The organism is Bradyrhizobium sp. AUGA SZCCT0176, from assembly GCF_018130145.1.
GTDB lineage: Bacteria > Pseudomonadota > Alphaproteobacteria > Rhizobiales > Xanthobacteraceae > Bradyrhizobium.
Genome location: NZ_JAFCMB010000015.1, coordinates 1 through 110063, shown reverse-complemented (window position 1 = coordinate 110063; position 110063 = coordinate 1). Strand labels below are relative to the sequence as shown.

The following is a 110063-nucleotide window of genomic DNA, read 5'->3' as shown; positions in this document are numbered from 1 at the left end:
CTGGACAAGTATCTTCTGCACCATACGCCGTTCGCCGTGCTCCTGCTGGATCTCGACAAGTTCAAGTCCGTCAACGACGCGCTCGGCCACCACTGCGGCGATGCGCTTCTCAGGCAGGTCGCCGGTCGAATCAAGGCGCAGGCCCGAACCGTCGATACGGCGGCCCGGATCGGCGGCGACGAGTTTGCGCTGATCGTGGCGCCGGGGCCGTCCGCGCTGCAGGACGACGCCGCAACGCTCGCCGCGCGCCTGGTCCAGGCCATTGCCGAACCCTATGAAATAGACGGCCACCCGGTCGTGATCGGATGCAGCATCGGTGGCGCCGTGGTGCCCGAGCATGGCACGCGCACCGATGAAATTCTTCGCAATGCCGATCTTGCGCTCTACAAGTCGAAGAATGCCGGTCGAAATTGTTTCCATCTCTACTCGCCGGAGCTCAAGGCCGAAGCCGACCAGCGCGACATCCTCGAAATCGAGCTTCGCGAGGCGATCTGGCGCGAAGAGATTGAGGTGTTCTATCAGCCGATATTCGAGCTCTCGACGGGCCGCGCGAAATCGGTCGAGGCCCTGGCGCGCTGGCGCCACAAGACCAGAGGCCTGATCCCTCCCGCTGAATTCATTCCGGTTGCGGAACGGGGGGGACTGATCGGCGAGCTCGGCGATCTGGTGCTCGCCAAGGCGTGTCGCCATGCCGTGATGCTGCCGCATGATATCAAGGTTGCCGTCAACCTCTCGGCTCTGCAATTTGCGGGCGGCACTCTCGTCGATTCCATAATGGCCGCGCTGGCGGACAGCGGACTTGCCGAGACACGGCTGGAGCTCGAGATCACCGAGAGCGTCTTTCTGGCCGACAGCCAGGAAAATCTCAAGACGCTCGAACGCCTGAAACGGCTTGGCGTTTCCATCGCGCTCGACGATTTCGGCGTCGGCTATTCGTCACTGTCCTATCTGACCGCTTTTCCGTTCAACAAGGTCAAGATCGACAAGTCCTTCATCGACAGGATCGGTCGCGCCGAGACCGTTGCCGTCCTCGGATCGATCGTTCAGCTTGCGAAGACGTTGAACCTTTCGATCGTCGCCGAAGGCGTCGAGACCTACGACCAGGTCGAAAAGATCCGCGCGCTCGGAATTGCCCTGGGCCAGGGATATCTCTTCAGCAAGCCCGTGCCGTTCGGCGAACTGTTGCTGCAGGTCCTTCCCGAGAGCGAGCGGCAGGCGGTGGCGTGACAGGTCGGTGGGGACCTTGCGCCCGCCCGGTTCAACAAAGTTGGCGCTTGGCGAGCGTAGCCCGGATGAGCGAAGCGACATCCGGGTTTTGGTTGGCCCATCCCCGCGTATCACTTTGCTCATGCGGGCTACTTGGTGCCGAGAAAGCGCTTAATAAACTACGGTGACAGTGCACCAAACATTCTCGCCCAATTAGGTGCACTGTCCCATAGCTACACGGTGCGGTGCTGGCTAGGACGTCTCGTCATCATCTCCATCATCGTCTTGGTCGTCGTCATCTGCGTCTACAGACATGGTGTCGATATAGTCGCGTCGAATGTTACGAAGCGAGCGTTTGGTGGCTTGATCAGTTACAAAGAACCACCACCCGTTCGTCCGCTTTCCAGCAATTGCGGTAGCTGCTTCAGTGGCGCTGGAAAAGGCTGCGCCATCAACCTCTATTTTCCCGTCGGGCAGGAGCGTTGCGACTTTGTCGCTGTGCTTCTTTCGACGAGGATAGAGTGACATTCCAGGTTGAAGCGCACCGCCTGTGATAAGGTCTGCCAGATCAACCGTTCTACGAAAGGTTGGCCTGTACCCCGCAAACCCCGAACGATGATCCGATGGAACTGGCCAAATCTGGCCTATGATCCGCACAAGTTCCTTCGTTCGGGCGCGAATGGCATGGTCGGTCCACTGGTCACCCCCTTTTCTCAAAAGGTCCCGGTTCAAAATGAGGACGTCATGCTTTTCAAGCGACGCGCGTTTGCCGGCGCTGCCAGGCCATGGCCCATTCGAGACTTTGGAATTAATTTTGCCAGTTAGCAGCGTGAGATTGCCAAGGGTGTGGATGATGCTTTCCCGATCCGCCTCGTTACTGCCTTCTTGAATTGCCCAATGTGTGTGCCATTTCCTCGGCATCACGTGTTCGATCGCGAGTTTGCCCCTACTGACGCGCTCCTCGCCTAAGCCGCGTTGTCCGTTGCTCCATCCTCTCAGATGATCTTCGATGCCTTCAAGGACCATTCGGAGGCGTCCTCGGCCAAGGCGCCTATATGCCTGTAGTGATACAAGCTCCTGCTCAAGCTCAGCATCGTCGGGCCAGTACCTGCTTCCCGTCGTCTGTCCAGCCAGGAAAGCCTCGATCACATCACCCGAGTTGGCACGATTTGACTTTCGTAAGAGCGCTATTACCTCGGCTACGACCTGATTGTAGTTTTTGGTGGTTGCACGAACCAGCATTCGGCGAACCATCCAACTTTCCACTACGGATAGGGCCTTTGCGAATTGTGCGGGCGGAATTGCCGTCTGCTCCGGGTCGAGTAAATCGAGCACCAATGGCTTGATCACTTCGCTTTCGAGAACGCCGGTCCGATACCCGAATAAGCCCAGACCATCGATTGGCCCAGTGTTGCTAGCCGCGGCAGTAATAAAGCCGCGGTAAACAACAGCGGCGGCGTGAACCTGCTCAAGCAACTTGTGCATGGGAAGTCCAGCCTCATGGTCTGCGAACAGCTTAAATCGGTCGAATACTTCTCGAGCCAAAACCTCCTCACCGGTGCGCGCAATCAACCAATGATTGAGGAATATAGCAGAGCGGGAGTAGCGCAGCCGTCCAACGCTTATTTCTGTCTCCCAAAATGCCGTCTCAAAATCTTTCCAATTTTTTTGATAGGCTTCCTCGACGTTGGTGCCGGCTTCAAGCAGCCGTTGGAAAATGAAGTTCTTGATCAGATCGGCGGCGGTAAGCTGCGCGCCCCGGGCGTTTAACGTTTCAAAAATCTCCTGCGCGTTTTCATCGACCGTAAGGTCAATCACCACCATCTGTAGGAGTTCTCGGACCACAGTCTCAATGGCCGCCGCGCGTATTTGTGTTACCTCAGAGCCAGCTGCCTTGAGCCAATCGCGCGCCTGCTCGCCAAAGAACCGGTGCGCCTCCACCATCTTTTCGCCGCGATGACCGACTGCGGTGTAGTCGATGGGAGGCGTCGCTCCCATAACAGCATTGAATGCTGGCCGGTCGCGATTTGTCGGCCAGACCTTAAAGCGGTCTTCGTGCTTCAAGCAAAACGGCTCGGCATTTTTTACTAGTGGCTCTAGCCTCATTGCCGGCTGCAATGCCTGAACTGCCATCAATTCCGCATGGAGCGCGTCAAGAAGTAATTGCAACGTGGTCAACCGCTGCTGACCATCAATTACGGTCCGCTCCTGCATCTGACCTGTTTGCTTCTGCATTTGCTGTAGGACAACAGCGCCCAGGAAATGGGGATGATGCTTTTCGGTCGGCTGCTTCAGCACTCTCTCCGCAACACGCACAACGTCGTTCCAGAGCGGCTCCCATTGATTTTCTTCGTTCCAAACATAAGGTCGTTGAAACAAAGGAACGACAAATCTTTGGGGTTGCATGAAGACCATCTGAGGGGTGCGTACTTGCGTTTCCATGAGCGTATTGCTTTCGTTTGCTTCTCAAAAATCAGCCAAGTCGTCGGAATCAGAAGCCTGCCTCATGATGCCCGTCACGCAGAATGTACACAACCTTTTCGAGTGCCCGTCCATACTGCAATCGAAATGGCATTAGATCGGGCAGTTACGGTGACAGCGCGCCAGATCGTCCTGCTTGTTAGGTGCGCCGACCGCCTGATTCCTGGAGCGTCACTCTCACGCCGCCTTGTAAGACGCAGATCTTATTGATCTACGGCGCGAGCACGTCGTCGGCCGAAGCTGAATACTCATCCAGAACGCAGCGCCGGACTTAAGGAATTGCCGAGCCGTAGCGCGGTGTCGACCGTTACGGGCTTTTCATCTCGCCCAATGCGTTCGCATCCGGGTGCGTGGCACGTGTAGCGGCGCCAATCGAATTCACCCCTCCACCAACAACCGCAACACCGCATCATACCGAATCCCTTGCTCTCCAACGAGCGCCATCGCATCCACCTTGGCGCCGGCGTCGTTGTACGTGCCGAAAAATCCAATGTATTGGACCCGGGCCGCCATCGGTCGCCCGGTCGGGGTATGCTCCGCGCTGGTCATCTTGCCTTTCCAGCTTCCACCCGAGCACTCATAGCTGCCGGTGTAATAGACATACGCATCGCCGCCATGGATCTGGCCGTCGCGGAAGATCAGGATGCCGCCAACGTCATCGGCCACGCCGGCGCGGGATTTGGCATGCAGCGAATAAAGCCCGTTTTTGATCATGAATATTTCCACGCCTGATCACCGGCAAACGTTGCCGGCGCATACCCGCTGCTTTCCTGCGCGACTTGTCGCTCTGGGAAACGCAATTTAAGCTTATAGCTGGCGGACACCGAAATGGCGACGCAATCGCCCGCGAAGCCTGATATTGCCGAAACCGCGATCACACGAGGTTTTCTTATGCTGCCCATTCCCGCCGACATCTTTACCGAGCCTGACAACGTATCGCCTGATAGCCTCGCCAATCTCGGACCGCTCCGTCATCTGGCGGGTATCTGGCAGGCGGACAAGGGCGTGGACGTCAACCCCAAAGCCGACGGTTCGGAGCGTCGGGTTTTTCGCGAGCATATCCGGATGGACCCGATCGATCCGCAGGCCAACGGACCGCAGCTGTTTTATGGGTTGCGCTATCACATCCACATCAACACGCCGGAGGAAGACATCACCTTCCACGATCAGGTCGGCTATTGGCTCTGGGAGCCCGCAACCGGCCTGATCCTGCAAAGCGTGACCATTCCGCGAGGCCAGGTGTTGCTCGCAGCGGGCCACGCCAAGCCGGACGACAGGCGAATCTCGGTCACGGCGAAGCGCGGCGATACGCGTTACGGAATCTGCTCGACGGAATTTCTGGACGAAGCGTTCCGCACGGAAAGCTACCGGTGCGACATCACCTTCAACGACGATGGAAGCTGGACCTATCTGCTTGAAACCGAGCTTCTGGTGAAGGGGCGAGACCGCCCGTTCAATCATCACGACACCAATACCTTGAAGCTTGTCGCGGCGGCGACACCGAATCCGCTGGCTGTCATCCTGAAGGATCGCGCGGAGAACTCGTAGGATGGGTAGAGCGAAGCGAAACCCATCATCTCTCCCCGTGCAAGCATCGACGGGCTTCGCGGCGTTTATCATCGGGCCGGCCGAAGGCCGTTGGCTCTACCCATCCGACGGTCTACTTGTCGTGCGGTCCGCCTGCTACCGGCTCCGCCAGATGCAGGAATTCGTCGAACGCGACGGCGCCTTCCGCAAGGGTGTGGCACGCGCGACTGTCAATAAAGATTTGCGCGTCATGGTCGAAGATCTCGACGATGAAAAGGGGCTGCCTTGCGGCGCAAGCTGCTGAGGCTGCGTGCATGCGAATTTCATAGTCTCCGATCCACGCCAGGGAAATCGCCTCACCCTCGGGGCGGGACACCAGGCTGACATAGGCCCGGGAAATTCGCAGCGTTGTAAAATTGTATTCCAACGCACGTCCCACAACGAAACCTCGCGCTTTGTTGGTCGGCCGCAGGATTACCAGCCCCGCCATTACGGGACGCTGGCGGTGAAATTAATGTTTCGAAAGATGGGCCGCGGGGAATGACGGCCGGGACTGCGACAAAACAACCCGACGGCCGCGCCCGACGTAGCCTTGGGCGAAGCCGGGGCAACTCACTTCCGATTTACGGAAATCGTGTCAAGCCCAAAATTTCCGAAAATCAAAAATATTCCTGTTGCCATCCGACCCAAATCAGTGTGCATCTATCGCCATCCCGTCCCACTCAGAGGGCGTCGGCCGTCGTCACGACGAGGGGCGGGTTGCGGTGGACGCTGAGGTTGCGATTGACGGTCGCGGCTGAAGCGTACGGCGAAAGCGTGTGGTCCTGGCGCCCGTAACGGCGTCAAGTCCTGCGGGAGCTAACGCTTCCGAGGGGCGACGGTGGCAATAGAGGCCGTCTCACCGGGGAGAGCGCGTTATAAGCCGTAAAGCCATTGCGCAGGGAAGGCCGGGTGTTCTCCGCTGCCCTGTATGCTCGTGTGCAGCATTCTTAGCACAATCGCACACGAGACCGCGGGTGCAGCGCGCACCCGGTCTTCCCTGCGCCCTCTGGATTCGAGGGCGGAGCGTGACGCAAAACTCGGGCGCATCGCGCCGCGAGAACGCGAATCTGCAACCTCATCGTTGTTTGACAATTGAATCAGAAATGGCAGTGTCGCCGCGGGCAAGACGACGGACCTGGAACCGGGCAATGCTGAACTTCCATTACTGCGCGCTCGGCGTGAGGCCGGGCAAAAGCGCGATGCGGTGTTCGCACCTCGCACAGGCGATGCCGTGAGTGGCGGCCACAACAATTCCCGTGCGCAGGCGCTTCAGCAAGCCTCACTGGCGCTGCAGATGCGGCAGTTCGGCCGGGCACAGCAACTTGCAGCCGAAATCCTCAAATCGAACCGCACCGACAGGAGCGCGGTGCTCATTCTGGCTCATGCCCTGATCAATCAGAATCGTGCGGGTGAGGCGATTGTGCCGCTCGAAAAAGCCGCTCGCCGCGGCAGCGATGCGGAGGTTGAAACACTGCTTGGCGCAGCCTTGTGTAGTTCGGAACGCTCGGCGGATGGGATCGAGCAATTGCGGCGCACCGCCGCGCGGCGTCCACCGTATTTGCCTGCCTTTCAGGAGCTCGCAGGTCAGCTTGCCAAGGCCGGCAAACTCAACGAGGCCATCAGGATCGTCGAGGAAGGCCTTTCGCTGGCGCCCGAGAGCATCGACTTGAAGGTCGATCTGGGGCGCCTGTTTCTGCAAAACCATGAGTCCTCAAAGGCTCGCACCATCCTGATGGTCGCTCACGACGCGGCTCCGGGACGTCCGGATATTTTGACAGAACTCGCGCTGGCCCTGCTCTATGAGCGAGACTACGCCGCAGCCGCCGATAAATTCCGTCACGCGCTCGGTCTGCGTCCAGAGGACGCTTTGGCCCGCGCCAACCTCGCCGCGTGCCTGCTGGAGATGGGCGACCGTGATGGCGCCGAGACGGCCTTACGTGCCGTCATGCGCGGAAGACCCCACCTGCTTGGCCGCGCCGCCTACGTGCTTGCCGCTTCGTCTCACGGCCGCTTCTTCTTCCGCCCCAGCGCGGCGGCGAAATTCCTGGGTGGAGAATCGAACTGAGCGGCTACGCCCTGAATTGCCGCCTGTACAATCCGGACTCCCCTCGCATCGTGTCCCGGAATTCGCGAGCCTGCTGCGTCTCTTCCGGCGTGAACGACGAAGTTTCGCAAACCCAGCTTTCCCGCTTGACTGGAATGCACTGGGCTATGGGCGTGCCCTTCGGGAGGATGCCCCGGAAATTTGTGTCATGCCAGTGCGCCGGAAAATGTATCCAGGTATCGGTATAACGGTCGCAATCGACCAGCCCGCTTAGCGTGGTGAATGGCAGATCAAAACGATTGACGGGATGTGTGAAGAACAGCGCATAGCCTTCCGGGGCCTCGATGGTCCACAGATTGTGGAATTTGATGATGAAGCGATCGGAATCGAAAAGCGGCGTACCGGTAACCTGTCCCTTGTCGTGAAATCCGATCGGTGAACGGGGAAAATCGAGAGATCCCGGGGGGAGTTCGTTGTCCCAGGTGATCTGGCCGTTCTCGATCCTCAGGTCGCAGACCAGCGGGATCAGAAAGCCGCAGGTCATCGCATCGACGAAAGGCGGGCACCGCTTTATCGTTTCCTCGTCGCGCAAGTTGATGTCGCTGAAAGCTTTTGCCGGCATCATCTTGAGCCAGTCGGGAACACCCTGGTTCGCCGGCACGGGCCGTGGCAGCTCTCCTTCAAGCTCTGCCGGACAGCGGAATCTAAGCGTCAGCTTATTGGTAGACATTGGGCCCTCCAGTCCAAACCTATGATTGATTAGGTGGAAATTGTCGTCAATTGAAGTTTCAGATCCGGACCGCGAATGACTGTTCGTCCAACGATTGAGGCCCGAGGCCGCGCAATCCTTAACCTCTATGGCGATCCTTCACACCAGGGTCGTATTGGAGTCACGTTGCTGCGCTACATGAGCGCCAACGGGAGTGCGCATGACCAAGATTTCGCCGAACAACTTCAATCCGGAACTGGTTTCAATGATGAGATCGGTGCTGGAACTGGCTTCCGCCCATGTCGACAGCACGTCGGGCAAGCCAGCCACGCCGGCAATCAAGGTGAAGATGGCGTCGCGCATCCTGGCGACCGCCGCGGCAGGCGTCACCGACGCCGGCCAATTGCAGTCGGCCGCGATCGAGGAAGGGCTGTGCCCGGCGGATTGAGGTCGCACCTTCCTTTAGAAGTTTGCCACCCCGAGATCGTAAGAGCCGCGGCTGCCGCGCACGTAAACGCGGGCGGCTGCGGCGCAGATCTTGTCGCGGTTGGCGTCGAACGCGTTCAGAAAGCCCGATTCATCGAGCGGCACGTCCGGCTGGATTCGCGCCAGCGCCTCCTCGTTGACATAGAACGAGGCCTCGATCGCGCTGTCGTAGCCCCAAAACCGCACGGCGCGCCTTGTGTGGTCATAGCTTCGGCTATGGTTCGGAAAATCGATCATCGTGCTCACCAATGGCCGTGACGCCGGCCCCAATAGCTCCCGCCACCAAACAGCAGCACCACGACGATAACAAACAGGACCGGTTCAAAACCCAGGATCGGTTCCATCGGAATCCTCCGCTGGTTTGCGGCTGCGGTCACCGCAGGAGACAACGGCCCATTGAGGCCGTTGTTCCCGCTAACCCTGGAACCCGCGTCCCCCGGCCTAGCCGCCGTACAGATATTTCGGCAGCCACAGCGTCATTCCCGGCCACATATACATGATGACCATGCAGATGATCACGATGAACATGTAAGGCATCATGCCGGAAAAGATCTGGTTCAGCGTGACGTGCTTGGGCGCGACGCCTTTCAGGTAGAACGCCGACATCGCCACCGGCGGCGACAGGAAGGCGGCCTGCAGGTTCACGAACACCAGCACGCCCCACAGGATCGGATCGACGCTGAAGTGCTTCAGCATCGGCAGGAAGATCGGCACGAAGATCACGATGATCTCGGTCCATTCCAGCGGCCAGCCCAGCACGAAGATGATCGCCTGCGACAGGATCATGAACTGGACCGGTGTCAGGTTGAGCGACAGCACCCAGCTCTCCAGCAGCGCCTGGCCGCCGAGTATAGCGAACACCGCCGAGAACAGCGCCGAGCCGACGAACAGCCAGCACACCATCGACGTGGTCTTGAGGGTGAGGAACACCGCCTCCTTGGTTTTTTTCCAGTTCAGCGTGCGGGCATGGAACGCCAGCAGGAAGGCGCCGGCGGCGCCCACCGCCGCCGATTCCGTGGCGGTCGTGATGCCGAACAGGATCACGGCGAGCACGACCACGGTCAGCAGGCCAAGCGGCATCACCGAGGTGATCAACAGCCGCAGCACCTCGAACTGTTCGGCCTCCATGATCGCGTAATAGTAGAACAGCAGCAGCAGCAGGACGGCGGCCGTGAACCCGAAGTACAGATAGAAGCCTTCCGGCGGACCGGACGCCGACGGCGGAGCGGCGGTTTCGCTCTGCAGATTACCCATCTGCTGCAGCACTTCCGGTTCGCCCTTTTTGGCCGCGCCGGACTGCTGGACCGAGCTGCCCAGTTCCTGAAGCTTTTCCTCGACCGGCTCGCTGCTCGGCGCGCCCTGTCCGAGCGGGGTCGGAGCCTCGCTGCGCTCGATGGCGGTGGGCGCGTCCGGCTGCTGGTGGATCACGACGTACCACCAGATGCCCCACAGGGTACCGAGCGTCATGACCAGCGGCACCAGCACGAACGACAGGCTCTTGAGGATCGTGCCGTAGCCGAGCCGCGCGCCATCCACCGTGATGGCAAGGGCCCGCGACGGGGCCACAGTCGCGGCCAGCAATGCCGGCAGCATCTTGCGCGAATAGAGCTGCTGGATCTGCGTCACCCACGGCCGCACCGGCACCCGGGTTTCGCTCTCCGGCAGCTTCGGCGCGATTTTGGGGTTAATCAGCGCCCAGCCGATGATGTAGACGAGGTAGAGGAACGCCAGGAAGAAACTCGGAAACATCGCCGCGGCGTACAGCTTCACCACCGACTGCCCGGCGACCGCCGCATAGACGATGATCATGACCGAGGGCGGGATCAGGATACCGAGCGTGCCGCCGGCGGTGATGACGCCGGAGGCGAGTTTCACGTCATAGCCGGCCTTGAGCATCGGGTTGAAGGCGATGACGCCCATCAGCACCACGACGGCGCCGACGAGGCCGGAGGCAATGCCCCAGAAGGTGCAGACGATCAACGAGGCGACCGCGAGCGCTGCCGGCACGCGCCGGAACGCCAGCTGGATCGCGTAGAACATCTTGTCCACCAGCGCGCCGCGTTCCATCACGTAGCCCATCAGGACGAACAGCGGGATGGAAATCAGGACGTCGTTGGTCATCGCGCCATAGGTGCGCTGGACCATCAGGTCGAAGATGTGGTTGTCGGCCCAGGATTCGCCGGCGCGGTAATAGGCGAAGAAGCCGAAGAACATGCCGAGCCCCATCAGCGTGAACGCCGTGGGGAAACCCATGATGATGACGACGACGATGAGTCCGAGCATCAAAAGCCCGAGTGCCGGATCGCTCATCGCTGCACGTCCCCGCCCAAGCCGCGCTGGCGCGCGCTCTCCTCGATGTTCTGCGCATGCTCGATCGCGCTTCGGCGCGCTTCGTCGTCGACATGCTCGCTCAGCGCCAGTTGCTCCTCGACGACGTCGATTTCGCTGACATCCTTGAGGCGGCTCGGCCACACGCCGGTCTTGAGGCAGATGACGCAGCGCGCGATTTCAGCGGACCCTTGCAGCAACAGCAATATGCCCGCCAGCGGGATCATCGCCTTGAAATGATAGACCGGCGGTCCGTCCGCGGTCACGTTGGAGTGCTCGTTGATGCGCCATGACAGCGCGGCGTAGTCCCAGCCCGCATAGGCCAGCGCCGCGATCCCGGGCAGGAAAAACACGATGTAAAGCACCAGATCGAGCCCGGCCTGGGTGCGCGGGCGCATCGAGGAGTAGAGAAAGTCGCCGCGGACATGGGCGTTCTGCGCCAGCGTATAAGCGCCGCCGAGCATGAACGCCGCGCCGTACATCATGTTCGACGCATCGAAGATCCAGGCGGTCGGCATGTTCAGGATGTAGCGCTTGAAAACCTCGGCGCAGACGAGAAGCATCAGGCCCATCACCAGCCAGGCGGCGGCCTTGCCGGCAAAGGTGCTGATGCCGTCGATGGTATGCAGAAAACGGTCGCTGTTCATGAAATCTGGACTGCTTGGTACGGGCTACTCAATAAAGGGCTGCTACTTGGTACAGGAATGATCCGGGCGAAGCCGGGCGTAATGGCCGACCTGAGATCCGGCGCCGCGTCGGAGCGCGTTCACGTCGTGAATGCGCAGGCGATGGCCAGCCGACGATACAAGACCCCGCCCGGGATTGCCATCCCGGACGGGGTCTGCTGGTCGATTCTATTACCTCAGGTCCGCTTCTTGGCGTTGGGTCCGAAGTAGTGGTTATACGCCATCCGGCGGTTCACCACCGTGTCCTGCTCCCACTGCGTCGCGCGCTTGGCGAACGCCAGCTGGGACGCCACGATCTCCTTGAACAGCGGATTTTCCGCCGACTTTTTCTCGACGACCTGATCGTAGACATCGAGCTGCGCCTGCAGCACCGAGTCGGGGGTCTTGTAGAACTTGACGTTATCCTTGGTCTGCATCTCGGCGTAGTCTTTCGAGTACCGGTCGATCGCCTTCCAGGCCATGTCCTGTCCGGCCGCTTCGGCGGCGTTGTCGAGGATCGCGCGGATCTTCGCCGGCAGCGCGTCGTACTTGTCCTTGTTGAACATGATCTCGAACTGCTCGGCATTCTGGTGGAAGCTCTGCAGCATGCAGATCTTGGACACGTCGGGGAAGCCGAGGACGCGGTCCGACGTGGCGTTGTTGAATTCGGCGGCATCGAGCAGGCCGCGGTCGAGCGCGGCGACGATTTCACCGCCGGGCAAGGCGTTGACCGCAGCGCCCATGCCGCTGAACACGTCGATCGAAATGCCGACGGTCCGGAACTTGATACCCTTCAGGTCGTCGGCCTTGGTGACCGGCTTCTTGAACCAGCCGAGCGGCTGGGTCGGCATCGGCCCATACGGGAATGAGACGACGTTGGCGCCGATCGAGCTGTACAGCTTGGCCAGAAGCTCCTTGCCGCCGCCGTACTTGTGCCAGGCCAGCAGCATGTTGGCGTCCATCGCATAGCCGGGACCGGAGCCCCACAGCGCGAGCGCGTTCTGCTTGCCGTAATGATAGGCGAGCACGCCGTGTCCACCGTCGAGCGTACCCTTCGAGACCGCCTCGAGCAGGCCGAAGGCGGGCACCACGGCGCCGGCCGGCAGAACCTCGATCTTGAGATCGCCGCCGGTCATGTCGTTGACCTTCTTGGCGTAGTCGAGCGCGTACTCGTGGAAAATATCCTTGGCCGGCCAGGTGCTTTGGAAGCGCATGCTGGTCGCGCCTTGCGCGCTTACGACGCTGGGCGCCGCGACCGTTGCTGCAGCGCCCGCGGCGGCCGCTTTCAGGAAGCGGCGGCGGCTGGAAGTGGTGTCCTTTTTGGATGTCGTCATGGTTTCCTCCCCGTTTTGACGGCGATCCAACCAAGGATGCGCCCCTTATTATTGGAAGGGAGACAAAGGCTTGCGCAGGTGTTTGGCAAGAATGTTCGGGAAGATGCGACGCTTCGACGCGGCAGATGGTGAACAACGTCGATGGCGGCTTCCGGATTTATTCCGAAGGCGCTGAATTAAATTTCGCAAGCGGCGATGGCGTATGCGACTTTCGTTTAAGTCGCGGTGCGCGCGCGCCGTCCCTCGATCGGATAGGCGGGATCGTTGAACCCCGGTGTGGATGGATGCCCACTCGCGACCAACCGGTCGATCAGCGCCTCGTCCTCCGCGGTGAAGCGATAGTCGAGCGCCTTCAGGTAATCGTCCCACTGCTCCTCGGTGCGGGGACCGGCGATCACGGCGGACACGAATGACGAGTTCAGCACCCATGACACCGCGAACTGCCCGGCGGTGATGCCGCGCCCTTCGGCGTGCTCCTTGATTTGCTGCGCGAGCTGCAGCGATTCCGGCCGCCATTCGGTCTGCATCATGCGCTTGTCGTTGCGGCCGGCGCGGCTGTCCTTGTCGGGCGCCGTATCGGGACGGTACTTGCCGGTCAGCACGCCGCGCGCCAAGGGGCTATAGGGCACGATGCCGAGGCCGTAATAGCCGCAGGCCGGGAAGTGCTCGACCTCCGGCATCCGGTTCATGGCGTTGTAATAGGGCTGGCTGACGATCGGGCGGTCGATGCCGTTGCGATCGCAGATGTTGCAGATCTCGGCGACGCGCCAGGCGCGGTAGTTCGAAACGCCGAAATAGCGAATCTTGCCCTGCCGCATCAGGTCACCCATCGCGCGCACGGTCTCTTCCAACGGCGTCGAGTGGTCTTCCTTATGCAGATAGTAGATGTCGATATAGTCGGTGCCGAGCCGCTTCAAACTCTCCTCCGCCGCCTGCAGCACCCAGCGCCGCGACAGCCCGCCGCAATTGGGATCGTCGCCGATCTGGTTGGCGAGTTTTGTTGCGAGCACCCAGCTGTGCCTGACGTTGGCAATGGCGCGGCCGACCACTTGCTCGGACTTGCCGCCATTATAGGCGTCGGCGCTGTCGATGAAATTGATGCCGGCCTCGCGTGCCTTCGCCACGATCCGCGACGACGTCGCCTCGTCGGTCGGCCCGCCGAACATCATGGTGCCCAGGCAGATCGGCGAAATCTTCAGGCCGCTGCGGCCGAGTTGACGATATTGCATCGGTCGGGGCTCCTTCTGGTGGCCGTCGTCATTGCGAGCGCAGCGAAGCAATCCATAGCCGCAGACAAGAAAGGTGGATTGCTTCGTCGCTTCGTTCCTCGCAATGACAGAATGGGCTACGTATCATTCTTCAATATCTTAAACACGCCCGACGCCATCGCGATACAGCGCTTGTCGACGGTGACTTCGGTGGTGATGAAAATCAGGCTGCGGGTCGCGCGCACCACGTGCGGTTTGGAGATCAACACCTCGCCGATCTTGCCGGATTCGACGAAATGCGTGTCGAGCTGCACGGTCGCCAGCGTCGGCTTGCCAGAGACGTGTCGCGCGGTGATGCCGCAAGTGCGGTCGGCGAACGTCATCAGCACGCCGCCCTGCACCAGGCCGCGGCGGTTGTGGTGCTTGTCCTCGGTGATCAGCGCGAATTCAAGCTCGCCGTTGACTGTTCGCTGCCACAGCGGTCCGATCAGATGCAGGAATCCGGTCGTTTCGACGATTTTCCAGCCATCGGATTTGAGCTTCTCCGTGGCGGCCCTGGTCGTCATCTGATGCATTCCGTTTCCTGCAGGCGGTCATGTCTCGACAGTCATTTCATCAAACGCGGGAGTATTGTAGTCAAGCGTCATGGCCCGTTCATTTGATGATGCCACCCGGCGAAATATCGCAGAGCTCGTTGCAGCTTTCTCGCGGGCGACGGCGGATGAGCCAGAGCCTGCGCTGAAGCGGGCCGCCGTGGTCATCGCGCTCACCGAAAGCGAGAATGGTGCGGAAACGGCGTTTCTGCTGACGCGGCGTGCCGAGGGCCTGCGCTCGCATTCGGCCCAATGGGCGCTGCCGGGCGGACGCTGCGATCCCGGCGAGACGCAAGTCCAGTCGGCGTTGCGCGAGCTTCATGAAGAGCTCGGCCTGGAGCTCGGAGAGGGCGATGTGCTGGGCCTGCTCGACGACTATCCGACGAGGTCCGGCTATCTGATCACGCCGGTCGTGGTGTGGGTAAGCACAAAGGCCGCGCCGATGCCGAACCCGGCGGAGGTGGCTTCCGTGCATCGCATCGCGCTTGATGAGATCGAGCAGCAAGACGCGTTCAGCTTCACCAAAATTCCCGAAAGCACGCGCCGCGTGATCCGCTTTCGCCTCGCCGGCCAACACATCCACGCGCCGACGGCGGCGCTGATCTATCAATTCCGTGAAGTGCTGGCGGGCCGCAATACCCGCGTGGCCGAACTGGAACAGCCGGTGTTCGCCTGGAAATAGGGCTCCTTGAGTCCGTCATTGCGACCCGTTGGCTCGCAATGACGATGGGTAGGGTCGTCCGGAACGCGGGTTGCGGATGTCGGCTGTTTCAGCGACCATACGCCAACAAGAACAATGATCCCAAGGGAGTGCTGAATGCGCGGTAACGCTTTGGCCGTCATCATCGCCGTCGGTTTCGCCGCCAGCCTCAACAGCGCGCAAGCTCAAAACTATCCGACGCGAGCGATCACGCTGGTGATTCCGTTCGCGCCTGGTGGTTCGACCTCGATCGTCGGCCGTGGCATCGCTGACAAGATGAGCGAACTGCTCGGCGAGAAGGTCGTGGTCGACAATCGTCCCGGCGCCGGCGGCACGATCGGCACCAAGGCCGTCGCCAAGAGCGATCCCGATGGCTACACGCTGGTGCTGGGCTATACCGGCACGCTGGCGATCGGGCCGTCGCTCTACAAGAGCGCCGGCTACGATCCGCGCAAGGAGCCGTCGCTCTACAAGAGCGCCGGCTACGATCCGCGCAAGGATTTCGCGCCGATCGGCCTGATCGGCAATGCGCCGAATTCGCTGGTGGTGCATCCGTCGTTTCCGGCCAAGACCGTCGCCGAACTGATCGCGCACGCCAAGGCCAATCCCGGCAAGGTCAATTTCGGCTCGGCCGGCGCCGGCACGGTCAGTCACATCACCGGCGAATATTTCGCCCGCACCGCCGGGATCACGCTGGTGCATATTCCCTACAAGGGAACCGGTCCGGCGCTGACCGACCTGTTGGGCGGCCATATCCCGATGGCGTTCGCGCCGATCCCGGCCTCGCACCCCAACGTCTCGGCCGGCAAACTGCGTGCCCTCGCGGTGACCAGCACGACCCGCTCCAGCCTGCTGCCCGACGTGCCGACGATGGCGGAAGCGGGCCTCGCCGGCTTCGATGCGTCGCTGTATTACGGCCTCGCGGCGCCTGCCGGCACGCCGCGCCCCATCATCGACAAGCTCAACAAGGTGCTGCGCGATGCGCTTGGCTCCGACGAGGTCAAGAGGCAATTGGCCAATGACGGCACCGAGATCACACCCGGCACGCCGGAGGATTACGCCGATTTCATCGACAAGGATGAAAAAAAGTGGTCGCAACTGATCAAGACCAGCGGCGTCGAGCAGGAGTGAGCGGCACGGCGTCGCGCCGTCTCTAGAGCGTTTTCCAGCGAAGTGGATACCGGTTCGCGTCAAGAAAACGCGTCAAATCAAGAATCTAGAGCCCCGTTCCGATTCAATCGGAACGGAAAAGGCCCTAGAATGCGAAATGGCGGGAACACGCTTTTCGTGGTCTGCTCCCACCGATCAACAAGAATCGGAGCATTAATCCAATGACGGGCAGACCCAACTCCCTGGCGGCTCGCGATGTCGCCTCGCTGATCCATCCCTATACCAATCTTGACAAGCACAAGACGGACGGGCCGCTCGTCATCGCGCGCGGCGAGGGCGTTTATGTCTACGACGAAACCGGCAAGCGCTATCTCGAGGGCATGGCCGGGCTGTGGAGCACCTCGCTCGGCTTCAGCGAAAAGCGCCTCGTCGAGGCCGCGCGCCGCCAGATGGAGCAATTGCCGACCTACCACATCTTCAACAGCCGCTCGACCGAGCCCAGCATCGAGGCGGCCGAAGAGCTGCTCAAGATCGTGCCCAAGGGGCTCGGCAAGGTGCTGTTCGCCAATTCCGGCTCGGAGGCGAACGACCAGGCGGCGAAGATCGTCTGGTTCTACAACAACGCGCTGGGCCGGCCGCGCAAGAAGCGCATCATCGGCCGCGTGCGCGGCTATCACGGCATCACGGTGTTTTCCGGCAGCATGACCGGGCTGCCCGCCAACCACACCGAATGGGATCTGCCGGTCGGCGGTATTCTGCGGACCGATTGCCCGAGCCACTATCTGTACGGCCGCCCTGGCGAGAGCGAGGCGCAGTTCGTCGACCGTCTCGTCGCCAATCTCGAGGACATGATCATCCGCGAGGGGCCGGATACGATCGGCGCCTTCATCGCCGAGCCGGTGAACGGGGCAGGCGGCGTCATCGTGCCCCCGGCCGATTACTTTCCGCGCATTCAACAGGTGCTGCGCAAATACGACGTCCTGATGATCGCCGACGAGGTGATTTGCGGCTTCGGCCGCACCGGGGAGATGTTCGGCTGCGATACGTTCGGCATTGAGCCCGACATCATGACCGTCGCCAAGGCGCTGTCATCGGCCTATTTGCCGATCTCGGCCACTGTTATCAGCGACACCATCGCCGAAACCATCACCGCCCATGCCGGCAAGCTCGGCAATTTCGCCCACGGCTTCACCTATGCCGGTCACCCCGTCGCCGCCGCCGTCGCCCTTGAGACGCTGCGCATCTACAAGGAGCGCGACATCGTATCGCAAGTGAAAGCGCTCGCACCGCATCTGCAGTCACGACTGCGTGCGCTCGGCTCGCATCCGCTGGTGGGAGAGGCGCGCGGGGTCGGACTGATCGGCGCGCTGCAACTGGTCGCCGACAAGGCCACACGCCGGCCGCTGCCGCCGGCCGAAGGTATCGGCGCATTGATCCAGCAGGGCGCGATGGCGCGCGGCGTCATCGTCCGCGCCGGTCCCGACGCGGTGTTCGTCTGTCCGCCGCTGATCATCACGCCGGAGCAGATCGACGAGATGATGGACGCCGTGGCGGCGGCGCTCGACGAAGCGCACGCGGTGGCCGAACAACGCGGCTTGCTGGGCCGTGCGCAGTCGGCGGCGGGGTAGAGGGTTTTCGAGCGAAGTGGATCCGGTTCGCACAGCAATCAAGTTTACGCAGATTGCGTAGACTTATCTGCGGTAGGAAACGCGTCAAAACAAGAATCTAGAGCTTCGGTTCTGATTTCATCAGAGCCGAAGTTCTAGCGCTTCTTCAGGCCGGCCATGCGGACCTTCTTGGCCGGCTTGACCTGCGCATGTTTGGCAGCGCCCTTGCCGCCATGTTTTGCGTGCTTGGCAGGGCGTGCCGCCTGCTTGGCGGACACTTCGTGCGCGGCAGGCGCGGTCGGCTCTACCTTGCGGGCGGATGGCGGCGAATACAGCATCGTCACGCGGATCGATTCCGGGAGCTTGAACACGCCAGGCGCCGGGACCGGCAGCGCGGGCGGGTCAAGCACCAGCGTCACCTGCCGCGACCACAAGGCGTCGCGCAATGCGCGCCGCTGCACGCGGTCCGCAGGCGCCGTATTGCGCCAATCGGAGTCCGACAACGCGGGCGCAGGCAGGGCCGCGGTCGCGGTATAGGCAAAATTCGGAATTTTGGGCCAGCGTGACGTCGCCACTTGCTCCGATACCGGATGCAATTGCCATTGCGACGGCTCGGTCGGCGTCGCCGGCCGGTCCGGCGTCGCGGGCACGACATGGACGAGGCGGTAGCCGCGGGCTTTCAGATCGCTCAGGATTCGCGGCAAGGCTGCGACGGTGCGCGCCTGGATGTCGTGCAGCAGCAGGATGCCTTTGCCCTTGGCCTCGAGCCGCTGCATCGCGAGATCATAGACGCGCTGCGAGGAGACCGGCCGCCAGTCGTCGGCAGGAAAATCGGCGCTCCAGATTTGCAGGCCTTTTGCTTCGGCATATGCCTCGATCACGTCGGAACGGCCGAGACCCGGAATGCGGAAGAACGGCGACGGCGCGGTGCCGTCGGCGAGCGCTGATGTGATCGACGCGATGCCGTCCTCGATCTCTTTTTTGGCGCCATCGATCGAGAGCCGGTTCATGTTCCCGGGATGGTTCTGGGTATGGGTGGCAATGGTGTGGCCGGCATCGCGCATCTTGCGCACGCCTTCGGGATTGGCGTTGGCCTGCCGTCCGACCAGGAAGAAGGTCGCCTTGGCGCAATGGGCGGCGAGGATATCGAGGATCTGGTTGCTGTATTTCGGCAGCGGACCGTCGTCGAAGGTCAGCACCACCTCATGATCTTCCAGCGGCAGCGTCTTGGCATATTGCATGGTGCCGATCAGCGGATATTGCCGCGGATCGACCACCAGCGTGCGCGACGTGCCGATCGCGTCGGGATGCCCGGGGCAATTGGCGGCCGGGGCGGCCTGCGCCGAGACGCCGGTCAGCATTCCCAGAAACATTGCGGCTGAAATTGCGGCTGAAAAAGTAAGCGATGCCCGCTGACGGAGCCCCATACCTGCGCTAGCGATCATAGAACCCCGGCTTCATTCCCAATCGAACGTTGGTCCGCGCGGACCGGTATTCGGTTCACTCGAAAAATGCCTTGTTTGCAATCCTTAACGGCGGGCCATGAATGCCGCCTTAATAGCCGAAATACCACACTTATTTCGGGTTTTGGACAGCCCTGGCGGTGGCCGCCGCGGCTGCCGGGACGATATGGACCACGCGGTAACCGTTGTCTCTCAGATAGCGCAGGAACGCCGGCAGCATGGCCGCGGTTTGCGCCTTGGGATCGTGCAGCAGAATGATCCCCTTGCGGGCGGCCTGCAGCCGCTCGGTGAGCAGCTTCAACTGCTGGGCCGGTTTCATCGGCTCCCAGTCGCTGGCCCAGAGGTCGGCGCCGAACACGGTTATGCCGCGGTTTTGCAGCAGGTCCAGCGTCGCCGGCGTCATCTCGAAATAGGGATAGCGAAAGAACGGCGTCGTCGGGGTCGCGCTTGCGATCCCCGGGGTCGTCGTGGCGGTGCCGTGAAGCGCCTTTTCAACCGCTGCAAAGCCCTTGTCGATGTCGGCCACGGCCGCATCCGGCTTCATGTGTTTGATATTGGGATGCGACCAGGTGTGGTGCCCGACCGTGTGGCCAAGGGCTGCAATCCTGCGCACCAGTTCCGGGTGCGCCGAAGCCGACCTGCCGATCAGGAAGAAGGTGGCGAGCACGCATTCGCGCGCGAGCGCGGCCAGCACCTGGGGCGTCGTGCCCGGCCACGGCCCGTCATCGAAGGTCAGGACCACCTCGTGGTCTTGCAGCGGCAGGGTCTGCGGAAAGCTCTTCAGGCCGACGCGCGGTGAGGTAGCGGCATCGACGCGCAGAACCCGTGAGGTGCCGAGCGCGTCCTTGCGCGGGCATTCGGCGGCCGTGGCCGCTGTGGCCCACACCGTCGCGGCCGCGACGGCTGCGCAGAGCGTCCTGGTGAATCCTGGGGTCATTCGCCGTTGTGCATCTTTAGCATTGCGCTTTGCGTTGCCGATTGGGTAATGCGTGCAGCGATAACTCAAACGCAAGTTCTGTCAAACCGGCGAGGCGCGGCATGGCCGAGGATATCGACGTTGCCCAAGCCGCCGCGCGACCCGTTGACGGGTCGGCGCTCGATCCCGCCTTGATGCGGGATGAAGAGGGCCAGATCCGCCACGAGTTTGTCGAGGAAATCACGCGCGCCATCAAGGCCGCCGATCGCCCCTTGCTATGTGAGGTCGTCGCCGAGTTGCACGAGGCCGATCTCGGCGATTTGATCGGCGCCCTCGAACCCGACGACCGCGTCCATCTCGTCGAGCTGACAGGCACCGATTTCGACTTCTCGGCGCTGAACGAGGTCGACGACGCCGTTCGCGAGGAAATCCTCGAAGAGCTCGAACCGCAGACGGTTGCGGAGGGCGTTCGCGAACTGGAATCGGATGACGCCGTCGAACTGCTCGAAGGCCTCGACGAGGAGGACCAGGAAGAAATCCTCGAAAAGCTGCCGCCGTCCGAGCGCGACGCGCTGGAGCGCAGCCTGCTGTATCCGGAAAACTCCGCCGGCCGGCGGATGCAGTCCGAATTCATCGCGGTGCCGCCGGACTGGAACGTCGGGCAGGCGATCGACTACATGCGCGACACCCCGGACCTGCCGGAACGGTTCTATGAAATCTACGCGGTCGACGGCAACCAGCACTGGCAGGGCGCCGTCTCGCTCGACACGCTGCTGCGGGCAAGGCGGCCGGTGCCGCTCGCCGACCTGATCGAGGAAGACCGCCGCCGCGTCTCCGTGCTCGACGACCAGGAAGAGGTCGCGCGGATGTTCGGCAAATACAATCTGGTCGCAGCCCCCGTGGTCGATACCACCAACCGGCTGGTCGGCGTCATCACCATCGACGACGTCGTCGACGTGATCGAGGAAGAGGCCGACGAGGACCTGAAGGCGCTCGGCGGCGTCACCAGCGACGAAGAATTGTCCGACACCGTCTGGACCATCGCGCGCGCCCGCTTCAACTGGCTGCTGGTCAATCTGGCGACCGCGTTTCTGGCATCCTCGGTGCTCGGCCTGTTCGAAGGCCAGCTGGAAAAGATGGTGGCGCTGGCCGTGCTGGCGCCGATCGTGGCGAGCCAGGGCGGTAACGCCGCGACCCAGACCATGACGGTGGCGGTGCGGGCGCTGGCCACCCGCGAACTTCATTCCAACAACGCGCTTCGCGTGGTCTTGCGCGAGGCGATGGTCGGTCTCGTCAACGGGCTCGCCTTTGCCGTTATCACGGGCGTCGCTGCGGTGGCGTGGTTCAAGATCCCCGGCCTCGGCATCGTGATCGGGCTCGCCATCATCTGCAACCTGATCGCCGGCGCGTTGGGCGGCATCCTGGTCCCGATCGTGCTGGACCGGGTGCGGGCCGATCCGGCGGTGGCGTCCGGCACCTTCGTCACCACGATCACCGACGTGGTCGGCTTCTTCTCGTTCCTCGGCATCGCCACGCTGTGGTTCGGGCTGAAATGAGCAAGGCGTGTGGCCAGTATCGTTAATCGGGCCTTAACGCGCTTGGCCGATGATTCCCGGATCGGGAATCGAACATGCAGCGCTTGCGGCTCAAGGCAGACGGACGGATCGTGGAACTGCGGGACGGGCAGGAGTTCCCGCTCGCGCCGGCGAGCGCAATGTCGGAACTGGCCTCCGCACCAGCGGCGGACCCACCGCCGCTCCTGGCCGTGCGCGATCTGCGCCGCCGCTCACGCCTGACCCAGCTCGAATTCGCCGCACGGCTCGGGGTGCCGGTCGAGACCATCCGGAACTGGGAGCAGGGCAAACGCGCGCCGCGCGGACCGGCGCGGGCGCTGCTTGCCGTCATCGCCCATTCGCCGGAGACCGTGTTCGCGGCGCTCGCCACGGAACCGGCTACCATCTAGGACGCGGACTCACCAAGGCGCGGCCATAGCCTGATTGACGCAAACTCAACGAAGGCAGGCAGCCGCGCTGACCGCCGCTTGTTCGCAAAGCGCAGTCCGCATGTGACGGTTGATCGGTTACATCCCGCCACGGCTCAAGAGGTACATCGCGCTATCTCTGATCCTGTCGATAGCGCGTTGAGGTGTGATGTGGTCGATCTCATCGCGCGTCAGGCCGATGTCCATCAGCTCTCTGTCGCTCAGGTAAGCCAAGCCGGCTCGCAAGCGCTGGTGTTGGCGCCGCTCCTGAAACGCACGCCAATATCGCTTGAGCAAGCCGAGGACGTTCCGCGTCGATGCGGCCGTTGGTCCAGCAGCATCCCTTTCCGACAACGCGTCATCGAGCGTTGCAATGGACGCATTGAAGCGCGCTGCTGCCAGAGCCTCGTCCATGGCGTCTCTCGCCAATGCGACGGGCAGGTCGAGGCCGAGCCCTGCGGCATCGCGCTCGGTCCCGGATGTGATGTTCGTCTGTTGGGGTGGCATCGGATGCTCCTGCTGTTGCGCCGGCAGGGAGCATGGCCAAACAAAAGGCCCCGTCCGATGCCGGCGGGGCCTGGTGAAAAGATCGCGTCGTCGAATTTCTAGCGCACGACTCCTTCCACGGCCCAGCGAGAGCGGGTTACGTTTTTACGGTTCGCGGTGCGCACGACGTTGATCATGAAGCGTAGCTACCACAGAAATCGCGCCAAATCAAGGGATGTGCCGGTGTGGCTCGCATCCTGGAGGCGAGCGACATATTGCGCGGTCGCACGAACTTGGTCGCCTTACGGGCAGAGCGGACGTGGCCTTCGTCGCATCACGCCGCCGGGTTCATGGGTACACGGCCCAGACTCTTTTGACGCGTTTTCTACCGCAGATAAGTCTACGCAATCTGCCTAAACTTGATTGCCGTGCGAGCCGCAATCCACCTCGCTCGAAACCGTTATGTGTTGGCACTGAGCTGCCGACGGCCCATAATGGGCGATGCATTTCATCGAAGCCAACGGCGCAAAAATCCCGGCGATCGGGCTCGGCACCTGGGAATTGCGCGGACGAACCTGTGCGCGCCTGGTCGAGCAGGCGCTGCGGCTCGGCTATCGCCACATCGACACCGCGCAGGTCTACGAGAACGAACGCGAAGTGGGCGAGGGGCTGCGCGGCTCCGGCGTCAAGCGCGGCGAGGTGTTCGTCACGACGAAAATCTGGACCACGCATTTCGCGCCCAACGATCTCGAGCGATCGGCGAAGGAAAGTCTCGCCAGATTGCGCCTGACCGAGATCGACCTGTTGCTGCTGCACTGGCCCAATCCGCAGGTGCCGCTGTCGGAGACGCTGGGCGCGCTGGCGCGGGTCAAGCAGCTTGGGCTTGCCCGGCATATCGGCGTTTCCAATTTCACCGTGGCCCTGATCGAGGAGGCGGTGGCGGCGTGCCCGGAGCCGCTGGTCTGCGACCAGGTCGAATACCATCCCTATCTGGACCAGGCCAAGGTGAGGGAAGCCTGCGCGCGCCATGGCATGGCGCTGGTGGCCTATAGCCCGGTCGCCAAGGGCCGCGTCAAGAACGACCAGACCTTGCTGCGGATCGGCGACCGCTATCGCAAGACATCAGCGCAAGTGTGCCTGCGCTGGCTGGTGCAGCAGAACGTGGCGGCGATCCCGCGGACGTCGAAGCTGGAGCGGCTGTCTGAAAATATCGAGATATTCGATTTCGAACTGTCGGACGATGACATGCGCGAGATTTCCGGGATGGGCAGCGCCAGCGGCCGGCTCACCAATTTCGGCTTTGCGCCGAAATGGGATTGAGCGGCGGTCGCGCCGGGCGGTATGCTCGAAGCCCATCGATTGTCTTGGTACGATGAACCTGCGCCAGATCATACCTTCGGACATGACCGCATCGGCGATTGCCCATCTGTCGCTGCTGGCGTTGCTGTTCGTGTTCTCCGACGTGCATCCGTTCGGCGCTGTGACACCTGAGTCGATCGCGGTCGATATCGTCGCGCCGCAAGATATTCCTGAAAAGCAAGACATCCCCCAGAAGGCCGACATCGAGAAGACGCCCGAACTGGTTGCGACGCCGACGCCGCAACCTGATTTCACCGCGCTCGACAAGCCCGTCCCGCCGGCGCCTGCGGTTCAACCACCTGCGGTTCAACAACCACCGCCGCCGCCGCCGCAGAAGCAGGCGTTGGCCGCACCGAGCCCGGCGCCGCAGCCAGCCACGCCACCGCAGGGAGTGACGCAGGCACCGGCCTACAAGCCGCCCGAGCCTGACCTGACACTCAAATACAACGTCCTGCTCGGTCTGCCGCCGCCGATTTCGCCGAGCGCGCCGTCATCCGGCGACAAGGGCAAAGACAATTTCGACGCACCCGCGACCACGTCCGCCGACGTCAATTCAAGCGTCGTCGCGGCGTTCCGGCGGCACTTGCGGACCTGCTCGAAACTTCCGCCCGCGTTGAAAGGCTCCGACGACGTCAAGGTCAAGCTGCGCGTGTTCATGGGCCAGGACGGCAAGCTCGCGGCGGAGCCGCAGCTGATCGAGGCCAGCGCTTCCGCCAAGGGCCCGCTGTTGATGCGCAGCGCCATCAGCGCGCTGGAAGCCTGCCAGCCCTATGCGATGCTGCCGGTCGACCGTTACGGCGAATGGAAGGTGCTCGACCTCAACTTCACGCCGCAGGATTTTGCGGGTTCGTGATATTTTTTCTGAAATCGCCCAAAATACGGAAGGCAAAGATGACATTTTGAGTTTTGAGCAATGCATTTGCATTTTGGCAATGTCGCGCGTGCGACACGAGGAATCAATGCAGGCGATCGGCACTGATACGTTTAGTCACATTGCACTCATGGAGACAGAGCGATCAAATCGAACTTCCGTCCCGTATATTGGTGATCTCGTTTGCAGCCTGGGAACGGATGACCGATCGTGATTTCATCAACCGCTGACACGATCGCTTGAAGTCTCAGCCTGACCGCCATCTGGTGACGGCCGGATCAGGAGTGTCTCGATGGCATGCAGCGTGGACCCGTCTGCCCTGTTACTCGAATCGGCACGCAGCTCCCGGGACACGGGAATAGTGCGCCGCCGGGATAAAGATGGGCACTGGAATTTGCGTAGTTACGCGATCACCTCACAGGAGGCAGAGCCATGATCAAAGATATTCTTGTCAACCTGTCTTACGGTACATCGCAAGATGGCGTTTCCAATTACGCCTTGTCGGTTGCGGAAACATTCGGCGCACACATCATGGGGACCGCCTTCTATCCGGCAGTGGTTGGTGACGTTGACCTGTCCGCTAACTTTATTCGAGCCCAGCAAGTTGAAGCTCACAAACGCGCAGAGTCCGTGGCCACCGCGTTTGACGAGGCGACGCGTCGCGCCGGCGTTTCAGCCGAAACACGGAGAATTGAAACTGACGTCGGCGACGGGCCAACCCGGTTTGCGCATATCGCAAGACGATTCGATCTTTCCGTCATTGGCCAATTTGAAGGGGACCGGGATCATCGAACCACGAATATCGTCCTTGAGGCAGCGCTGTTCGAATCCGGAAGACCGGTGCTCATCGTACCTTTTATTCAGAAGGAGCGCCTCAAACTCGATCATGTCATGGTGTGCTGGGATGGCAGCCGGGCAGCCGCCCGAGCGGTCGCCGATGCCATGCCGTTTCTTATCCGCTCCGGCACGACGAGTATTGTTGTTGCGGACACTCAGAGCGCCAAAAGCGCAGACCTTCCGGGTGCTGACATCGCGACCCATCTGACCCGTCACGGAGTAAACGCCAGGATTGAGCGCATCCCCGTCAGCAAGATCGGTGTTTACAATGCAATCCTGTCATATGCAGCCGATACGGGTGCCGACCTCATTGTCATGGGCGGGTACGGGCATTCCCGGCTGCGGGAATTTATTCTGGGTGGGACGACGCGTGGTATGCTTGCCTCGATGACCAGACCGACATTGATGTCGCATTGATCGGATCTTGTTACGGTGACAGCTGATAGGGCGGACAAGTCTGCTCAAACCGCCCTACGGGCTTGCTTTGACGCAAACCGGATGCCACTGCCGGATCAGGCTGCCCGAGGTGACGGTACGTCCGAACCTTGCGTCTGACTTGCGCGAAGGCGAAGAAACCGCGAAAATCCAGCCTTCAAAAATCGAGCCTTCAAAAGTCATCTGGGGAATCTTGGACACATGAAGTTTGATGACGTTATCCTCGGTCGCCGAAGTATCCGCGGTTACAAGCCCGATCCGGTACCCAAGGAGCTGATTGCGGAAATCATCGGTCTGGCGATGCGCGCTCCGTCGTCGATGAACACCCAGCCCTGGAATTTCTATGTCATCACCGGCGAACCGCTGGACCGGATCCGCGCCGGGAACACCGAGCGGATGGTGGCGGGCATACCGCAGTCGCGCGAATTCCGCACCGGTCAGGCCTTTGCAGGTCCGCACCGCGACAGGCAGGTTGGGGTAGCCAAGCAATTATTCTCCGCAATGGGGATCGCGCGCGATGACAAGGACAAGCGCCAGGACTGGGTATTGCGCGGCTTCCGTCAATTCGACGCGCCTGTATGCGTGATTATCACTTATGACCGCGTGCTGGATGGCAGCGACGATACGCCCTTCGATTGCGGCGCCGTGGCGACCGCCCTGGTCAATGCTGCCTGGTCTCGCGGGCTGGGCGCCGTGATCAACAGTCAGGGCATCATGCAATCGCCCGTGGTACGCGAGCACGCCGGCATAGCCGACGATCAGGTCATCATGAAAAGCATCGCGCTGGGCTGGCCGGATGAAAGTTTCCCGGCCAATGCGGTGGTGTCCGAACGAAAGTCCGTCGAGGAAGCCACGGTGTTCGTCGGTTTCGAGAACTAGGCGCGCTGCTCAATCCGCCCTGCGGGCGTTGACCGGCTTGATCTCGGAAAGGACCGTGCTGAGACCATCGACAATGGGCTCCGCATCGGTCGCCGTGGCCATTATCTGTAGCTCCGGGAAGTAGAGTTGAAAGCTACGACGTGTGCGGCCGGCCTCGTTGGTGTTTTCGCTCTCGCCATGGATCACCTGGAGAACGCAGGATCCAACCGCGACTGTTCCTTCCGACTTGAACTTGTAGGAGATCGTACTGGTTTTCTCTTGAGTAATATTCTCACCGTCCGTTGATACCGCACGCATCTTGTACGTCAAATCAGATCGACGATCAAAATGCCTGGGGAGTCCATCAGGCGTATACTTCAATGTGTGATGCGAGTATTTGCCGGCGTAAGGTGTCGTCCAGTCCGCCGATGCGATGGTTCCATCGACATAGATTGCCTTCGTCACGAAGACGGGTGGGTTTGGGCGCGTGGATGGCTGTGTCTGGTGAGTCCATACAACCCTGCCGCCCGATGTGTCTCGATGGGCCTGAACGACTGTCCTCGTGCCGTCCTGACCATGATAGGCCAACTCAACGGGAACGGTGGAGTTCTTGATCGCGTCGCAGTCGATGGCAGGCGCGGGTTGCGCAGCCGCGGAGGTCGCAAACAGCAAAAGCGATATGAGAAGAATACGCATGGGTTGTCCGTTATGCGGTTGGCCATCCCAACCCGCTATCATCCGTTTGCGTCTGTCGCTCATGACAACTTGAAAGTTCAATCGCTGCTCCAGAGTTGGTAGCGCGGATGCCTTCGGCTCAATCGCCCGGCCGGCCTAACGATGTCTGCTCCTGAGCGTGGAACGGACATCCAAGTTATGGAGTCAAGAAAAGTGACCCAGTTCGGACATTGCCGAAAGCAGCTGACGAGACTACTTCGCCACACGGGTTACCGGTCGGCCTTTGTGGCTGCCAGATAACGCAAGAGGTCGTGTTCGGGAACGTCAAATTGACTTTGACGATCCCTCATTTCGGGCGCTGGCAGCCAGCCCGGTTCGATGCCAGTCATGTCGGGTAGTTCGTGTGCAATGCCCTTGTGGCAGTCGATGCAGGTTTTGTCGCCGGGTACGAGAAACTTTGCGTGGATTTCCGCCGCACGCCGCGTTTGCTTGGTGAAGTCCATCGCCGCCGAAGAATGGCAGTTGCGACATTCCAGCGAATCGTTGGCTTTCATCCGCCCCCACTCGTTCTTGGCGAGTTCGAGACGGTGGGCCTGAAATTTCTGCCTGGTATCGATGGTGCCGAAGATCTTGCCCCAGACTTCCTTCGATGCTTGCATCTTGCGTGCGATCTTATCCGTCCAGTCGTGCGGAACGTGGCAGTCGGGGCAGGTGGCGCGGACGCCCGAGCGGTTGGAGAAATGGGGCGTGTGCTGCAACTCCTGGAAGACGTTGTCGCGCATTTCGTGACAGGAGGTGCAGAACTTCTCGGTGTTGGTGACTTCCAGCGCGGTGTTGAAGGCGCCCCAGAACATCACGCCGCAGACGAAACCGCCGAGTGCGAGGAAGCCCAGGCTCAAATGCGCGCTTGGGCGGCTGGCAATCCGCCAGAACCAGATGAGGAGTGCCCTGACTCGCTGCATGCAGGCTTCTCACTTCTTTCCGGGTTCGACGAGAAGCATGTCCCTGAAGGTGCTCGGCACGAGCGGCTGGGCATCCGTCTGCTGGACGTGACAGGCGGTGCAGAAGTATCGGCGCGGCGTCACGTCGGCGAGAACTTGCCCGTCGCGGTCCATGAAATGGGTGACGCTGATCATCGGCGCCCCCGAGCCTTCGGTGAACTGGCGTCGGTGGCAATCGAGGCAGCGGTTGGTCTTCAGCGTGAGCTGATAATTATCGATCGAGTGCGGGATGATGGGCGGTTGCTCCGGATAATTGCGCATCAATCGCTTGTCGTCGACGACCGGTCGGGCCAGGGGCGCCGCTGGCACGTCGCCCATCGGGGAGGCTGCACCGGTCACGCGGGGTACGATCTGAGGCGGATTCTGGGGGGCGGTCTGGGCGTAGATCGCGCCGCAGATGAACACCAGCAAGCCGCCGAGCAGTGAGCTCGCCAGAGGCGTGCGAAGTCGCTTCAGGCCGGAATGATCTTGACCGCGCATTTCTTGAAGTCCGTCTGTTTGGAAATGGGATCGGTTGCGTCCAGCGTCACCTTGTTGATGAGTTGGCTGGCATCAAACCACGGGACGAAGACCACGCCACGCGGCATCCGGTTGCGGCCCTTGGTGTCGACGCGGCTCTTGATTTCGCCGCGGCGGGAAACCACGCGGACCTCCGCGCCCTCATTGATGCCCCGGGCACGCGCGTCTTCCGCATGCATGAAGACGCGGGCGCCGGGGAACGCCTTGTAGAGTTCGGGCACTCGCATGGTCATGGAGCCGGAGTGCCAATGTTCGAGCACACGGCCAGTCACCAGCCAGATGTCGAATTCCTTGTCGGGGGATTCCGCGGGCGGTTCGTAGGGCACCGCGATAATCCGCGCCCGTCCGTCCTTGTTGCCGTAGAAGTCGACGCCCTTGCCCGGCTTGACGTAGGGATCAAGACCTTCGCGGTAGCGCCACTTCGTTTCCTTGCCGTCGACGACGGGCCAGCGCATTCCGCGGTTGGTGTGAAGTGTGTCGTAGGATGCGAGATCGTGGCCATGGCCGCGGCCGAACTGGGCGTATTCCTCGAACAGGCCCTTCTGCGCGTAGAAACCGAACGCCTTTGACTCGCGGTTCTCGTACTCGGCCGGGATCTCGTTTATCGGGAACTTGTCGACGTTGCCGTTGCGGAAGAGAACTTCGAACAGGGTCTTGCCGCGATAGTTGGGATTGGCGGCGAGGATCTCCGCGGGCCACACCTCGTCGGTGGTAAAGCGCTTGGAGAACTCCATCATCTGCCAGAGATCGGAGCGCGCCTCGCCGGGTGCGTCGACGAGCTGCCGCCAGACGTGAGTACGCCGTTCCGCGTTGCCGTAGGCGCCTTCCTTCTCGACCCACATCGCCGCCGGCAGAATCAGGTCGGCGGCCATCGCCGTTACGGTCGGGTAGGCGTCGGAGACGACGATGAAGTTCGCCGGATTCCGGTAGCCCGGATAGGTTTCCCGGGAAGAGTTCGGCGCGGCCTGCAGATTGTTGTTCACCTGGATCCAATAGAAATTCAGCTTGCCGTCGTTCAGCATCCGGTCCTGTTCGACTGCGTGATAGCCCGGCTTCTCCGGAATGATGCCGTTCGGGACGCGCCAGATGTCCTCGGCGTGCTTGCGGTGTTCGGGATTGGTGACGACCATGTCGGCGGGCAGGCGGTGCGCGAAGGTGCCGACTTCGCGCGCCGTGCCGCAGGCGGACGGCTGTCCCGTCAGTGAGAACGGCGAATTGCCGGGTTCGGAGATCTTCCCGGTCAAGAGATGCAGATTGTAGAGCAGCTGATTGGCCCATACGCCGCGAACGTGCTGGTTGAAGCCCATGGTCCAGAGCGACATCACCTTGCGCTTCGGATCGGCGTAGAGCTCGGCGAGCTCCTGCAGGAAGCCGCGCTCGACGCCCGTGAGCTCGGATACCTTCTCGAGCGTGTAGTCCTTCACAAAGGCTGCATAGGCCTCGAAGTCAATCGGCTGCGTCGCGCCGGCTGTCGCGGCGCCTTTGGCTTTGACTTCAAGCGGATGGTCCGGGCGCAATCCGTACCCGATGTCGACCGTTCCCTTGACGAAGGTGGTGTGGTTCTTGACGAAATCCTGGTTGACCCGCCCGGTCGTGATGATGTGGTTGGCGATGTAGTTCAGGATCGCCAGATCCGTGCCTGGCTTGAATATGATCGGAATGTCGGCAAGGTCGGAGCTGCGGTGGGTGAAGGTCGAGAGCACCGCCACCTTCACATGCGGGTGGCTCAGTCGCCGGTCGGTGAGCCGCGTCCACAAGATCGGATGCATCTCCGCCATGTTGGAGCCCCAGAGCACGAAGGCGTCCGCCGCCTCGAAATCGTCGTAGCAGCCCATCGGCTCGTCCATGCCGAATGTGCGCATGAACGCGACCGCAGCCGACGCCATGCAGTGGCGGGCATTCGGATCGAGGTTGTTGGAGCGAAAGCCGGCACGCATCAGTTTGGTGGCGGCATAGCCTTCCGGCACCGTCCACTGCCCCGAGCCGAACATGCCGAGCGCGGTCGGGCCCTTCTCCTTCAGCACAGCCTTGGCCTGGGTGGCCATCACGTCGAAGGCTTCGTCCCAGGACACCGGCGTCAGTTCGCCGTTCTTGTCGAAGGCGCCGCCCTTCTTGCGCAGTAATGGCGTGGTCAGGCGGTCACCGCCATACATGATCTTGGAGAGGAAATAGCCCTTGATGCAGTTCAGCCCGCGATTGACCTCGGCGAGCGTATCGCCGTGGGTGGCGACGACCTTGCCGGCCTTGACGCCCACCATGACGCCGCATCCGGTACCGCAGAACCGGCACGGCGCCTTGGACCATTTGATCTCCAGCGATCCGACGCCACCCGCCACCGGCTGCGCGGCGGCTGGAACGGCGATGCCGGCGGCCGCGGCTGCGACAGCGGCGGCCTGCGCCTTCAACAATTCGCGTCGCGACAGTGACATGTTCTAGTCTCCGATATCGGCTAAACGCTCGACCTGCTCGAACACCATGTTGGCCGACAAGACGCCTTGCCACGATGCGATCTCGGCGAGACGGCCACCCATGATTCCACTCTCCGCCGCTTCCATCACGATGACGATTTTCGATGCGTTGCTTTGATGAGTCTCAACCTCCGGCAGGGCTGCGAGCATGCGAAGCACCTCGTCCCGGTGTTTCGGCAACACGGAGACGACCGCACTCGAAATGTGGATGGTGCCTTCCGCCGTCATGATGTGCCCCCGTGGCGGGCGGCGCCCAGCGAGATGGCGTCGCCCGGGCACACCCGGACGCAGTCGCCGCATCCGGTACAGGCGTCATCAATGACGATGGCTTCGGGCGGCACCCCGACGCGGGGACGGAAACGAATGGCTGAAGCCGAACATGCGTCGCCACAGGAGCGGCAGACGATGCCAGCTTTGGCCAGACAATCGTCGTTGATGATGGCGACGGGCCTGGAGAGGAGTTGGCCGCGCAACAGTGAACGGCGGGAAGGTCCTGGGCTTTCCATGGCGACGTTACCCTCCCGGAGGACCGGGAGGGCCCAAGATCACTTGGGACATCCAGACGAGAAAGCCGTATCCGCCGACCACGCCGACGGCGACCACCGGCCAAATGAAGGCGGCAATGATGGCGAATACGAGAAATTCCGCACGTCGGCCGGGCGCAAGCACGGCCTCAGGTGCCGGCTGTTGCTTACCTCTCTGTTTATTTGACGTGTCGCTCATAAACGACCTGCCAGCTCCCAATATCGGACATCGTTGCGCCGGCCACACGCTCCCGCGGTGCCAGTCAACGTGTCTTCTCTAATCGGCGGATAGGCGGCCACGCGCCTGCTCCGTTGCAGGATGCCTGACCTCACTTTTCTTACCTGCCGGTCGGCAAGACCTTCATTGATCTGGATCAATCAAAACCGCGGCGAACCCTTCGGGCCCGGGGGCCACAAGCCGCCGTGCGGGGAGCCGGCTGTTGACGGGCACTGTTCGGAACTCATGCCATGCCTGAATAGAGTCCGTATTGCGCGATTAAGCGGGCGTCCGGTGATCGCTTGAGTTGATGAGTTTACCCGCCATCCACCTACGTCGTGCGAACTGCGTCGCCGCGTGTGCAACAACAAACTGAACGCGGCGAGCGCGACAAATCAACCCGACGGGCAAATCACTTTCGATTTACAGAAATCATGTCAAGCCCAGAATTTCTGAAAATCAAAAATATTTCCCTTTCCTTCGACCCCAAATCACCGGCACATAAATCGTCATCCCGTCCCACTCAGAGGGGCGTTGGCCATCGTCACAACGAGGGGCGGGTCGCGGTGGACGCAACAGTTGCGCTTTGACGCGCGCAGCTGAAGCGTACGGTGAAGTCGTGTGGTCCTGACGCCCGATGCTGGCGTCACGTTCCTGAGAAGCCAAAAGCTGATCAGGGGCAATGGTGGCAAGCAAGCCCGTTCACCAGGGAGAGCGCGATATAAGCCGTAAAGCCATTGCGCAGGGAATGTCGGATGTTCTCCGCTGCCCTGTATGCTCGTGTGCAGCCTACTTAGCACAATTCGCACACGAGATCGCGGGTGCAGCGCGCATCCGGCATTCCCTGCGCCCTCTGATTTTGGAGAGGGCAAGGAAATTTCTCTCAAAGCTCGGGCGCAATGCGTCGCGAGATCGCGAACACGCATTCAGTCGTCGTCACCCGCCCGAGTGCGCAATTGCGCACGGGGGGCGGGTGACCCAGTATTCCAGAGACGGCAATGATTGAACCGATAGGCCACGGCGTACTGGATACCCGCATTTGCGGGTATGACAGCGTTGTATGGAGCCGCATCAAGCTCTCCTCAGCTTCCCATCGCCTTCCACGCATTCGACGCGAACTGCCGCCGCCAGGTGACGATCACGACCATCGCGGTGGTGACGAACAACACCCATGGACTGACGAACCAGCCGAGATAGCCGAGCGCAAAGAAGAACGAGCGCTGGCCGCGATTAAAATGCTGGCCGGCGGATTCGAACAATCGGGTGGTGCGGATGACATGCGCTTCCGCCTCAGGCGTGCCTTTTTCCGAGGCCGGCGGCATCGCGCCGAGCAGGATGGCGACATAGTTGAACAGGCGATAGGCCCAGGAGAATTTGAAGAAGGCGTAGGTAAAGATCAGGATCAAGCCCACGCATTTGATTTCCCACAGGGCCGGCGAGGGGCTGAGATCGATCGGCAGCGCAGCAAGCACCGCCAATGCGTCGTTGGTGGCGCGCAGCAGGGCCAGCCCGCCGCCGATCGCGATCAGGCTGCTGGAGGCAAAGAACGCCGTGCCGTTTTGCAACGAAGCCATGATCTGCATGTCGACCATGCGGGTTTCGCGATCGAGCAGGTTTCGTATCCAGACCTCGCGATAAATATGCATGCGCGCGGACAGGCTGTCCCGGCCGTAGGCGGTACGCTCGAGGGTGAAGGCATAAACCGTCCACTCCACGACGAAGAACGTGATGGCCGCGATATCGACCCAGTATCCGGTCATGCTGGTCCCCGTCGTCGTCGCTTGGTCACGGCATCTAGGTTTGACGCGTTTTCTTGACGCGAACCGGTGCCCACTTCGCTAGAAAACGCTCTAGATGTACAGGTTGAACGATTGCCGCGCACTATGCCATGATGGCGATCCCAACAGGATTCCCTTGAAATGTTGAAACTGGTCATTGGCAACAAGAATTATTCGTCATGGTCGATGCGGCCATGGCTGGCGCTGCGCGCCAACAACATTCCGTTCGAAGAGGTTTTGATTCCTCTGTACACGGACAACCCGGCCGACAAGCAACGCATCCTGAGCTTCAGCGATGCGGGAAAAGTGCCGGCGCTGGTCGATGGCGATGTCACGGTGTGGGATTCGCTGTCGATCATCGAATATCTCGCCGAAAAATTCCCGCAAACCAAACTGTGGCCGGAAGACCGCGCGGCCCGCGCCCATGCGCGTTCGATCTCGGCGGAGATGCATTCGGGCGTCATGGCGCTGCGCAACGAATGCGGCATGAATTTGCACCGCCCGATCCGCGCGGTTGCGCTGTCGGATGACGCGCAGGCCAATGTGGCGCGGATCCAGGCGATCTGGGCCGAGTGCCATCAGCGCTATGGCAAAGCGGGGCCGTTCCTGTTCGGCGCCTTCTCCGGCGCGGACGCGATGTTCGCACCGGTCGTGCATCGCTTCCGCACCTACGCGATTCCGGTCACTGGCGATGCGCAGCGCTACGTCGAGGCGATGGACGGGTTGCCGGCGTTCCAGGAGTGGACCCGCGACGGGCTGGCCGAAACGCTGCTGATCGACCGGCTCGAGGCGATCTGAGGCGCGGCGTTAACCCGTCCGGTTCCATGGCCCCTGAACCGCACCGGCCCTGGCTACCGCATAGGGCCGGGGATGCGGAATTGCGGCCGGAATAGCGGCTATGCAAATTCCCCCAAACTGGCATTTAACGCACTGAAATATCTGCAAAATATGCGTGTTCTGGATGCCTCGATGTTGCTGGCTTTTTGGGCCTGTGGTGTGCTAGGTTGACGCAGGGTTCTCAAGTCGGCCGATCGCTAGCGGGACAACTAAGCGCCGCCGACAATCTTGCGTGATGGAGAGGGCGTTGAAGCACAAATTCACCGTTGGAGAGACTGTCTATTTCACTGCCAGCAACGTTGCCCGACCGGCCGCCAGCGGCACCTATGAGGTGATCCGGCTGCTTCCGACCGACGGTGACGACTGCCAGTATCGCATCAAGAGCTCGACCGAAGCCTTCGAACGGGTAGCCAAGGAAAGCCAGCTCGCGGTCTCCTGAGCCGCGCTTGCGGTCTCCTGAGCCGCTCACGGTCTCCTGAGAGAGCTGTGTGCAAACCAGCGGTTGACGCGGTTCCATATCGCTCGCCGTCAAAAGGCCCCGTTCGCAGGACCATTCTGTCGGGAGTGAATGCGGGCAAAGACGCATTCGCTTTCGCTGATCGCGTTATGCTGCGTGAGGGACACCGCGCATGAGCTGGGACTGGGCATCTTCGCTGGATCAGATCTGGCGTACACCGACCTTTCCGATGTGGCTGACGCTGGCCGCGGCGGGATTTTTGGGAATCATCGTTCTGATCACGCTGCTGCGCGCGGAGAAATCCGTGGCCAATGGCGTGCTGACGGTCATGACGCTGCTCGCGATCGTCGTCGCTGTCGCCGCGACCATCCGCAGCTTCGGGCCGGATGGCGGCGTCTCGTCCGCTGGGACCCGGGTCGCTTCGGTCAGTGCAGCGTTGCCGCAGCTCTCTTGTATCGACGATCTCGCCGGCGATGCCGTCCTCAACGCCTGCGAGAAGACGCTGTTCGGGTCCGCCGACTCGGTCGCTGCCGCGGTCACCTATGCGGCGTCCCAGATCACCCGCCTGACCGGGGTCGGCGATGCTGCCGCAGCCGACAAAGCGACGAGTTCCGATCTGCAGGCACTGCGCCGCGCCGTCGAGCGCGACCGCTACGGGCTGATGGCCTATGTGCTGATGGCGCGCGACCATTGCACGCCGGCTGCATGCGCCGCTTTCGCCGCGCTGGCCGACAAGCGCCAGGTCGTCGCCAATATGGATGAGCGCCTCTACGAGAACCTGATCACGCGCTACGCGCCGTCATGGAACGCACCGCCCCAGGCTGCGACAGCCCCGGGATTGCTCGCGGGGCTGCCGCCGTCGATGCCCACTGGCAAACCCACCAATGCCGAATTCCCGAGCGCGGCCAATACCCCGCCCATTAGCATCATGAACCCGGAGCCGCCCGCCGCTCGTGCCGCGCCGGCGCCAGCTGCTGCCAATCCACCGGCTTCACCGCGCCCGGCCGCGGCCGCCGCCGCCCCAACTACCGCCGCACCAGCGACGCCAACCGCAACAGCGTCGCCAGCGCTGGCGGCAGCTAAAAAACAGCCGCCGGCGCCGAAACGCACGCCGGCCGCGCCGGTCCAGCTGTCGCCGGCACCGGGGGCGCCGGGAGCACCGACGGTGTCATCCACAGCTGCTGCGCCCGCCAACGAATGATCGTTTTCAAACGGCGCGCGGCCCGCTAAACCCGATCCATGCCGCTTCATCTCATCAAGCTCGCCGTTGGCTGCGAGTCGGTCAAAGAACTCAAAGGCTGGGTTGCCGAACGGATGGCAACCGCCAAGAAAAAGGGTTTGCCGCTCCGCCATATCCACGTCACCCGGATGACGCCGAAGCGCGACGAGGAACTGCTTGCCGGCGGCTCGCTCTACTGGGTGATCAAGGGAGAGATCGCGGCGCGCGAAAAGCTGATCGCGATCGAGCCGTTCCGCGACAAGGACGGTATCGGACGGTGCCGCCTGGTGATGCAGCCCAAGGTCATCGCCGTCTCGCCGCGGCCGATGCGCCCGTTCCAGGGCTGGCGCTATCTGACCGAGGACGGCGCGCCCGCCGATCTCGGCAAGTCCGCCGCGGTCGTGGCGTCGATGCCGGAGCCAATGCGGCGGGAACTGCGCGATCTCGGTTTGCTCTGAGACTGGATCAATTCGGCCGCGTCCACCGTGCGCCGCCAGGCGTTACAGGGATGCCGCGGTGACGAGATGCAGCCGCATCCAATCAGAGGGCGGCAGTTCGATCCGGCGGCGGACAGAAGAGGTCTTGTCGACGATGTCGATCAACTCGGTCTCAACCCCCATCTGGCGCAAGTAGACGCGGAACAGCTCATCATACCGTGCGGTCAGGCCGACGCGTTCGTCCTTGGAAAGATTGGGCGCCAACCGGTTATAAACGTAATAGCCGGTCAGCATGACCCGGGCACCGGCCGGTAGCATGCGATGGACACCGCCGGCCAGGATCAGCACGCACGCAAAATCGCAGGGATCCTGGGGGAGCTTGAGCTTCGCATCGAGCGGCCCGCCGAGACGCTTGAGCGCAAAACAATCCGCCTCCGATTTGCCCCGGCACGCTTCGACATCGGTGGGTCCCATCGTGGCGTCGATGCCGCGGCTGCGCAGGAGTCTGCCGAGACTCATCGCGACAATGACATCGGAATCACCCCGGGTGTGGATCACGACAGGCAGCTTGCGCCCGGCGGTCCTGTCGAGGATGTTGATCAGCCGCTTGTGGGTATCCCACAGCACGGTGCCTTCGGCGGCGATCCATTCCGAGCAGCCCGGCCCACAAGCGCCCACCGTGCCGCGCGCGACGTAAAAGATCATGGCATCGGGCAGTTGGCCGATGCCGCCGACCGGCGGCCGATCTGGTGTCGGCGCCTGGGCCTGGGCGAAACCGACTGCGATCATCGTCAGCAGTCCGCCGAATATCACCGTAGCTATCGATCGCGCACTCATGCTGGCAGTTCCCCCCGCTATCCCTGTGGACATATTTCACGCAGAGGTTGCTCCGCGCAAGTGGGGCGGGGTTCGGCGGCCTAAACCGCGATATTGTCGATCAGCCGCGTGGTTCCGATCTTGGCGGCGACCAGCATCCGCATTGGACCCTGCTTGAGCGAGGCGATCGGCGCCAGCGTTTCGGCGTGGCGCACCTCGAAATAGTCCAGCGCAAAACCCGCTCTTGTGATCGTCTCGGCACCGGCCCCCATGACGGCGTCGACCGGCTCGCCGGCGCGCAGGCGCGCCGCGCTTTGCTTCATCGCGCGATAGAGCTCGGGCGCCGCCTGGCGCTGTTCGGGCGCGAGGTAGACGTTGCGCGAGGACATCGCCAGCCCGTCGCGTTCCCGAACCGTGCGCGATCCGATCACCTTGACGCCGAGATCGAGATCGCGCGCCATCTGCGTCACCACCCGCAATTGCTGAAAGTCCTTTTCGCCGAAGATCGCGACATCCGGCCGGCATTGGGTGAACAGCTTGCCGACCACGGTGGCGACGCCGCCGAAGAAGTGCGGGCGGAAGCGATCTTCCAGCCCGGCGGTGGCCGGACCTTCGGGCACGATCCTTGTGGCGAAGTCCTCCGGATACATCGCCTTGACGTCCGGATTCCAGATCAGGTCGACCTTCTCGGCCGCGAGCTTGGCGACGTCGGACTTCCAGGTGCGCGGGTAGGAGCCGAAATCCTCCGTTGGCGCGAACTGGGTCGGATTGACGAAGATCGAGACGACGACTTTCTGTGCGCGGCGCTTGGCGAGCCGAACCAGCGACACATGGCCGTCATGGAGCGCTCCCATGGTTGGCACCAGCGCGATATCAGCCTTTCTGGCGCGAAGGCCATCAAGGGCGCGGCGCAATGCGGGGACGGTACGGACGACCATGGGGCTTCGCGGCATCTGGGCTCGATCTCTTGCACGATGTTTGGGGTGAGGGGGCTGTTGGCCGCGGCCTCTTGGCGGGCGATGCGACCTTATAAGGCCGAGGCATTGCCGCCAAGGTGATCAACCTGTGCAACTCATCACGGCAGTCCGACGTAGCTGCATGGGTCATGTATCGCCAGTCGGGTTCGGCGCGTGGAAACGTGCGCTCGATCACAGATGAACGCGATGTCGCCAAGCGGATTCATGATTAAGGCAGGCAGACAATGATTTAAAAGCGTTATCACGCATTTCGCTTGACCACAGCCGCGCGTGATTTGAAGATATCAAATGGGGGTTGGGGTTGAGTCATGTTGGTTCAGGCTAGTCAGGGTCAGTCCGGTTCGGCGCATGTCGTCGTGCTCGGCAACGAGAAGGGCGGTTCGGGGAAATCCACCACCGCACTGCATATCGCTGTCGCCCTGATGAAAGCCGGTCAGCGTGTCGCCACCATCGACCTCGACTGCCGCCAGCAGAGCTTCACCCGGTACATCGGCAACCGCACCGCGTGGGCCCGCCGCACCGGCCTCGATCTCGAAATTCCCGTCCACTTTTGCATCAAGCTCGGCGAGACGATGCAGATCGCCGACAATGAAAATTCCGAGTTCCAACAATTCATGGAAGCGGTGAGCACGGTCGAGCGCGCCTTCGACTTCATCGTCATCGATACGCCGGGGTCGGATTCCTATCTGATGCGCCTGGCCCATTCGATGGCCGATACGCTGGTGACGCCGATCAACGACAGCTTCCTCGATTTCGACGTGCTCGGCACCGTCGACCCGGCCACCTATTCGGTGACCGGCGAAAGCCACTATGCCGAGATGGTGCGCGACGTCCGGCGCAAGCGCCGCCAGCTCGACGGCGCTTCGACCGACTGGATCGTGGTGCGCAACCGGCTGTCGATGATCGGCTCGCGCAACAAGCAGCTCGTCGCCGACAGTCTGAAGGATCTGTCGTTGCGGCTGGGCTTTCGTTCGATCGACGGCCTTGCCGAGCGGGTGGTCTACCGTGAATTCTTCCCGCGCGGGCTGACCGCGCTCGACGACCTCGATGAGGCCACGCTCGGCACGCGGCCGAGCATGGGCCATGTGACGGCGCGCGAGGAGGTGACGAGCCTGCTCCGCCAGTTGAAGCTGCCGCTCGACGAGCGCGGCCGGCGGAGGGCCGCCAACCGCGCCGAATGGTTCAGCCAGGTCGACAAGCCGCTCGAAGTCCACGACATCCTCGGCGCCTGACCAAGGTGCTCGATCATCGGCGCCTGATCAGCGCGATCTCGGCGGCTCGATCACCGTCATCCGGAACGGACCACTATTGCTTGCCGCATGCGCGACCGCGGCGTTGGCGTCGTCGAGCGCAAACGAAGTGACCTCGAATTGATCCAGGCTGACCAGGCCAGCGCGAACAAGCCCAACCATCAACAGGGCCGCGTGCGGCGGGTACATCCATTGGCCGCGAAGGGTGATGCAGTTCCGCATCATCCATGAATAGGGCAGGTCGAGGCCGGCGCCGCCGAGCATGCCGACGCCGCCCATCAGCACCACGCGTCCGTAAGGCCGCACCGCGAGGATGGCGGTCCGCACCTGCATCGCGTTGGCCGCCGGCGGCAGGATGTCCAGCACGCAGTCGATGCCGCCCGCGGCGGCTTGCAGGATCCGCTTGCGGTCGTCTTCCTCCTCGCCGCGCATCGGAACGATACGGACGCGTGGGCCGAACCGGCGCACGAGATCGGCCAGCGCCTTTTCGTTGCGGCCGGTTGCGATGACGCAAGCGGCACCCATGCCCAACGCGACGGCCACCGCCGCGCTGCCAAAGCTGCCGGTGGCGCCATTGACCAATACGGTCTCTCCGGCCTGCAATTGGGCGGCGAGGAAGCCACCATACGGCACCAGCAGCGTGCCCAGCGCGCACCAGCGCGCGGCGTCCGCTTCTGCAATGCTGCCGATCCGTGCGGCGTTTTCCGTCGGCACCCGCATTTGTCCGGCCCATGCCCCATCGTGAAAGTATCGCTGCAGCCGCAGACCGCCGTCGCTGCCGGCGGTCAGGCCCTGCAGCGCGATGTCGGGGGCAAGCGCATCATCGCGCGAGCGCACCGTCGGATCGCAATAGACCCAGTCGCCCGTGGCCAGATGGGTCGCATCCGGGCCGGTGGCGCGGACGCGGCCGATCGCGCCGGGACCCGGCACCACAGGCAATTCCAGCAGGTATTTGCGTTCGCCGCTCAGGACTTCATTGGCGTAGGCGAGAACCCGGCTCGCCATCACGTCGACGATCACTTCGCCGGTGCCGAGGACGGGATCGGGCAGGGTTTCGATCGCGAGCGGCGATCCGAATTGTTTCAAGACGGCGGCTTTCATGATGGGCATCCTTTCGCAACGAGGAGCCGATTTTCGCAACCCTTCATTTCGCCAACAAGACCTGGTATTATCCTAGGATTGAATGATCCCCCGCTGACGAAGTGCAGGCCCATGAATCCCAGGCAAAGCGAACTCGGCGATTTCCTGCGCTCGCGGCGGGAAAAGCTGACGCCAAAGGCGGTCGGCCTGCCGATCGGGCGGCGGCGGCGAACGCCCGGCTTGCGGCGCGAAGAAGTTGCCGAACTCGCAGGCATCGGCGTCGACTGGTACATCCGGCTCGAGCAGGGGCGCACCGTCAGTCCGTCGGCGGCGACGATCGACGCGCTGGCCCGCGCGCTGCGGCTCGGCAAGGCTGAGCACAAGCATCTGCGGGCACTGACGCAGAATGCCGACCGCCGCGCCTTTGTCCCCGAAACCGTACCGCCTGCAGTCCGGCGCACCGTCGAGCGGCTCAATTTGCCGGCCTATGTCACCGGCCGCCGCTGGGACATTCTGGCCTGGAATGCGGCCGCGGATGAAATCTTTGCGTTCAGCCGGCTGCCGGAAGGCGACCGCAACATTCTTCTCACCGTGCTGACCAACCGCGCGACGCGAAAGTTATTCGGCGCTTCATGGGAAGAAGAGGCGCGGCGCATCGTGGCGCAGTTCCGCGCCACGCATGATTTGTGGGCCGGCGATCCCGCGTTCCAGGAACTGCTTGCACGGCTGCGGCAGGGCTGTCCCGAATTTTCGGGCTGGTGGGAGGCCCATGATATTGGCGGCGTCTCGGCCGGCCAGAAATCCCTGAGCCATCCGAGGAAGGGGCGGCTGAAGCTGGAATACGCGAGCTTCCAGGCCAATGACGATCCGGCACTGAAGCTGATCATCTATACCGCGGGCTGAATCCAGTGGTTTTCCGGGATTTCCAGGGCAGACGCGGCGTGCGAAATAAGGGAACGAATTGCCTACAATACCGTTTTCATTAGACTTTTATCGTTCGGTCGAACCGAAGCTTGGTTGGGGCCGTCGTATATAGGCAAATAGGAAATGATCGCCGGGTAGTGAGCAACTGCACAATGGATGGGTGCATCGCACAACGATCAGGCGCTCAATTCACAACATTTGGACTTTATGTCACGCCGCTGTGACATATATCATCAAGAACGAGGCCGAAGAGTCTTGAGACTGACATAGCCCCTACCGGGGCCCCGAGGACGCCGATGAAACGTGGAATTGCCGTTCTGCTTTCACTTACCGTACTGGTTGCGGTCGCGTATTTTACCGCGAGCAAGTGGGCGATCCGTCACGAGACCATCGCATTCCATGATCCGGCGCGAGACAATCGTTTGGTCGCGGTCAATATCGCCGTTCGGCGCGACAAGGAAATGCAGGCTAATGCCGGCATGATCACGCTGCCGGTTGCGATCATCAATCACGGCAACACCGTCAAGCATACCGAGTATTCGTTCCTCTCCAACGCGTTCGCCGCGCGCGGCTATCTTGCGGTCAGCCCGCAGCATGATCTGCCGACCGATCCGCCGATGGTGACCAAGGTCGGCGAACTCTATGTCGGCCGCCTGCCGCAAATTCAGCGCGGCGTCGCCAACATCCATTTTGCCATCGAGGAAATGAAGAAGGTCTTGCCCAACGCCGACTACGCCAGGGTGACCATGGTGGGGCACTCGATGGGCGGCGATATCTCGATGTATTTCGCCAAGCAATATCCCGACGAGATCAAGAAGGTGGTGACGCTGGACAATCTGCGCGTGCCGTTCCTGACCGACGGCAAGTTCAAGATCCTGTCGTTCCGCTCGAAGGACACGCAGTTCAAGCCGGATCCGGGCGTCGTGCCGGATGACGACCAGTGCGAGAAGGCCGGTATTACAGTCGTGAACACCGGCTACCAGCACAACGATATGCGCGATACCGGGCCCGATGCGGCAAAGTCGTCGATCCAGACGATGCTCGACAAGTTCATCGCTGATAACAGCGACAGCAGTGTGCTGAAGCCGGTGCCGACCAAGGTGCCGGATCCGCTCGTGAGCAATCCGGGGCCGGTGCCGCTGGCCAGCAACCCACCGACCATCAAGTCGGCGACCAACTAACGGCTCCGCTGTTAACGCTTCCGCTGCCTGATCCCGGCGGATCACGACCGGGTGCATTGACGCCCTTTATAGTCAGCCCCACATAGAGCCTGCTGCAATTGCGAGCGCTCATGGCCGGCGAACCCACCAAACCGAAATCTCCCGCCGACGTCTTCTCGGCGCAGAAACCTCAATCGCGCAGCTCTCCGTTGCCGGAAGCCCGGCCCTCGGCGGCCGAAGACATCGCTGCCTTTGTCGCCAAGGCTCGCGCCATGTCGCCGCACCGGACCGGCGCAAAGGGCAGGCTGGTGTTCGCGCTCGACGCCACCATGAGCCGGCAACCGACCTGGGACATGGCCTGCGCGCTGCAGGCCGATATGTTTCGCGAAGCGGCTTCGCTCGGCAGCCTCGACATTCGCCTGGTCTACTACCGCGGCCTCAATGAATGCCGCGCGACGGGATGGATCTCCGACTCGGCGCAACTCGCTAAATTGATGACCAAGATCGATTGCCAGGGCGGCAATACCCAGATCGGCAAGGTGCTCTCGGAAGCCCGCCGCGAGGCGGTCGCTTCCGCCGTGCGCGCCGTAGTGTTCGTCGGCGACGCCATGGAAGAGTCGGTCGACGACCTCTGCGCCAAGGCCGGTGAACTCGGCCTGCTCAAGGTGCCCGTGTTCATGTTCCAGGAAGGCCACGACGTTGCGGCCGAGCACGCGTTCCGTGAGATCGCGCGCCTCACCGGCGGGGCATGGTGCAGGTTCGATCCCGGCGCCGCGGCCCAGTTGCGCGAGCTGTTGCGAGCTGCAGCGGCCTATGCCGCCGGCGGACGCGAAGCGCTGCTGCGGCTGTCGAAGACCAGAAGCGGCGCGGCCAAGCTGATCGGCCAGATGAAATGATCGCCAGCTTGGCTCTTCAGGTGCGGATCGCCATGCTTTTTGCCGCCGGGGCGACTATATTGGGCCCATGCCAACCCTGATTGCCGGTGTCGTCGCCGTTGTCCTGCTTTATTTGCTGCTGCAGATGTTTCGTGCGGCCAATCCGGTCGTGCTTGCGCGGCTGCTCAAGATCGGCGGCGGCATCATCGCGCTGGCGGTCGCGGCCTTCACCGGGCTCAGGGGCGAACTGGCGGTGGCGATCCCGCTCGGCATCTTCGGAGCGGGACTGCTCGGCTGGTCGCCGTTCGGCCCGTCGGGCTTCAGCAATATCGGCGGGATATTCGGCGGCGGCACGCAGCGCTCGCCCGGACAGACCTCGCGCGTGCGATCGCAGTTTCTCGACATGAGCCTCGATCACGACAGCGGCGCCCTGTCGGGCCAGATCGTCGATGGGCCCTATGCCGGCCGCTCGCTCGACGAGTTCGACCTGGCGCAGCTGACGACGATCATGTCCGGCTTCGACGCCGAAAGCGTCGCGTTACTTGAAAGCTATCTGGACCGCCGGTTTCCCGCCTGGCGTCAGAACGCGCAGGGCGACGCGGCAGGGGGGCAACGCCGCGCGCCGCCGAGCGGCAAAATGACGGACGAGGAGGCCTATCAGATCCTTGGCCTGCAGCCGGGGGCGGGGCGTGACGACATCAGCCGGGCGCACCGCGCCCTGATGAAGAAACTGCATCCCGATCAAGGGGGCTCGACGTACCTCGCCGCCCGTGTAAACGAGGCCAAGGATACTCTGCTTCGCGCGCATCTCAGCTAACTCCGGCAAACGCTACCAAACGCTACAAACCGAGAGCTGCCGCTGCCCTATTCTCTGGTTGATGCCCCGTGTCGCCCGCCATTTTCCGGCGTGGTCGATCCTTCATTCCGGAAAACTTAACCGTAAATTCTTGACGAGAAGTTTGCGCAGGTTCGATTTGCCGCCAGCGACCGCACGGCGTCTGCAACTGTGCTCTGGAAACAACAAAGCCGGCGCTTGCGGCGCCGGCTTTGCGAACAAGAGAGAGAAGGTCAGTTACGAACGGTGATGCAGGAGATGTCGGCGCGCTTCAGCGTCTTGCAGACCGCCTCGGCCTGATCGCGCTCGAGGCCGGCGAAGCGGGCGCGGAACAGCTTGCGATTATCCTTGGCAACGACCGGCTCGGTGAAGGAATCGGCCTTGCCGAGCAGGCCACGGGCCTGATTGCGCGCCTGATCGAGGCGGGTGCGGGCTTCGCTTTCGCTTTCCAGCGCGCCGACCTGGATGATCCAGCCGGTATGGGTAACGGTGGCCGCGGGCTTGATGGCGCCGTTCTGCTGGACGGTCTGTGGCTGGACATAGGCGAGTGCCTGCACGGGGGCAGACGGCACGCTGGAGGCGGGGAGCACGCCGAGTACGCCATGCCCGGTACCGTGATTGGCGGGCTGCGGCGGCAGTTCGGCACGGGCCATTTCGGGCCTGATCACCTCAGGCTTGATGGCTTCAGATCTCGGCTCAGCCCGCGCCACGACGGCGCTGGAGGTCTCCGCCACTTCCGGGCGGACGGGCGCAATCGCGCTGGTGATCGGCGGGGCAACAGGCTGGGACGGGCCGGCGGAAGCCAGCTTCATCGCGCCGGCCTTGACCTGAACCGTCTTGACCTTGACCGGCTTCATCGGCTCGGCCGAGCCGGGGATCGCCGATATCGCCTGGGTCTGAATCACACCGCTGGTCAGCGGGGCCGGTTCGGGCTTGGCCTGCGCCGCGAACTTGGACTGTTCGGGTTTGGGTTGCGGCGCCGGCAGGGCGGCTGCGGCTGCGGCCATCAGCGAGGGCTTGGCCGGGGCGACGCTGCGCGTCGCCTGCATTGCGGCCATGCTGGGCTCGGAGGCCGTGGCGGCGTTGTTGGCCTGGACCGCCTCGGTCGGGCGCGGCGTGCTGGCGACTTCGGCCACCTCGACGCTGGCCTCAGCGGAATTGCGTTCGGTGATGGCGGCGGCGGTGCGGATGGTCGCACCCTTGTCGAGGTTTTCCGCGAGCAGGGTGCGCATGGTGGCGTCGCGCGATCCGCCGCTGCGGCCGCCAAGCACCACGCCGATCAGATGGCGGTTGCCGCGCCGCATCGAGCTGACAAGATTAAAGCCCGACGCGCGGGTGTAGCCGGTCTTGATGCCATCGACGCCTTCGACATTGCCGAGCAGGCGATTGTGGTTGCGGATCGCCTGGCCGCGATAGTTGAATACGCTGGTCGCAAAGTAGCGATAGTAGCGCGGAAAGCGTTCCTGGATCGCGCGGCCCAGCGTTGCCTGATCGCGCGCGGTCGTGAGCTGTTCGTCGTTCGGCAGGCCGTTGGCGTTGCGATAGACCGTCTTGGTCATGCCGAGCGCGCGCGCCTTGCGCGTCATCAGCTTGGCGAATTCATCTTCATCGCCGGCAATGGCTTCCGCGATCACGACCGAGGCGTCATTGGCGGAGCGCGTCACCAGTCCCTTGATGGCGTCTTCGACCTTGATGGTCTGGCCGGGCTTCAGGCCGAGTTTGGTCGGCGCCTGTTGGGAAGCATACGAGGACACTTCCAGTTCGGAATCCAGCTTCAGCTTGCCGCGCTCGAGCTGCTCGAACAGCAGGTAGAGCGTCATGATCTTGGTCAGCGAGGCCGGACGACGGAGGGCGTCGGGATTGTTGGAGGAGAGCGTGGCGCCGGAATTGCCGTCGACGATGATGGAAGCGAATTGCGGGCTATAGCTCGCCACGGCGGCGTGGTGCCGGGCATGGTGGCGTTGGCGGTAGCGGCGGGCTTCTGCGCTGTCGCTGGTGTAGATGACTGCAGTGGTGAGAGTGACCAGCCCGAGAACGCAAACTCGCAACATGCGCGAGGAAGCTAAAGTTGTACGAAGCATTTACTTCCCCGTCCCAATTTCTGTCTTGATCACCGGTTCGTGAGGCGAAATTGTGCCCATCGGCCCAGTGACGCTTCCCTGTTCGAAGCGCTTAGCCAGGCTGCAATTGGGGCCCGGCTGGCCGATCAGGTCGCTGTTCTAGCTAAGGTGTTGTTCACAAACAGCTTTCAATCTGTCTATCGGAAGGCGAACACGTCCGGGAATCAGGTTAGGCGGCGCGAGTTTCCAAAAGGTTAAGTAACCGTTGCGTAACACTCCGGTGTTTGGCGTTAATCGTCGATATTTGTGCGGTGCACAAGATTCCTTGACAGGCATTGTGCGTTGCACTATAAGGGAGGGGTGGTCAGGGAGCCGGGACCTCCCGGCGATTAATTACATTCAGTCTGGGAAAGGACTCCAAGATGGTCAAGGTTGAAGACATTCAGAGCTACGGAAAAGAGCATCTCGAAACGGTCGCCGCGTCCGCGAGCAACCTGCAGAGCGGTGTTCAGGCGATTGCGACCGCTTATGGCGACTACGCCAAGAAGTCGTTCGAAGACACCAAGTCGTTTGTTGAAAAGCTGTCCGGCGTGAAGTCGGTGGACAAGGCGATCGAAGCCCAGACCGAATTCGCCCGCTCGTCCTACGAGACCTTTGTCGCCGAGACGCAGAAGATTGCCGGCCTCTATACCGATCTGGCCAAGCAGACCTTCAAGCCCTACGAAGGCCTGGTCGCGAAGTTCGCTCCCGCCACGCACTAAACTCTTTGTTTGACGCGTTTTCTTTACGCGAACCGGTATCCACTTCGCTCGAAAACGCTTTAAGCGCTGCGCCAAACCTTCCAAAACAAAAAGCCCGGCCGTTACGGCCGGGCTTTTTTCGTTTTGCGTTGTTGTCCTGCCGGTTGCGGTGGCGGTTATTTCGCGACGCGCAGTTTGGAGAGCGACGTGCCGATTGCGGTGAAGGCTGTCGCAATCTCGCTCGAGGAGGTCACGGTAGAGAACTTGTCGGCGCCGCTCGCGCAATATGCCAGAATGGCGGAGGTCGGAACTTTGCTGTCGGTGTTGACATGCATCGTGTAGATGATGACGCCGTTAGCCTTGATGTTGTCGCACTGGATTTTCTGGCGGGCGTCGATGGCGCCATCGAATTGGACTTGGCCGTTGCCGTATGACGGCCAGCGATCCTGGGTGTTCAAACCGTCGGACATCACGATCAGCACCTTCTTGTAGGTATAATTGGCATCTTCGGCCGGTGCATTGAGCGGCGCGCCCTGGGTGAGCGACTGCCATCCCCAGGCGAAGCCGATCGGCTGATTGGTGCCGCCGTTCGGAACAAGCGCATCAATCTTGGTCTTGAGCGCGGCGAAGTCGGTGGTGAGTGGCATCAACGCCGCTGGGCACGCATCGTATTGCTCGGCGTAGAACTTGGTTTGATAATCGGAGGTCGGCGTCGTGTTCTTGGTATCGTAGTCCTGATCGCGGTCGGTCACGCAGCCGTTCCAGTTATCGTGGTTCTTCGCCGTCCAGGTCCTGCCGGCCGATTCACAGGAGCTTTTTGTAGGGTAGTTCCCGGAGTTCTTGCCGCTGCACTTGCCGTTCGCAGCCTCCCACTCGCTCCACTCGATCCACGACTGTTCGGAGTTGCTGGCGCCGACGTTGACGTCCTTGGCGAAGGGGATCAGCGAGATGTAGACGTCGCCGGTATTTTTCGCGAGGGCGCCGATCTGGTCGATCAGGGCTTTGGCGGCCGGCTGCATCGCGGCCATCTTGCCGGCGTCCTTCATCGATCCGGTGACGTCGAGCGCAAGCGCCACCCGCATGCGGACGTTGCCCCAGAGCGAGGTTGAACTGGTGTCGAAGCCAAGTTTCGGGAAGCCGGCGACCTTCATGAACTCTGTCGGCACGTTGCCGGAGCCATTGATCTTGATGGTCGAGCCCTTGCCGGTGTTGGCGGTATATTCCGCCGTGACCGTCACCTCCCTGGCATCGGTGTTGGTGTAGAGCGCCTTGAAATAGTCCTGCGCCTTGGTGTTGATATCCGAGGCCTTGATGGTTCCGTCCGCCAGGTCTTTCGCCACCATCAGGGCGGTGGAATCGAGGGCAGCCTGCATCGACGACCGGGCGCTGTTGGCACGGGTATAGTCGATCGCGGCGCCGACGAAGCTGATGATCGGCACGGCGGCGATGGCAAACAGAACCGCGATGTTGCCCTGATCGGCCTTGGCAAAACGCCCGGCGGCCTTACGAACCCGACTGAAAATGGCTGTATTGAGCATGGCTCTCACCGAAATAGTGGTTTCTAGCGGTATTTCGGCCTGGGCAGCTAAACAGGTGGTAAACTGGTTCCCGCAAAAACGGGTCAAAGCCCATGTATCGGCAAACCGGTGGCCAGAACTGCCTCCTATGCTCAAGGACCGCTAAACAGGCAGGGGCCTTCCTTTGTCAAATCCGACGGAAACGATTAACCTTGCCTGGATTGCCGGACCCGGGATTCGGGCCGGTTGCGGGCGCGGCAGGGCAGCGTTGATGCGCTTGCGGTGGTCTGCAACTGGACCCATATTCCAATAGCCGATCCGCCGCTGGATCGGACCGGGAGCGGCGATCTGGAAAGCGTTGCTGGGTGCCTTGTGGTGGTCGTCTTGGGGCCTTCGCGAGCGTGCGACGATGCGCTGTCCGGTTTCCCATGGGAATGTCGAACGCCTGAGCCATGTTGCAGTTGAACTCCAAAGCCTATTCGTCCGCGCCGGCCGCGACAGCCGTCTCTGCTCCCCGGATGAGCAATGACGAAAACCGCAATGCAGGGACGAACGGTCCGTCGACCTCGGTCATCACCAAGGTCAAGCCGAAGACCAAGCGTCCGAATCTCTATCGTGTCCTGATCCTGAACGACGATTACACGCCGATGGAGTTCGTGGTTCATGTGCTGGAGAAGTTCTTCCAGAAGGACGCGGAAGCCGCCACCAAGATCATGCTTCATGTCCATCACCACGGTATCGGTGAGTGCGGCGTGTTCACTTACGAAATCGCCGAGACCAAAGTGACGCAGGTGATGGATTTTGCACGCAAGCATCAGCATCCCCTGCAATGCGTGATGGAAAAGAAATAGCCGCTGCACCAGCCCCGACCGGCTAAAAGGCGACCGGCTAAAAGGAACAGGTCTTGCATTGTTCCGCCCTGGAGGAAGCAGGCGGCAACCCAGTAGTTTTTCGGGTTGGTTCTCGTGTCGCGGTGGTGCGAAAGTTTAGAGAAAAACCACTGTTCACGGAACCTGTCTTTCGCCACGATCGTGCGTAACTATATGACACGGGATGACGAAGGTTGTTGTTGCCTGACCGGGTAATGGCGATCATGATGACCGGGGGCCACAGAGGACGCGAATGCCAACTTTTTCCCAAAGCCTTGAACAATCCCTGCATCGTGCGCTGGCGATTGCAAACGAGCGGCATCATCAATACGCGACGCTCGAACACCTGCTGTTGTCGCTGATCGATGACTCGGATGCAGCCGCGGTCATGCGTGCCTGCAGCGTCGATCTCGACAAGCTGCGCACCAGCCTCGTCAATTATCTTGAGACCGAATTCGAAAATCTGGTGACGGACGGAGCCGACGACGCCAAGCCGACCGCCGGTTTCCAGCGCGTGATCCAGCGCGCGGTGATTCACGTCCAGTCGTCCGGTCGCGAAGAAGTGACCGGCGCCAACGTACTGATCGCGATCTTCGCGGAGCGCGAAAGCCACGCCGCCTATTTCCTGCAGGAGCAGGACATGACGCGGTACGACGCGGTCAATTACATCAGCCATGGCATTGCCAAGCGTCCCGGCGTTTCCGAAGCGCGTCCGGTTCGCGGCGTCGACGAGGAAACCGAGACCAAGGGCAACGAGGACGCCAAGAAAAAGGGCGAGGCGCTCGATACCTACTGCGTCAACCTCAACAAGAAGGCGCGCGACGGCAAGATCGATCCCGTCATCGGACGCAATTCCGAAATCAACCGGGCGATCCAGGTGCTGTGCCGCCGCCAGAAGAACAATCCGCTGTTCGTCGGCGAAGCCGGCGTCGGCAAGACCGCGATCGCCGAAGGCCTTGCCAAGCGCATCGTCGACTCGGAAGTGCCGGAAGTGCTGGCCGCGGCGACCGTGTTCTCGCTCGACATGGGTACGCTGCTCGCGGGCACGCGCTATCGCGGCGATTTTGAGGAGCGGCTCAAACAGGTTTTGAAGGAACTGGAGGCGCATCCAAACGCGATCCTGTTCATCGACGAGATCCACACCGTGATCGGCGCCGGCGCCACCTCCGGCGGCGCGATGGATGCATCCAACCTGCTCAAGCCGGCGCTGGCATCGGGCACAATCCGCTGCATGGGCTCGACCACCTACAAGGAATATCGCCAGCATTTCGAAAAGGATCGCGCGCTGGTGCGCCGGTTCCAGAAGATCGACGTCAACGAGCCGACGGTGGAAGACGCCATCGCGATCCTCAAGGGCCTGAAACCCTATTTCGAGGATTACCACCGGCTGAAATACACCAACGAGGCGATCGAGGCCGCGGTGCAATTGTCGTCGCGCTACATCCACGACCGCAAGCTGCCGGACAAGGCGATCGACGTGATCGACGAGTCGGGCGCGGCGCAGATGCTGGTGGCTGAGAACAAACGCAAGAAGACCATCGGCATCAAGGAGATCGAGACCACGATCGCGACCATGGCGCGGATTCCGCCCAAGAGCGTATCGAAGGACGATGCCGAGGTGCTCAAGCATCTCGAGCAGACCCTGAAACGCGTGGTGTTCGGCCAGGACAAGGCGATCGACGCGCTGTCGGCGTCGATCAAGCTGGCGCGTGCCGGCCTGCGCGAGCCGGAAAAGCCGATCGGCTCCTACCTGTTCTCCGGCCCGACCGGCGTCGGCAAGACCGAAGTGGCAAAACAGCTGGCGGCGTCGCTCGGCGTCGAGCTGATCCGCTTCGACATGTCCGAATATATGGAGCGGCACACGGTTTCGCGCCTGATCGGCGCGCCTCCGGGCTATGTCGGCTTCGACCAGGGCGGCCTGCTCACCGACGGCGTGGACCAGCATCCGCATTGCGTGGTGCTGCTTGACGAAATCGAGAAGGCGCATCCGGATCTCTACAACGTGCTGCTTCAGATCATGGATCATGGCCGGCTCACCGATCACAACGGCAAGCAGGTCAATTTCCGCAACGTGATCCTGATCATGACCACCAACGCGGGTGCGGCCGACCTCGCGCGCCAGGCTTTCGGTTTCACGCGCAGCAAGCGGGAAGGCGACGACCACGAAGCGATCAACCGGCAGTTCGCGCCGGAATTCCGCAACCGCCTCGATGCCATCGTCTCGTTCGCCCATCTCAATGCCGATGTCATCGGCATGGTGGTCGAGAAGTTCGTGCTCCAGCTCGAGGCGCAGCTGGCCGATCGCGACGTCACCATCGAATTGTCGGAGCCCGCCAAGGCCTGGCTGATCGAACATGGTTACGACGAGCAGATGGGCGCGCGTCCGATGGCGCGCGTCATCCAGGAGCACATCAAGAAGCCGTTGGCCGATGAAGTGCTGTTCGGCCGGCTGAAGGGTGGCGGCCATGTCCGCGTCGTGCTGATCAAGGACGAGGCGGAAGGCAGGGACAAGATCGGCTTCGAGTTCGTCGAAGGACCGGTGACGCCGAAGCCGGAGAAGCTGCCCGGTGCGCGCAAGCGCGCCACGCCGCGGAAGCCGAAATCCGGTCCCAATGGCGGGGGCGGCTCCAATGGGCCGGCCTCGCGGGGGCCGCTGGTCAAGGTCTGAGCGGCCAGGATTTTACGCATTGACGAAGCCGGCGCGTCGAAAGACCGCCGGCTTTTTGCTGGGCGATTGCCGGCTTCAATCGCCGGTCCGTTAACCGGTCGTTAGCATTGGGATGAAGCCGGCGTCCGCAGGAGCGCGGTCGGAACCATCAGGTTAAGCCAGTTTAGACCATGCGCCCGTTTAATCGGACCAGGCAAAACTGGAAAACGCTGTCATGTCCGAACAAAGACCGATGCCTCGAGGCCGGACCTTCCTGGCCGGCAAGATCATCTCCAATTATGGCCAGTCCACCATCGACTGCACCGTCCGCCGGATATCCGACACCGGCGCCGTGATCGAGGTGGAGAGCGTGCTCGGCATTCCCCAGCACTTCCATCTGATGATTCCGGGTGAAGGCGATCCGCAGCCGTGCAAGCGGTCGTGGCAGTCGGAGAAACAGATCGGCCTCGTGTTCGAGACGGCGGCAGACGTCAAGGCAGAAGCCGCCCAGGCCGGTCCCGAGGAAGCGAAGGGCGCCGATCAGATCATGCGTGGCCAGATGCTGGCGCTCCGTGCCGCGCTCGACGTGGTCGATGTCGGCGTTTTGTTGCTCGACGCCAACCTGAAATCCCAATTCATCAACCGCGCCTTCCGCCGCATGTGGGCTTTGCCGGACGAGGTCGCCGACCGCAATCCGGCTTTCGTGGCGCTGATGTATCACGGCCGCGACACCAGGGCTTACGAGATTGCGCCTGCCGAGATCGACGCTTACGTCGCCAACCGCGTTCGCCTGGTCAGGGAAGGCGACACCACGCCGCTCGATCTGCGCCGCACCAATGGTGACGTCGTCCGGATGCAATGCGCCAACCTGCCGAATGGCGGGCGGATGATCAGCTACACCTACGTGACCGACATTGTCCGTCACATGGACGAACTGGAAGTCTTGCGCGGCGCCCTCGACAATTTATCGGAAGGCGTCGTGCTGCTCGACAGCGATCTCAATGCGCAGTTCGTCAACCGCAAGATGCAACAATACTGGAGCGTCACCGATGAGCAGGCTGCGCGCCGTCCCTCCTATGCATCGCTGCTCGCGAATTCGTCGCTGGCACCTGATCGCGGTTTGACGCCGGAAGAACTGGACGCTTTCCGCGCCGGCCGGGTCGCCGCTGTCCGGGCGGGCAACGAGCCGTTGCGGGATTTGCAAAGCACCGACGGCCGGCACATTCGGGCGCGTTGCTCGGTCCTGAAGAACGGCGGCCGGATGATCACCTATTGCGATGTCACCGATCTGGTTCACAACGCCCGGCAGATGGAAGAGTTGGCGACGATCGATTCCATGACGGGGCTGTACAACCGCCGCCATTTCATGGCGCTCGCTGCGGCGGAATGGAGCCGGTTTCAGCGCTACTACCGGCCGCTCTCCGTACTGATGATCGACGTCGATCACTTCAAATCGGTGAACGACCGCTACGGCCACGCGATCGGTGATGATGCGCTGATCGCGGTCGCCAATGCCTGCCTGGAGGGCAAACGCTCGTCCGATATCGTCGGCCGGCTCGGGGGCGAGGAATTCGCGATGCTGTTGCCGGAGACCGATCTCTATCAGGCGCGGATCGTGGCGGACCGGATTTGCAAGGCCGTCGCCGCCAGCACCTTGAAGGCTGACGAGGTCCATTTCAGGGTCACGGCCAGTATCGGCTTTGCGGCCGCGACCGTGAGTATGCCGGGATTTGAGGCCTTACTGAAGGCGGCCGATCAGGCGCTGTACCAGGCCAAAGATCAGGGGCGCAATCGCGTCGTTGGATGGTCGCCGCCGCCGGCGGCAAAGCTCGCCGCGGAGTGAGGCAGGACAGGCGCGCAAGGCGACGTCCAGCGGTCAGCGTTCTCCGAGCAGCTCGTTGATCCGGCGCTGAAGCTGCCGCTTCTTGATTTCGCTCTTGCGCAGCCGCTCCTCCAGATCGGAGACGGGCGCGGCCGGAGTTTCGCCACTGAAGGCAAGGCCGACGAAATTATCGCGCCACCACACCACCTTGGCGAGGAAGGAGCGGCCTTTACGTGCGATGCGAAGCGAGATCTGTTCCCTCGGCGAGATCTGTTCCCTCAGAAGGCCGGCGGTATTGCTGAATTCGACGCTGGCGCCCTTGTCGGAGATGTTGCGAACGATGCATTCACGGCTCGCGCCGTTCTCGCCGATTTCCGCGACGCCGCCGTAAATCACCTTGTCGCGCGCGTTCTCGCGTCGGTCCTGCATCGATATCTCCCAGTCAAAGGAAGACTTTTACGCCGCTTTATCGGCCGCGAAAGGCTTTGGCCGGCAAAAAGCGGCGTTAACGTAAACCAACATCGGCCGCGATGGCGGCGATTCAGGGCTTTACGTGGCCCAAACATGGTTACGCCGCGCTCTGGAACCGACAGCGCCGGGCCGCTATTAAGTACCTTCGATGGAAATCAGACGGCAATGCGAACAGGTCAGGGTCTCCGCGCCGGGTTGAGCTTGCTGGCGATGTTGGCGTCGCTTGCGCAGGCTATCGCCCAGGACGCGACATCCGCGCCGACCGACCCCGCGCGGCCGGGCATCGAGGAACCTGCGAAACAGCCGGACGCGGCAGCTCCAGAGAAGCCCAAGGAGACCGCGCGCGAGAGCGATACGCGCGAGGCGCTGTGCCTGATGGTGGAATCGGCGGCGAGGGCGGCAAACCTGCCGCTGGAATTCTTCGCGCGCGTGATCTGGCAGGAGAGTCGCTTTCAATCCGATGCGGTGGGGCCGATGACCAGGAGCGGCCAGCGCGCGCAGGGCATTGCGCAGTTCATGCCGGGAACCGCGAACGAGCGGCGGCTGCTCGATCCCTTCGATCCCGTGCAGGCATTGCCGAAATCCGCCGAGTTCCTCAGCGAGTTGCGCGATCAGTTCGGCAATCTCGGCTTAGCTGCGGCGGCCTATAATGCCGGCCCGAGGCGGGTGCAGGAATGGCTCGCCGGCACGGGATACATGCCGCAGGAAACCCGCAACTATGTCGTCGCCATCACCGGCTCAACGGTCGAGGAGTGGGCGACGGCGGGACGGAACGGCAAGATGCCGGAAGCCGCACCAGCCTCCAGTTGCCGCGAACTGATGGCCTTGCTCAAGCGCGCGCCCAATCCCTTCGTGACGGGCCTCGAACAGCGCATCACGCTCTCTGCCGCGAAATTGTGGGGTGTGCAGCTCGCCGCCGGCTTCAACCGCGACAAGGCGCTGGCCATGTATGCGCGCGCGATGAAGCGACTCAATGCTGTGATCGGCGACCAGGACCCGAGCCTGCTCAGCGCGCGGCTGCGCACCCGCGGCAGCAGCCTGTTCTACCAGGTGCGGATTGGCGCGGACACGCGGCCTGCGGCCGATGATCTCTGCAACCGCATCCGCCGAGCCGGCGGGGCGTGCTTCGTGCTGCGAAACAAGGGCGTGCCGGGGTGACCGACCGCCTTGGCGCGCAGTAAGGTACATTCATGCGCAAAGACGGCTTCGACGTGTTCTCAATAGCCCATCGCGAGACCGCGCGCTCAGCGCTCGCTGCCGCCTTTGGCTCGGCTCCGGTCGGCGCGATCACGGCGATGACAGGTGGGGCGACGACGGCATCGGTCTATCGTGTCGAAGTAGGCCAACGGCGCTATTTGCTGCGGATCGAGGGCGAGCCAAGCCCGCTGCGCAATCCGCACCAATATGTCTCGATGCGCATCGCGACGGAGGCGGGGATTGCTCCTGCCATCCGCTATCTCGACGAGGCGGCCCGTATCGTGGTGATCGACTTCATCGAGCACCAACCGCTGAAAACCTATCCGGGCGGGCCGCCCGCGCTGGCGCAGGCGCTGGGAGAGCTGTTCTCGCGGGTGCAGGCCACTGCGGTCTTCCCTTATTACGTCAACTATGGCGACATCGTCGCGCGCCTGTTTGCGCATGTGCGGCGGACCGGCCTGTTTGCCGCCGGCGTGCTTGATGCGCATGTGGAGCGTCTCGAACTGCTCCGGGAAGCCTACGACGCAGGCGCGTCCAGGCTGGTCTCCAGCCACAACGATCCCACTCCGAACAACATCCTGTTCGACGGCGAACGGCTCTGGCTGATCGACTGGGAATCAGCCTGTCGCAACGATCCCCTGGTCGATGCGGCGATCGTGCTCAATCAGTTCGCGCGTTCCCAGGAGTTGGAAGATGTGCTGCTCACGGCCTGGTTCGGCCGCGCGCCTGACGAGGCGCTTCTTTCCCGGCTGGCGTCGGTCCGCGCGCTCACCTGCCTTTTTTATGCGGGCGTCATGTTTAGCGCGTCGGCCGCGGCGTCATGGGCGAAGGACGACACCGATCTTTCCGCCCCAACTCCCGAGCAGTTCCGCCTTGCGATCGACGAAGGACGGCTCATACGCGGTGCGGTCGGGACCCGGCACATCCTCGGCAAGATGTACCTGGCGTCATTCCTGTCCGGCGTTGCTGCGCCGAAACTCGAAGGCGCCGTCTAGCCTTGCCGAAATTCACCGGGTGAATGGCGACTATATGATCGATCGATTGGACGAATAGACCGCGTCTCGGGCATGTCAGTTGCACCCGCAACGGAGACTTCAAATGGGAACCATCGAGAACAAGGACACCATCCGGCGCATTTATCAGGCGCTGGAGACCGGCGATCGCAGCGTGTTCGGCGCGTCCGTGCACCCCGACTATGTCTGGCGCTTTCCGGGCCACAGCAGCTGGTCGAAACGCTTTTCTGGTCAGGAAGAGGTTCGCACCAAGCTGCTGAAACCGCTGTTTGCGCTGTTCGCGACCGAGTATCGGGCGCACGCCATCAATCTGGTCGCCGAGGGCGATTTCGTCGTGGCCGAAGTGCGCGGCGACGTGCAGACCAAGCGCGGCCAGCGCTACAACAATGAGTATTGCTTCGTATTCAAGTTTCGCGGCGACAAGATCGCCGAGGTGGTCGAATATTGCGATACCGATCTGGAGGAACGTGTGCTCGGCAATTACGATGACGCCGTCAGGCAGATGGCGGCGTCGTAGGGCCACGGACCGGCGGCTGCATGCCAGCCCTGAGGCGGGCCTCGCTTGACGCCGCCTTGTTTCACCGCCGTTATGCCCGACAGGATTCACCCCCGGCCGGCTATACGTGGCGCTCCCTCCGCTCGACTCTGTGACATGGCAAAGCCCGTTGCGCGCCTTCGCTTGGGGCATGCGCTCGGTCGTCACCACCGTGCTGACGCTGGTGCTGTTTGCGACCTATCTCGGCATCGGCGCGCTGGCCCATGACAGCCATTTCAGCCTGGGCTGGGTGCTCGGCAGCACGGTTCTGGTCTGGGCGGGGCCGGCGCAGATCATCCTGATTACGACGCTGGGCTCCGGGGCGACCGTGGTGCAGGCGGCGGTTGCGGTCGCCGTCAGTGCGATCAGGTTGTTTCCGATGGTGGTGTCGGTGCTGCCCTTGATGCGCATGCCCGGGACCAAGCGCCGTCATCTGGTGCTCGCGGCGCATTTCATCGCGGTTACGCTGTGGGTCGAGTGCTATCGGCTGTTGCCGCTGGTGCCGCGCGCGCGGCGCATCGCATTCACGCACGGGCTCGGCTGCGGCCTGCTTTCCGTCTGTCTGGTCGCGACCGCGCTTGGCTACGGCCTGGCCGCCAATCTGCCGGCGCTGTTCGCCGCCGCGATCCTGATGCTGACGCCGCTGGCGTTCCTGCTCTCGACCGCGCGCAACTGCCGCCAGCTATCGGACGTGCTGGCGCTGGTGCTTGGGCTCGCGCTGTATCCGCTTGTCGCGACGCTGCAGACCGGCGTCGACATCCTGATCTCTGGCATATCGGCCGGCACGATCGCTTACGGCGCGCACTGGTGGCGGGCGCGCGCATGAACGATTGGCTCGCAAACTTTCTGGGTGACCCTCACGCGCTGCTGGTGCTTGTCATCGCGGGTTTCCTGCCCAACGAGGTCTGGCGCATGCTCGGGCTGTGGCTCGGCGGCGGCGTCGACGAGGGCTCGGAAGCGCTGATCTGGGTGAGGGCGGTGGCGACCGCGATCCTCGCCGGCGTCATCGCGCAGATCCTGGTGCAGCCGCCGGGCGCGCTCGCGAGCGTGCCGGACTGGCTGCGTTATGGCGCGGTCGCCGCGGGCTTTGCGGTGTTCATGCTGACGCGGCGCTCGATCTTCGCCGGCGTCGTTTCGGGCGAGGTCGCAATGGTGGCGGGAAAATGGTGGCTCGGTTGATTGCAGCCGCTGCATAATCCGGTAGTGTCCCTTCAACTCAGAAACGGCAAGGGGAACGGCATGAATTGGCGCGCAGTGGCGGCTATGGCCTTTGGTTTGGTTGCAGCCGCGCCGCAAGGGCAGGCAGCCGAATATCCGACCCGTGCGATCAAGCTGATCGTGCCCTATGCGGCGGGCGGTCCGACCGACGTGCTCGGGCGCATGGTCGGCGAATATCTCAGCCGCGACCTGAAGCAGCCGGTGGTGATCGAGAACAAGGCCGGCGCGCAGGGCGCGATCGGCGCCGAGGCCGCGGCGCGGGCCGAGCCCGATGGCTACACGCTGTTCTTTACGGCGGCATCGATCTTCGTGCTCAATCCGATGCTGTACAAAAAGCTGCCCTATGATCCGCAGCGGGATTTCCGGATGCTGGCGCTGATCACCGATCTGCCTGTTGTCATGGAGGTTCATCCTTCCGTGCCGGCCAAGACGGTGGCGGAGTTCGTGGCTTACGCCAAGCAGAATCCCGGCAAGCTCAATTTCGGATCGGCCGGCACCGGCGGCACCATTCATCTCGCCGGCGAGATGTTCAAGCAGATGGCCGGCGTCGACATGGTTCATGTCGCCTACAAGGGCGCGGGCCCTGCGCTGACCGATCTGATATCGGGCAATATCCAGTTGATGTTCGACACGCTCGGCACCGCGCTGCCGCCGGTGAAGGGCGGGTTGCTGCGGGCGCTCGCGGTGAGTTCCGCGCAACGCATTCCGGATCTGCCCGACGTGCCGACCATGGCCGAGAGCGGCTATCCCGACTACGGCGTCAGCGTCTGGTACGGCGTTTCAGCATCGTCAAAACTGCCTGACGATATCGCGCGAAAAATCACCGCCAGCCTCGACAAGGCGCTGGCCGACGATGCGTTCCGCGCTTCGCTGGAGAAGGTCGGCTTTCCGCCGCTGCGTCCGCGCAGCCAGGCCGAGATTGACCAGTTCATCTCAACCGATCGCGCGCGCTGGGCGGGCGTGATCAAGGCGCTCAACATCTCACTGGATTAAAATATGGTTCGGGAAAGTGAAATCCGCGAAGGCGAACTCGCCGTCGATATGCCACCGGCGCGCGACGCCGGCCTTGTCTTCATCGGGCGCATCCGCACGCCCTGGAAATCGCGGCTGGAAACCCCGCGGCAGGGCCGTCACGACGGCCCGGTCTGCCGGCTGGAGATTTTCGAGCCCTGGGTGCCTGCGATCAAGGGCGTCGACTTCTATTCCAATCTCGAAGTGATCTACTGGCTGCACCAGTCGCGACGGGACCTCGTACTGCAAAGCCCGAAGAACAACGGCAATACGCGCGGCGCATTCTCGCTGCGTACGCCGGTGCGGCCCAATCCGATCGGCACCTCGATCGTCAAGCTGGTCGGCGTCGAAGGCAACGTCGTGCTGGTGCGCGGCCTCGATTGCCTCGACGAGACGCCGCTGATCGACCTCAAGCCAGATCGCTGCGAGTTCACCCCACTGGCGCCGCCGCAGGCAGGGGATTTCGAGACGGAGTGATTCTCCATGAAGCGGACGGGCCTGAGGCTTTTCACCGCGGTCATGCTATTCGGCCTCGCCGCAGGTGCGGCGGTGCGAGCGGATTCGCCTGCGATCGTGGAGCATTATCCCGGCGCGGCCTTTGAGTCGACGACGCCGGAGGCTGCGGGTTGGTCGGCCGAAAAACTGGCGGAGGCAAAATCCTGGTCGCAGCAGATCGCGCCGTCAGCCGCTGTGATGATCGTTCAGCACGGCCTCGTTGTTGCCCAATGGGGCGACGTTGCGATCAAGTCCAACCTACATTCGATCCGCAAGAGCCTGCTTAGCGCGCTGATCGGTATTGCCGTCGACGAACACAAGATCGATCTCGGCGCGACCATGGAAAGCCTCGGCATCGACGACAACACGCCGGGCCTGACCCCGACCGAAAAAACTGCGACCGTCGGCGATCTCCTGAAGTCGCGGTCGGGCATCTACCACGCGGCGCTGTACGAAACGCCGGGCATGGCCCGACGACGCCCCGCGCGCGGCAGTCATCCACCCGGAACCTTCTGGTACTACAACAACTGGGATTTCAACGCACTCGGGACGATCTATGAGCGCGCCACGGGAGACTCGATCTTCACAGCCTTGCAGGGCCGGATCGCGCGGCCGATCGGGATGCAGGACTATCAGCCGGGCGACGGCGAATATTTCAGGGGCAAGCCCTCCGAGCATCCCGCCTATCCCATCCGCATGAGCGCGCGCGACCTGGCCCGGTTTGCGCTGCTCTATCTGCACGAGGGACGGTGGAACGGCCGGCAGATCATTCCGAGCGCATGGGTTCGCGAAAGTACGCAGTCCTATTCCGATGCATTTCCCGACCAGGGGCGGGGGTACGGCTACGGATATCTGTGGTGGATCAGATTTCCCGATAACAACGGCGCACCGATGGTCAGGGTCCCGGCCGGCACCTTCGCCGCCATGGGTGCTGAAGGGCAGTATGCCTTCGTGATCCCGGCCTACGATCTCGTCATCGTTCATCGCGTCAACAGCGATGTCGCGGTCGGGCCGCTACCGGGCCAGCGCAAGCCCGAACCGACGACCCCGCAACTTGCGCGGCTGCTGTGGCTCATTCTGTCGGCGGCAGGCGACAGGGATGTCGGGCCGGATGTCAGTCTGGCTCACGCGGCGGGCGATCGTCTCGCAGGCGAGGAAATCAAGGCGAAACTGACCGGGGCGACTTTTTCGGTCGGCGAGATGCTGAACGGCGGCCCGTATCTATGGCAACTGCGTGCCGATGGGACGCTTTCGATCCTGGCGGGCGCCGAGCAGCGGGAACGGTTCACGGGTTCATGGCGCGTCGACGGCGATCGCCTCTGTCGAACGCTGAACGAGCCCAACACGCGCGAGGCATGCTTTTCCGTTGTCGCAAGCGGCTCCCGGCTACAACTCTTTACTTCGGATGGTCTAATGAGACTTGATACGCGGGTGCAGTGAGCGCGGGCCGTTGGGTTCATGGGACCCGGCACGCTCTTGCAGCTCCGCTACCCCAACGCCGCGATCAGCTTGGTCGCGTTGTCTTCCAGCACCTTGACGTCTTCCTTGCGGCTCGCCGGCGGCAGCATCGCGACGCCCTCGTGGCGTGGCAGCACGTGCATGTGGAGGTGGAAGACGACCTGTCCGCCGGCGGGTTCGTTGAACTGCTGGATGGTGATGCCGTCGGCCTTGAAGGCCTTCATCGCGGCGGCGGCGATCTTATGGGCGCCGCGGGCGACATGGGCGTAGTCGTCGGGCGTGATGTCGAGGATGTTGCGGGCAGGCGCCTTCGGGACCACCAGCGTATGGCCAGGCGAACGCGGCATGATGTCGAGGAAGGCGAACACATGCTCGTCCTCATAGACCTTGTGGCAGGGAAATTCGCCGCGCAGGATCTTTGCGAAGATGTTGTTGGTGTCATAGGCGGCGGACATGGTGGTTCCCTCGGTTTGCTCTCATTCTCGGATCGATATTGTAAAGGTCAAGCCTCGTCGGCGGCCTTGCGGAACGGCCCGGCCTCGGTGAGTTCCCTCCCGACCTCGGCGACGTAAGCGCGTTCGCGCTTCAAATAGTCCGCGATCGCCCGGCGCAAATCGGGATCGGCGATGTAATGCGCCGAATAAGTCGTCTGCGGCAGATATCCGCGCGCCAGCTTGTGCTCGCCCTGCGCGCCGGCTTCCACCGTTTTCAGGCCGCGCTCGATCGCAAACTCGATGGCCTGATAATAGCAGACCTCGAAATGCAGGAACGGATGATGTTCGACCGCGCCCCAATTGCGGCCGAATAGGGTGTCCCCGCCGATGAAATTGATGGCGCCGGCGATCCAGCGGCCGCCCCGCCGCGCCATCACCAGCATCACGTCCCGGCTCATGCTCTCGCCGATCAGCGAGAAGAATTTTCGCGTGAGGTAGGGCCGGCCCCATTTGCGCGAGCCGGTCTCCATGTAGAACGCAAAGAAGGCGTCCCAGGCCTCCTCGGTGATGTCACTGCCGGTCAGGCGGTGGATGGTGATGCCGGCGGAGACGGCCTCGCGCCGCTCCCGCTTGATCGCCTTGCGGTGACGGGAGTTCAGCGATCCCAGGAAGTCGTCAAAGGTCTTGTAGCCGTCATTGTGCCAGTGGAACTGCTGGTCGGTACGCTGCAGGAATCCCTGGGCGCCGAGAAACTTTGCTTCCGCCTCGCGGGCAAACGTTACGTGCACGGAAGAGGCGTTGGTGGCGTTGCACAGCGCCATCAGCCCGCTTGCCAGCGCCGTCCCGATCCGCTCGTGGTCGACGTCGCCGCGGATCAGCAGACGCGGGCCGGTGGCGGGCGTAAACGGCACCGAGGCCTGCAGTTTTGGATAATAGCGGCCACCGGCGCGCTCATAGGCATCCGCCCAGCCGCGGTCGAAGACGTATTCGCCTTGCGAGTGCGATTTCAGATAGCAGGGTACGATGCCGGCGATGCCGCCATCGAGCCGGGCGAGGAGATGCCGCGGACCCCACCCCGTGCGGGCGCAGGCCGAGCCGGAGGCTTCGGCAGCGACAAAAAAAGCGTGCGAGACGAAGGGGTTATAGCCAACTCTTGAATCGAGGCACGAATCACCTGACGCGCCGGGTGAAGCCAGCGTGTCGAGGTTTTCGAGGCTGTTCGGATCGCCCTTCGGATTGGCGCAGGCGTCCCATTCCGCAGCCGGGATATCGCTGGCGGAGGGGACGGCTTCGAGGGTGATTTCGGATGACGCCATCGAGAATTCGGACCGGTCCCACACTGCGATCAGCCATCGCGATGGTGACCAACATCCGGAAAGATCGTGCATTGCACGCGCGACTTCAAGGCCGTGCAGTGCGGATCAGGTTCCCGGCGGGAAACCTCGAGCCCAAGACGTCAGGGCACAAATCCCTCAAAGATCATCTGGTCGGCGTAGCTGATGGCGCGGGCGCGCTGGTCCGGCGTGCGCACGGTCCAGGTCAGCAGCGGCAGGCCGAAAATGTTGCGGGCGATCCAGGGCGCGGCCGCTGGCAGTTCGTTGACCCAATAGGCGACGAAATGCGGCCGGGTGCGGAAGGCGTGGCGCAGATGGGTCATGCCCCGGCGCTGTGCCGCCGACGCTTCCGGCCATTCGTCCTCGGTGTATTCGCGCTCGGCCACGATGCCGCGGGGAAGCAAGGGGATCAGCTCGCGCAGCGCCAGCACCTGGTCGGGGTCGAACGACATACCGACTGCGGGTCCGGAATAGGTAGCGAGCACCTCGGCCATCCGCCCCACCAGTCTGCGGTCGCCGTCAAAATGGCTTTTGACCTCGATCACCAGGGGCACGCGGCCGGCGACCAGCGTGCAGAGATCGCTGAGCGTCATCATCCGTTCCGGCGTATTCTTGAATTTGACCGCCTTCAGTTCGGCGGCGGTCTTGCCGAGCAATGCGCCTGAGCCCTCGGTGAGGCGGCCGAGCGCATTGTCATGATGCACCATCGCCTCGCCATCGGCGGAAAGCTGGATATCGACCTCGATCGAGAAATTTCCCGCGATCGCCGCCTGCACCGCGCCCGGCATGTTCTCGAGGATGCCGCGCGCAGCGTCATGCAGGCCGCGATGGGCGACCGGCCGTGCCGTCAACCAATCAGGCGCTCGCATCGCGCGTTGCTTTCAGGAGACCTCGAACACGCCGTCGACTTCGACAGCCGCATCGGAGGGAAGGGAAGAGACGCCGACGGTGGTGCGGGCATGGCGACCCTTGTCGCCGAAGGCTGTGACCATCAGGTCGGACGCGCCGTTGAGCACCTTCGGCCCGTCGAAATAATCCGGCGCCGAATTGACGAAGCCGCCGAGCCGGACCACGCGCACCACCTTGTCGAGATCCCCGAGCGCGGCCTTGATCTGCGCCAGCAGATTGACCGCGCAACCCTGTGCGGCGGCATAGCCCTGTTCGGTGGTGACGCCGGCGCCGAGCTTGCCCTTGGCGATCAGCTTGCCTTCGGCATTGGCGCACACCTGGCCGGAGACGAACAGCAGGTTTCCGGTGCGGACGAAGCCGACATAGTTCGCCATGGCGGCGCGGGGCTCGGGCAAGGTGATACCTTGTGCCGCCAGCTTCTGTTCGACCGTACCCGCCATGTTTCGTCCCCGTTTAAATTGACCACATCTGACCTTTTCAGGTCCGCATTGTTTCGCGCATCACGTTCGAGGTTGCAAGCGAGGGCGGATTGGAGGCGCACACCCGCAAGCGGCGGCAATTCCGAGAAACAGGCCGGAAAACGTGGCATTCCGGCGTCAAATTCCTACGATTTCGTGACACCGCCCTAGTTGCGACGCAATAGGGCCGACAGTAATGTATCGAATCTTCCGCTTCACAAGGAGAACACATGGCTCGACCGTTCCGGATTCCGCCTCGTGCTTGGGTGCTGACAATCGCAGCCGTTGCAACAGGATCGGTTTTCCAGGCCGGGCCAGCGCTGTCAGCCGCAAGCGGGCCATTCCTTGCCCATCAGGCACTCTACGAACTCAACCTGGTCAAGTCGCGCGGCTCCAACGCCATCAGCGGCGCGCGCGGGCGCATCCTCTACAATTTCTCCGGCAGCGCCTGCGAGGGCTACACGTCCGAATTCAGGCAGGTGTCGGAGCTCGACAGCGGCGAGGGCAAGCTGACGCTCAGCGATTTGCGCTCGAAGTCCTGGGAAGACGCGGCAGGCAAGAGCTACCGCTTCAAGATCGACACGCGGATGAACGATACGGATTCCGCCCCGGTCGACGGCGTTGCCGAGCGGACCGGCGATCACATCACGGTCAAGCTGAAACAGCCGGTGGCGAAGACCTTCAATCTCGAAGGCAAGATCGTGTTCCCGACCGAGCAGATCCAGCTCATCATCGCGGCTGCCCGCGAAGGCAAGTCGGTGCTGGAACTGATGGTCTATGACGGCTCTGATAATGGCGAGAAGGTCTACAACACGCTGTCGGTGATCGGGCAGCCGATTCCAGGCACCAAGACCATCGCTTCCCCCGATCCCTCCACCGCGAACGACCAGATGAAGTCGCTGACGCGCTGGCCGGTCACGGTGAGCTATTACGACCGCGACGCCAAAGCCAAGGACGGCGAGCAGACGCCTGTCTATGCGATGTCGTTCGAGCTGTTCGAGAACGGCGTCTCCCGCGCGCTGATGCTGGACTACAATGATTTTGTGATTTCAGGCGCGATGGGCAAATTCGACGTCAGGGATTCCAAGCCGTGTAAGTGACGACCTCTTGGTCGTCATCCCGGGGCGATGCGAAGCATCGAACCTCAGATGCGCAATTGCGCATCGGGGAATTTCGAGATACCGGGTCTGGTCCTGCGGACCATCCCGGAATGACCAAGAGTGGATTGCTTCGCTTCGCTCGCAATGACGAGGAGATAGCTATTCTTCCTCCTCTTCGTCCCCCACCGGCCCCTTATACGCAATGCCCCTGATCACAGCGGCATTGCCGAACTTCTTCCTCAGATCATCCATCGCGCGCTCGGCGTGGGCCGAGCGGCGATCCAGCATGTCGGTGTCGTCGGCCTGCGAGCCTGCGCGCAGCGCGCTGACGCCGGTGCCCATCAGGCGAAAGGCGGTGCCGTCGATCTCCTTCGCCAGCAATTCGCGGGACACCGCAAAGATCTTTGCCGCCAGTTGCGTCGGCGCCTGGATCGATTGCGAGCGGGTGCGCTGCCTGAAATCGGCGGTCTTCAATTTCAGTGTGATGGTCAAACCGGAAAGGTTGCTGCTTTTGAGGCGCGATGACACCTTCTCCGACAGCCGCCACAGCGTTCGCTCCAGCGTCGCGAAATCGCGGATGTCATTATCGAAGGTGGTCTCGTTCGAAATCGTCTTGGCGCCGCGATCGGGCACCACCAGGCGGTCGTCGATGCCGCGCGCCAGCCGCCACAGCCTTCGGCCTTCGCTGGCGAACTGCTTCATCAGATCGACCTCGTCGGCGCGCTGCAGGTCCGCGATGGTGCGAAAGCCGCGCTGCAGCAGCTTTTCCTGGGTCGCGGGGCCGACGCCATAGATGAAACCGACCGGCCTGTCGGCCAGCATCTCGCGGGCTTCGGCCTGGTCGAGGGCGGCAAAGCCGCGCGGCTTGTCGAGATCGGAGGCGATCTTGGCGAGGAACTTGTTGCAGGACAGGCCGACCGACACGGTGATGCCGATGTCCCGCTCGACGTCACGGGCAAAGCGCGCCAGCACCTTGGCCGGGATCATGCCGTGGACGCGCTGGGTGCCGGAAAGGTCGAGAAACGCCTCGTCGATCGACAGCGGCTCGACCAGCGGCGTCAGCGTCTGCATGGCGTGGCGCACCTCGCGGCCGACCCGGACATATTTGGCCATGTCCGGCCGAATCACGATCGCCGCGGGACACAGCGCCAGCGCCTTGAACATCGGCATCGCCGAGCGCACGCCAAACGTCCGCGAGATGTAGCAGGCGGCCGACACCACGCCGCGCTTGCCGCCGCCGATGATGACCGGCTTGTCGGCAAGTTCCGGGTTGTCGCGCTTTTCCACCGTCGCGTAGAATGCGTCACAATCGATATGCGCCATCGCCAGCGCCGGTAACGAAGGGTGCCGAACCAGGCGAGGGGAGCCGCATTCACCGCACCGCCTGGCCTTGATGTCGAGGTCGCCGAGGCAATCCCGGCAAAAACAGCGCGGACCGACTGGTGCTCCCATTCCGCAGTTCGCACGCATTTGCCGCACCACCTATGCGAACTGCGGAATGATAAGGAGCACCAGCAACATTATTTTTGCCAGTGCGGCTGATGAATTTGAAGTTCCTACGAAGAGGTTACCGCGAGTCTGGTAGGAACTTCAAATTCGCCGCACTGGTGCCTGCGCCAGTGCGCTCACGGCACGTCGCGCTCCCAATGCGGGTCGCCCAGCACCTGACGGGCGGCGGCGATGTTGGTCGGATGGAGCTCGGAGGCGGCCGCAAACGCCTTCACGGTTGCGTCATCGCGCATCACGAAATCCAGCACGCTGGCCAGAAATTGCGGGTCGGCGGCGGCCGTCCGGAGCGTCTCCGGGCCGATTCCGCTCTCGGCCAGAAACAGGCCCAGCCGCTCCGGGTCGGACGCAATGAAGGAAAGCGCCTGAACCGCAACGATTTCAGCTACTTCCTGGGGGTTGTGAACAGGCTTTTTCAACAAACGGGTTTGCCTTTCCGTTAACTTATGGTCTCTAGTTTGATGGCCATCATGCCCGAGTCTGCGGAATGTGTTCAAGCAAGTGGAAACCGCTTCGCGAAAAGATGGCACTTGTTAGTAGAAAAACAGGACTCGGATTTAACGGGTTAGAGCGAATCTGGCGCTAGTTTGATTTCACTTTTCGACAAGCCCGGAAAGACGGTGCGGAAGCACCCAAAGGCCGGGCCTGTATCCTGGGATAAGGGAGGGACGGGATGGCCAAAACCGTCCTGATCGTGGAGGACAACGAGCTCAACATGAAGCTCTTTCGCGACCTGTTGGAAGCGCATGGCTATCAGACCTCCGGCACCAGCAATGGCTTCGAGGCGCTCGATCTCGTTCGCAAGCTGCGCCCCGATCTGATCCTGATGGATATTCAATTGCCGCAGGTATCCGGCCTCGAGGTGACGCGCTGGATCAAGGACGATCCGGAACTGCGCGCGATACCGGTGGTCGCGGTGACGGCATTCGCCATGAAGGGCGACGAGGAACGCATCCGCGAAGGCGGCTGCGAGGCGTATTTGTCCAAACCAATTTCGGTCGGCAAGTTTATTGAGACAGTACGGCGTTTTATTGGGTAGTGGGAGTGAGTTTCGATGTCTGCGCGTATCCTGGTCGTCGATGATGTTCCCGCCAACGTCAAGCTGTTGGAAGCCCGTCTGTCGGCCGAGTATTTCGATGTACTGACCGCCACCAACGGCGCCGAGGCGCTGGATGTCTGTTCGCGCGCAGAATGCGATATCATCCTGCTCGACGTCATGATGCCCGATATGGACGGCTTTGAGGTCTGCCGCCGGCTGAAGTCCAACCCGGCCACGCATTTCATTCCGGTCGTGATCGTCACCGCGCTCGACAGCCCGTCCGATCGCGTGCGCGGCCTGGAGGCCGGCGCCGACGATTTCCTGACCAAGCCGGTGTCCGACGTGGTGCTGATCGCGCGCGTGCGCTCGCTGACGCGGCTGAAGATGATGACCGATGAGCTGCGCATGCGCGCCATCACCTCGCTGGAAATCGGCATGGAAGCGCCCGAGCGTACCGCCGTGGCCGACAAAGGCGTCGGCGGACGCATCCTGTTGGTCGACGACCGCCCGTCATCCTACGAGCGGCTGGCGCCGCTGCTCTCCACCGAGCATACCGTCGATGTCGAGGCCAATCCGGCCGAAGCGTTGTTTCATGCCGCCGAAGGCAATTACGATCTGCTGATCGTCTCCCTCAGCCTCGAAAACTACGACGGCTTGCGGCTGTGCAGCCAGGCGCGCTCGCTGGAGCGGACCCGTCAGGTGCCGATACTGGCGATCTCCGATGCCGACAACAATGCGCGGCTGCTCCGCGGGCTCGAGATCGGGGTCAACGACTATCTGCTGCGCCCGGTCGACAAGAACGAATTGCTGGCGCGCGCGCGCACCCAGATCCGCAAGCGCCGATATACCGACCATCTGCGCGACAACGTGCAGAACTCGATCGAAATGGCGATCACCGACGCGCTGACCGGTCTGCATAACCGCCGCTACATGGAAAGCCATCTGGCGACGCTGGCCGAACAGGCCTCGAGCCGCGGCAAGCCGCTGGCGCTGATGATCCTCGACATAGATTTCTTCAAGGCGATCAACGACAATTACGGCCACGACGCCGGCGACGATGTGCTGCGCGAATTCGCGGTGCGCATCCGCAAGTCGATCCGCGGCATCGATCTCGCCTGCCGCTACGGCGGCGAGGAGTTCGTCATCGTGATGCCGGAAACCGACCTGCATGTGGCAGGCATGGTGGCCGAGCGGCTGCGCCGTTCGATTGTGAACGAGACTTTCGCCATCGCCAAGGGCACCAAGCGCATCGAGGTCACGGTCTCGATCGGGCTGTCGACGCTGGAGCGCAAGGGCGAGCCGGTCGCCGACGTGCTTAAACGCGCCGACACGGCGCTCTATCGCGCCAAGCACGACGGGCGGAACAGGGTCGTGGTTTCGGCGGCGGCGTAAGCGTTGGCGTTCCACCTAGCTCGGTGTCATCACCCGCGCATGCGGGTGATCCAGTACGCCGCGGCTTCTCGATTCAATCGCTAACGTCTCTGGAATACTGGATCACCCGCATGCGCGGGCGATGACAGCATTTGTATTGGTCGCAGTCTTGCTACCGCCCGCGCTTCACCGCGTCATACGCCAGCCGCTTGAATTCGAACGAGAACGGATGGACGAACGCCATCTGCCGCTGTGCCATCATCACGCCGGCCATGTTATGTCGCGGCGAAATCCACCATTGCGTGCCGGCGAGGCCGCCCCAGTAGAGCTCGCCCGAGGCATCGGGGTGATCGAACGGCGTCGGCTTTACGATCAGACCGCCGGCCAGCGTGTGCGCCTTGCCGACCTGTTCGCCCATCAGGGCAAAGCGGATCCACTGACCGTCCGGCAGCTGGTTGGTCATCATCTGCGCAATCGTTTCCGGCTTGAGCAGCGTTCGGCCGCCAGGCAGCAGGCTTCGGATCAACGCGACCATGTCGGGCATCGTTGAGACCAGGCCGCCACCGCCATTGAGTCTCGCAATGGGCCGCAGATAGGCGCCGGGGAAGGGCGCGTTATCGGTACGGGTGAGGCCCGGCTTCATCGGCTCCATCATGTCGGCGCCGGCGTAATACGCGACCAGTCTTCCCCAGTCCTTCTCCGGCACGACGAAACCGGTGTCGACCATGCCGAGTGGATCAAGAATCCGCGCCTGAATGAACCTGTCGAAGCTTTGGCCGCTGATGACTTCCACCAGCCGTGCCACCACGTCGATGGCAAGCGAGTATTCCCAGGACGTCCCCGCCTGATAGATCAGCGGCAGGCCCCCCAGCACGTCGACCATCTGGGCCAGCGTCGTCAGGGGATTGTGGACGCCGCGCTCGTTGAGCGCCTTGAAGATCGTGGTGCCGGGATCGAAGAAGCCGTAGCTCAGGCCGGAGCTGTGGCTGAGCAGTTGCCGGATGGTGATCGAACCCTTCGCCGGCTCCGTGTCATCGAGCGAGGTTGCGCCAGGGCGTAACACCTTTCGATTTCCAAGCTGCGGAATAAACTTCTCGATCGGGTCATCGAGCCCAAATTTGCCTTCCTCGAACAGCAGCAATGCGGCGCAGGAAGTGATCAGCTTGGTGTTGGAAAAAATCCGAAAGATATGGTCGGGGCGTAGCGGCGTCTGCGCTTCCTTGTCAGCCCAGCCGACGCAATTGACATCAACCAGATCGCGGCCGACCATGACCGCCCAGGAGATGCCGGACAGCAGATTACCGTCGATATAGCGCTGCATGGCCGCGTGGGCCGGTTTGAAGTCGTAACCGCCAGCCGTCACTTTCAGGTCTTCCATGGTGTTTCCTCATTTGCCGGCACACGCATCGCACGGGCCGAATTTTTTTAGTCGTCCCTGCGAACGCTCAGATGCGCAATTGCGCATCGGGGGACCCATAACCACCGGCCTCACTGGTAGTGGAAGGTAGCTACCACATCGCCCTTTTGAAAGGCCACGGCGTATGGGTCCCTGCGTGCGCAGGGACGACGATAGAGCATGATTATCTCACCGTGTTTTTACTTGCGGCATTTGCGCGGCCCCACCGACCTGCACTCCCGCATTCGCCAGCAACACCGTTGCGGCCGCTTTCGCCGCTCTCGCCATCGCCGGATCGTTGCGCACCAGATCCTGCGCGATCGAGCCGTCGACCAGCAACGCTAGCTGCGTCGCAAGGCCTTCCGCGTCGGCGGCGCCGAGCTGCACCAGCAGATCGCGAAACCAGAGACGGCGGCTTTCCTTGAACGCGATTGCGATCTTGCGGACGGATTTATCCTCGCCGCCGAGTTCGGCCACCGCGTTGACGAACGGGCAGCCACGATAATCCCTGGCTGCAAAGCGCCGCTCCAGCGCATCGAAGGTGCCGAGAATCTGTTCGACGGGTGGCTTGTCTGACGGTCGAGGCTGCACGCAGCGGCGTGCCAGATAGGCCGATATCAACGCATCCTTGGAGGGGAAGTGGTTGTACAGCGTGCGCTTGCTGATGCCGATTTCGGCCGCGATGGTATCGACGCCGACCGCACGAATCCCCTGCAGATAGAACAGTCTATCCGCGGTTTCGAGTATCCGGTCCTTCATCGCCGGTTTGGCGGGCAGGGGTGCCATGCGTGCGCGCGATATCCTTCCGCCTTGACAGTCGGGAGCCCTTATAGACTAGTTACACAGGTCTGTGTACCTATTTCAGGTGCCAGTTGCAGGACGCGGCTTTTGAATCGCGGCCGCTAGGGAGAATAAAAACAATGGCCCTGCTGCAAATCCTGCGCCCAACGCTCCCCATCCTGATCGGCGCCTCGCTGATGCTGACCTTGAGCATGGGCCTGCGGCAGAGTTTTGGTATTTTCATGCAGCCGCTGACGAAGGACATCGGAATTTCGGTGTCGGATTTCACCTTGGCGCTTGCCGTGCAAAACCTCGCCTGGGGCTTCCTGCAACCAGTCGCCGGCGCCTTGACGGTGCGCTACGGCTTCCGCCCGATCATGATCGCGGGCTCGCTGCTGTACATCGTGGGCCTTGCCCTGATGGCGACCGCGCAGGGGATGATCCCGATCCTGATCGGCGCGGGTGTGTTGATCGGTTTCTCGCTGGCCTGCACGGCCAATGCGATTGCGATGTCGGTGGCGGCGCGCGCCGTGCCGGCCACCGTGCGCAGCACCGTGATGGGCATGGTCTCGGCGGCAGGATCGCTCGGCGCATTGGTGTCGGCGCCGATCGGGCAGATGTTGAATGAAGGTTTTGGCTGGCGCGCCGGCGTCGCCGGCTTTGTGATCCTGTCGCTGTTCATGCTGCCGGCGGCCTGGTACGCGGGCAGGGCCGACAAGATCCCGCTGCCGCCCAAGGCGGTCGACGACATCGGCGACGCTTCGGCTGCAACCGCCGCAAAGATCGCGTTCGGCAACGCATCGTTCGTGGTGATGACCTGCGCCTATTTCGTTTGCGGCATGCAGCTCGTGTTCCTCACCACGCATCTGCCGTCCTATCTTTTGATCTGCGGCCTCGATCCGATGCTGAGCGCGCAGACGCTCGGCATGATCGGCGGCTTCAACGTGCTGGGCAGCCTGTTCTTCGGCTGGGCCGGCCAGCGCTGGAACAAGCTTGCGCTGCTCGGCGGCATCTACATCGTCCGCTCGATCGCGCTCGCCTGGTACTTCATGCTGCCGGCAACGCCGGCGACCACGCTGCTGTTCGGCGCGATCATGGGCTTCCTCTGGATGGGCGTCGGCCCATTGGTGGCGGGCGCCGTCGTCGAAATGTTCGGCCTGAAATGGCAGGCGATGATCCAGGGCCTCGCCTTCATGAGCCACCAGCTCGGCTCGTTCCTCGGCGCTTACGGCGGCGGGCTGATCTACGACCAGCTCGGCTCCTACACCATGGCGTGGCGGATCGGTGTCGCGCTGGGCCTGGCCGGCGGTATCATCCAGGTGGCGTTCGCGCTGATCAGACCAAGCGAACCGCCATTGGTGAAAGCGGCGTAGAATCGAAACAGGGCCGCATTTGACGGCACCAAGGCTATTCCTTCTAACGGCGCCAGGATTTGGCGAGGCGGACCGCTCCCTTGGCCCCCACCACTCCACCCACTCCAAGGCCAACTAGGGTTCCGAAGAGCACAAGGACGGTCCAATTACCACCGTGAATACCTCCTGGTACGAGACCGAGAAACAAGATCCCGATAGATAGAGCCGCGAATCCAAGCATAGCTGCTCCAACCGCGAAACCCACCAAGCCTGCGAGCAGGACAACCAGCTGCGTTCTCACTTCCCCCATCCGAAAATCCCTCGGGCACCTATAGCGTCTCTGACGATGGCGGCAGGAGTCAACTCAGCTCTCGTGCCCCGGACGCAGCGCAGCGCTTCTTCAGCGGTGCGCTGCAGAGCGGGGCCCATGTGTCGGCATCGCACTGTGTTGCTTTTCTGGGTCCCGGCTTTGCGGAGCAGCGTTGCACGCTGCACCGTGTCCAGGACACGAACCCGGAATCGAAAACGGGGCCGTGAGGCCCCGTTCAAGTCAGACAGCAGCGTTTCGAACGCTTACTTGATCTTCGATTCCTTGAACTCGACGTGCTTGCGCGCGACCGGGTCGTACTTCTTCTTGACCAGCTTGTCGGTCATGGTGCGCGAGTTCTTCTTGGCGACGTAGTAGAAGCCGGTGTCCGCCGTGGAAACGAGCTTGACCTTGATGGTGACCGCTTTGGCCATTGTTCAGAACCCTTGATGTGTGAAAATCGGGTGCCGGCCAAATCGGCCCGCATTTGCCGGGCAACCTAGCTTCTGATCGCCCAAAGTCAAGGTTTCCAGGGCAAATACCGGTATGAATCCGGGCAATTAACCCTCAAAGAACCGGTTTTTCGGCCTCGGCAGCCCCAAATTCTCCCGTAGGGTCTTGCCCTCATACTCCTTGCGGAAAATCCCGCGCTTTTGCAGTTCCGGCACCACCTTGTCGACGAAATCGTCGAGGCCGGCAGGCAGGAACGGGAACATGATGTTGAAACCGTCGCTGCCGCGGCTCGTCAGCCACTCCTCCATCTGGTCGGCGATCGTCACCGGCGTGCCGACGAAGGAGAGCCCGCCATAGCCGCCGACGCGCTGGGCGAGCTGGCGCACGGTGAGCTTGTCGCGCGCCGCGACATCGACCAGGCGCTGGCGGCCGCTCTTGCTGGCATTGGTCTCGGGGATGTCAGGCAATTGTCCGTCTGGATCGAAACCGGAGGCGTCGGTGCCGAGCTGAACCGACAGCGAGGCGATGGCGCTGTCGTAATGCACCATGCTGTCGAGCTTTGCGCGCTTCTCCTTTGCCTCATCGACGCTGTCGCCGACCACGACGAAGGCGCCCGGCAGGATGACGAGATGCTCGGGATTGCGGCCGATTTTTTCCATCCGCCCCTTGATGTCGGCATAGAGTTTTTGGGCATCGGCGAGAGAGCCGCCGCCGGTGAACACGGCCTCCGCCGTCTCTGCCGCGAGTTGCCGGCCGTCGTCGGATGCACCGGCCTGCACGATCAGCGGCCAGCCCTGCACGGGGCGGGCGATGTTGAGAGGGCCGCGCACGCTCAGATATTTTCCCTTGTGGTTGAGCACGTGCATTTTGGCGGGATCGAAATAGAGGCCGGATTCGACATCGCGCACGAAGGCGTCGTCGGCAAAGGAATCCCACAGGCCGGTGACGACGTCATAGAATTCGCGCGCGCGCTTGTAGCGCTCCGCGTGCTCCATGTGATCGTCGAGCCCGAAATTCAGCGCGGCGTCCGGGTTGGAGGTGGTGACGATGTTCCACCCCGCGCGCCCATTGCTGATGTGATCGAGCGAGGCGAAGCGCCGCGCGACGTGATAGGGCTCGTCGAACGTGGTCGAACCCGTCGCGATCAGGCCGATATGCTCGGTGGCGCCGGCCAGCGCCGACAACAGCGTGAACGGTTCGAACGAGGTCACGGTGTGGCTGCGCTTGAGCGCATTGACCGGCATGTTCAGCACGGCCAGATGGTCGGCCATGAAGAAGGCGTCGAACTTGCCGGCTTCGAGTTTCTGAATCAGTTTCTTGATATGCGGGAAATTGAAGTTGGCGTCCGGCCAAGCCCCGGGATAGCGCCACGCGCCGGTGTGGATAGAAACCGGCCGCATGAACGCGCCGAGCTTGAGTTGCCGTTGTGCCATCGCCCCGTTTCCGTGTTCGTTGCTGTTGACGAAAGAGATAGGCATGGGTGAAGGCCGCGCCATCGGGCGAGACGGGAAGAATCTTGCAATTTAAGGGATCGGGAGAGAAGGATTCTACGCCGCCAATACCGTCATTGCGAGCGAAGCGAAACAATCCACATCTCCGCACGGGGAAAGATGGATTGCTTCGCTTCGCCCGCAATGACGCTGTGAGAGCCGAGCCCTACGCCCCCAGCACGTCCTTCTGCATCTTGCCGCCGTAGAAATGGAAGAACGGCACCGGGGCGTCGTGGCGCAGCGGGCCGGTGGCGAGGCGGCGGTCGAGTTCGGCGAGCACGTTCTTGGTCATGGCATGCGCATCGGCGAGCGGTTTGGAGCCGATCTCGACCCAAACCAGCTCCACCAGTTCGGCGTCGGCGTGGATCACGCCCTCGACCTTGTGGGCGATTGCCGATGCGTCGGCGGTGAAGAAGCGGGTGTCGAAACGGCGGACGCGGCCGGGCGGGGTGATCGCGCGTGCGATCAGGAACAGGCTGGACGGATCGGGCAGCAGGCCGGCATCCGAGAACGGCTGCCAGGCGCCTTCGAGTTTGACGGGCTTCTCGACCTTGCGGCCGAGGCAGAGACCGGTTTCCTCGCAGGCTTCGCGGATCGCTGCTACCGCCAGCGCACGTGCGCGCGACGGCGCGATCTTCGGGCTGCCCTTCAGCAGATTGGCTTCGAGCTCGCCGGTGATGGGCGCGGCAACGGGAATGCGGTTGTCAGCCTTGTCGACGCGGCCGCCGGGGAAAACGTACTTGCCCGGCATGAACACCACATTGTCGTGGCGTTTGCCGACCAGCACCTTCGGCTTGTCGCCGCTCCGGTCGATCAGGATCAGCGTCGCGGCGTCCTTCGGTCGGAAGTAGGGATGGTGATCAGCTTCTTTTCCTTCGACGATTGCAGGCGCTGCTTCGGTCATTCCATCCCCGTTCAGTCTCTTGTTGTTCTTGGTTTAGCTAGACCGGCGGAATGTCGCTAGGGGCATTTTCGTCAAAGCCATGCATGCGCAGCGCCCATTGGAAGCCGACCACGGCGCCCTTGACCGGTTGCAGCAGCAACAGCGACGAGAGGAAGGTGAAGGGCAGGTAGATCGCCATCTGCAGCCAGATCGCCGGTGAATAATTGGTTTCCACCCACAGCACCACCGGTACCACGATGTGGCCGACGATGACGATCACGAGATAGGCCGGCAGATCGTCGGCGCGGTGCGGCGTGTAATCGAGCCCGCAGGTCTTGCAATGGTCGTCGACCTTCAGGAACGCCCGAAACAGCTTGCCTTCGCCGCAACGCGGGCAACGGCACATGAAGCCGCGCTTCATCGCGGTCCAGAGATCACGCTTTTCGCCCTTCACGGATTCCCTGGTCCAGACTGTCGTCGCGGGGCTCACCGTTTCCATGACTTGCCTCTCTTCGATTTGCCGGGCTTGCCTTTACCGGAATTGCTATCTTTCGGATGCGGGCTGCGGCCCGGACGCGTCTTCGATGACGTGACCGGCGGTTTCGAACCTTCGCGGCGGCCGCCCTGTTTTCTGCCGCGCGGAATGACCTTGCCTTCAGATAGTAACTCGAACCGCAGCGCGCCAGCTACAGGTGCTGCTTCTACCAGACGTACGTCGACAACGTCCCCCAGCCGGTGCATGGCACCGCTGCGTGAGCCGACGAGCGCATGGCGCGTCTCGTCATAGTTGAAGTATTCGGTTCCGAGCGTGCGGATCGGGATCAGCCCGTCGGCGCCGGTATCGGACAACTTCACAAACAGTCCGGCGCGGGTGACGCCGGAAATGCGGCCCTGGAACGTCGCACCGATGCGGTCAGCGAGGAAATGCGCGATCAGCCGGTCGGCGGTCTCGCGCTCGGCCTTCATGGCGCGGCGTTCAGTGACCGATATCTGTGCGGCGACTTCGCTCAGCGTTTCCAGCGTTTCGGTGTCCGGCAGCGCGCCTTCGCCGAGGCCGAGCGCGCGGATTAGCGCGCGATGCACGATCAAATCGGCGTATCGCCTGATCGGGGAGGTGAAATGCGCATAGCGCCGCAGGTTCAGGCCGAAATGGCCATAATTCTCCGCCGAATATTCCGCCTGCGCCTGCGAGCGCAGCACCACTTCATTGACCAGCGGCTCATAATCCTCGCCGCGGACCTGGCCGAGCACGCGATTGAACAGGGCGGGGCGCAACGCACCAGCTTTCGCAAACGGCAGGTCGAGCGTCTTCAGGAATTCCTGCAGGTTATGAACCTTCTCCTGGCTCGGCTCGTCGTGCACGCGGTAGATCAGCGGCAGCGCCTTCTTCTCCAGCATTTCGGCGGCGGCGACGTTGGCGAGGATCATGAACTCCTCGATCAGCCGGTGCGCATCGAGCCGCTCGGGGACGATGACGCGATCGACGGTGCCGTCGGGCTTGAGCAGGATTTTTCGCTCGGGCAGATCGAGATCCAAGGGATCACGCTCGTCACGCGCCAGCTTTACCAGTGCATAGGCCGTATAGAGCGGTTTGAGGATCGGTTCGAGCAGGGGGCTAGTCGTGTCGTCGGGGCGGCCGTCGATTGCGGCCTGCGCCTGCGCATAGTTCAACTTGGCGGCGGAACGCATCAGCACGCGGTGAAAACTGTGCGAGCGCTTGCGGCCGTCAGGTCCGATCACCATCCGCACCGCGAGCGCGCCGCGCGGCTCGCCCGGCACCAGCGAGCACAGATCGTTGGAGATGCGCTCGGGTAGCATCGGCACCACGCGGTCCGGGAAATACACCGAATTGCCGCGCGTCAGCGCGTCGCGATCGAGCGCCGAGGCCGGCCGCACATAGAACGCGACATCGGCGATCGCGACATGGACGATGTAGCCGCCCCTGTTGTTCGGATCGTCATCGGGTGCGGCATGAACGGCGTCGTCATGGTCCTTGGCGTCGGGCGGATCGATGGTGACGAGCGGTACTTCGCGCCAGTCCTCGCGACCCTTGAGTATCGCCGGCTTTGCCTCCTCGGCTTCGTGCAACGCGGATGGCGTGAAGGCTTGCGGAATGTCGTGGGCGTGGATCGCGATCAGGCTGACCGCTTTCTCGGTCGCGAGCGAACCGAGCCGCTCCTTTACCTTGCCGGACGCAAGGCCGTAGCCGCGCGTCCGCACGAGATCGACGCTGACGAGATCGCCATCCTCGGCGCCGCCGGTGTCTGAGCTTGCGATGTTCAATTCGCGCCCGGCCTGCTTCTTGTCGACAGGAATCATCCTTCCGCCGCCATTGGGCAGCTTTCGAAAAATGCCGAGCAGGCGGGTGCGGGCGTGGTCGATGACCTTGATGACACGCCCGCGATAGGGCGTGCCAGCGGTGTCGTCGGTCTTCTCGACGCGGAGCAGCGCACGGTCGCCGACCCCGGCGGCGGTGCCCGGTTGCGGACGACGCGGAACATGGATGCGGATCTTCGGCGCCGCGCCGAATTCCTCTTCATCCCATTCGGTGGGGGTGGCGAGCAGCTCGCCGTCGGTATCGCGGCCGGTGATGTCGGCCATCACGGTCGGCGGCAGCGCGGCGGGCTCGAGAACCTTGCGGCCGCGCTTGGCGATGGTGCCTTCGTCGGCGAGTTCGCGCAGGATTCGCTTCAGCTCGACGCGGTCGGCATTCTTCAGGCCGAACTCGCGGGCGATCTCGCGGGTGCCGATCTTGCCTGGATTCGCACGGATGAAGGCAACGATGGCGTCCCGGGCCGGAAAACCATTGTCGTGTTTGCTCTTCACTTATCCCCGGGCCTTGCCCGCGCTTTTCTTCGCAGGCGTTTTGGGTGCTGCTGCAGGCTTTGCTGCTGACGTCTTTGCCGCAGACGCGACCGGCGCGCGCGCCTTGCTGACGGCTTCCGATTTCGGCTTCGCCGCAGCCTTCTTCACCGCGGCCTTCTTGGCGGGCTTCGGTGCGTCTGGATCAACAGGGGCTTTGGCGGCTTTCTTCTTCGGTGCGGCTTTCTTCGCGCCACGCTTCGGCTTGCCGCCGCCCTTGGCCGCGCGTTCGTCGATCAAAGCGATGGCTTCGGCGAGTGTAATGGTGTCCGGCGTCTTGTCGCTCGGGATCGTGGCGTTGACGCCGCCGGCGGTCACGTACGCGCCGTAGCGGCCGTTCTTCACGGCGACACCGCCGAGGCTCGGGTGCTCCCCGATCGGCTTGCCCGGATCGGCGCCGAAGCGGCGGCCGCTCGGACCCTTCAAGATCTTTTCGGCGATCAGCGTCACGGCGCGATTGAGGCCGATGTCGAACACCTCGTCGCCGGCCTCCAGGCTCGCATAGGTCTTTTCGTGGCGCACGAACGGACCGAAGCGGCCGATACCGGCGGTGATCGGCTCGCCGGTTTCCGGATGTTTTCCAATTTCGCGCGGCAAAGACAGAAGCTTCAGGGCCAGTTCCAATTCCATATCGCCGGGCGACATGTTCTTCGGGATACCGGCGCGCCGGGGCTTTTCACCCTCGGCATAATCCTTCTGCTCGCCGAGCTGGATGTAGGGACCGAAGCGGCCGGCCTTCACCGTAACATCGAGATCGGTCGCGGGGTCCTTGCCCAGAACGCGGTCGGCGCTTGCCTCGCTGTCGGCCGCGAGCGGGCGGGTGTAGCGGCATTCCGGATAATTCGAGCAGCCGACGAAGGCGCCGAACTTGCCGGCTTTCAGGTTGAGCTTGCCGGTGCCGCAGGTCGGGCACTGCCGGACATCGCCGCCATCCGCGCGCGGCGGATAGATGTGCGGGCCGAGCATGTCGTCGAGCGCATCGAGCACTTCGGAGACGCGAATATCCTTGATGTCGTTGACCGCGCCGGCGAAGCCGGTCCAGAAATCCTTCAGCACCTGCTGCCAGGAAATCTCGTTGTTGGAGATGCGGTCGAGCTGCTCTTCCAGATTGGCGGTGAAGTCGTACTCGACATAGCGCGCAAAGAAATTTTCCAGGAACGCGACCACGACGCGTCCCTTGTCCTCGCCATGCAGCCGCTTCTTGTCCAGCTTGACGTAGCCGCGGTCCTTCAGCACCTGCAGGATCGAGGCGTAGGTCGAGGGACGGCCGATGCCGAGCTCTTCCATGCGCTTGACCAGCGATGCCTCGGAGAAGCGTGGCGGCGGTTCGGTGAAATGCTGGGTGACGGCGAGGTCCTGCCGCTTGAGCGCTTCGCCCTGGCTCATGGCGGGGAGGCGGCGGCTGTCCTCATCGTCGGCGTCGTCGTCCTTGCCTTCCTGATAGAGTGCGAGGAAGCCGTCGAACTTCACCACCTGGCCGCTGGCGCGCAGGTCCAGCACGCGTGAGCCGGCCTTGGCTGATATGTCGACGGTGGTGCGTTCCAGTTCGGCGGATTCCATCTGGCTCGCGATGGTGCGGATCCAGATCAGCTCATAGAGCTTGGCCTGATCGGTATCGAGACGCCGCCGCATTTCGGTCGGACGGCGCGACATGTCGGTCGGGCGGATCGCTTCATGGGCTTCCTGGGCGTTCTTGGCCTTGGTCTGGTATTGCCGCGGCGCTTCCGGCACATAGGCGTTGCCGTAATCCTCGCCGATCACCTTGCGCGCCTGCGTGATGGCCGAGCCGTCGATCTGCACGCCGTCGGTACGCATATAGGTGATGAGACCGGTGGTCTCGCCGCCGATATCGATGCCTTCATACAGGCGCTGCGCGATCCGCATCGTATGCGCCGGCGCAAAGCCGAGCTTGCGGCTGGCTTCCTGCTGCAGCGTCGAGGTGGTGAAGGGGGCTTGCGGATTGCGGCGGGCGGGCTTGGCTTCAACGGTCGAGACCGTGAAGTTGGCGGCCTCGATCGCTTTTTTGAGGTCTTCGGCTTCAGCGCCGGTGCCGATGTCGAGGCGCTGGATCTTCTTGCCGTCGGCGCCGACCAGCCGCGCCTCGAACGTGTCGCCGCGCGGCGTCGTCAACGTTGCTACCAGCGACCAGTATTCGCGGGGCACGAATTTTTCGATTTCGAGTTCGCGGTCGCAAACCAGCCGCAACGCTACCGACTGCACGCGGCCGGCCGAGCGGGCGCCCGGCAGTTTGCGCCACAGCACCGGCGACAGCGTGAAGCCGACCAGATAGTCCAGCGCCCGGCGCGCCATATAGGCGTCGACCAGCGCGCCATCGATCTGGCGCGGCGACTTCATCGCATCGGTCACCGCCTGCTTGGTGATGGCGTTGAACACCACGCGCTCGATCTTGTGGTCCTTCAGCGCGCGCTTTTCCTTCAGCACTTCGAGCACGTGCCAGGAGATCGCTTCGCCCTCGCGATCAGGGTCGGTTGCGAGAATCAGGCGGTCGGCGCCCTTCAGGGCCTTGGCGATATCGTTGAGCCGGCCGGCCGCCTTGGGGTCGATCTCCCAGATCATCTGAAAATTGGCGTCCGGATCGACCGATCCGTTCTTGGCGGGGAGGTCGCGAACATGGCCGAACGAGGCCAGAACCTCATAGGAGGCGCCCAAATATTTGTTGATCGTCTTGGCTTTCGCCGGCGACTCCACAATGACGATATTCATGTCATTCCAATAGCTTACGGGAAAAGATTAAGGCCGGTTCCGCGAGACTCGCGGCCGCCGTTTCGACCCGAACATGGGTGGTGAGGCGGCCCCTGTCAAATCGACAGATTCTGAGCAGGGGCCTTTGAAGTGCGACTTTATATCTGAAAAGTTGCGAAATGCGTCCTAGAGTTGCGCCCGCAAAGGGGTTATTCCTTGTCCATACTGCATGGGATTGGGTGCATTTTTTTTGAGCAAGGCAGGGGGCGGCCGGAAGCGCACCGCTTCGGGCAGGAATCGGCGATCGCCAGAGGTTGAATCAGGTGAGGAGGGCGGCCCCGACGAGGCCGTGGCCTTCATCGCGGAGACCGTTGCCGAATTGACAAAACTCGCCGAGCGCCACCGGCTTGAGGTCCTCAGCCATTTGCTCGGGATGGCGCTGCTGGAAGCCCAAGAGCACCTGCGGCTGCGGAGCAAGCGCAAGCTGTCGTGAGCAGCCTTCTGTTCAGGCCGAAATAGACCTGAGCTTCCGTGATGACTTGGCGCCCGGGCGCGGCTTGAGCGCGGTATCGGCCGCGGTCAATAGCCGCCCATCTTGCGAATAGAGTTCGAGCTTGCGAACCGGGCGGCCTTTTTCCTTGTCGACCAGGATGGTGGCGATCTCGTCGGGATGATCGTCGAATTCCTCGCTCCACTGGCGCAAAGCTACCAGGATCGGAAACACGCCGCGGCCTTTCGGCGTCAGCAGATATTCCTGATAGGCGCTGCCGTCGGAGGCGGGGGCCATTTTGAGGATGCCCTGATCGACCAGCGCGCGCAGCCGCACGGTCAGGATATTCTTGGCGAGCCCGAGACTCTTCTGGAATTCACCGAAGCGGCGGCTGCCGAATAGCGCCTCGCGGATAATCAGCAGCGACCACCAGTCGCCGATCGCATCCAGTGAGCGCGCGATCGGGCAATCGTCGTTCTCGAAGCTCGTGCGTTTCACCATGGCGATCTCCGCGGATTCTTTGTTTGACGCGTTCTCTTCACGCGAACCGGACTCCACTTCGCTCGAAAACGCTTTGGATGATCACAGCCTTGTGTAGTTGCATTATAAAACCAGATGGCCTAGATAGCAACTTAGTTTAATAATGCAACCATCGGAGGCTCCCGTGAGACTGGCGAACAAGACGGCGTTCATTACTGGCGGAAACAGCGGCATCGGACTTGCGACGGCCAAGCTGTTCGTGGCGGAGGGGGCGCGGGTCGCCATCACCGGGCGCAACAAGGAGACGCTGGAGGCCGCCGCCAGAGAACTCGGGCCAAATGCGCTTGCGATCGTCGCCGACGCCACCGACATCGCCGCGACCGAGGCTGCGATCAAGCAGGCGGTTGGGAAATTCGGCAAGCTCGACGTCGTGTTTGCCAATGCCGGCATTGCCGGCGGCACGCCGCTTGGATCAGCCACGCTCGAAACCTTTGAGAAGGTCATCGGTACCAACATCACGGCGGTGTTCTTCACCGTGCAGGCAGCGGTACCGCATCTCAATGATGGCGCCTCAATCATCCTGAACGGCTCGGTGATTTCGGTGCTCGGCAATCCCGGCTACTCCGCTTACGCGGCAAGCAAGGCCGGCGTGCGCGCGATGGCGCGGGTGATGGCGTCCGAACTGTCGCCGCGCAATATCCGCGTCAACGTGGTCTCGCCGGGTGCGATCCGCACCCCGATCTGGGGCGCGGCACTGGCGACCCCCGAAGCCGAAAAGGCGTTCGAGAAGCGCATCGGCGCCACCACGCCGCTCGGCCGCATCGGCGAACCCGATCACATTTCGAAGACGGTGCTGTTCCTGGCCTCCAACGATGCGGCGCATATCCAGGGGCAGGAATTGTTCGTCGACGGGGGTGCTACGGCCTCGCCAAGCGGCGCGCCGATCTATCGGGGGTAGGGGCGAATTTCCCGGCAATATCGAAGCCGGCCGGCGGGACGCTGGCCGGCTCCCGTGTCACCTGCGGCGGATTGGCGCTGAGCCAGAACGCGCATTGAACCATGCGTGCAACTGCTTGAGATTTCGAGGACGTTTCGTAAACAACAACCGGTGAGCCCAGTCGTGCCCAAGACCACTGGCATCTCCTCGACCCCGGCGGAAAACTCGGACACCGCGCAATTTGTTTCAGTCGCGCTGTTTTCGGGTGTCGGTCTCCTGGCCTCCTTGATTGTCGTGATCCTGCGCATCAACGGCATTTTCTGATTGGAGCGGCTGCCGTCGCGCACCTAGAGCGTTTTCCAGCGAAGTGGATACCGGTTCGCGTCAAGAAAACGCGTCAAACAAGAATCTAGAGCCCCGTTCCGATTCCACCGGAACGGAAAAGGCTCTGGTGACGGCAACCGCTCACGCATCAACTCAGGCTGCGTTCAGATTGCCCGCGGCTTTCAGCGCGCCGGCGACGGCTTTTTCGCGATGCTCAGGACCGACCTGGATTCCGTCGGCGGAGATGAATTCGGGATTGGCGATGCCGATGAAGCCGAACACCCAGCGCAAATAGGTCTCCAGGTGCTCGCCGACGGCGGCCGGCGTGCCCGGGCCGTAAAATCCGCCGCGCGAGATCGCGACGATGACCCGCTTGTTGCCGGCCAGACCTTCGACACCCTGTGCGCTGTATTTGAACGTCTTGCCCGCCACCAATATGCGATCGATCCAGGCCTTGAGCTGGCTCGGAATGGTGAAATTGTACATGGGCGCGCCGAGCACGACGATGTCGGTGGCGAGAAACTCTTCCAGCACCGCCTGGCCGGCGGCGAGGTCCGGCTGCAGCGATGCCTCGGGCGTGGCGCCCTGGCCCGCCGCGAGGTGCGAGCCCGACAGATGCGCCAGCGGCGTCAGGGTCAGGTCGCGGTAACTGACGTGAAGGCCGGGGGTGGATTGGCGCAGCCGCTCCACGATGGCGGCGGAAACCTGGCGGCTGACGGAGTGGGGGCCGAGGACGCTGGAGTCGATATGCAGAAGTTTCATTTGGGTCACCCTTGGTATTGATTTGTAACTAGCGCTATATGAGTGACTGTCCTAGAACCCCGCAAGAACGCACATTTTTGAAACCCGAGCACATCCATGAGACCCGAGCACATCAATGTGCCTGTCCTGCCGCCCAGCGCTCACGAGAGCAGCGACTGCCGTGGCGTGGCCTCGATCCTGGCGCGGGTCGGCGACAAATGGAGCGTGTTCGTCATCATGATGCTCGGTGGCGGGCCGCTGCGCTTCAACGAACTCAAGCGCATGGTGGGGGGCATCTCGCAACGCATGCTGACGTTGACGCTGCGCGGCCTGGAGCGGGACGGCCTCGTCACGCGAACCGTCTTCCCGACGATTCCGCCGCGCGTTGATTATGAATTGACCGATCTCGGCCGCGGGCTGTCGAAGCCGGTCGAGGCGCTCGGCAAATGGGCTTTTGATCACCGGGTCGAGATCGAAAGCGCGCGCGCCAAGTTCGACGGGAAAAATTCCAACTAGATCAGCGAAACCAGTCCGCCGCCGTGGCGCTCCAGCCGTCCGGCGAGCTCGAGCTCGAGCAGCACGGACCGGACGATCGCGGGCGAGGCGTCCGACATCCGGATCAGATCGTCGAGGCTGATCGGGCTTGGTCCGAGCAGGTCGATGATGCGCTTGCGTTCGCTGGCGCCCGCGTCGAAATCCAGCGGCTCGGCGTCGGGCTCGCGCACTTCAATTGCGACCGGCCGCTCCATGATCGGCGCGACTGCGTTGATCACGTCGGTCGCTTCCGTGGTCAGCGTCGCCCCCTGCTTGATCAGATCGTTGGTGCCGGCGGCGCGGGGATCGAGCGGCGATCCGGGGACCGCGAACACTTCGCGGCCCTGTTCGGCGGCCATGCGAGCCGTGATCAGCGATCCCGAGCGGTGGGCGGCTTCGACCACGACGACGCCGAGCGAAGCGCCGGAGATCAGGCGATTGCGGCGCGGAAAATCGCGGGCGCGGGGCACGTGGCCAAGCGGCATTTCGGAAATCGCGCCGCCTTGTTCGAGCAATGCGGCCAGCAGGTCCTCATGCTCGGGCGGATAGATCCGGTCATGGCCACCGGCCAGCACCGCAACCGTGCCGCTCGCAACCGTTGCCCGATGCGCGGCCTGGTCGATGCCGCGCGCCAAGCCGGAGATAACGACAAACCCGGCTTCGCCGAGGTCGCGCGCGATCTGGCTTGCGAATTTCAATCCGGCGCCGGAGGCGTTGCGCGAGCCGACGATCGCGATCATCGGCCGCATCATCACCTCGGGCGCGCCGCCGACGCCAAGCAGCGGCGGCGCATCGTCCAGCGTGGCCAGCCGCGGTGGGTAGCCGGCTTCACCGGGCGCGACGAGAGCTATGCCGATCTTTCGGCCAGCCGCGAGTTCACCCCGCGCGTCGTCCTCGCTGCAGATGCGCCCCGGTCCTGACGCGCCGCCCCGCCGCGCCAGATCGGGCAGCCGCTCCAGCGCGGCGCGGGCGCTGCCGAAATGGCGGAGCAGGGAAGCGAAGGTGCGTGGGCCGACATTGTCGGAGCGAATGAGCCGCAACCGGTCGATCCGCTCGGAATCGGTGAGGTGGGGCGCGCTGGGCGTACGGTCATGCATGTCGGTGCAGCTTTGCCCAACCGGAGATTGCAAGCAACACCTGTTCTCACGGCTGCCATGCCCGCCGATGCGTTGCCCCGTTCCGGTCCGCTCCGTAAAACCCGTTGGTCCGCCGCAGGAGTAATGTCCATGATCTCGCTCGCCGACCTTCAACGCCGTATCGCGCAGGGCGATCTTTCCGCGGAAGCCGCGATTGCCCAGTCGCTGGAGGCGATCGGCGCGCAGGAGAAAGCGATCGGCGCCTTCGTCTGCCATGATCCGAACATCCGCGCTGAGAACGCCGGGCCGTTGCGCGGCGTCGCCGTCGGCATCAAGGACATCATGGATACCGCTGATTTTCCGACCGAGATGGGCTCGTCGATCTACAAGGGATTTCGATCGCGCGGAGATGCGGCTGTCGTGATGGCGCTGAAGGCGGCAGGGGCCAGCATCGTCGGCAAGACCACGACGACGGCGTTCGCATCGTCAGATCCGACCGCGACGCTCAACCCGCGCAACACGGCGCACACGCCGGGTGGATCATCGGCAGGTTCGGCGGCGGCGGTCGCGGCCGGCATGATCCCGCTGGCGCTGGGCACGCAGACCGGTGGCTCGGTGATCCGGCCGGCCTCGTTCTGCGGCTGTGCCGCGATCAAGCCGTCCTACCGCCTGCTGCCGACCGTCGGCGTGAAGTGTTATTCGTGGACGCTGGATACCGTTGGCTTGTTCGCCGCCGGTGTTCGTGACGTCGCGCACGGCCTTGCGGCGATGACCGGCCGGGATGAATTTTTGCCGCAGGCGTCAGTGCCGACGCCGCGTATCGGCGTCGTGACCCAGGACTTTGCCGGTGCACCGGAGGCCGAAGGCGCCGAGGCACTGCAGATCGCCGCCAAGGCTGCGGAACGGGCAGGGGCATCCGTGCGCACGCTGGCGATGCCGGAGATCGTAGCCGAAGCATGGCGTGAGCATCCGACGGTGCAGGAATTCGAAGCGCATCAGGCGCTCGCCTGGGAATACCGCGTGCATTACGACGCTGTCGCGCCGAACCTGCGTGGACGGCTGGACGAAAGCAAGGGCATGCTGCCTGCCGCCTATGACGGGGCGATGCAAGTTACACGTCAGGCCAGAATCGCGCTGGCAAAAGTTTTCGAAGACGTCGACGTGCTGCTGGCCATATCAGCCCCGGGGGCAGCACCTGCGGGGTTGGGCTCGACGGGCGACGCCCGCTACAACCGGCTGTGGACGCTGATGGGGACGCCCTGCGTCAACATCCCCGCGCATATCGCTGCCGGCGGATTGCCGGTGGGCGTGCAGGTTATCGCGCGCTATGGCGACGATGCGAAAGCGCTGGCGGCAGCGCGGTTCGTCGAGGAGGCGCTGGCGCAGAAGTAGGATTATTTCGCGCCGATCCGGCTCTCAGTTCCGGTCTGCAAGCGCTTGATATTTTCGCGGTGCGCGTAGAACAGCAATAGCGTCATCACCACAAACAGCGAAGCCAGCGCCGGGTGGAGGAACCACCACAGGAACAGCGGCGTCACGAAGGCCGCGATCAATGCCGACAGCGATGAGTAGCGCGTGGTGATGGCGGTCGCGATCCACATCACGCAGAACACGACGGCCGCAGGCCAGAACAGGCCGATCAGCACGCCGATATAGGTCGCGACCCCTTTGCCGCCTTTGAACTTGAGCCAGACCGGATAGAGATGCCCCAGAAAGGCGCCGAATGCGGCCAGCATTGCGGCGTTGGGGCCGCCATAATAGCCGCAGACGACGACCGCGAGCGTGCCCTTGAGCGCGTCGCCGATCAGCGTCCCGGCGGCGAGGCTCTTGCGGCCGGTGCGAAGCACGTTGGTGGCGCCGATACTGCCGGAGCCGATCGAGCGCAGATCCTCGGTGCCGGCGAACTTGGTCAGCAGCAGCCCGAATGGAATCGAGCCGAAGAAATAACCCACGAAAAACGCAACAACGAGGAATGGTTCAAACGACATCGGCGTTGCTCCCGCCGCGGAGTATTTCGCGCACGTCTTTTTTTGACGCGTTTTCTTGACGCGAACCGGTACCCACTTCGCTTGAAAACGCTCTATTAGACATGTTCATAGACCGTCCGTCCGCCCACGATAGTACGCACGACGCGGCCCGAGAAGCGGGCTTCGTCGAACGGCGTATTTTTGCATTGCGATTTGAGGTCGTCGCGGTCGAGCACCCAGGGTACGTCGGCATCGATCACGACGACGTCGGCAGGGGAACCCGCGCGCAGCGAGCCGCCGGGGAGGCCCAAAATCTCGGCCGGGCGCGTCGACATCGCGCGGATCAGGGTCTTGAAGTCCATCTCGCCATTGTGGATCAGCCGCAGGCCCGCCGGCAGCATGGTCTGCAGCCCGACCGCGCCGGCGGCGGCTTCCGCGAACGGCAGTCGCTTTACTTCGACGTCCTGCGGATTGTGATCGGACATCACGACGTCGATCAGGCCGGAGGCCACGGCCGCGACCAGCGCCAGACGGTCGTCCTCGGTGCGCAGCGGCGGCGACAGTTTCAGGAACGTTCGGTAGGGACCGATGTCGTTTTCGTTCAGTGTGACGTGGTTGATCGAAACCGACGCCGAAACTGCAAGTCCCGCGTCTCGCGCGCGCTTGAGGATTTCGAGCGACTCGATGCAGCTCAGTGACGCTGCGTGATAGCGCCCGCCGGTCAGCGCCACCAGGCGCATGTCGCGTTCCAGCATAACGGCCTCGGCGGCATTGGGAATGCCGACCAGGCCCAGCCGTGCGGCAAACTCGCCTTCGTTCATCACGCCTTCGCCGACCAGGTCGGGGTCTTCGGTGTGGTGCACGATCAGCGCGTCGAAATCGCGCGCATAGGTCAGAGCGCGCCGCATCACCTGCGCATTGGTGACGCTGTGGGCGCCATCGGTAAAGGCGACGGCGCCGGCGGCCTTCAAAAGGCCGATCTCGGTCATTTCCTCGCCGCCCATGCCCTTGGTCAGCGCCGCCATCGGGTGAATGTTGACGATCGCGGTGTCGCGCGCCCGGCGCAGCACGAAGTCGACGGTGGCCGAATTGTCGATCACCGGCGAGGTGTCCGGCTGGCAGATGATGGTGGTGATGCCGCCGGCGGCCGCCGCCTGGCTGGCGGAAGCAAAGGTTTCGCGGTGGCTGGCGCCGGGTTCGCCGACAAAGGCGCGCATGTCGATCAGCCCGGGGGCGACGACCTTGCCGGCGCAATTGACGATGTCGGTGCCTTCGGGGACGCCGGCAGCGCCGATGCCGCGCTTTGAGTCGCGGATCACGCCGTCGGCGATCAGGACGTCACCAGGGCCGTCGAAGTCGCGCGAGGGGTCGACGACGCGGGCGTTGGCCAGGAGGATGGGGCGGCGATCGGTCAGCATGTCAGGCGTTCGGCAGGTTACGGGCGAGTGCTTCAAGCACCGCCATGCGCACCGCCACTCCCATTTCGACCTGCTCGCGGATCAGCGATTGCGCTCCGTCCGCCACGAATGAATCAATCTCGACGCCGCGGTTCATCGGACCGGGGTGCATCACCAGCGCGTCGGGTTTTGCGTAGGCGAGCTTCTTCTGGTCGAGACCGAAATAATGGAAATATTCGCCCGACGACGGTACGAACGAGCCGTTCATCCGCTCGCGCTGCAGCCGCAACATCATGACGATGTCGGCGCCGTTGAGGCCCTCGCGCATGTCGCGCGCCACCTCGACGCCCATCCGCTCGATGCCGCGCGGCAACAGCGTGGAGGGCGCCACCACGCGGACGCGGGCGCCCATGGTGTTGAGCAGCAGGATATTGGAGCGGGCGACGCGGGAATGCATCACGTCGCCGCAGATCGCGATCACGAGGCCTTCCAGCCGGCCTTTGTTGCGGCGGATGGTCAGCGCATCCAGCAGCGCCTGGGTCGGATGTTCGTGGCTGCCGTCGCCGGCGTTGATCACGGAACCGTCAACCTTGCGCGCCAGAAGTTCCACCGCACCTGACGCGTGGTGGCGCACCACCAGGATGTCCGGATGCATGGCATTGAGCGTGACGGCGGTGTCCATCAGCGTCTCGCCCTTGCGGATCGAGGACGAGGATACCGACATGTTCATGACGTCGGCGCCGAGCCGTTTGCCGGCCAGTTCGAACGAGGATTGGGTGCGGGTCGAGGCCTCGAAGAACAGGTTCACCTGGGTGCGACCGCGCAGCGAAGTGCGCTTTTTGTCTACTTGGCGGTTGAGCTCGACATATTCCTCGGAAAGGTCGAGCAGGCCGGTAATATCGGCGGCGGAAAGCCCCTCGATTCCCAGCAGATGCCGGTGACCGAGGACGAAGGTCGATTTCGATGCAGGGGTCATTAAAACGAGAGCTATAGGCAGACTTCCCATGCGGGGCAAGTGCGAATAGGGGGCTTGCGAGTTATCCCCCGGTCTGTCGCCGCGCAGGGTAAAGAGGGTTGCCGCAATTGGGCCGCGTTCAGCGCGCGGGGAAGGTGTTCGATGCAGAAATGGCAGGCCATTTTAGTGATCACATTAACCGGTCTTGGCTTGTCCAGCCCGCAGGCTGTGCGAGCACAGGCCCTGCCGGGCGGCTTCGTCTACCTGCGCGATATCGATCCCAGCATCATCCAGGACATGCGCTACGCCACGTCGAACAACTTTGTCGGCAAGCCGCTGAGGGGGTATGACGGCGCCGAATGCGTCGTGAAGCGCGAGGTCGGCCTGGCGCTGAAGAACATCCAGCAGGAACTCGCCAGGCAAAAGCTGTCGTTGAAAATGTTCGACTGCTATCGGCCCGAACGCGCGGTCGCCGACATGGTGGCGTGGTCGAAGAACGGCAAGGAGACACCTGCCGAACGCCGCTATAACCCGGCCTTCCGTAAGGCCGATTTGTTCCGCCTGGGCTATATCGCGACCCGGTCCGGACATTCGACCGGCGCCGCGCTCGATCTGACCCTGGTCGATCTGACCGCCGACAATTCCGCGAAGTTCGATTCCACCAAGGCTTACGCCGATTGCACCGCGCCTGCAGAGGCGCGCGCGCCGGAAGGCAGCGTCGATATGGGCACCGGCTATGATTGCTCGGACGTCAAATCGCATACCGCCGCCCCCTCGATCACGCCGGCGCAACGACGATCGCGGAATGCGCTGGTGGCTGCGATGGCGAAGCAAGGTTTTGTGAACTATTCGAAGGAGTGGTGGCACTTTTCGCTGCCGGGGGTCGGCCGGCAGGCCTATGATTTTCCGATTGCGCGACGGAATTGATCCCGGAGCAAGACCCGCCATGAGCCAGGCATCATTTTCGACCCACGAGGTCTTCAATCAGTCGCCGCCGTTCGAAGATGTCGACCTGTTCGCGGCCGACCGGCCGCTGGCCGAGGCGGTAGCCGCCAATGGCGGTGGCGAGGCGAGCCGTGAACTATCCGACTTCGGCCAGCACTGGGGTTCGGCCGAAATGGCGGCGCGAGGCCGTGCTGCCAATGAGAACACCCCGAAGCTGCGGACCTTCGATTCCCGCGGCAACCGCCGCGACGAGGTCGAGTTTCACCCGGCCTATCACGAGCTGATGGCCCACTCGGCCCATGCTGGCGTGCACAATTCGACGTGGAACGCCGACGGCAAGCCGGCAGGCGGTGCTTCGGAAGTCGTGCGCGCCGCCCAATTCTACATCGCCTCGCAGGTCGAGACCGGGCATCTCTGTCCGATCACCATGACGCGCGCCTCGGTGGCGGCGCTGGCCGAGCAGCCGGATCTGCTGGCGAAGGTGATGCCGGTGCTGGCGACGCGTACCTATGATCCCGGCTTTGCGCCGTGGTGGACCAAGGGCGGCATGACGGTCGGCATGGGCATGACCGAGAAGCAGGGCGGCACCGATGTGCGCTCCAACATGACGCGCGCCGAGCGAGACGGCGATGCCTATCGCATCACCGGCCACAAATGGTTCATGTCGGCGCCGATGTGCGATGCGTTCCTGGTTCTGGCGCAGGCGGGCGACGGCCTGAGCTGTTTCTTCATGCCGCGCTTTGCGCCCGATGGGTCCGTCAACGCGATCCGCTTCCAGCGGCTGAAGGACAAGCTCGGCAACCGCTCCAATGCTTCATCAGAAGTGGAATTCACAGGCGCCTATGCGGAGCGCATCGATGACGAGGGCAAAGGCATCCGCACCATCATCCAGATGGTGCAGCTGACGCGGCAGGATTGCGCGATTGCCTCCGCCGGCCTGATGCGCTCGGGCCTGGCGCATGCGCTGCACCATGCAAGGCACCGCAGCGTGTTTCAGAAGCATCTCGCCGACCAGCCGCTGATGCAAGCGGTGCTGTCGGATATGGCGCTGCATGTCGAAGCCTCGATCGCGCTGGTCATGCGGCTGTGCCGGGCGTTCGACCGGGCGCCGTCAGACGCCAAAGAGGCCGCCTATATGCGGCTGCTGATGCCGGCGATCAAATACTGGGTCTGCAAGAGCGCACCGGGTTTTCTCTATGAGGCGATGGAATGCCTCGGCGGCAACGGCTACGTCGAGGAGGGGATTTTGGCGCGGCATTACCGGGAGTCGCCGGTCAACGCGATCTGGGAAGGGTCAGGCAATGTGATGTGCCTCGACGTGCTCCGGGCGCTGTCGCGCGAGGCCGAGGCGGCATCCGCCGTGTTGCACGAACTCACCGGTGAAACGCTGGGCCTGCCGAGGGCCGGCGAGGCGGTCGGTTTTATCGGCAAAGCTTTCCGCCGGCCCGACAGCGAACGGGTGGCCCGGCTGGCGGTCGAAAAACTGGCGCTGCTCGCCGCCGCGGCGGCGCTCAATGCGGTGTCGCCACGGCATGCGGAACTGTTTGCCGCCACGCGCCTTGCCGGGAATCACGCCAGCATGTACGGCGCGGTCGATCTTGCCAGCGCCGACGTCGCTGGTCTGCTGGAACGGGCGCTGCCCTGAAAGTCAGTTGATGGATTCCCTCAGCCTCCCGCAACCGCCCCCTCCCGTCGCGTCCGCCCTGCGTCCGCCCCGGATCTGGAAGTTCTGGGGCACGGCGCTGTGGGGGCTGTTCATCTTTGCCGGGATGTTCGTCGGCCAGGCCGTGGTCATCGTTTACTTCGTGTTGCGGCAAGGTTCATGGGATCTCGCGGCAGCGATCCATGTCGTCGGCGCCGGGCTGACGATCTCGCTGTCCGTGATCATGGGAATGCCTGCGGTGCTGCTCGCAGCCTGGGTCGCGACGCGTGCCTCGCGCACGCCATTTGTTGACTACCTCGCGCTGCGCTGGACCACGTGGCAGAATTTCCTGATCGGCGCCGTCTCATTGGCCGTGCTGGTCGGCGGCTGGGACCTGCTGTCGCGTGCGCTCGGGCGCGAGGTGACGCCGGGCTTTATGGGCGACGTGCTGAAATCGGCGCAGGCCGACGGCGCGCTATGGCTGCTCGTGATCGCGTTCTGCGTCGCTGCACCGATCTCGGAGGAAATTATGGCGCGCGGTTTTCTCTACCGCGGCTGGTCGGAATCTCGCCTCGGGGTGCCCGGCGCCATCTTCCTGTCGTCGCTGGTTTGGACTTCGATGCATCTGCAGTACAGCTGGTTCTTCTTCGGTGAGGTGTTCACCATCGGCCTGCTGCTCGGCTATTTCCGCTACCGCACCGGTTCGACCTGGCTGACGATCGTACTGCACGGTCTCAACAACACGGCGGCGACCATTCAAACCTTCTGGCTCGCCGGGCAATAGCCGCGGACCTCGAACCTGACGCCGCGCCGGTGCGACCAAGGCGCGGAGGTCCCTATGTCAACGCCCGAGATTTCCGCGCCGCCCGCTTTGCCTGTTTCGCCACGTCAGCCCCGTACCTGGTATTTCTTGGGTTCGGCGGTCGTCGCGTTGCTTGCCTATGTTGCGTTCAATCTCGGCTACCTCGTGATGATGGTCGTGGTGTTCATCTGGCACGGCGATCTGGACATGACCGGGGCGCAAATCGTCGAGTTGGCGTCTCAAGGCGGCAACATCGCCGCGGGGACGATTGCCGCATGTGCCTTGGTCGTTGCCGTGCTCTGGGCCGCGATCCGGATCGCAAGGCAAGGCTTCGCGGACTATCTTGCACTTCGCTGGCCGAGCCGCGACGAACTCCTTCACGGCCTCCCAATAACCTTGGCATTCCTGCTCGCATGGCTTCTGCTTTCGTTTGTCACGGGACATCCGATGCTTGCATTCGTGATCGACAGCTACCGCTCCGCGCAAGACGCTGGGCTGTTGTGGCTGTTGTTGATCGGCTTCTGCGTCGCGGCGCCGGTCACGGAGGAATTCGTGGTGCGTGGCCTGCTGTATCGCGGCTGGTCGCAGTCTTTTCTCGGTCCGATCGGCACGATCGTGCTGTCGTCCGCGCTGTGGGCGCTGATGCACCAGCAGTATAGCTGGTACTATATTTGCCAGATCTTCCTCGTCGGTCTGATCTTCGGGCATCTGCGACGCCGCAGCGGCTCGACCTGGCTCACCGTGATAACTCACGGCTTTTTCAACCTCGCGGTCATAGCCCATACTGCCCTGAAACTTGCGTACTTCTGATCTCACCCGACCAACGCGATCGCGATCGGCATCGTGATCGCCGCCAGAATGGTCTGCAGCGTGATGATCTGCGCCAGCAAAGGCGCATCGCCGCCCATCTGCCGGGCCAGCACATAGGCGCTGGATGAGGCCGGCACCGCCGCGCACGCGGTCACGATCGCCAGGTTCGAGCCTGACAGCCCGAACCACAGCGCCAGCGCGACGGCGATCACCGGCATCAGCACCAGCTTGAGGAACACCGCAACCGAAGCGGCAAGGCTCGGGCGGAACAGGCCTTCGAGATGCAGGCCGGCGCCGGTCACCAGCAGGCCGATCGCCAGCGAGGAGCGGCCGAGCGCGTCGGCGACGTCATGCCAGAGCTTTGGCAGGGGGAGGTGGGTGACGTTGATCAGGAGCCCGATCGCGCAGGCCCAGATCAGGGGATTGCGCACGACCGTCATGGCGATGGATCCGACCGATTGTTTTTCGGTCGAGGCGTACTGCGCGAGCACGCTGACGCTGAACACGTTGACCAAGGGGATGATGGCGACCATCGCGACCGAGGCCAGCGCCAGTCCGGCATCGCCGAACAGGCTGCCCGAGACGGCGAGCGCCACATAGGTCTGCCAGCGGATGGCGCCCTGGAACACCGAGGTGAAGGCGGGTCCGTTGACCGCGCCGCGGGCGAGCAGGGGTCGCAGCGCCAGGCACAGCAGCGACATCAGCAGCGCCGACAGCAGCAGCGCGCCGCCGACGCCTGCGACCGGGACCTTGCTGAGGTCGGCCTTCACCAGCGTCTGGATCAAGAGCACCGGAAACAGCACGTAATAGGTCAGCCGCTCCAGCCCGTGCCACTGCGTCTCCAGCCGCATCAAAGTCCGCTTCAGTATGAAGCCGAGCACGATCAGCAAGAACACCGGCAGCAGCGCCGCGACCACCACTGCCATCTTCAGCGCTCGCCGCGCAGTGTGGCGAGCCGGTCCAGCGCGCCTTGCAGGATGAAGATCGCGGCATGCTCGTCGATCACTTCGGCGCGGCGGGCCCGGCTGACGTCCATCCCGATCAGTTCGCGCTCGACGGCCGATGTTGAGAGCCGTTCGTCCCACAGGCCGATCGCCAGATCTGTGAGTTTGGAAAAATTGCGTGCAAAGGCGCGGGTCGATTGCGCGCGCGGACCTTCGCTGCCATCCATGTTGATGGGCAGGCCGAGCACGAAACCGACCGCGTTGCGCTCGCCGGCAATGGAAAGCAGCCGCGCCGCGTCGGCCTTGAAGGCTTTGCGGTGGAGGGTCTCAACGCCGGTCGCCAGCCTGCGATCGGCGTTGGAAACCGCGACGCCGATGGTCTTGGTGCCGAGATCGAGGCCGACCAGCGCACCGCGCTCGGGCCAATGCGTGACCGCTTCGATCAGAGGGAGGATGAGGGCGGGCATGGACCCGCATAACACGCAGCTAGTCTGACATGCAAAGCCGGATGCGGCGTGGCGTCCATGCGGGAACGCCACGCCATCCGTCGAGATCGTCTTAGCGAATCGCGACCGGGTTGATCATGCTCTGCACGCCGCCCTTGAAGCGCGGCTGGCCGAGCACGAACAGGAACTCATAGGCCTTGTCGGCTGCGAGTTCGGCAGTATTGATGACTTCGAGAATGTAGGTTCCGTTCATTGGCAGCAGGATCTGGTGCACCTCGAACACGTTCTTCGATTCAAACGGTATCACTTCCAGCCCCCAGGTATCGGCGCCTACGGCAACCACGCCCTTGCCGGTGAGATATTTGGCGCCTTCGACGCCAAGGCCAGGCTCACCTGAGTTGAAGCGCTTGTCGTCCTTGCCGATCAGACTAGCCCAACCGGTGTGAAAGAGGACGACGTCGCCCTGGCGGATTTCCACGCCTTGTTTCTTAGCGACTTCCTCGATCTCCTTGACGTTGAAGGCGGTGCCTTCTTTGACCACATCCGTACCGTAGTGAGCGGCCATGTCGAGCAGCACACCGCGGGTCACCATCGGTGGCACTTTCTCGATGCCGAGTTTCTTCAGGCCGGTGGGATCGGCGAAGTCGAGCAGCTTGTTGCCGTTATAATAGACGTGCTCCACGCCGATATGGCCGAGGCCGTCCATCTGGCTGCCGACGCCGACCCAGCCTTCGATGATGTCGTCGTTATAGGTGGTCTTGCTCGGCCCAAGGCCGGGAATGCCGGCCTGACCGGGCTGGACGACGGTGATCTTGAAGGCGCGCGGAGGGTAGGCGGGCATCTTGGAGTCGACCGGGAAGCCGAGCGCGTAGGTCTTGCCGGTCTTGACGAGGCCGGCCGCCTTCACAACGAGCTCCGGGGTCATATAGTTGGCGGCGCCGATCTCGTCGTTCGGTCCCCATTTCGATTTCGTCCAGTCTTGAGCGTTTGCCGTTCCAACCGTTCCCAACAGGGCAGCCGAACAGCACAGCACGAACGCGTGGCGCATCGCAGATCCTCCCAGAGTTGACGTTATGGTTCTTGGTAGTCAGCGCCTCATACTAACGTAGTAGTGTGCGACGATTCCAAAAATTTTTTGATGCGGCTATTGCGATGGAAGGCCGCGAGCCGGTCGTGCAGCGCAAATCTTCTTTGTTGCAGAAATGTGGCGCCGATATTTCGCACAGCGGAACGGCGCGCGCGACGAGGCAACGCGATGGATGCACTGCAATTGTTCGGCTTGCTCGCGGTGACCGCGATGCTCATCCGCTACGCGCTGGAAGACCACCGCCGCTGGTTTATTCTGCCCTTCGCGGCAGCCTGCGCGCTGGGTTCAATTTACGGATTTCTACAGGGCGCTTGGCCGTTAGGGTTGGTCGAGGCGGTCAGGGGCGGAGGCGGGCTGCGGCGCTGAAATCTCAGGCGGCGATGACCTCGCCGCTATTGTTCAGGCAGGCGGTAAAGCCTTGCAGCGCGCTATATTGATGTGCGCTGCGGCGCTGGATGAAGAGGGTGTCGACACCAGACTGAGCGGCCTTCAGCTTGTGGACGTTGACGGTCTCGTTCTTTCCGACAACGGCACGGGGCAGCAGCGTCACGCCCATGTCAGCGGCGACGCAGCCGATCATGCCGTCTAGCGTGCCGAGTTCGAACCGCGCCGAAGACGGCCAGCCGAACTCGGAAAACACCTGTTCGAGCCGCTGCCGATAGCTGCAGCCGGTGCGGAATACCAGGGCGGTCGGCCCCGATTCTGGCGTGCCCGCGCGCAAGGCGGCCAGATTTGCCCAGCGCCTCGACGTCACCAGCACGAGTTCTTCCCTGAAAGCGATTGTCGAACTGAGTTCGGCGTGGTCGATCGGACCGGCCACAAATGCGCCGTCGAGCGATCCGTCAAGCACGGCCGCGACAAGGTCTGCGGTCGGCGAGGTGCGCAGGCTCAAGCGCACCGCTGGAAAGCGGCGGTGGAATTCGGCGAGCAGGGAAGGCAGCCGTACCGCAGCGGTGGTCTCCATCGAGCCGATCGACAACGGCCCCTTGGGCTCGCCATCGTCGCGCGCGGCCAGCACGGCTTCGCGCGACAACGCCGCCATCCGCTGCGCATACGGAAGCAAGCGGCGGCCGGCGCCGGTCAATGTCATGCCGCGGCTATGCCGCTCGAACAGTGCGGTGCCGATCTCGGTCTCCAGCGCTTTGACGCGCTGGGTGACGTTGGATTGCACGGTGTTGAGTTCGTCCGCGGCGCGGGTGATGCCGCCGAGGCGCGCCACCGTCGAAAACGTCACGAGATCGCTCAATTCCATGGACCGGTCTCCGTTTCATTATAGCGATGGCAGCGTTCTATAGTATTCATTTTATGAGAATGATATGTCGGCTTATCGTGTCTGTCCAGATAGAAGGGTTTGGACATGTCGATCAGCACGCCATTGACGGCTCTCCTGGGCATCACGCATCCGGTCCTGTCGGCGCCAATGGACGTGATCGCCGGCGCACGACTGACGGCGGCAGTCAGCGCCGCCGGTGGTTTTGGCATTTTGGGTGGTGGCTATGGCGATAAGGCCTGGCTGGAGCAGGAGACCGCCAAGCTCAGAGGCGTATCCGCTCCCTTTGGCATCGGCTTCATCACCTGGAGTCTCGCCAAACGGCCGGAGCTAATGGACATCGCGCTCGCGGCACGGCCGCGCGCCATCATGCTCTCGTTCGGCGATCCAAAACCCTTTGCGACCAAGATCAAATCCAGCAACGCGCTGCTGATCTGCCAGGTGCAGGACGAGGGCATGGCGCGGCAGGCGCTTGACGCCGGTGCCGACCTGCTGATTGCGCAAGGCAGCGAGGCCGGCGGACACGGTGCCTCCCGCACCACCATCGACATCGTGCCGGCGATTGTCGATCTCGTGGCGGGCCGGGTGCCGGTTGCGGCGGCGGGCGGCATCGGTGACGGCCGCGGGCTGGCGGCGATGATGATGCTGGGGGCGTCCGGCGTGCTGCTCGGCACGCGCTTTTACGCCAGCCAGGAATGCGACGGCGCCGATGAAGCCAAAAAGCGTATCTGCAACGCGACCAGCGGCAGCAGCATCAGGAGCATCATCTTCGATATCTCGCGGAACAATGTCTGGCCGGCGCCGTTCAACGGCCGCTGCCTGATCAATGACCACGCGCGCCGCTGGATCGGGCGCGAGGTCGAACTGATGCAAAACGTCACCGCTGTCGCGGCCGAATATGCCGCCGCGAGAGCCGCCGGAAATTATGATGTCGCCGCTGTCATCGCAGGTGAGGCCGTCGGCCTGATCCATGATATTCCGTCGGCGGCAGTGATCGTTGACAGGATCGTCGGCGAGGCCGATCAGCTCCTGGCTGGACGGCGCAACTCTTCCGCAGCAACAAGAGCCTGATTCCACTCATTCAAGCGAGCAGACCCATGTGGCCAGACCGCCGACTTCTCGATCTCTTCAAGACCGAATTTCCGATCGTGCTGGCGCCAATGGCCGGCGTGATGGATCAGGAACTGGCGATCGCGGCGGCCCAGGGTGGCGCGCTGGGTTCGCTGCCATGCGCGATGATCACGGCGGAAAAGGCGCGCGAACAGATCAGCATCGTGCGCCAGCGCGTCTCCACGCCGCTCAACTTGAACTTTTTCTGCCACGCGCCGGTCGCGGCCGATCCCGCGCGCGAAGCCGGATGGAAGGCGCGGCTCGCATCCTATTACAAGGAGTTGAGCCTCGATCCCGCAACGCCTGTCACTGCCGCGAACCGCGCGCCATTCGACGAGGCGATGTGCGCGCTGGTTGAGGAGATGAAGCCGCAAGTGGTCAGCTTCCATTTCGGCCTGCCGGATGCCGCACTGGTGAAACGCGTCAAGGCGGCGGGCGCCATCGTGATGTCGTCAGCCACGATCGTAAAAGAGGCGATATGGCTCGAGGAGCACGGCGCCGACGTGATCATTGCGCAAGGCGCCGAAGCCGGCGGCCATCGCGGCATGTTCCTGACCGAGAATATCGCCCAGCAGCCCGGCACCTTCGCGCTGGTGCCGCAGGTCGTCGACGCCGTGAAGGTGCCTGTCATCGCGGCCGGCGGCATTGCCGACGGACGCGGGATCGCGGCGGCCTTTGCGCTCGGAGCTGCGGGCGTGCAGATCGGCACGGCCTATCTGCGCTGCCCGGAATCGAAGGTGTCCGCGCCGGCGCGGGTAGCGCTTGCCCAGGCGAGTGATGATGCCACCGTCATTACCAACGTCATGACCGGACGGCCCGCGCGCGGCGTCGCCAACCGCTTGATGCGCGAGGTCGGACCGATTTCGCCGGATGCGCCTGATTTTCCGCACGCCGCAACCGCACTCGGTCCGCTGAAGGCGGCCGCCGAAAAGCTCGGCAAGGTCGATTTCACCAATCTCTGGGCCGGGCAGGCGGTGCGGATGGGCCGCGAGATGCCGGCTGCAGAACTGACGCGGGCGCTGGCGGGCGCGGCGTTGGCTAGGCTGAGTTCGCTGGCTTAGCGTCCGGCGGCTGCCGGGGTCGTTGTGCTAATGCGCCGGCTCGTCGCGTTTTACGACGTCCAGGTGCTCGACGGCGAGCGATCGATAATGCGCGGCCATCTCTTTGTAGTGACGTTGCGAGATGGGATCGGTGGCGCTTTCTGCGCGCCGCTCGAACATCTCGGCTTTTTCCTGAAGCTCTTTCGCTTTGGACATGGCGTTGCCTCACGTTCGTCAGGCTAGACACGCCAGATATAGGATCGCGACGCCAAGCACGCCACCGATCGACCACAGAGCAGGATCCCAACTTTCCGTTACACCGTCGTGTTCCGTTGTCCACATGGCACGGCCTCCAGAGTGATGGCCGAGTACACGCCGCGACTGTTTCAAAACGACTGCGTCAGCCCGCCAAATTGGTTTCGTCGGCGGCTTTTCCCTGTCGAAACCCCGGACTCCCGGCGCGGGCCGCAACGGCGGCACTTTGATGCGGCCTTTGAGCCCCGTTTGGCGGTATTTTGGCCCCAAAATGCCGGCGGGGCGGTTCCCCGTGGTTGCGGCGCAAAACCGGGCTCTGCTATACGGCGGGTGCGATCCCCCGATTGAGGCCTTATATTAATGTCCGTTGATGCCGCTACCGTTCGCCGCATCGCGCATCTTGCGCGAATTGCGGTCGCCGAGGCCGAAGTTCCCCATCTGCAGGGCGAACTGAACGCCATGCTGGCGTTCGTAGAGCAGCTTTCGGAGGTGAACGTCGACGGCGTCGAGCCAATGACCTCGGTGACCCCGATGGAAATGAAGAAACGTCCTGACGTGATCAATGACGGCGAGATCGCCGACGATGTCGTCAGAAACGCGCCCGACACCGTGAACCATTTCTTTCTGGTGCCGAAGGTCGTCGAGTAACATCGTGTTTTCGAGCGAAGTGGATACCGGTTCGCGTGAAGAAAACGCGTCAAACAAAAGAGTCTTAGAGATCCGCGATGTGCATGCTCTGCGACGATGAAAAGGCTTATGCGGCCTACATGAACTATCTCGACGCGATGGAGCGGCAGGGCAAGGTCGCCGATCCCGACAAGGCGATGGACGCCGTGCTCGACGCGCTCGAGGCGTCCGAGCTGACGCGGCCCAAGCAAGACGACCCCGCGAGCGACAAGACCCTGTCTCCATTCTTCTGCAGCCCGATCAATAAATGACCGATTTGATTTCGATGACGATCGCCGAGGCCAGGAATGGCCTCGCGAACAAGTCTTTCACCTCGCTTGAACTGACCGACGCGCACCTTGCCGCGATCGAGGCGGCGCGCGCGCTCAATGCCTTCGTGCTGGAAACGCCGGACAAGGCCCGAGCCATGGCGCGCGCGATCGACGCCAGGATCGCCAAAGGCGAGGGCGGCCCGTTGGCCGGCATTCCGCTCGGCATCAAGGACCTGTTCGCGACCAAGGATGTGCGCACCACCGCGTGCTCGAAAATCCTCGGCAATTTCGTGCCGCCTTATGAGTCGACAGTCACTTCGCAGCTCTGGCGCGACGGTGCGGTCATGCTGGGCAAGCTCAACAACGACGAATTCGCGATGGGCTCCTCGAACGAGACCTCGTGCTTCGGCCCGGTGGTCAATCCGTGGCGGCGCGAAGGCTCCAATACCTCGCTGGTGCCGGGCGGCTCGTCGGGCGGCTCAGCTTCCGCGGTGGCCGCACTGCTTTGCATGGGCGCGACCGCGACCGACACCGGCGGTTCGATCCGCCAGCCGGCGGCGTTCACCGCCACCGTCGGCGTCAAGCCGACCTATGGCCGCTGTTCGCGCTGGGGCATCGTCGCCTTTGCCTCCTCGCTCGATCAGGCAGGGCCCATTGCGCGCACCGTGCGCGACAGCGCGATCCTGATGCGCTCGATGGCCGGTCACGATCCCAAGGACACGACCTCCGTCGATCGCGCGGTGCCGGACTACGAGGCCGCGATCGGCAAGTCCGTCAAAGGCATGAAGATCGGTATTCCCAAGGAATACCGCCTCGACGGCATGCCGGCCGAAGTCGAAAAGCTCTGGACCGAAGGCGCGGCCTGGCTGAAGGCGGCTGGCGCGGAGCTCGTCGAGATATCGCTGCCGCACACCAAATACGCGCTGCCGGCCTATTACATCGTGGCGCCTGCCGAGGCGTCGTCTAACCTAGCGCGCTACGACGGCGTGCGCTATGGCCTGCGCGTGCCCGGCGGCTCCATCGGTGAGATGTACGAGAACACCCGCGCCGAAGGTTTTGGCGACGAAGTGCGCCGCCGCGTCATGATCGGCACCTATGTGCTCTCCGCCGGCTATTACGACGCCTATTACCTGCGCGCGCAAAAAGTCCGCACCCTGATCAAGAAGGACTTTGAGGATTGTTTTGCGAAGGGCGTCAACGCGATCCTGACGCCGGCGACGCCGTCGGCGGCCTTCGGCGTCGGCGAGAAGGGCGGCGCCGATCCGGTCGAGATGTATCTCAACGACATCTTCACGGTGACCGTGAACATGGCGGGACTGCCGGGCATCGCCGTTCCCGCCGGCAAGGATGTGCAGGGGTTGCCGCTCGGCCTGCAACTGATCGGCCGACCTTTCGACGAAGAGACGCTGTTCTCGCTCGGCGAAGTGGTGGAGCAGGCGGCCGGGCGCTTCACGCCCGAGCGCTGGTGGTAGCGATGGGCGACTTCCGCGCCAGCCTGTCGGGGACGTCTCCGGCACCTAGCCTGGAACCGCCGCTGGCGGCATTGTGGTGGGCGGCCAAGGGCCAATGGGACGAGGCGCACAAGATCGTCCAGGACGAAAACACGGGCGACGCCGCCTGGGTGCATGCCTATCTGCATCGTGTCGAGGGTGATCTCGGCAATGCCGGCTATTGGTACCGGCAGGCGGGCCAGCCCGTGGCCAAGGATTCTCTGGAAGCCGAATGGGAGCGGATCGTGTCCGCGCTGCTCGGGAGTGGAAAAGCATGAACGCGACAGTCAAACCGGCCAAACTGATCAGGGGCGTCACCGGCGATTGGGAAATGGTGATCGGGTTGGAGGTCCATGCCCAGGTCACCTCGCAGTCAAAACTGTTCTCGGGCGCTTCGACCGAGTTCGGCGGCGAGCCGAACACCCACGTCTCGCTGGTGGATGCCGCGATGCCGGGCATGCTGCCTGTCATCAACGAGGAATGCGTTCGTCAGGCAGTTCGCACCGGCCTTGGGCTAAACGCGCAGATCAATCTGCGCTCGGTGTTCGACCGCAAGAACTATTTCTATCCGGATTCGCCGCAGGGCTACCAGATCAGCCAGTACAAGTCGCCGATCGTGGGCGAGGGCGTGGTCGAGGTCGAACTTGACGGCGGCCACAGCGTCTCGATCGGGATCGAGCGTCTGCACCTGGAGCAGGACGCCGGCAAATCGCTGCACGACCAGAGCCCGACCATGTCCTATGTCGACCTCAACCGTTGCGGCGTGGCGCTGATGGAGATTGTCTCGAAACCGGACATCCGCGATGCCGAGCAGGCCAAGGCCTATGTGACCAAACTGCGTTCGATCCTGCGCTATCTCGGCACCTGCGACGGCGACATGGAGAAGGGTTCACTGCGCGCGGACGTCAACGTCTCCGTGCGCAAGCCCGGCGGACCGCTCGGCACCCGCTGCGAGATCAAGAACATGAACTCGATCAACTTCATCGGCCAGGCGATCGAGTATGAGGCGCGGCGCCAGATCGAAATCATCGAGGATGGCGGCGTCATCGATCAGGAGACCCGGCTGTACGATCCGGGCAAGGGCGAGACGCGCTCGATGCGCTCCAAGGAGGAGGCGCACGACTACCGTTACTTCCCCGATCCCGACCTGCTGCCGCTCGAGTTCAGCGAAGCCTATGTCGCCGGCCTGAAGGCCGAGCTGCCGGAATTGCCGGACCAGAAGAAGGCCCGCTTCATCGAAGGTTTCGGACTGTCGCCCTACGACGCCAGCGTGCTGGTGGCCGAGCGCGAGAGCGCGGACTTCTATGAAACCGTGCTGGCCGCGCTCACCGACAAGGCGCGCGACGGCAAGCTTGCCGCCAACTGGGTGATCAACGAGCTGTTCGGACGCCTCAACAAGGAAGGCCGTGATATTGCGGGCTCACCGGTGTCTGCGGTGCAACTCGCGGCGATCGTCGACCTGATCGGCGAGGGCACGATCTCCGGAAAGATCGCAAAGGACCTGTTCGAGATCGTCTGGCAGGAAGGTGGCGACCCTCGCGCGCTCGTCGAGACGCGCGGCATGAAGCAGGTCACGGACTTGAGCGCGATCGAGAAGGTGGTCGACGACATCATCGCCGCCAACCCGGACAAGGTCGCGCAGGCGAAAGCCAAGCCGCAACTCGCCGGCTGGTTCGTCGGCCAGGTGATGAAGTCGTCCGGCGGCAAGGCCAATCCGCAAGCCGTCAACGATCTCTTGAAGGCGAAGCTCGGCATCTGAAGCGTCCCGTAACGGGACGCTTTTCGCGGTAGCTCACGTTGCGATCGACGCGCGAAAGCGTGCATCGATCGCGCATCGCGGATCAAAAATCATCGTCACGACGGACAACGGGCCTTGCGAATCGGTCGCAGCGATTCGTCCAAAAATTCGGTTCTGGCGAGCGGCGATGAGACGTGGACGCTGAATCCACGAAAATATTTTCATTGCCAAAATTTGCGACTCAGAGTCCGCGCAAGCGGCTTTTGGGCAGTCTCGATGAGTCGCGATAACGTCGTTTGCGCACCAATCATCACATGCGTGAATCGCGAAAACATCTGTAATACAAGCGTTTCCTCCAATATTGACAAACGCCGATGTCGGTCGTTGCTGCACTTTTTGCATCGTCGTACGGGCGTGTTTTGGTGGCGCCGACACGAGCTTCGCGCGCGCTCTCACATTGCTGCGTCAACACTTCCTTAAGCGGGACGCTGTTTTTTTGAATGTGTTGGTGTATTCGGGATGTAGTGCACATCGATTCCCGAGTGCACGCAGCGAACTAAGCCATCTCACTTACATTAGGAGGGCAACATGGCCAAGAAAGCTAAGAAGGCAAAGAAGGCGAAGAGCGCAGTGAAGAAGACTGCGAAGAAGACCCGCAAGGTCGCCAAGAAGAAGAAGTAACTTCGTCTTGAAAAAATTGCCGGCGGCTTGATGCCGGCACGTCACACGAGCCATCAGACGGTTTGCTTCTCTAAGCAAACATAGCTCGGATGGCTCTGGTCGACGAAAGAGGGTGTCGGCGAGACATCAGGTCAAACGGCTGGATCGACTTTCGGGAGAGTTCGCTTTCCCAAAACCGGTCCGGCAGAAGAAACAGGTTTTCTTCGTTCGGTGCGGAATCTTTGCTCCGCAATTTCACTGGGCCCAAAGCCCCGACTGAAATCTGGTCCTGACGTGTTCGCCGACGCCCTCGTTCCCCGGAACGTCTCCTGTTCCCCGGAACGATAGCCGCGCCCTTGGTGCCCGGCATTCGATCTTTCCAAATCCTTTACATGACTGCCCCGACCGCCCGTGGCCCGCGTCGGGCTGCCGCAGATCGTGCTCATGCGCCACCGCACGCCGTTTGCGCCATGCGCCCGCCGATCCATCACGGGAACTCTTGCGCTGCCAGGTTCTCCGTTCGCGCCGATGACGGCGCGCGCGAGATGCGAGACGTCGCAATGGTTATCGTTGTGCGAAACGGCAGGGTAAACCGGTCTTCACGAATCCTCACTTGTTGCTGCGGCACAGGGACTTCTGCGATTCCTCACCGGCGCCGGGGCGCTTCGCGTTTACACCCCGTTCATCGCGATATTTAAACTGCCCTTCAAATTTGATGGGCCATGATCATCCCAACAAGCCGGCAAACGGCGTGGGGCATAACGGGACGTTAGACAGTGGACAGGGGCCGCGCTCGGGGGAGGGCGGCAACAACAAAAAGGGGAGACTACGATGTTTCAGGGACAATTCGATCTGGAGACGGCGACACCGGTGGAAACCGCAATCCCCGATTTGCTGTTCGAGCGCGGCCTGTATTGGGCGAGCGGTCGTTCCGGCGTCGTCAACCTGGTCGCCGCCCATAAATGGTTCAATCTCGCCGCCCTGAAAGGCCGCACTGACGCAATCTCGATGCGCCGCGAAGTCGCCGAGATGATGTCGGATGTCGAGATCGCCACGGCGCAGCGCGAAGCCCGCGCCTGGATGACCTCGCACTAAGCCGGCGGGCCGCCTGGAGTGCCTGGTGTCAGTTAACCCGACACCGGGAGCATCCGGACAAACCCTCAGTGCCCGCTCAGCACCAGCGTCTTGATGGGCAGCAGCAGGGCCTGAATCCGCAACAGAATCGCATGCACGAGGCCGGTGGCGTCAACGACGTGCAACGCGAAGCTCTTGAACGCGCTGAGCTTGCCTGACGCGATCCGTTCGTGATTGCTGGTGTAGGCGTTGGCGATACAGCTGCTGCCGGGCGTCACGCCCTCCAGCCCGCCCTTGTAGATCGGCTCCATGAAAACGAGAATGGTGCCAGGACGCACGGTGCTCTGCGCCTCGATCAGCTGTTCGCCGCCCCTGAACTGGCCAGCCGCGATGTAGTCCTGCACATTGGTCACCACCATCGGAATGATCGTCCACGGCTTGGAAATGCAGGTGGCCTCGGCCACCATTCCGACTTTCATGACCTGAGCCTCGATCTGCCCAAACCCAGCCGACAGTGCAACCCGTCCCGCGCCCTCCGGAATCAGGACGCCGGCCGTCCGTATCATTGGATTGACGATATCGCCCGGCCTCAGCCCGAACTGCTCGACCCGCCCGTTGAACCCTGCACGAATGAAGGTCTTGTCCAGATCGACCTGCGCTTCGGCCAGCGCGGCCTCTGCGCTGGCTTTCTCGGCGGGGAGGAGGGCGGTGACGCGAACCGCCGCGGATTGTTTTGAAGCGTTGGCGGCATCTAGCGAGCCCTGCCGACCCGCCTGCAGCACCTGGAGCTTTTCGATGTCACGCTGCGGAACGATGCCGGGATTGCGTTGCTGGAGGTCCCGCTTGGTATTCAGCTCGTCGGTGGCTTGCTGATAATCGCCCTGAGCCTGCAGGATCTGCCCTTCGGCCTTGAGAACATCGGCCTGCGCCGACAGCATGGCGGCATCGACTTCGGCGATCTTGCGTTTGGCCGTCAGTAGCGCTGCCTCCTGCTTGGAACTGTCAATTCTGAAAATCACCTCACCTTGCTTGACGGCCGCGCTGACGTCGATGTTAACCTCCGCCACCCGGCCGGCTACTTCGGACATGATCGGGACGGTCCGATAGTACAACGTCGCCGACGAGGTCGATGGATGATAATAGAAGATCATCGTGATCAGCGCGACCGTGAGCATCAGGCAGCCGATGATGCCAAATCGCAGCTCGAACCAGACCGAATAAAGCGTGATTTCGTGGCCGATGCGCTTTCCCTGCCGATAGCGGCGATAGAGATAGTCCGGCAATATCGTCACGAGCGAGCAGAGGATGATCTCAAGCATGACTCTTTGCCTCACTCTTGGCAGCGCCGCTGTCAGTGACGGCCGCGTGGCCTGCAGTTTCTGGAGGCGGCTCGGTCGGGTCTGGTTCAGGCGGAACGCCGGCCAGCTTTTCAACCGATCCGGCGATCCTGCGCAGCGGCGAAGCGAAATCCGGAAGATCGATCATGGCGAGGAACAGGCCGATCACCCAGAACAAATGGTTGTGCGTGAACAGCGCCAGCAGACCCAGCACGGCCACGATTTCAAACTGCAGCTTTTGCGACTTGTGGGCCAACCGCTCCGGCAGCGTGTGCAGGTGCAAATAGAAATTACCGACCGCGAGAATGGTGCCGATCAGGAAGATCCCCATAACGACCATCAAAACGTCGGTGTCACCCGGCGCCGTGATGAAACCTGGCAGATGATGGGGAGCGGCTGGATGAAGAGCTTCACTCACGCAATTCTCCACGTCTAAAAGGCAGGCCGAATAGCCAGCAATGCGCGAACGAAGGCATGGACGGCCGCCCGGCTAGGCGCTGCCATCTTTTACGTAAAGCGAGAACTTGGCAAGCACACAGCGCGTCGCTTCGGATGAGCGTTTGGGCTCTGATTTGTCTTCCGCAACGCGAAATTGGCCGCTCGACTTGCAATGATCGTCTTTCAAACAATGTGAGGGCATGGGTCCACATTCTCACGGCACGAGATGCCCGAGTTTTGCGTCATTTTCCGCCCGCTCGGAAAGGAGAGGGCGCAGGGAAGACCGGGTGCGCGCTGCACCCGCGGTCTCGCGTGCGGTTTGCACAAAACAAAGTGCACACGAGCATACAGGGCAGCGGAGAACACCCGGCCTTCCCTGCGCAGTGGCTTTACGGCTTATGCCGTGCTCTC

The 110063-nt window shown here is 62.7% G+C and carries 110 protein-coding genes (1 of these 110 running past the window's edge); 56 read left to right on the top strand and 54 right to left on the bottom strand.

Translation table 11 applies throughout. The features are described 5' to 3' along the window. Positions 1–1227 carry the final stretch of an EAL domain-containing protein gene (locus JQ600_RS37015; protein WP_212386425.1) on the top strand. Its footprint begins 1425 nt before the window's first position, so 1227 of the gene's 2652 nt are visible here — the last part of the coding sequence; its start codon lies off the left edge, out of view; its stop codon occupies positions 1225–1227. Between the two features lie 231 nt (positions 1228–1458). On the opposite strand, the gene JQ600_RS27510 is transcribed toward JQ600_RS37015, so the two are convergent. Together JQ600_RS27510 and JQ600_RS27505 are read right to left on the bottom strand one after the other, a co-directional pair. After that, entirely contained in the window at positions 1459–3648 is a 2190-nt protein-coding gene (locus JQ600_RS27510; protein ID WP_212386426.1) for a DUF262 domain-containing protein, read from the bottom strand. Positions 3649–4065: 417 nt separating this feature from the next. Beyond that, entirely contained in the window at positions 4066–4401 is a 336-nt protein-coding gene (locus JQ600_RS27505; RefSeq protein ID WP_212490170.1) for a GrlR family regulatory protein, read from the bottom strand. A 177-nt stretch (positions 4402–4578) separates the two neighbouring features. Between JQ600_RS27505 and JQ600_RS27500 the strand changes: the two genes are divergently transcribed. Continuing rightward, positions 4579–5235, top strand: a complete 657-nt coding sequence (locus JQ600_RS27500; RefSeq protein ID WP_212386446.1) for an FABP family protein — start codon at positions 4579–4581, stop codon at positions 5233–5235. 112 nt (positions 5236–5347) lie between these two features. On the opposite strand, the gene JQ600_RS27495 is transcribed toward JQ600_RS27500, so the two are convergent. After that, entirely contained in the window at positions 5348–5704 is a 357-nt protein-coding gene (locus JQ600_RS27495; protein WP_212386428.1) for a hypothetical protein, read from the bottom strand. A gap of 783 nt (positions 5705–6487) precedes the next feature. On the opposite strand from JQ600_RS27495, the gene JQ600_RS27490 reads away from it, so the two are divergent. Next, entirely contained in the window at positions 6488–7321 is an 834-nt protein-coding gene (locus JQ600_RS27490; RefSeq protein WP_212386368.1) for a tetratricopeptide repeat protein, read from the top strand. Positions 7322–7325: 4 nt separating this feature from the next. Here JQ600_RS27490 and JQ600_RS27485 read toward each other — a convergent pair whose 3' ends face one another. Further along, a complete protein-coding gene (locus JQ600_RS27485; protein WP_212386369.1) occupies positions 7326–8030 on the bottom strand; it encodes a hypothetical protein in 705 nt (234 codons plus the stop codon). Between the two features lie 199 nt (positions 8031–8229). On the opposite strand from JQ600_RS27485, the gene JQ600_RS27480 reads away from it, so the two are divergent. Beyond that, complete coding sequence (locus JQ600_RS27480; RefSeq protein ID WP_212265217.1) at positions 8230–8457, top strand: hypothetical protein; 228 nt, start codon at positions 8230–8232, stop codon at positions 8455–8457. A gap of 14 nt (positions 8458–8471) precedes the next feature. Here the strand turns inward: JQ600_RS27480 and JQ600_RS27475 are convergent, their stop codons facing one another. The 6 genes from JQ600_RS27475 to JQ600_RS27450 all read right to left on the bottom strand — a co-directional run bounded on the left by JQ600_RS27475 (position 8472) and on the right by JQ600_RS27450 (position 14596). Next, complete coding sequence (locus JQ600_RS27475) at positions 8472–8732, bottom strand: DUF1488 domain-containing protein (RefSeq protein ID WP_212265216.1); 261 nt, start codon at positions 8730–8732, stop codon at positions 8472–8474. Between the two features lie 204 nt (positions 8733–8936). Next, on the bottom strand, positions 8937–10805 hold the full coding sequence (locus JQ600_RS27470; RefSeq protein ID WP_212265215.1) for a TRAP transporter large permease subunit: 1869 nt from the start codon (positions 10803–10805) through the stop codon (positions 8937–8939). Further along, complete coding sequence (locus tag JQ600_RS27465) at positions 10802–11470, bottom strand: TRAP transporter small permease subunit (protein ID WP_212386370.1); 669 nt, start codon at positions 11468–11470, stop codon at positions 10802–10804. Before JQ600_RS27465 ends, JQ600_RS27470 begins: the two co-directional genes overlap by 4 nt. 215 nt (positions 11471–11685) lie before the next feature. Next, positions 11686–12822, bottom strand: coding sequence for a TRAP transporter substrate-binding protein (locus tag JQ600_RS27460; RefSeq protein WP_212386371.1), 1137 nt, complete (start codon positions 12820–12822; stop codon positions 11686–11688). Positions 12823–13037: 215 nt separating this feature from the next. Then, positions 13038–14051, bottom strand: a complete 1014-nt coding sequence (locus JQ600_RS27455; protein WP_212386372.1) for an aldo/keto reductase — start codon at positions 14049–14051, stop codon at positions 13038–13040. A gap of 116 nt (positions 14052–14167) precedes the next feature. Beyond that, positions 14168–14596, bottom strand: coding sequence for a PaaI family thioesterase (locus JQ600_RS27450; protein ID WP_212386440.1), 429 nt, complete (start codon positions 14594–14596; stop codon positions 14168–14170). 79 nt (positions 14597–14675) lie between these two features. Here JQ600_RS27450 and JQ600_RS27445 point away from each other — a divergent pair, with 79 nt between their 5' ends. From JQ600_RS27445 to JQ600_RS27435, 3 genes are all read left to right on the top strand, one after another. Then, positions 14676–15305, top strand: coding sequence for a CoA pyrophosphatase (locus JQ600_RS27445; protein ID WP_212386373.1), 630 nt, complete (start codon positions 14676–14678; stop codon positions 15303–15305). Positions 15306–15440: 135 nt separating this feature from the next. Then, positions 15441–16454 carry a tripartite tricarboxylate transporter substrate binding protein gene (locus JQ600_RS27440; RefSeq protein ID WP_212490169.1) on the top strand — a complete coding sequence of 338 codons (1014 nt, stop codon included), beginning with the start codon at positions 15441–15443 and terminating at the stop codon, positions 16452–16454. Positions 16455–16654: 200 nt separating this feature from the next. Beyond that, the gene (locus JQ600_RS27435) at positions 16655–18061 is read left to right on the top strand and encodes an aspartate aminotransferase family protein (RefSeq protein WP_212388099.1); all 1407 of its coding nucleotides are present in this window, start codon (positions 16655–16657) and stop codon (positions 18059–18061) included. Positions 18062–18195: 134 nt separating this feature from the next. Here the strand turns inward: JQ600_RS27435 and JQ600_RS27430 are convergent, their stop codons facing one another. Together JQ600_RS27430 and JQ600_RS27425 are read right to left on the bottom strand one after the other, a co-directional pair. Beyond that, the gene (locus JQ600_RS27430; protein WP_249136119.1) at positions 18196–19413 is read right to left on the bottom strand and encodes a polysaccharide deacetylase family protein; all 1218 of its coding nucleotides are present in this window, start codon (positions 19411–19413) and stop codon (positions 18196–18198) included. A 202-nt stretch (positions 19414–19615) separates the two neighbouring features. Next, a complete protein-coding gene (locus tag JQ600_RS27425) occupies positions 19616–20440 on the bottom strand; it encodes a polysaccharide deacetylase family protein (RefSeq protein WP_212388105.1) in 825 nt (274 codons plus the stop codon). A 101-nt stretch (positions 20441–20541) separates the two neighbouring features. Between JQ600_RS27425 and mgtE the strand changes: the two genes are divergently transcribed. Both mgtE and JQ600_RS27415 read left to right on the top strand, forming a co-directional pair. Beyond that, the gene (mgtE, locus tag JQ600_RS27420) at positions 20542–21975 is read left to right on the top strand and encodes a magnesium transporter (RefSeq protein WP_212388117.1); all 1434 of its coding nucleotides are present in this window, start codon (positions 20542–20544) and stop codon (positions 21973–21975) included. A gap of 74 nt (positions 21976–22049) precedes the next feature. Beyond that, positions 22050–22382: a DNA-binding transcriptional regulator gene (locus tag JQ600_RS27415; protein WP_212266187.1), complete on the top strand. Its 333-nt coding sequence runs from the start codon at positions 22050–22052 to the stop codon at positions 22380–22382. A 117-nt stretch (positions 22383–22499) separates the two neighbouring features. Here the strand turns inward: JQ600_RS27415 and JQ600_RS27410 are convergent, their stop codons facing one another. After that, positions 22500–22907, bottom strand: a complete 408-nt coding sequence (locus JQ600_RS27410) for a DUF1127 domain-containing protein (protein WP_212388119.1) — start codon at positions 22905–22907, stop codon at positions 22500–22502. A gap of 480 nt (positions 22908–23387) precedes the next feature. Here JQ600_RS27410 and JQ600_RS27405 point away from each other — a divergent pair, with 480 nt between their 5' ends. The 4 genes from JQ600_RS27405 to JQ600_RS27390 all read left to right on the top strand — a co-directional run bounded on the left by JQ600_RS27405 (position 23388) and on the right by JQ600_RS27390 (position 27267). After that, on the top strand, positions 23388–24206 hold the full coding sequence (locus JQ600_RS27405) for an aldo/keto reductase (RefSeq protein ID WP_212266190.1): 819 nt from the start codon (positions 23388–23390) through the stop codon (positions 24204–24206). Between the two features lie 52 nt (positions 24207–24258). Then, on the top strand, positions 24259–25098 hold the full coding sequence (locus tag JQ600_RS27400; protein WP_212490168.1) for a hypothetical protein: 840 nt from the start codon (positions 24259–24261) through the stop codon (positions 25096–25098). 450 nt (positions 25099–25548) lie between these two features. Next, positions 25549–26370 carry a universal stress protein gene (locus JQ600_RS27395; RefSeq protein WP_212388124.1) on the top strand — a complete coding sequence of 274 codons (822 nt, stop codon included), beginning with the start codon at positions 25549–25551 and terminating at the stop codon, positions 26368–26370. Between the two features lie 219 nt (positions 26371–26589). Further along, positions 26590–27267: a nitroreductase gene (locus tag JQ600_RS27390; protein ID WP_212388127.1), complete on the top strand. Its 678-nt coding sequence runs from the start codon at positions 26590–26592 to the stop codon at positions 27265–27267. A 9-nt stretch (positions 27268–27276) separates the two neighbouring features. On the opposite strand, the gene JQ600_RS27385 is transcribed toward JQ600_RS27390, so the two are convergent. The 8 genes from JQ600_RS27385 to JQ600_RS27350 all read right to left on the bottom strand — a co-directional run bounded on the left by JQ600_RS27385 (position 27277) and on the right by JQ600_RS27350 (position 34410). After that, entirely contained in the window at positions 27277–27942 is a 666-nt protein-coding gene (locus JQ600_RS27385) for a hypothetical protein (RefSeq protein ID WP_212266198.1), read from the bottom strand. Between the two features lie 248 nt (positions 27943–28190). Beyond that, on the bottom strand, positions 28191–28883 hold the full coding sequence (locus JQ600_RS27380) for a cytochrome c3 family protein (RefSeq protein ID WP_212266200.1): 693 nt from the start codon (positions 28881–28883) through the stop codon (positions 28191–28193). Between the two features lie 9 nt (positions 28884–28892). After that, positions 28893–29402, bottom strand: coding sequence for a nitrate reductase cytochrome c-type subunit (locus JQ600_RS27375; RefSeq protein ID WP_212266202.1), 510 nt, complete (start codon positions 29400–29402; stop codon positions 28893–28895). Then, complete coding sequence (napA, locus tag JQ600_RS27370; protein ID WP_212266204.1) at positions 29375–31870, bottom strand: periplasmic nitrate reductase subunit alpha; 2496 nt, start codon at positions 31868–31870, stop codon at positions 29375–29377. The genes JQ600_RS27375 and napA overlap by 28 nt, the downstream gene beginning before the upstream one ends. A gap of 3 nt (positions 31871–31873) precedes the next feature. Next, entirely contained in the window at positions 31874–32137 is a 264-nt protein-coding gene (locus JQ600_RS27365) for a chaperone NapD (RefSeq protein WP_212388129.1), read from the bottom strand. Continuing rightward, complete coding sequence (locus tag JQ600_RS37645; protein WP_212388131.1) at positions 32134–32415, bottom strand: 4Fe-4S dicluster domain-containing protein; 282 nt, start codon at positions 32413–32415, stop codon at positions 32134–32136. The genes JQ600_RS27365 and JQ600_RS37645 overlap by 4 nt, the downstream gene beginning before the upstream one ends. A gap of 7 nt (positions 32416–32422) precedes the next feature. Then, positions 32423–32632: a nitrate reductase gene (locus JQ600_RS27355; protein ID WP_212266210.1), complete on the bottom strand. Its 210-nt coding sequence runs from the start codon at positions 32630–32632 to the stop codon at positions 32423–32425. Between the two features lie 1100 nt (positions 32633–33732). After that, positions 33733–34410 carry a DUF599 domain-containing protein gene (locus JQ600_RS27350; RefSeq protein WP_192733744.1) on the bottom strand — a complete coding sequence of 226 codons (678 nt, stop codon included), beginning with the start codon at positions 34408–34410 and terminating at the stop codon, positions 33733–33735. Between the two features lie 159 nt (positions 34411–34569). Here JQ600_RS27350 and JQ600_RS27345 point away from each other — a divergent pair, with 159 nt between their 5' ends. From JQ600_RS27345 to JQ600_RS27330, 4 genes are all read left to right on the top strand, one after another. After that, positions 34570–35226, top strand: a complete 657-nt coding sequence (locus JQ600_RS27345) for a glutathione S-transferase family protein (protein WP_212490167.1) — start codon at positions 34570–34572, stop codon at positions 35224–35226. A 274-nt stretch (positions 35227–35500) separates the two neighbouring features. Next, on the top strand, positions 35501–35704 hold the full coding sequence (locus JQ600_RS27340; protein ID WP_192733742.1) for a hypothetical protein: 204 nt from the start codon (positions 35501–35503) through the stop codon (positions 35702–35704). 190 nt (positions 35705–35894) lie between these two features. Further along, the gene (locus tag JQ600_RS27335; RefSeq protein WP_212388135.1) at positions 35895–36923 is read left to right on the top strand and encodes a hypothetical protein; all 1029 of its coding nucleotides are present in this window, start codon (positions 35895–35897) and stop codon (positions 36921–36923) included. Positions 36924–36961: 38 nt separating this feature from the next. Then, positions 36962–37399 (top strand): DUF1489 family protein, encoded by a 438-nt coding sequence (locus tag JQ600_RS27330; protein WP_212034903.1) that lies wholly within the window; start codon positions 36962–36964, stop codon positions 37397–37399. A 42-nt stretch (positions 37400–37441) separates the two neighbouring features. Here the strand turns inward: JQ600_RS27330 and JQ600_RS27325 are convergent, their stop codons facing one another. Together JQ600_RS27325 and panC are read right to left on the bottom strand one after the other, a co-directional pair. Continuing rightward, positions 37442–38215, bottom strand: coding sequence for a hypothetical protein (locus JQ600_RS27325; RefSeq protein ID WP_249136118.1), 774 nt, complete (start codon positions 38213–38215; stop codon positions 37442–37444). An 80-nt stretch (positions 38216–38295) separates the two neighbouring features. After that, positions 38296–39147, bottom strand: coding sequence for a pantoate--beta-alanine ligase (panC, locus tag JQ600_RS27320; protein ID WP_212266216.1), 852 nt, complete (start codon positions 39145–39147; stop codon positions 38296–38298). A gap of 332 nt (positions 39148–39479) precedes the next feature. Between panC and JQ600_RS27315 the strand changes: the two genes are divergently transcribed. Continuing rightward, a complete protein-coding gene (locus tag JQ600_RS27315; protein ID WP_212266218.1) occupies positions 39480–40403 on the top strand; it encodes a division plane positioning ATPase MipZ in 924 nt (307 codons plus the stop codon). Positions 40404–40430: 27 nt separating this feature from the next. Here JQ600_RS27315 and JQ600_RS27310 read toward each other — a convergent pair whose 3' ends face one another. Further along, the gene (locus JQ600_RS27310; protein ID WP_212266220.1) at positions 40431–41522 is read right to left on the bottom strand and encodes a zinc-binding alcohol dehydrogenase family protein; all 1092 of its coding nucleotides are present in this window, start codon (positions 41520–41522) and stop codon (positions 40431–40433) included. 111 nt (positions 41523–41633) lie between these two features. Between JQ600_RS27310 and JQ600_RS27305 the strand changes: the two genes are divergently transcribed. The 4 genes from JQ600_RS27305 (at position 41634) to JQ600_RS27290 (ending at position 45277) form a co-directional block, all read left to right on the top strand. Beyond that, the gene (locus JQ600_RS27305; protein ID WP_212266222.1) at positions 41634–42404 is read left to right on the top strand and encodes a helix-turn-helix transcriptional regulator; all 771 of its coding nucleotides are present in this window, start codon (positions 41634–41636) and stop codon (positions 42402–42404) included. A 317-nt stretch (positions 42405–42721) separates the two neighbouring features. Next, positions 42722–43606 (top strand): alpha/beta fold hydrolase, encoded by an 885-nt coding sequence (locus tag JQ600_RS27300; protein WP_212388137.1) that lies wholly within the window; start codon positions 42722–42724, stop codon positions 43604–43606. 110 nt (positions 43607–43716) lie between these two features. After that, on the top strand, positions 43717–44481 hold the full coding sequence (locus JQ600_RS27295; protein ID WP_212388139.1) for a VWA domain-containing protein: 765 nt from the start codon (positions 43717–43719) through the stop codon (positions 44479–44481). Between the two features lie 67 nt (positions 44482–44548). Next, complete coding sequence (locus tag JQ600_RS27290; protein ID WP_212266224.1) at positions 44549–45277, top strand: DnaJ domain-containing protein; 729 nt, start codon at positions 44549–44551, stop codon at positions 45275–45277. A gap of 251 nt (positions 45278–45528) precedes the next feature. On the opposite strand, the gene JQ600_RS27285 is transcribed toward JQ600_RS27290, so the two are convergent. Next, positions 45529–47376, bottom strand: coding sequence for a D-alanyl-D-alanine carboxypeptidase (locus JQ600_RS27285; RefSeq protein ID WP_212388141.1), 1848 nt, complete (start codon positions 47374–47376; stop codon positions 45529–45531). Positions 47377–47777: 401 nt separating this feature from the next. Between JQ600_RS27285 and JQ600_RS27280 the strand changes: the two genes are divergently transcribed. Next, on the top strand, positions 47778–48116 hold the full coding sequence (locus JQ600_RS27280; protein ID WP_212034912.1) for a phasin family protein: 339 nt from the start codon (positions 47778–47780) through the stop codon (positions 48114–48116). 155 nt (positions 48117–48271) lie between these two features. Here the strand turns inward: JQ600_RS27280 and JQ600_RS27275 are convergent, their stop codons facing one another. Next, positions 48272–49633 carry a pilus assembly protein TadG-related protein gene (locus JQ600_RS27275; RefSeq protein ID WP_212266228.1) on the bottom strand — a complete coding sequence of 454 codons (1362 nt, stop codon included), beginning with the start codon at positions 49631–49633 and terminating at the stop codon, positions 48272–48274. Between the two features lie 497 nt (positions 49634–50130). Here JQ600_RS27275 and clpS point away from each other — a divergent pair, with 497 nt between their 5' ends. The 3 genes from clpS (at position 50131) to JQ600_RS27260 (ending at position 54971) form a co-directional block, all read left to right on the top strand. Continuing rightward, positions 50131–50463, top strand: a complete 333-nt coding sequence (clpS, locus tag JQ600_RS27270; protein ID WP_192733729.1) for an ATP-dependent Clp protease adapter ClpS — start codon at positions 50131–50133, stop codon at positions 50461–50463. 271 nt (positions 50464–50734) lie between these two features. Further along, positions 50735–53149 (top strand): ATP-dependent Clp protease ATP-binding subunit ClpA, encoded by a 2415-nt coding sequence (gene clpA / locus JQ600_RS27265; RefSeq protein WP_212388143.1) that lies wholly within the window; start codon positions 50735–50737, stop codon positions 53147–53149. A gap of 214 nt (positions 53150–53363) precedes the next feature. After that, positions 53364–54971, top strand: coding sequence for a sensor domain-containing diguanylate cyclase (locus JQ600_RS27260; RefSeq protein ID WP_249136117.1), 1608 nt, complete (start codon positions 53364–53366; stop codon positions 54969–54971). Positions 54972–55004: 33 nt separating this feature from the next. Here the strand turns inward: JQ600_RS27260 and JQ600_RS27255 are convergent, their stop codons facing one another. Continuing rightward, positions 55005–55379 (bottom strand): PilZ domain-containing protein, encoded by a 375-nt coding sequence (locus tag JQ600_RS27255; protein WP_212388147.1) that lies wholly within the window; start codon positions 55377–55379, stop codon positions 55005–55007. 207 nt (positions 55380–55586) lie between these two features. Here JQ600_RS27255 and JQ600_RS27250 point away from each other — a divergent pair, with 207 nt between their 5' ends. From JQ600_RS27250 to JQ600_RS27215, 8 genes are all read left to right on the top strand, one after another. Further along, the gene (locus JQ600_RS27250; RefSeq protein ID WP_212388150.1) at positions 55587–56579 is read left to right on the top strand and encodes a lytic transglycosylase domain-containing protein; all 993 of its coding nucleotides are present in this window, start codon (positions 55587–55589) and stop codon (positions 56577–56579) included. Between the two features lie 32 nt (positions 56580–56611). After that, positions 56612–57613 carry a phosphotransferase gene (locus JQ600_RS27245; protein ID WP_212388153.1) on the top strand — a complete coding sequence of 334 codons (1002 nt, stop codon included), beginning with the start codon at positions 56612–56614 and terminating at the stop codon, positions 57611–57613. Positions 57614–57716: 103 nt separating this feature from the next. Continuing rightward, a complete protein-coding gene (locus JQ600_RS27240; protein WP_212388155.1) occupies positions 57717–58148 on the top strand; it encodes a nuclear transport factor 2 family protein in 432 nt (143 codons plus the stop codon). 106 nt (positions 58149–58254) lie between these two features. After that, positions 58255–58992, top strand: a complete 738-nt coding sequence (locus JQ600_RS27235) for an AzlC family ABC transporter permease (protein WP_212388157.1) — start codon at positions 58255–58257, stop codon at positions 58990–58992. After that, positions 58989–59345 (top strand): AzlD domain-containing protein, encoded by a 357-nt coding sequence (locus JQ600_RS27230; protein ID WP_212388158.1) that lies wholly within the window; start codon positions 58989–58991, stop codon positions 59343–59345. The genes JQ600_RS27235 and JQ600_RS27230 overlap by 4 nt, the downstream gene beginning before the upstream one ends. 60 nt (positions 59346–59405) lie before the next feature. Continuing rightward, positions 59406–60377, top strand: coding sequence for a Bug family tripartite tricarboxylate transporter substrate binding protein (locus JQ600_RS27225; RefSeq protein ID WP_249133482.1), 972 nt, complete (start codon positions 59406–59408; stop codon positions 60375–60377). A gap of 3 nt (positions 60378–60380) precedes the next feature. After that, entirely contained in the window at positions 60381–60872 is a 492-nt protein-coding gene (tsaA, locus tag JQ600_RS27220) for a tRNA (N6-threonylcarbamoyladenosine(37)-N6)-methyltransferase TrmO (protein ID WP_212212375.1), read from the top strand. A 6-nt stretch (positions 60873–60878) separates the two neighbouring features. Next, positions 60879–62330 carry a serine hydrolase gene (locus JQ600_RS27215; RefSeq protein ID WP_212490166.1) on the top strand — a complete coding sequence of 484 codons (1452 nt, stop codon included), beginning with the start codon at positions 60879–60881 and terminating at the stop codon, positions 62328–62330. A gap of 47 nt (positions 62331–62377) precedes the next feature. Here the strand turns inward: JQ600_RS27215 and JQ600_RS27210 are convergent, their stop codons facing one another. From JQ600_RS27210 to JQ600_RS27195, 4 genes are all read right to left on the bottom strand, one after another. Beyond that, positions 62378–62803, bottom strand: a complete 426-nt coding sequence (locus tag JQ600_RS27210; protein ID WP_212388162.1) for an HIT family protein — start codon at positions 62801–62803, stop codon at positions 62378–62380. Between the two features lie 47 nt (positions 62804–62850). Continuing rightward, on the bottom strand, positions 62851–64098 hold the full coding sequence (locus JQ600_RS27205) for a GNAT family N-acetyltransferase (protein ID WP_212388164.1): 1248 nt from the start codon (positions 64096–64098) through the stop codon (positions 62851–62853). Between the two features lie 140 nt (positions 64099–64238). Then, positions 64239–64985, bottom strand: coding sequence for a glycerophosphodiester phosphodiesterase (locus JQ600_RS27200; RefSeq protein WP_212388165.1), 747 nt, complete (start codon positions 64983–64985; stop codon positions 64239–64241). A gap of 12 nt (positions 64986–64997) precedes the next feature. Next, entirely contained in the window at positions 64998–65465 is a 468-nt protein-coding gene (locus JQ600_RS27195) for a RidA family protein (RefSeq protein ID WP_209844031.1), read from the bottom strand. Between the two features lie 248 nt (positions 65466–65713). On the opposite strand from JQ600_RS27195, the gene JQ600_RS27190 reads away from it, so the two are divergent. Beyond that, the gene (locus tag JQ600_RS27190; RefSeq protein ID WP_212266254.1) at positions 65714–66583 is read left to right on the top strand and encodes a cell envelope integrity EipB family protein; all 870 of its coding nucleotides are present in this window, start codon (positions 65714–65716) and stop codon (positions 66581–66583) included. 159 nt (positions 66584–66742) lie between these two features. Here JQ600_RS27190 and JQ600_RS27185 read toward each other — a convergent pair whose 3' ends face one another. Together JQ600_RS27185 and JQ600_RS27180 are read right to left on the bottom strand one after the other, a co-directional pair. Further along, positions 66743–68035: a DNA polymerase IV gene (locus JQ600_RS27185; protein WP_212266256.1), complete on the bottom strand. Its 1293-nt coding sequence runs from the start codon at positions 68033–68035 to the stop codon at positions 66743–66745. A 173-nt stretch (positions 68036–68208) separates the two neighbouring features. Then, entirely contained in the window at positions 68209–68508 is a 300-nt protein-coding gene (locus tag JQ600_RS27180) for a DUF3572 domain-containing protein (RefSeq protein ID WP_212388427.1), read from the bottom strand. A gap of 254 nt (positions 68509–68762) precedes the next feature. Here JQ600_RS27180 and JQ600_RS27175 point away from each other — a divergent pair, with 254 nt between their 5' ends. Together JQ600_RS27175 and JQ600_RS27170 are read left to right on the top strand one after the other, a co-directional pair. Next, the gene (locus JQ600_RS27175) at positions 68763–69128 is read left to right on the top strand and encodes a response regulator (RefSeq protein WP_027538546.1); all 366 of its coding nucleotides are present in this window, start codon (positions 68763–68765) and stop codon (positions 69126–69128) included. A gap of 15 nt (positions 69129–69143) precedes the next feature. Further along, positions 69144–70520, top strand: coding sequence for a PleD family two-component system response regulator (locus tag JQ600_RS27170; protein ID WP_212388167.1), 1377 nt, complete (start codon positions 69144–69146; stop codon positions 70518–70520). 151 nt (positions 70521–70671) lie between these two features. On the opposite strand, the gene JQ600_RS27165 is transcribed toward JQ600_RS27170, so the two are convergent. Together JQ600_RS27165 and JQ600_RS27160 are read right to left on the bottom strand one after the other, a co-directional pair. Further along, a complete protein-coding gene (locus tag JQ600_RS27165; protein WP_249136115.1) occupies positions 70672–71877 on the bottom strand; it encodes a serine hydrolase in 1206 nt (401 codons plus the stop codon). 207 nt (positions 71878–72084) lie between these two features. Continuing rightward, positions 72085–72681, bottom strand: a complete 597-nt coding sequence (locus tag JQ600_RS27160; RefSeq protein ID WP_212266264.1) for a TetR/AcrR family transcriptional regulator — start codon at positions 72679–72681, stop codon at positions 72085–72087. 134 nt (positions 72682–72815) lie between these two features. On the opposite strand from JQ600_RS27160, the gene JQ600_RS27155 reads away from it, so the two are divergent. After that, positions 72816–74048, top strand: a complete 1233-nt coding sequence (locus tag JQ600_RS27155) for an MFS transporter (RefSeq protein WP_212388169.1) — start codon at positions 72816–72818, stop codon at positions 74046–74048. Between the two features lie 552 nt (positions 74049–74600). On the opposite strand, the gene rpmG is transcribed toward JQ600_RS27155, so the two are convergent. The 6 genes from rpmG to topA all read right to left on the bottom strand — a co-directional run bounded on the left by rpmG (position 74601) and on the right by topA (position 82746). Beyond that, positions 74601–74768 carry a 50S ribosomal protein L33 gene (rpmG, locus tag JQ600_RS27150; RefSeq protein ID WP_027537094.1) on the bottom strand — a complete coding sequence of 56 codons (168 nt, stop codon included), beginning with the start codon at positions 74766–74768 and terminating at the stop codon, positions 74601–74603. Positions 74769–74894: 126 nt separating this feature from the next. Continuing rightward, positions 74895–76220 carry an LLM class flavin-dependent oxidoreductase gene (locus tag JQ600_RS27145; RefSeq protein ID WP_212388171.1) on the bottom strand — a complete coding sequence of 442 codons (1326 nt, stop codon included), beginning with the start codon at positions 76218–76220 and terminating at the stop codon, positions 74895–74897. A 223-nt stretch (positions 76221–76443) separates the two neighbouring features. Then, positions 76444–77181, bottom strand: a complete 738-nt coding sequence (locus JQ600_RS27140) for an NUDIX hydrolase (protein ID WP_212034932.1) — start codon at positions 77179–77181, stop codon at positions 76444–76446. 37 nt (positions 77182–77218) lie between these two features. Continuing rightward, a complete protein-coding gene (locus JQ600_RS27135; RefSeq protein ID WP_212034933.1) occupies positions 77219–77659 on the bottom strand; it encodes a DUF983 domain-containing protein in 441 nt (146 codons plus the stop codon). Further along, positions 77647–79986, bottom strand: a complete 2340-nt coding sequence (rnr, locus tag JQ600_RS27130) for a ribonuclease R (RefSeq protein WP_212490165.1) — start codon at positions 79984–79986, stop codon at positions 77647–77649. The genes JQ600_RS27135 and rnr overlap by 13 nt, the downstream gene beginning before the upstream one ends. After that, positions 79987–82746 carry a type I DNA topoisomerase gene (topA, locus tag JQ600_RS27125; protein WP_212388173.1) on the bottom strand — a complete coding sequence of 920 codons (2760 nt, stop codon included), beginning with the start codon at positions 82744–82746 and terminating at the stop codon, positions 79987–79989. A 328-nt stretch (positions 82747–83074) separates the two neighbouring features. Here topA and JQ600_RS27120 point away from each other — a divergent pair, with 328 nt between their 5' ends. After that, positions 83075–83218 (top strand): hypothetical protein, encoded by a 144-nt coding sequence (locus JQ600_RS27120; protein WP_192733705.1) that lies wholly within the window; start codon positions 83075–83077, stop codon positions 83216–83218. Positions 83219–83230: 12 nt separating this feature from the next. Here JQ600_RS27120 and JQ600_RS27115 read toward each other — a convergent pair whose 3' ends face one another. Then, on the bottom strand, positions 83231–83716 hold the full coding sequence (locus JQ600_RS27115; RefSeq protein WP_212388179.1) for a helix-turn-helix domain-containing protein: 486 nt from the start codon (positions 83714–83716) through the stop codon (positions 83231–83233). 163 nt (positions 83717–83879) lie between these two features. On the opposite strand from JQ600_RS27115, the gene JQ600_RS27110 reads away from it, so the two are divergent. Together JQ600_RS27110 and JQ600_RS27105 are read left to right on the top strand one after the other, a co-directional pair. Next, positions 83880–84653, top strand: coding sequence for an SDR family NAD(P)-dependent oxidoreductase (locus JQ600_RS27110; RefSeq protein WP_212388182.1), 774 nt, complete (start codon positions 83880–83882; stop codon positions 84651–84653). A gap of 162 nt (positions 84654–84815) precedes the next feature. Continuing rightward, the gene (locus JQ600_RS27105) at positions 84816–84956 is read left to right on the top strand and encodes a hypothetical protein (protein ID WP_212266344.1); all 141 of its coding nucleotides are present in this window, start codon (positions 84816–84818) and stop codon (positions 84954–84956) included. 153 nt (positions 84957–85109) lie between these two features. On the opposite strand, the gene JQ600_RS27100 is transcribed toward JQ600_RS27105, so the two are convergent. After that, a complete protein-coding gene (locus JQ600_RS27100; protein WP_212266278.1) occupies positions 85110–85718 on the bottom strand; it encodes an FMN-dependent NADH-azoreductase in 609 nt (202 codons plus the stop codon). Positions 85719–85814: 96 nt separating this feature from the next. Between JQ600_RS27100 and JQ600_RS27095 the strand changes: the two genes are divergently transcribed. Further along, complete coding sequence (locus JQ600_RS27095) at positions 85815–86213, top strand: helix-turn-helix domain-containing protein (protein ID WP_212266280.1); 399 nt, start codon at positions 85815–85817, stop codon at positions 86211–86213. On the opposite strand, the gene dprA is transcribed toward JQ600_RS27095, so the two are convergent. After that, on the bottom strand, positions 86210–87328 hold the full coding sequence (dprA, locus tag JQ600_RS27090) for a DNA-processing protein DprA (protein ID WP_212388185.1): 1119 nt from the start codon (positions 87326–87328) through the stop codon (positions 86210–86212). The genes JQ600_RS27095 and dprA overlap by 4 nt on opposite strands. A gap of 129 nt (positions 87329–87457) precedes the next feature. Here dprA and JQ600_RS27085 point away from each other — a divergent pair, with 129 nt between their 5' ends. Continuing rightward, a complete protein-coding gene (locus tag JQ600_RS27085) occupies positions 87458–88699 on the top strand; it encodes an amidase (protein ID WP_212388187.1) in 1242 nt (413 codons plus the stop codon). 2 nt (positions 88700–88701) lie between these two features. On the opposite strand, the gene plsY is transcribed toward JQ600_RS27085, so the two are convergent. From plsY to JQ600_RS27070, 3 genes are all read right to left on the bottom strand, one after another. Further along, entirely contained in the window at positions 88702–89295 is a 594-nt protein-coding gene (gene plsY / locus JQ600_RS27080) for a glycerol-3-phosphate 1-O-acyltransferase PlsY (protein ID WP_212266286.1), read from the bottom strand. 95 nt (positions 89296–89390) lie between these two features. Beyond that, positions 89391–90692: a dihydroorotase gene (locus JQ600_RS27075; protein WP_212034943.1), complete on the bottom strand. Its 1302-nt coding sequence runs from the start codon at positions 90690–90692 to the stop codon at positions 89391–89393. Between the two features lies 1 nt (position 90693). Beyond that, positions 90694–91647 (bottom strand): aspartate carbamoyltransferase catalytic subunit, encoded by a 954-nt coding sequence (locus JQ600_RS27070; protein ID WP_192733697.1) that lies wholly within the window; start codon positions 91645–91647, stop codon positions 90694–90696. Between the two features lie 141 nt (positions 91648–91788). Between JQ600_RS27070 and JQ600_RS27065 the strand changes: the two genes are divergently transcribed. From JQ600_RS27065 to JQ600_RS27050, 4 genes are read left to right on the top strand one after another with little or no spacing between them, the layout of a single operon-like run. After that, entirely contained in the window at positions 91789–92553 is a 765-nt protein-coding gene (locus JQ600_RS27065; protein ID WP_212388189.1) for a M15 family metallopeptidase, read from the top strand. A 19-nt stretch (positions 92554–92572) separates the two neighbouring features. Beyond that, positions 92573–94216 (top strand): acyl-CoA dehydrogenase family protein, encoded by a 1644-nt coding sequence (locus tag JQ600_RS27060; protein ID WP_212490164.1) that lies wholly within the window; start codon positions 92573–92575, stop codon positions 94214–94216. Between the two features lie 10 nt (positions 94217–94226). Then, positions 94227–94997, top strand: coding sequence for a CPBP family intramembrane glutamic endopeptidase (locus JQ600_RS27055; protein ID WP_212388193.1), 771 nt, complete (start codon positions 94227–94229; stop codon positions 94995–94997). Positions 94998–95051: 54 nt separating this feature from the next. After that, on the top strand, positions 95052–95825 hold the full coding sequence (locus tag JQ600_RS27050; RefSeq protein WP_212388195.1) for a CPBP family intramembrane glutamic endopeptidase: 774 nt from the start codon (positions 95052–95054) through the stop codon (positions 95823–95825). 2 nt (positions 95826–95827) lie between these two features. Here the strand turns inward: JQ600_RS27050 and JQ600_RS27045 are convergent, their stop codons facing one another. From JQ600_RS27045 to JQ600_RS27035, 3 genes are all read right to left on the bottom strand, one after another. Then, entirely contained in the window at positions 95828–96751 is a 924-nt protein-coding gene (locus JQ600_RS27045) for an AEC family transporter (protein ID WP_212388197.1), read from the bottom strand. A gap of 2 nt (positions 96752–96753) precedes the next feature. Continuing rightward, entirely contained in the window at positions 96754–97236 is a 483-nt protein-coding gene (gene ruvX, locus JQ600_RS27040) for a Holliday junction resolvase RuvX (RefSeq protein ID WP_212388199.1), read from the bottom strand. 91 nt (positions 97237–97327) lie between these two features. Next, positions 97328–98263: a cyclase family protein gene (locus tag JQ600_RS27035; RefSeq protein WP_212388202.1), complete on the bottom strand. Its 936-nt coding sequence runs from the start codon at positions 98261–98263 to the stop codon at positions 97328–97330. Positions 98264–98470: 207 nt separating this feature from the next. On the opposite strand from JQ600_RS27035, the gene JQ600_RS27030 reads away from it, so the two are divergent. Then, positions 98471–98668: a hypothetical protein gene (locus tag JQ600_RS27030; RefSeq protein ID WP_212388204.1), complete on the top strand. Its 198-nt coding sequence runs from the start codon at positions 98471–98473 to the stop codon at positions 98666–98668. 4 nt (positions 98669–98672) lie between these two features. On the opposite strand, the gene JQ600_RS27025 is transcribed toward JQ600_RS27030, so the two are convergent. Continuing rightward, a complete protein-coding gene (locus JQ600_RS27025) occupies positions 98673–99554 on the bottom strand; it encodes a LysR family transcriptional regulator (RefSeq protein ID WP_212266301.1) in 882 nt (293 codons plus the stop codon). Positions 99555–99659: 105 nt separating this feature from the next. On the opposite strand from JQ600_RS27025, the gene JQ600_RS27020 reads away from it, so the two are divergent. Continuing rightward, positions 99660–100643, top strand: coding sequence for a nitronate monooxygenase family protein (locus tag JQ600_RS27020; protein ID WP_212388206.1), 984 nt, complete (start codon positions 99660–99662; stop codon positions 100641–100643). Positions 100644–100669: 26 nt separating this feature from the next. Next, positions 100670–101743: a nitronate monooxygenase family protein gene (locus tag JQ600_RS27015; protein WP_212388214.1), complete on the top strand. Its 1074-nt coding sequence runs from the start codon at positions 100670–100672 to the stop codon at positions 101741–101743. 27 nt (positions 101744–101770) lie between these two features. Here the strand turns inward: JQ600_RS27015 and JQ600_RS27010 are convergent, their stop codons facing one another. Beyond that, the gene (locus JQ600_RS27010) at positions 101771–101938 is read right to left on the bottom strand and encodes a hypothetical protein (protein WP_192733686.1); all 168 of its coding nucleotides are present in this window, start codon (positions 101936–101938) and stop codon (positions 101771–101773) included. 399 nt (positions 101939–102337) lie between these two features. Between JQ600_RS27010 and gatC the strand changes: the two genes are divergently transcribed. The 6 genes from gatC (at position 102338) to JQ600_RS26980 (ending at position 107898) form a co-directional block, all read left to right on the top strand. Beyond that, on the top strand, positions 102338–102625 hold the full coding sequence (gatC, locus tag JQ600_RS27005; RefSeq protein WP_212388218.1) for an Asp-tRNA(Asn)/Glu-tRNA(Gln) amidotransferase subunit GatC: 288 nt from the start codon (positions 102338–102340) through the stop codon (positions 102623–102625). A gap of 77 nt (positions 102626–102702) precedes the next feature. Further along, positions 102703–102915, top strand: a complete 213-nt coding sequence (locus JQ600_RS27000; protein WP_212388221.1) for a hypothetical protein — start codon at positions 102703–102705, stop codon at positions 102913–102915. Next, positions 102912–104387 carry an Asp-tRNA(Asn)/Glu-tRNA(Gln) amidotransferase subunit GatA gene (gatA, locus tag JQ600_RS26995; protein WP_212467090.1) on the top strand — a complete coding sequence of 492 codons (1476 nt, stop codon included), beginning with the start codon at positions 102912–102914 and terminating at the stop codon, positions 104385–104387. The genes JQ600_RS27000 and gatA overlap by 4 nt, the downstream gene beginning before the upstream one ends. 2 nt (positions 104388–104389) lie before the next feature. Then, a complete protein-coding gene (locus JQ600_RS26990; protein ID WP_249146656.1) occupies positions 104390–104683 on the top strand; it encodes a hypothetical protein in 294 nt (97 codons plus the stop codon). Continuing rightward, positions 104680–106164 (top strand): Asp-tRNA(Asn)/Glu-tRNA(Gln) amidotransferase subunit GatB, encoded by a 1485-nt coding sequence (gene gatB / locus JQ600_RS26985; RefSeq protein WP_212490163.1) that lies wholly within the window; start codon positions 104680–104682, stop codon positions 106162–106164. Before JQ600_RS26990 ends, gatB begins: the two co-directional genes overlap by 4 nt. 1470 nt (positions 106165–107634) lie before the next feature. Next, the gene (locus JQ600_RS26980) at positions 107635–107898 is read left to right on the top strand and encodes a hypothetical protein (protein ID WP_212266315.1); all 264 of its coding nucleotides are present in this window, start codon (positions 107635–107637) and stop codon (positions 107896–107898) included. Between the two features lie 65 nt (positions 107899–107963). Here JQ600_RS26980 and JQ600_RS26975 read toward each other — a convergent pair whose 3' ends face one another. Together JQ600_RS26975 and JQ600_RS26970 are read right to left on the bottom strand one after the other, a co-directional pair. Beyond that, complete coding sequence (locus JQ600_RS26975; RefSeq protein WP_212388230.1) at positions 107964–109196, bottom strand: HlyD family secretion protein; 1233 nt, start codon at positions 109194–109196, stop codon at positions 107964–107966. Next, positions 109189–109632: a hypothetical protein gene (locus JQ600_RS26970; protein ID WP_212266319.1), complete on the bottom strand. Its 444-nt coding sequence runs from the start codon at positions 109630–109632 to the stop codon at positions 109189–109191. Before JQ600_RS26970 ends, JQ600_RS26975 begins: the two co-directional genes overlap by 8 nt. Between the last annotated feature and the right edge of the window lie 431 nt (positions 109633–110063).

What these genes read in the sequence shown, in the direction of transcription:
- JQ600_RS27440 (WP_212490169.1), top strand. Translation starts at nt 15,441, where the DNA reads ATGCGCGGTAACGCTTTGGCCGTCATCATCGCCGTCGGTTTCGCCGCC.
- JQ600_RS27400 (WP_212490168.1), top strand. Translation starts at nt 24,259, where the DNA reads ATGAACCTGCGCCAGATCATACCTTCGGACATGACCGCATCGGCGATT.
- JQ600_RS26975 (WP_212388230.1), bottom strand. Translation starts at nt 109,196, where the DNA reads ATGCTTGAGATCATCCTCTGCTCGCTCGTGACGATATTGCCGGACTAT.
- JQ600_RS27025 (WP_212266301.1), bottom strand. Translation starts at nt 99,554, where the DNA reads ATGGAATTGAGCGATCTCGTGACGTTTTCGACGGTGGCGCGCCTCGGC.
- gatB (WP_212490163.1), top strand. Translation starts at nt 104,680, where the DNA reads ATGAACGCGACAGTCAAACCGGCCAAACTGATCAGGGGCGTCACCGGC.
- JQ600_RS27010 (WP_192733686.1), bottom strand. Translation starts at nt 101,938, where the DNA reads ATGTCCAAAGCGAAAGAGCTTCAGGAAAAAGCCGAGATGTTCGAGCGG.
- gatA (WP_212467090.1), top strand. Translation starts at nt 102,912, where the DNA reads ATGACCGATTTGATTTCGATGACGATCGCCGAGGCCAGGAATGGCCTC.
- JQ600_RS27300 (WP_212388137.1), top strand. Translation starts at nt 42,722, where the DNA reads ATGAAACGTGGAATTGCCGTTCTGCTTTCACTTACCGTACTGGTTGCG.
- JQ600_RS27475 (WP_212265216.1), bottom strand. Translation starts at nt 8,732, where the DNA reads ATGATCGATTTTCCGAACCATAGCCGAAGCTATGACCACACAAGGCGC.
- JQ600_RS26990 (WP_249146656.1), top strand. Translation starts at nt 104,390, where the DNA reads ATGGGCGACTTCCGCGCCAGCCTGTCGGGGACGTCTCCGGCACCTAGC.
- clpA (WP_212388143.1), top strand. Translation starts at nt 50,735, where the DNA reads ATGCCAACTTTTTCCCAAAGCCTTGAACAATCCCTGCATCGTGCGCTG.
- gatC (WP_212388218.1), top strand. Translation starts at nt 102,338, where the DNA reads ATGTCCGTTGATGCCGCTACCGTTCGCCGCATCGCGCATCTTGCGCGA.
- JQ600_RS27465 (WP_212386370.1), bottom strand. Translation starts at nt 11,470, where the DNA reads ATGAACAGCGACCGTTTTCTGCATACCATCGACGGCATCAGCACCTTT.
- JQ600_RS27000 (WP_212388221.1), top strand. Translation starts at nt 102,703, where the DNA reads ATGTGCATGCTCTGCGACGATGAAAAGGCTTATGCGGCCTACATGAAC.
- JQ600_RS27160 (WP_212266264.1), bottom strand. Translation starts at nt 72,681, where the DNA reads ATGGCACCCCTGCCCGCCAAACCGGCGATGAAGGACCGGATACTCGAA.
- JQ600_RS27425 (WP_212388105.1), bottom strand. Translation starts at nt 20,440, where the DNA reads ATGACCCCAGGATTCACCAGGACGCTCTGCGCAGCCGTCGCGGCCGCG.
- JQ600_RS27480 (WP_212265217.1), top strand. Translation starts at nt 8,230, where the DNA reads ATGACCAAGATTTCGCCGAACAACTTCAATCCGGAACTGGTTTCAATG.
- JQ600_RS27255 (WP_212388147.1), bottom strand. Translation starts at nt 55,379, where the DNA reads ATGCAGGACCGACGCGAGAACGCGCGCGACAAGGTGATTTACGGCGGC.
- JQ600_RS27045 (WP_212388197.1), bottom strand. Translation starts at nt 96,751, where the DNA reads ATGGCAGTGGTGGTCGCGGCGCTGCTGCCGGTGTTCTTGCTGATCGTG.
- napA (WP_212266204.1), bottom strand. Translation starts at nt 31,870, where the DNA reads ATGTCACTGTCGCGACGCGAATTGTTGAAGGCGCAGGCCGCCGCTGTC.
- plsY (WP_212266286.1), bottom strand. Translation starts at nt 89,295, where the DNA reads ATGTCGTTTGAACCATTCCTCGTTGTTGCGTTTTTCGTGGGTTATTTC.
- JQ600_RS27200 (WP_212388165.1), bottom strand. Translation starts at nt 64,985, where the DNA reads ATGCGAGCGCCTGATTGGTTGACGGCACGGCCGGTCGCCCATCGCGGC.
- JQ600_RS27280 (WP_212034912.1), top strand. Translation starts at nt 47,778, where the DNA reads ATGGTCAAGGTTGAAGACATTCAGAGCTACGGAAAAGAGCATCTCGAA.
- JQ600_RS27155 (WP_212388169.1), top strand. Translation starts at nt 72,816, where the DNA reads ATGGCCCTGCTGCAAATCCTGCGCCCAACGCTCCCCATCCTGATCGGC.
- JQ600_RS27015 (WP_212388214.1), top strand. Translation starts at nt 100,670, where the DNA reads ATGTGGCCAGACCGCCGACTTCTCGATCTCTTCAAGACCGAATTTCCG.
- JQ600_RS27030 (WP_212388204.1), top strand. Translation starts at nt 98,471, where the DNA reads ATGGATGCACTGCAATTGTTCGGCTTGCTCGCGGTGACCGCGATGCTC.
- JQ600_RS27505 (WP_212490170.1), bottom strand. Translation starts at nt 4,401, where the DNA reads ATGATCAAAAACGGGCTTTATTCGCTGCATGCCAAATCCCGCGCCGGC.
- JQ600_RS27405 (WP_212266190.1), top strand. Translation starts at nt 23,388, where the DNA reads ATGCATTTCATCGAAGCCAACGGCGCAAAAATCCCGGCGATCGGGCTC.
- JQ600_RS27385 (WP_212266198.1), bottom strand. Translation starts at nt 27,942, where the DNA reads ATGCGTATTCTTCTCATATCGCTTTTGCTGTTTGCGACCTCCGCGGCT.
- JQ600_RS27145 (WP_212388171.1), bottom strand. Translation starts at nt 76,220, where the DNA reads ATGGCACAACGGCAACTCAAGCTCGGCGCGTTCATGCGGCCGGTTTCT.
- JQ600_RS27485 (WP_212386369.1), bottom strand. Translation starts at nt 8,030, where the DNA reads ATGTCTACCAATAAGCTGACGCTTAGATTCCGCTGTCCGGCAGAGCTT.
- JQ600_RS27290 (WP_212266224.1), top strand. Translation starts at nt 44,549, where the DNA reads ATGCCAACCCTGATTGCCGGTGTCGTCGCCGTTGTCCTGCTTTATTTG.
- JQ600_RS27410 (WP_212388119.1), bottom strand. Translation starts at nt 22,907, where the DNA reads ATGCCACCCCAACAGACGAACATCACATCCGGGACCGAGCGCGATGCC.
- JQ600_RS27095 (WP_212266280.1), top strand. Translation starts at nt 85,815, where the DNA reads ATGAGACCCGAGCACATCAATGTGCCTGTCCTGCCGCCCAGCGCTCAC.
- JQ600_RS27395 (WP_212388124.1), top strand. Translation starts at nt 25,549, where the DNA reads ATGATCAAAGATATTCTTGTCAACCTGTCTTACGGTACATCGCAAGAT.
- JQ600_RS27020 (WP_212388206.1), top strand. Translation starts at nt 99,660, where the DNA reads ATGTCGATCAGCACGCCATTGACGGCTCTCCTGGGCATCACGCATCCG.
- JQ600_RS27170 (WP_212388167.1), top strand. Translation starts at nt 69,144, where the DNA reads ATGTCTGCGCGTATCCTGGTCGTCGATGATGTTCCCGCCAACGTCAAG.
- JQ600_RS27375 (WP_212266202.1), bottom strand. Translation starts at nt 29,402, where the DNA reads ATGCGCGGTCAAGATCATTCCGGCCTGAAGCGACTTCGCACGCCTCTG.
- JQ600_RS27450 (WP_212386440.1), bottom strand. Translation starts at nt 14,596, where the DNA reads ATGACGACCAGGGCCGCCACGGAGAAGCTCAAATCCGATGGCTGGAAA.
- JQ600_RS27500 (WP_212386446.1), top strand. Translation starts at nt 4,579, where the DNA reads ATGCTGCCCATTCCCGCCGACATCTTTACCGAGCCTGACAACGTATCG.
- JQ600_RS27250 (WP_212388150.1), top strand. Translation starts at nt 55,587, where the DNA reads ATGCGAACAGGTCAGGGTCTCCGCGCCGGGTTGAGCTTGCTGGCGATG.
- JQ600_RS27140 (WP_212034932.1), bottom strand. Translation starts at nt 77,181, where the DNA reads ATGACCGAAGCAGCGCCTGCAATCGTCGAAGGAAAAGAAGCTGATCAC.
- JQ600_RS27135 (WP_212034933.1), bottom strand. Translation starts at nt 77,659, where the DNA reads ATGGAAACGGTGAGCCCCGCGACGACAGTCTGGACCAGGGAATCCGTG.
- JQ600_RS27345 (WP_212490167.1), top strand. Translation starts at nt 34,570, where the DNA reads ATGTTGAAACTGGTCATTGGCAACAAGAATTATTCGTCATGGTCGATG.
- topA (WP_212388173.1), bottom strand. Translation starts at nt 82,746, where the DNA reads ATGAATATCGTCATTGTGGAGTCGCCGGCGAAAGCCAAGACGATCAAC.
- JQ600_RS27175 (WP_027538546.1), top strand. Translation starts at nt 68,763, where the DNA reads ATGGCCAAAACCGTCCTGATCGTGGAGGACAACGAGCTCAACATGAAG.
- JQ600_RS27210 (WP_212388162.1), bottom strand. Translation starts at nt 62,803, where the DNA reads ATGTCCGCCGCCTATGACACCAACAACATCTTCGCAAAGATCCTGCGC.
- JQ600_RS27285 (WP_212388141.1), bottom strand. Translation starts at nt 47,376, where the DNA reads ATGCTTCGTACAACTTTAGCTTCCTCGCGCATGTTGCGAGTTTGCGTT.
- JQ600_RS27165 (WP_249136115.1), bottom strand. Translation starts at nt 71,877, where the DNA reads ATGGAAGACCTGAAAGTGACGGCTGGCGGTTACGACTTCAAACCGGCC.
- JQ600_RS27365 (WP_212388129.1), bottom strand. Translation starts at nt 32,137, where the DNA reads ATGACGGCGGAAGGCACCATCCACATTTCGAGTGCGGTCGTCTCCGTG.
- JQ600_RS27445 (WP_212386373.1), top strand. Translation starts at nt 14,676, where the DNA reads ATGGCCCGTTCATTTGATGATGCCACCCGGCGAAATATCGCAGAGCTC.
- JQ600_RS27295 (WP_212388139.1), top strand. Translation starts at nt 43,717, where the DNA reads ATGGCCGGCGAACCCACCAAACCGAAATCTCCCGCCGACGTCTTCTCG.
- JQ600_RS27190 (WP_212266254.1), top strand. Translation starts at nt 65,714, where the DNA reads ATGGCTCGACCGTTCCGGATTCCGCCTCGTGCTTGGGTGCTGACAATC.
- clpS (WP_192733729.1), top strand. Translation starts at nt 50,131, where the DNA reads ATGAGCAATGACGAAAACCGCAATGCAGGGACGAACGGTCCGTCGACC.
- JQ600_RS27060 (WP_212490164.1), top strand. Translation starts at nt 92,573, where the DNA reads ATGAGCCAGGCATCATTTTCGACCCACGAGGTCTTCAATCAGTCGCCG.
- JQ600_RS27260 (WP_249136117.1), top strand. Translation starts at nt 53,364, where the DNA reads ATGTCCGAACAAAGACCGATGCCTCGAGGCCGGACCTTCCTGGCCGGC.
- JQ600_RS27390 (WP_212388127.1), top strand. Translation starts at nt 26,590, where the DNA reads ATGAAGTTTGATGACGTTATCCTCGGTCGCCGAAGTATCCGCGGTTAC.
- JQ600_RS27380 (WP_212266200.1), bottom strand. Translation starts at nt 28,883, where the DNA reads ATGCAGCGAGTCAGGGCACTCCTCATCTGGTTCTGGCGGATTGCCAGC.
- dprA (WP_212388185.1), bottom strand. Translation starts at nt 87,328, where the DNA reads ATGCATGACCGTACGCCCAGCGCGCCCCACCTCACCGATTCCGAGCGG.
- JQ600_RS27075 (WP_212034943.1), bottom strand. Translation starts at nt 90,692, where the DNA reads ATGCTGACCGATCGCCGCCCCATCCTCCTGGCCAACGCCCGCGTCGTC.
- JQ600_RS27330 (WP_212034903.1), top strand. Translation starts at nt 36,962, where the DNA reads ATGCCGCTTCATCTCATCAAGCTCGCCGTTGGCTGCGAGTCGGTCAAA.
- JQ600_RS27460 (WP_212386371.1), bottom strand. Translation starts at nt 12,822, where the DNA reads ATGACGACATCCAAAAAGGACACCACTTCCAGCCGCCGCCGCTTCCTG.
- JQ600_RS27305 (WP_212266222.1), top strand. Translation starts at nt 41,634, where the DNA reads ATGAATCCCAGGCAAAGCGAACTCGGCGATTTCCTGCGCTCGCGGCGG.
- JQ600_RS27185 (WP_212266256.1), bottom strand. Translation starts at nt 68,035, where the DNA reads ATGGGAGCACCAGTCGGTCCGCGCTGTTTTTGCCGGGATTGCCTCGGC.
- JQ600_RS27205 (WP_212388164.1), bottom strand. Translation starts at nt 64,098, where the DNA reads ATGGCGTCATCCGAAATCACCCTCGAAGCCGTCCCCTCCGCCAGCGAT.
- rpmG (WP_027537094.1), bottom strand. Translation starts at nt 74,768, where the DNA reads ATGGCCAAAGCGGTCACCATCAAGGTCAAGCTCGTTTCCACGGCGGAC.
- JQ600_RS27055 (WP_212388193.1), top strand. Translation starts at nt 94,227, where the DNA reads ATGGATTCCCTCAGCCTCCCGCAACCGCCCCCTCCCGTCGCGTCCGCC.
- JQ600_RS27225 (WP_249133482.1), top strand. Translation starts at nt 59,406, where the DNA reads ATGAATTGGCGCGCAGTGGCGGCTATGGCCTTTGGTTTGGTTGCAGCC.
- panC (WP_212266216.1), bottom strand. Translation starts at nt 39,147, where the DNA reads ATGCCGCGAAGCCCCATGGTCGTCCGTACCGTCCCCGCATTGCGCCGC.
- JQ600_RS27455 (WP_212386372.1), bottom strand. Translation starts at nt 14,051, where the DNA reads ATGCAATATCGTCAACTCGGCCGCAGCGGCCTGAAGATTTCGCCGATC.
- JQ600_RS27085 (WP_212388187.1), top strand. Translation starts at nt 87,458, where the DNA reads ATGATCTCGCTCGCCGACCTTCAACGCCGTATCGCGCAGGGCGATCTT.
- JQ600_RS27230 (WP_212388158.1), top strand. Translation starts at nt 58,989, where the DNA reads ATGAACGATTGGCTCGCAAACTTTCTGGGTGACCCTCACGCGCTGCTG.
- JQ600_RS27510 (WP_212386426.1), bottom strand. Translation starts at nt 3,648, where the DNA reads ATGGAAACGCAAGTACGCACCCCTCAGATGGTCTTCATGCAACCCCAA.
- tsaA (WP_212212375.1), top strand. Translation starts at nt 60,381, where the DNA reads ATGGTTCGGGAAAGTGAAATCCGCGAAGGCGAACTCGCCGTCGATATG.
- JQ600_RS27115 (WP_212388179.1), bottom strand. Translation starts at nt 83,716, where the DNA reads ATGGTGAAACGCACGAGCTTCGAGAACGACGATTGCCCGATCGCGCGC.
- JQ600_RS27315 (WP_212266218.1), top strand. Translation starts at nt 39,480, where the DNA reads ATGTTGGTTCAGGCTAGTCAGGGTCAGTCCGGTTCGGCGCATGTCGTC.
- JQ600_RS27100 (WP_212266278.1), bottom strand. Translation starts at nt 85,718, where the DNA reads ATGAAACTTCTGCATATCGACTCCAGCGTCCTCGGCCCCCACTCCGTC.
- ruvX (WP_212388199.1), bottom strand. Translation starts at nt 97,236, where the DNA reads ATGCCCGCCCTCATCCTCCCTCTGATCGAAGCGGTCACGCATTGGCCC.
- mgtE (WP_212388117.1), top strand. Translation starts at nt 20,542, where the DNA reads ATGGCCGAGGATATCGACGTTGCCCAAGCCGCCGCGCGACCCGTTGAC.
- JQ600_RS27355 (WP_212266210.1), bottom strand. Translation starts at nt 32,632, where the DNA reads ATGAGCGACACGTCAAATAAACAGAGAGGTAAGCAACAGCCGGCACCT.
- JQ600_RS27335 (WP_212388135.1), top strand. Translation starts at nt 35,895, where the DNA reads ATGAGCTGGGACTGGGCATCTTCGCTGGATCAGATCTGGCGTACACCG.
- JQ600_RS27495 (WP_212386428.1), bottom strand. Translation starts at nt 5,704, where the DNA reads ATGGCGGGGCTGGTAATCCTGCGGCCGACCAACAAAGCGCGAGGTTTC.
- JQ600_RS27350 (WP_192733744.1), bottom strand. Translation starts at nt 34,410, where the DNA reads ATGACCGGATACTGGGTCGATATCGCGGCCATCACGTTCTTCGTCGTG.
- JQ600_RS27340 (WP_192733742.1), top strand. Translation starts at nt 35,501, where the DNA reads ATGGAGAGGGCGTTGAAGCACAAATTCACCGTTGGAGAGACTGTCTAT.
- JQ600_RS27470 (WP_212265215.1), bottom strand. Translation starts at nt 10,805, where the DNA reads ATGAGCGATCCGGCACTCGGGCTTTTGATGCTCGGACTCATCGTCGTC.
- JQ600_RS27415 (WP_212266187.1), top strand. Translation starts at nt 22,050, where the DNA reads ATGCAGCGCTTGCGGCTCAAGGCAGACGGACGGATCGTGGAACTGCGG.
- JQ600_RS27310 (WP_212266220.1), bottom strand. Translation starts at nt 41,522, where the DNA reads ATGAAAGCCGCCGTCTTGAAACAATTCGGATCGCCGCTCGCGATCGAA.
- JQ600_RS27275 (WP_212266228.1), bottom strand. Translation starts at nt 49,633, where the DNA reads ATGCTCAATACAGCCATTTTCAGTCGGGTTCGTAAGGCCGCCGGGCGT.
- JQ600_RS37645 (WP_212388131.1), bottom strand. Translation starts at nt 32,415, where the DNA reads ATGGAAAGCCCAGGACCTTCCCGCCGTTCACTGTTGCGCGGCCAACTC.
- JQ600_RS27325 (WP_249136118.1), bottom strand. Translation starts at nt 38,215, where the DNA reads ATGAGTGCGCGATCGATAGCTACGGTGATATTCGGCGGACTGCTGACG.
- JQ600_RS27215 (WP_212490166.1), top strand. Translation starts at nt 60,879, where the DNA reads ATGAAGCGGACGGGCCTGAGGCTTTTCACCGCGGTCATGCTATTCGGC.
- JQ600_RS27435 (WP_212388099.1), top strand. Translation starts at nt 16,655, where the DNA reads ATGACGGGCAGACCCAACTCCCTGGCGGCTCGCGATGTCGCCTCGCTG.
- JQ600_RS26980 (WP_212266315.1), top strand. Translation starts at nt 107,635, where the DNA reads ATGTTTCAGGGACAATTCGATCTGGAGACGGCGACACCGGTGGAAACC.
- JQ600_RS27035 (WP_212388202.1), bottom strand. Translation starts at nt 98,263, where the DNA reads ATGCGCCACGCGTTCGTGCTGTGCTGTTCGGCTGCCCTGTTGGGAACG.
- JQ600_RS27070 (WP_192733697.1), bottom strand. Translation starts at nt 91,647, where the DNA reads ATGACCCCTGCATCGAAATCGACCTTCGTCCTCGGTCACCGGCATCTG.
- JQ600_RS27050 (WP_212388195.1), top strand. Translation starts at nt 95,052, where the DNA reads ATGTCAACGCCCGAGATTTCCGCGCCGCCCGCTTTGCCTGTTTCGCCA.
- JQ600_RS27245 (WP_212388153.1), top strand. Translation starts at nt 56,612, where the DNA reads ATGCGCAAAGACGGCTTCGACGTGTTCTCAATAGCCCATCGCGAGACC.
- JQ600_RS27240 (WP_212388155.1), top strand. Translation starts at nt 57,717, where the DNA reads ATGGGAACCATCGAGAACAAGGACACCATCCGGCGCATTTATCAGGCG.
- JQ600_RS27065 (WP_212388189.1), top strand. Translation starts at nt 91,789, where the DNA reads ATGCAGAAATGGCAGGCCATTTTAGTGATCACATTAACCGGTCTTGGC.
- JQ600_RS27430 (WP_249136119.1), bottom strand. Translation starts at nt 19,413, where the DNA reads ATGTTTCTGGGAATGCTGACCGGCGTCTCGGCGCAGGCCGCCCCGGCC.
- JQ600_RS27195 (WP_209844031.1), bottom strand. Translation starts at nt 65,465, where the DNA reads ATGGCGGGTACGGTCGAACAGAAGCTGGCGGCACAAGGTATCACCTTG.